A 110982-nucleotide genomic window follows, 5' to 3' on the forward strand; every position below is an offset into this window, starting at 1 on the left:
CCGTCGCCACCTTCGCCGCCGTCGCCACCTTCGCCGCCGTCGCCACCTTCGCCGCCGTCGCCACCTTCGCCGCCGTCACCACCGTCGCCGCCGTCACCACCGTCGTCATCATCGTTGCCGTCACCATTGCCGCCACCGCCGCCGCGGGTATCACCGCCGCCGCCACCGCCGCCGCCGGTACCACCGCCGCCGCCGGAACCACCACCGCCATTTTCATCAGCAGCGCCGTCTCCTGATCGTTGCTCATTTCCGAGAATAGATGCGGTTGGAAAGTCAGTCAGAACTGCTGCAAAAGCTGGGCAACTCTCCAATGTACGGGACAAGATGTCCTCGAAATCTGAGCGTCGCTGCAAATAGCGCAGCATCCGGGCGTCTACAACAGAACATGCACAAAGCGTTTCAGTCGATACCGACTGTTTGGCTGTTCGTATTGTACACATGTCGGAAGCTGAAGCGGATACAGCTGAAATAACTGGGAATGTTGCTGAAACAAATACTATTGAAAGTAAGCGAGACTTAATGCGCATGGCGCTACTCCTTGATACTCATTACTCAAAACTTGGCAGGCAAACAGGTGCCATACTTTGGACACAAATACATCCCTTTTGAGCCAGAATTACAAGTTTCCTAAAATTGTGAATGTTAAAAGTGAAACAACTTAAAGAGGAAAGTGTAGGTAAAACAAAAAGAAGGCCCGCTTTGAGAGCGAGCCTTCCAGGATGGGCCTTAATACGCGTGTGCGCAAATATGTCACGATTGTGTTATTGTTTCCAATCTGTGAACTGCATCACTGCAATGATCAGGCAGATCTTGCCATACGCTTGCGCTCGTGCGGATCCAGAAAGCGTTTGCGCAGACGGATTGCGTTCGGGGTCACTTCGACAAGTTCGTCATCGTCGATATAGGCGATCGCCTCTTCCAACGAGAACTGAATATGGGGTGTCAGGCGCACAGCGTCATCCGATCCGCTGGCCCGGACGTTGGTCAGCTTTTTCCCCTTCAGCGGGTTAACCTCAAGATCGTTGTCGCGCGAATGCTCGCCGATAACCATACCCTGATATACATCGGTCTGAGGGCCAACAAACATGCGGCCACGCTCTTCGAGGTTCCAAAGGGCATAGGCAACTGCTTGTCCGTTCTCCATCGAGATCAGAACGCCTGCGCGGCGGCCCGGAATTTGTCCTTTATGCGGTGCCCAGTCGTGGAACACACGGTTCAAAACGCCAGTACCGCGTGTATCTGTCAGGAATTCACCGTGATAACCGATCAACCCGCGTGACGGCACATGGGCGATGATGCGGGTTTTGCCTGTACCAGCAGGCCGCATCTCGGCCAGTTCACCTTTGCGGACACCTGTTATCTTTTCAATGACCGAGCCGGAATACTCGTCGTCCACGTCAATGGTGACTTCTTCGATGGGCTCCAGGCGCTGACCGTCTTCTTCGCGGAACAGGACCTGTGGGCGAGAGATACTCAGCTCGAACCCTTCGCGGCGCATGTTTTCGATCAGAACACCCATCTGCAATTCGCCGCGTCCCGCAACTTCGAAGGCCTCACCGCCCGGAGTGTCGGTAATGCGAATGGCGACGTTTGATTCTGCTTCTTTCATCAAACGGTCGCGAATGACACGGGACTGAACCTTTTTACCGTCTCGGCCGGCAAGGGGCGAATCGTTGATACCAAAGGTCACTGTGATGGTCGGCGGGTCGATCGGCTGCGCAGGCAGAGCGTCTTCGACTTGTGGGGCAACAAGCGAATCTGCCACGGTCGCTTTGCTCATACCTGCGATGGTGACGATATCGCCCGCCTCGGCCACATCAATGGGTTGCTGCCCCAAACCGCGGAAAGCCAGGATTTTTGAGGCGCGAAAGTTCTCGATAAGTGTTCCGTCCCGGCTGAGCGCCTTAAGGGTGTCACCTGCCTTGAGCGTACCACTTTCGACACGGCCAGTCAGAATGCGGCCGATGAACGGGTCGCTGCCCAGTGTCGTGGCAAGCATCCGGAAGGGTTCGTCCTTGCGTTCGATCTGTTTGGGAGCAGGGACGTGGTCAACGATCAGGTCGAACAGTGCTGACAGATCCTTGCGGGGTCCTTCCAGCTCCATATCTGCCCAGCCCGACCGGCCTGAGGCGTACATTGAAGGGAAATCAAGCTGATTGTCATCCGCACCGAGGTTTGCGAACAGATCAAAGCATTCGTCCAGCGCACGGTCTGGTTCGGCGTCGGGTTTGTCGACTTTGTTCAGCACCACAATCGGACGCAGACCCAGCGCCAGCGCCTTGGAGGTCACGAATTTGGTCTGCGGCATTGGACCTTCGGCAGCATCGACCAGCAGGACAACGCCGTCGACCATGCTGAGGATGCGTTCAACCTCGCCGCCGAAATCGGCGTGGCCCGGCGTGTCGACAATATTGATCCGCGTGCCTTTCCACTCCACCGAAGTGGCCTTTGCAAGGATGGTGATACCACGCTCACGCTCGAGGTCATTGCTGTCCATGGCGCGTTCTGCGACAGCCTGATTTTCCCGGAACGCACCGGATTGTTTTAGCAGCTCATCGACCAGCGTTGTTTTGCCGTGGTCCACGTGAGCGATGATTGCGATATTGCGCAGGTCCATGAGAGGTCAGCCTTTGAACGGGAAGTTGACGCGCGCATAACGCGGCTCGGCGAAATATGCCAGCCCTAACCGATCGTCAGTGTCCTGCTGTACCGGAAAAGAGGTGTATGATTAGTATTCCACCCAAAATCATGCTGAGTCCAGCTATCCCGGGTAAATCCAACCTCTGACCAAAGACAATGAAACCGATGATGGCAATCAGCACGATTCCAAGACCGGACCAGATCGCATAGACGATACCAACCGGCATGTATTTGAGCGTGAGGGCCATCAGATAAAAGGCAATTCCATAGCCAACAACCACAAGCACTGACGGCCAGAACCGGCTGAATTGCTGGCTGGCCTGAAGTGCAGTTGTACCAATCGTTTCGGCAACAACTGCCAACAGCAGTAGAAGATATGCTTTGGGCACGGGGGTCTCGCATTCAATAAGGTTGCATTGGGTTGAGCACGAAATGACCGATACCCGCAAGCGATAGCAGGAGTTTACTGGCATCCATCAGGGGTCAGGATTACCCGACTATGTGGATTTTCGGCAATGTGATACTTTGTCCGCGTTTTATCGTGTTTTTTTATGAGTATCGCCATGACGAAATTTGCAAAATACGTCATCGCTCTTTCGGCACTTATTGTTGCGCTTGGGTGGCTTGCTGGCGGGGGGTCCGTCGAAACAAAAGCAGCCCGAAATGTTGAGCGATTGATTGGTGCATCGGTTTAAGCGACTGCCGAATACAGGAAAAAGGGGTGTTATGCTCCTTTTTCCGCTGTGTTTTCAGCTTTCTGCAGTCTCAGAAAAGTAACCCCGAAGCAACGGATCCAGCCATGCCCACAGAGCTGGTGCACCGGGAATAATCACCGTGCCGACACGGCTGTGGATTTGTTCGTATGTGACGTTGTAATCAATCCAGGTACCGCCTCCTGTCTCGAGGTTGCCAACCGGGGTTTGGAAGCGATCAATCGCTTTGGCGAAACAGGCATCGGGGCTTTCGGCCTGTTCAAACTCCTGCCAGATCGACATGAATTCTTGATTTTGAACCTCTGGGAGCATTCCAAACAACCTTTGCGCCGCAGCAAGTTCCTCGGCGGCTTGTGCCGCGTGGTCGACCTGCCCATGAATTGGGTGATCACCGGCGCCAATTTCAACAATGTCGTGCAGCAAAAGCATCCTGAGGGCGCGGTTTACAGAAACGGAAGGGGCTGCATATTCGGACAGGACCCAGGCAAAAAGCATGATGTGCCAGGAATGTTCGGCTGAATTCTCAAACCGGCCATCATAGAGCAGACGAGATGCGCGCTGAACCGATTTGAGTTGGTCAGTTTCGGACAAGAAACCCAAACGCAAAGAAAGCTCGGAGGTTTCGAGTTTGCCTCCATTCAGCAGCGCTTGGGCAAGATTATATGCGTCCGGGAAAGCTTGTTGCAGATAGGCAGCGCGACCACGTTTTAGGTTGTCATTCACGACAGCTAAATGCTCTGGGTTTGGCCGTTCTGCACACAGCACCTGAAACATCGGTTGCGACCGATCCAGAATCTTGGCGAATTTCGCGTCCGGCGTGGCGTCGGCTTCGAATTCTTGCCAAAGAGCAAGAAACGTCGTGGCCTGATCCGCAGGCAGCATGCCAAACAGCTCTTCAGCAGCTGTTTGTTCCGCCAATTCCAGTGCTTTCCAATCTGTTTTCAAGTGAATTGGGTGATCGCCTACGATGATTTCGACCAGATCATGCAGCAGTAGCATTTTGATCACCCGGTCGATATTTACGCCTGACCCGGCAAGCGGTTCCAAAACCAGGGCCCAAAGCGCCAGTTGCCAACTATGCTCTGCCGCGTTCTCTGGGCGGGACTGATCCAACAAGGCGTTGGCGCGATTGACAGATTTCAGCCTGTCCGCGCGTTTAAGGAAGTCGATTTGCGCGGACAATCTTTGCGTCATTGTTTTTCTATAGCTTTCAGTTTTGACCGATGTTCGGTCAATTTCTCGACGACAAACTTGCGGGCCTTACGTTCGGCCATCCGGACACGGATCTCGGTCAGGAATGCTTCTTCCAATGTTTGTGAGGACGCCCCGATCACTTCGCCAACTTCCATGAAGAAGCGGTCGTTTCCGGTTTCGTCCATCACTTTCATTGTGTCTTCGGCCAGCTTGGAAGCAAGCCTGATGATCGTGTCGGACATTAGCGCGTGTTCTCTGTCAGCCGCCGTTTCACATAGTCACTTACGTCAGTGATCAGCGTATCCATGTGGCGATCCTGAAAGAAGTGGTCAGCACCCTCTACTTCGTTATGGGTGATTGTGATGCCCTTCTGTTCATGCAGCTTGTTAACCAATGCAGTGGTGTCTGCAGGCGGGGCCACCCGATCAGAGGATCCGTTGATAATCAGACCCGAAGAGGGGCAGGGCGCTAGGAACGAGAAATCATACATGTTGGCTGGCGGAGAAACGCTGATGAAACCGGTAATCTCAGGGCGGCGCATAAGCAGTTGCATCCCGATCCAGGCTCCGAACGAGAACCCTGCGACCCAGCAGTGTTTCGAATTGTTGTTCATCGACTGCAGGTAGTCCAGTGCCGATGCCGCATCACTCAGCTCGCCTACGCCCTGGTCATATTCCCCCTGGCTGCGGCCAACACCGCGGAAGTTGAACCGCAAGACAGTGAAACCCATGTTGTAGAACGCATAGTGCAGATTATAGACCACCTTGTTGTTCATGGTCCCGCCAAATTGAGGATGCGGGTGCAACACGATGGCGATCGGTGCGTCTTTTTCCTTTTGCGGGTGGTAGCGGCCTTCCAGGCGGCCTTCGGGTCCGGGAAAAATCACCTCGGGCATGTGTGCATAGGTCCTGTCTTTTTCTTCTGGGTGTCCGGAAATACTTGACGATAATCGTCGGACACCTTAGAACGGTTCTAATTGTGATAGTCGGCGCAAGGGCGCTGTCAGTCGGAGATACGCACTGGCAGCGGCGGCGTCAATGATTTCGCGCGTTAACTGCCATAAGGGAATGAGAATGAAGCTTTCGACCAAGGGTCGTTACGCGATGGTGGCCTTGGCTGATATCGCTCTTCAGTCTTCTGACGGACTGGTAACGCTGAGCGAAATTTCCGAACGGCAGGACATCTCGTTGCCTTATCTTGAACAGCTGTTCGTAAAGCTGCGCCGGGCCGAGCTTGTCTCGTCAGTGCGCGGTCCGGGCGGAGGTTATCGGTTGGCGCGCCCTGCGTCGGAAATCCGTGTAGTCGAAATTCTGTCCGCCGTCGACGAAACTGTAGACGCGTTGAAAAAAGGGGCAGGGGCTTCGGGGGCCTCATCGGGCAGTCGTGCGCAATCGCTGACCAACCGATTGTGGGAAGGGCTGAGTGCCCATGTTTATGTGTTTCTGCATCAAACGCGGCTTTCTGATGTGATCAGGAACGACTTGGCGCCCTGTCCGGCTGTTCCTAATCTGTTTGCGGTCGTGGACGAGTAAGATGAATTTGCTTTGTCCAAGTCCCTTTGGCTGCCAAAAGGTGCATCCATGAATCGTGTTTATCTGGATCATAACGCCACAACGCCAATTCGCCCCGAAGCGCGCGATGCGATGATCACGTCAATGGATCAGATCGGTAACCCTTCCTCGGTTCACGCTGAAGGACGAGCGGCAAAGGCCATGGTCGAGCGTGCACGGGCGCAGGTGGCCGAAGCTGTCGGGTGCCGACCGCAGGAAGTTATTTTCACCTCTGGTGCGACCGAAGCGGCTCGGGTCCTGCAGAATAGACCGAATAATTGCGATGTGTTCGTCGATGCAACGGCGCATGACGCGCTTTGGTCGCATCTTGATCTATCGAACTGCAACGAACGCCCGTTCGGACCTGGTCACATCTTAGCAATGGGGTTGGCGAATTCGGAAACAGGTATCGTTACCTTGCCACCGAAAAAGGTCGAAGGTCAGTGGCCCTATGGCGCACGGCGCGCCGATTGGTTGTTGCTGGATATTACACAGGCTGTTGGCCGTATCCCCTTTTCCTTCGCCTGGAGCGATGCGGATATGGCGGTTCTTTCGGCGCATAAAATCGGCGGTCCTAAGGGTGTTGGTGCTCTGATCCTAAAACAAGGGCTGGACATCAACCCGCTTGCGGTTGGTGGCGGGCAGGAAATGGGCCGGCGCTCCGGGACGGAAAACGTTGTTGGAATCGCGGGTTTTGGTGCCGCTGCCGAGGCCGCAGTGAAAGATCTGGCTAACGGTGTTTGGGAAAATGTTGCTAAATTTAGAAATATTCTAGAGAACGCTCTTGAGGCCGGATCGAAAGCGACTATTTTTGTCGGGAAAGATCAGGAGCGACTCCCCAACACTTTGTGTTTTGCAACTCCCGGATGGAAAGGGGAGACGCAAGTTATGCAGATGGATCTGGCTGGATTTGCGATCAGCGCAGGTTCGGCCTGTTCAAGTGGCAAGGTAAAGACCAGCCGAGTTCTGTCGGCAATGGGATATGACGAGGTAACGGCAGCCAGCGCAATTCGGGTATCGCTCGGTCCTTGGACGACAGAAGATGATGTGCTGCGTTTCGCGGATACGTGGCTGGAAAAAGAGAAAAAGCATCGCGCGCGTGCCGCGTGATCTGACGGAGGATAAGTCATGGCCGCTTTGGACCAGACTCAGGTAAAAGAAGGTGTCGATCAGGAAACCGTTGATGCGGTGCGCGAGGCCGGAACCTATAAATACGGCTGGAACACCGATATCGAGATGGAATACGCCCCAAAAGGCGTGAACCCCGATATCGTCCGTCTGATCTCGGACAAGAATGAAGAACCGGAATGGATGACCGAATGGCGTCTGGCCGCGTTCGAACGCTGGACCAAGATGGAAGAGCCGAAATGGGCGATGGTCAGCTATCCCGAAATCGACTTTCAGAACCAGTATTATTATGCCCGCCCGAAATCGATGGAGGTAAAGCCGAAATCGCTGGATGAGGTGGATCCGAAGCTGCTGGCCACTTACGAAAAGCTCGGTATCCCGCTGAAAGAACAGATGATTCTGGCTGGCGTCGAAGGCGCCGAGGATATGCCTGCTGAGGGCCGCAAGGTGGCCGTGGATGCGGTGTTCGACTCGGTGTCCGTTGGCACAACTTTTCAGGCCGAACTGAAAAAGGCAGGTGTGATCTTCTGTTCGATTTCTGAAGCGATCAGGGAACACCCCGAGCTGGTCAAGAAATACCTGGGCACTGTGGTTCCGGTATCCGATAATTTCTATGCCACGCTGAACTCGGCCGTGTTCTCGGACGGGTCATTTGTCTACATCCCGCCGGGCGTACGCTGCCCGATGGAGCTGAGCACCTATTTCCGCATCAATGCGGAGAACACCGGTCAGTTTGAACGCACCCTGATCATCGCCGATAAAGGCAGCTATGTCAGCTACTTGGAAGGCTGTACTGCGCCTCAGCGCGACACTGCGCAGCTGCATGCTGCCGTAGTCGAAATCATCATCGAGGAAGATGCCGAGGTAAAATACTCGACCGTTCAGAACTGGTACCCCGGGGATGAGAATGGCAAGGGCGGCATCTATAACTTTGTGACCAAGCGCGCGGATTGCCGCGGCGACCGGTCCAAGGTGATGTGGACGCAGGTGGAGACCGGCTCTGCCGTGACATGGAAATACCCGTCCTGCATCCTGCGCGGCAATGAAAGCCAAGGTGAGTTCTATTCGATCGCGATTGCCAATAACTATCAGCAGGCCGACACTGGCACCAAGATGATCCACCTCGGCAAGAACACCAAGTCTCGGATCGTTTCGAAAGGGATCAGCGCGGGCAAGGCGCAGAACACCTATCGCGGGTTGGTCTCGATGCATCCGAAAGCCAAGGACAGCCGCAATTACACCCAGTGTGACAGCTTGCTGATCGGCGACAAATGCGGGGCGCATACGGTGCCCTATATCGAGGTCAAGAACAACTCATCGCGCGTCGAGCATGAAGCGACGACGTCGAAGGTCGATGATGATCAGCTGTTCTATTGCCGTCAGCGCGGAATGGACGAGGAAGAGGCCGTGGCCCTTGTTGTCAACGGGTTCTGCAAGGACGTGCTACAGGCACTGCCAATGGAATTTGCGATGGAGGCCCAGCAGTTGGTGGCCATCAGTCTCGAAGGATCTGTGGGTTAATCCCGACTTTCCCTGAATTCAGAACATACAGGGGGCATGACCCTCTTGCGATACGCCAAAGGAAATAAACATGCTGGAAATCAAAAACCTGCACGTCAAACTTGAAGAAGAAGACAAGCAAATCCTCAAAGGTGTCGACCTGAAGGTTGAGGCTGGCAAGGTACATGCGATCATGGGGCCAAATGGCTCGGGCAAATCGACGCTCAGCTATGTGCTGTCCGGTCGGGATGGGTATGAAGTGACCGAAGGCTCGGCGACCCTTGGTGGTGAGAACCTGTTCGAGATGGAACCGGAAGAGCGCGCAGCAGCCGGTGTTTTCCTGGCGTTCCAATATCCGGTTGAAATCCCAGGCGTTGGCAACATGACCTTTCTGCGCACCGCTGTGAACTCACAGCGCAAGGCCCGCGGGGAAGAAGAGCTTTCAGCAGCCGATTTCCTGAAAGAGGTGCGCGCCAAGGCCAAATCGTTAAAGATCGATGCGGATATGCTGAAGCGCCCTGTGAATGTTGGCTTTTCTGGCGGTGAGAAAAAGCGCAACGAAATACTGCAAATGGCCATGCTCGAGCCCAAAATGTGCATTCTGGACGAGACAGATTCCGGTTTGGATGTAGACGCGATGAAACTGGTTGCCGAGGGCGTGAACGCGCTGCGCGACGAAGCGCGTGGTTTCCTTGTTATCACGCATTATCAGCGCCTTCTGGACCACATCAAGCCTGATGTCGTGCATATCATGGCCGATGGGCGGATTGTAAAAACTGGCGGTCCCGAGTTGGCACTTGAGGTTGAAAACAACGGTTATGCCGACATTCTGGCCGAGGTGAACTGATGGCGTTGCCCCAAGCAAAACAGACTGCGACGGAGGAGCGGCTGGCCGTCCTGTCGTTGCCCGATGCCGGATGTACTCGCGCTGCACGCGAGGACGCGATTGCCCGTGTGCGCCAAATGGGCTTGCCCAGCCGGCGCGACGAGTACTGGAAATACACCCAACCCGATACGCTCGTATCGGCTGATGCAGCGCATGCGGCGCTGTTCGAGTCGGACGAGCCGCAAATGTTCGATGAATTCGACCGCTTGAAGATTGTCTTCGTTGACGGAGTGTTCAATCCCGAAGAGTCCGATGATCTGACACTCGAAGGTGTTTCGATCGACCGGCTTGAAGATATTTGCTGCAAAGATATCCATTGGGCCAAAGACTTGTACGGCGTTCTTGAAGCAAATGGACAAGTCCCGGTTCAGCGCCCGCTGGCCGCATTGAACACCGCATTTGCATCAGACGGCGTGGCCATCCATGTGACCGGTAAGCCATCGAAACCGATCAGCCTGATCTATCGCCATGCGTCCGAGGATTCGGATGCGATCCTGCATCACGTAGTGCGGGTCGAAACTGACGCCGAGGTTACCATTCTCGAAAACGGGCCGGCGGCATCGCGTTTCAACAAATGTATGGAAATTGACATTGCCGATGGTGGCTCGCTGCACCATGTGCGGGCCCAGGGTCGTGACCACGAGCGTCGTGCGGCGACGCATATGTTTACACGGTTGGGTGCCAATTCGGTCTACAAATCCTTCACCCTGACCATGAACGGTGTTCTGACCCGGAACGAACAGGTGATCGAATTGACCGGCGATGATGCGGTGGCGCACGTGGCCGGTGCCTGCGTCGGAGATGGCGACTTTCACCATGACGACACGGTATTCGTCACCCATGACGCGGTTGGTTGCGAAAGCCGCCAGGTGTTCAAGAAGGTGCTGCGGAACGGCGCGACCGGCGTGTTTCAGGGCAAGATCCTTGTGAAAGAGGGCGCCCAGAAAACAGACGGGTATCAGATCAGCCAGTCTTTGCTACTGGATGATGATAGTCAGTTCCTCGCCAAGCCCGAGCTTGAGATCTATGCCGATGACGTTGTCTGTTCGCACGGTTCGACATCAGGTGCGCTTGATGAAACGGCTCTGTTCTACCTGCGGTCTCGGGGTGTGCCCGTCAAAGAGGCAACAAATTTGCTGACCTTGTCGTTCCTGGCCGAGGCTGTGGAAGAGATCGAGGATGAAAGCCTTGCGGAGGCTATGGTTGACCGCCTTGAAGGCTGGCTTTCTCGGCGAAGCTGATGCCGGTAACGTCGGATATAGTGGCCACATACCGTGGACCAGGCCGGGTTGTAAGCCGGCTTTTGGATTTGGGCGAACGTGAGGACCGCGCTTTGGTCTTTGTAATGGCGTTCTGCGTGGTGGCATTCATTGCGCAACTGCCACGTTTGTCCCGACAGGCGCATCTCGAAGATCTCGAGCTTAACATGCTGTTGGGCGGTGCCTTGCTTGGAACTGTCATTATCTTGCCGCTGTTCTTCTACCTTCTGGCCTTCGTGTCCCACGGTGCGGCGCGTCTGTTCGGCGGAAAGGGGACTGCCTATGGCGCAAGGTTAGCTCTGTTCTGGGCGTTGCTATCTTCGACGCCGTTGATTTTGCTGAACGGCCTTGTCGCTGGTTTTATTGGTCCGGGGACAACCATGACCACTGTCGGGTTGGTTTGGTTCGTCGTATTCCTGTGGTTCTGGTTTTCGGGCCTTAGGCAAGCGCAAAGGTATGCGGAATGAATCCGGCCGTGCTGAGTCAGATTGCTGTTCTGACCCTGACCAACCCTGCCGAAGCGGCAAGACGGTTGCTGGATCTGCGTCCCGGGCGTGAAGTTGTCTGGCTGGCATTCTTTCTGGCTGTCGTTCTGAACGGTGCCATCCAAATTGGTATCGAACAGATGGTCCCTGTCCCCCAGGGTGAACCGCTTCCCGTTTCTGATCCTGTTATTCTGAACCTTCTGCGTTCGTCAGGCGCGATGCTGCTCAGCGTGGTGGCTCTTCTTTTTGTTGGTCGTACTATCGGGGGCGTTGCGACATTCAAAGATATCCTGATCCTGACGATCTGGCTGCAATTCCTTCAGATCGCAGCGATGTCGGTGACGCTGATCGTTTCGATGGTTGTTCCATTTATGATGGTCATGTTTTTGCTGGCGACCGCACTTGTCAGCCTTTACGTCTCAATGCATTTCCTGAATGAAGCTCATAAGTTCAACTCGATGCTGAAATCTTTTGGGGTCATTCTGTTATCCGCACTGATTTCAATCTCATTTGTCCTCATGTTCACACCCAGCGGCCCGGTCTAGGGAAGAAAAATACGATGTTCGATCTGCAGAAAATTCGCGCTGACTTTCCGATCCTGTCCCGAGAGGTAAACGGCAAGCCGCTGACCTATCTGGACAATGGAGCATCAGCTCAGAAGCCACAGGTTGTCATTGACGCTGTGACGCGGGCTTATACCGAAGAATATGCAAATGTGCATCGCGGGCTGCACTATCTGTCCAATCTGGCGACCGAGAAATACGAATCCGTTCGTGGAACTATTGCCCGATTTCTGGGCGTAACGGATGAAGATGAAATTGTTCTGAACTCGGGCACGACTGAAGGCATCAATCTGGTCGCCTATGGCTGGGCGATGCCGCGTCTTCAGGCCGGGGACGAGATCGTCCTGAGTGTGATGGAGCATCATGCAAACATCGTACCCTGGCATTTCCTGCGCGAGCGTCAGGGAGTGGTGTTGAAATGGGTGGATGTGGATGCGGATGGTGGGCTTGATCCGCAAGCTGTCATTGATGCCATCGGTCCAAAAACCAAGCTGGTCGCGGTGACCCATTGTTCGAACGTGTTGGGCACGGTTGTGGATGTCAAAGCAATCACCGAAGGCGCCCATGCCAAAGGCGTCCCGGTGCTGGTGGATGGCAGTCAAGGCGCCGTGCATATGCCGGTCGATGTCCAGGATATCGGCTGCGATTTCTACGCCATCACCGGGCATAAGCTTTATGGCCCATCAGGATCGGGAGCGATTTACATCAAATCTGACCGAATGGCCGAAATGCGCCCGTTTATCGGTGGCGGTGACATGATCAAAGAGGTCAGCAAGGATCAGGTGATCTACAATGATCCACCGATGAAATTCGAGGCGGGAACTCCTGGTATCGTGCAAACCATCGGACTGGGCGTCGCTCTGGACTATCTGATGGATTTGGGGATGGACAACGTTGCTGCTCATGAGGCCGAGATCCGAGACTATGCGATGCAGAGGTTTGCAGGGCTGAACTGGATTCAGCTTCAGGGGACACGGCCGGACAAAGCGGCGATCTTTAGCTTCACTTTGGACGGTGCAGGCCACGCACATGACATTTCGACGATTTTGGATAAAAAGGGCGTCGCTGTTCGGGCCGGGCACCATTGTGCTGGACCATTGATGGATTTCCTCGGAGTCACCGCGACATGCCGCGCCAGTTTTGGTCTCTATAACTCGAAAGATGAGGTCGATACCTTGATCGAAGCGCTTGAACTTGCGCATGATCTGTTCGCGTGAAACCTGTTTGATCCGGGTCGATTTTCAGTTGCACCCGGACCGGAACAAGGTTAGCTAACGGCTCAGGCACCTGTAGCTCAGCTGGATAGAGCGCTGCCCTCCGAAGGCAGAGGCCAGAGGTTCGAATCCTCTCAGGTGCGCCATTTCTTGAATATTTGGGCTCGTATTGAAAATCACCTGCGACAGCCGGTTTGCGCAGGGTTTATGAGGCTGCCTGAGTAGAATAGGCACCTCCACAATGGCAGATAAATCTGCTCATTCAAACGGTTAGGTGACCGACAAAGTTCTCTTGACGACAGGCGGGGCGGATCAACCCCCCCAGCTTCTTACCACACCGCAATCCATATGCACGAAGTTCGAGCGGTGGTATTTGCCAACACCACCAGCACGGCAAGACATCGCCGCTTTGGCCATTTGCGAGACCGAACGAGATGACAGGCGGAGGTCGGCTGCCTGGCCTTTCATGTGCAACGAATTCTTGGCAACACGGCGCGACCGTGACCGCAGCATCGCGTTGGTCTGCGGCGAGCGATAGCCCGACAGCAGCATATAGGGTTCGTTGACATCCAACAGATTATGCGACGCCGCCATGATGTCGATCGTGCGGAGGTCCATATCCTTGGCCTGGTCGGTGCGCCAATCGCGCATGAAGTGGTTCACTTCTTTGACCGCGTCTTTGATGTATTTACCGTCAACCCAATAGATCATATCGATCCGCTCGCCAGTGCGTCCGGAATACATGCGAATACGGCGAATATCACCACCGCCACGAAGGAATCCTGCTGCATTGGAGTAGGTTGGAGTTGCTACAACTGCTGTAGCTGCGAATGCGCCCAATAAAGCACGCCGGGTCAAACCCGAGGAACTGCTCGTCGTCATTTTGTGTTTCGTCCCGTACTGTTCCTGCCTGCACACGATGTTACGCGCGCTGTATTAATTTATTCCCATCCCAGATGAGGGATTTATGACACAGTCGTGAAGGGCGGCCAAGAAGTCTTTCAAATTCATCTTTTCAAGGGGGAATTTTCGGCAGTTTTTTGCGCAGGTGGTGCAAAATGGCAAAGATCCAACGTCTTAGGCCGTCGCGGAAATCTGTCCGATGCAAACAAGCATCACGCTTGGGTATAAGCACGAAATTGATGCATTTGTGAATAGACAATGGGTTTCAAGCAAAACCATAATTGTTCGGCATTGCCTGAAACGGCGTATTATATTGAAAATTCAAGGGCTCCAAATGTTCTCTGTTCTTCGTGCAAGCACCGGTATTGCTTTGGCCGCATGTTTTCTAACGACTTCGGCGATGGCGAACACTGAGGCCAAGCCTGACACCGCATTCCAGATGGCGGTTGCCGAATTTGCACCTTCCGGGTCTGAGATTGCCGATTTCTACCGTGAAAGAGGATTCGTGCCTGTTTGGATTGGCGACACGGCTGCACATGCTGAACGTCGTCAACGGTTGATTGAGGGGCTTTCTGCGGTCGAATTACACGGGCTACCCGCGAACGCCTATGATGCGCAGGGCTTGGTTGACCGGCTTCAATCAGCAAAATCAGCGCGTGAGCTTGGGGCGATTGAGGTCGAGCTGACGCGCGTTTTTGCGGCCTATGCACAAGACATGAGGACAGGCCTTTTACGACCATCCGATATAGACGATGGATTGGTCAGGAAGGTCGAGCCGACCTCGACAGCAGGGCATCTGCGTGGACTGACGACCTCGGAGGATGCAGCCTATTTCGATCAGTTGGCGCCAAGCTCGACCCAGTATCGGGCTTTGATGAAGCAGAAACTTGCGCTGGAAGAATTGGTTCGCCAAGGCGGTTGGGGAACTACTGTTCCGCAGGCTAAGCTCGAACTGGGAGATACGGGACCCGCCGTAATAGCGATGCGTAACCGACTGGTTGAAATGGGTTTTATGAACCCAACAGCCAGCCCTGTTTTTGACGATGCCTTGCTGGCAGGCGTTCAGCGGTTTCAGATCGCACATGGTCTTGCCGCAGATGGCGTCGCGGGGCCGGGCACAATTACTGAGCTGAACCGCACTGCTTCGGATCGTCTGAAGGCCGTCTATGTCGCGCTGGAGCGTGAGCGCTGGTTGCCGCGCGAGCGCGGTGAACGCCACATTCTGGTCAATCAGGCTGATTTCTCAGCCAAGATTGTTGATGACGGCTTTATTACCTTTGAAACCCGCGCCGTGATCGGCAAGAACACCCATGATCGTCGCAGCCCTGAGTTTTCGGACAAGATGGAGCATATGGTCATTAACCCCAGCTGGTATGTCCCACGCTCGATCATCACCAAGGAATACCTGCCGCAGCTGCAGTCCAACCCAAATGCCGTTGGGCATATTCAGATTACCGATCGCAGTGGTCGCCAGGTCAATCGCGGGGCAGTAGATTTCACCCAGTTCACCGCAAGCAACTTTCCTTTTGCGATGCGCCAACCGCCCAGCAAAAGCAATGCCCTGGGGCTGGTGAAGTTCATGTTCCCCAACAAGCACAACATCTATCTGCATGATACACCGCAGAAAAGTTTGTTTGCTCGGGAATCTCGTGCCTTCTCGCATGGTTGTATCAGATTGGCTCAGCCTTTCGAATTCGCTTACGCACTGTTGGCGAAGCAAGAAGAAAACCCAAAGGCATTTTTCCATCGGATTCTCGCGACTGGAAAAGAGACCACAGTGAAGCTTGAGCAGCATGTTCCTGTCCACTTGATTTACCGCACTGCCTTTATTGGCCCGAAAGGTGAGGTACAGTACCGACGCGACGTCTATGGCCGTGATCAGAAAATCTGGAATGCTCTGCAGAAAGCAGGGGTGGTCCTGCCGGACGTTCAGGGGTAATCACCGGGGGCAGGTCCTAGTTCCGGGAAGCCCCACATGAAATATACAGTTCAACAAATCGCAGATGCCCTTGACGCTGAGTTCCAGGGCGACGCCAGCTTGGTCGTACATGCTGCTGCTGAACCGTCGGATGCAACTGCCACTGATCTGGCGATGGCGATGTCGCCGAAATATGCCGAGGATCTGGGATCGGGTTCGGCGCAGGTCGCCATCCTTTGGGAAGGTGCTGACTGGCAGGCGTTGGGACTTAAGGCAGCAATATTCGTTCGACGACCGCGCATGGCGATGGCCGGGATCACCTCCATGCTGGATAAAGGGCAGGGCTTTGGGTCCGGGGTTCACCCTTCGGCAGTCATCGACCAAACTGCGGATGTGGCAGATGGGGTCTCAATCGGCCCTCTGGCAGTCATTGGTGCACGGGCCCGGGTCGGCAGAGGGGCGAATATCGGACCGCATTGCGTCATAGGCATGGATGCTGTGTTGGGCGAAGACGCCGTTCTGCGCGAAATGGTCAGCATTGGTGCCCGTGTGCAGATCGGGGATCGTTTTATCGCGCAACCAGGGGCAAGGATCGGTAGTGACGGGTTCAGTTTTGTTACGCCCGAAGTATCGGGGGTAGAGAACGCGCGCAAGACCTTGGGGGATGCAGGAGACGCCAGCGCGCAAAGCTGGCTGCGCATTCATTCGCTTGGTTCTGTGGAAATTGGCGACGATGTCGAGATCGGTGCGAATTGCACGATCGACAACGGGACCATTCGTAATACTCGCATCGGGAATGGCACAAAACTGGATAATCAGGTCCATATCGGCCACAACACGCGCGTTGGTAATGACTGTCTGCTGTGTGGTCAGTCTGGTATTTCCGGTTCGGTTGAGCTTGGCAATAACGTGGTTCTGGGTGGGCAATCAGGCGTCTCGGACAATATTTTCGTTGGCGACCGGGTGATTGTCGGCGGTGGTACCAAAATCCTGTCAAACGTACCTGCCGGTCGTGTGTTGATGGGCTACCCGGCTGTGAAGATGGAAACCTTTACTGATGTCTATAAGGCGCAGCGCAGATTGCCGCGGATGCTTCGTGACGTGGAGGCGTTGAAAAAGGCTGTTTCCAAACAGCCTCCGAGCGATTAAATCACATTCAACGTGATAATCAGAGGATCGATATGAGCATCACCGACCGCGTCATTGCCATCATTGCCGAACAAGCCGTGTTGGAGCCTTCGGATGTGACGCCCGAAAGTACGCTCGAAGATCTGGGGATCGACAGCCTGGGGCTGGTCGAGAGTATCTTTGCCATCGAAGAAGAGTTCGACATTACCGTTCCGTTCAATGCCAATGAACCAACGGCCAGTGACTTTGACATCTCAAATGTCGCCGCGATCATTGCTGGGATCGAAAAGCTTGTGGCAGAAAAGGTCTGACCCAAGCAAATGAAACGGGTAGTAATAACCGGGGCAGGCACGATCAATTCGCTTGGTCATTCAGTTCCAGATACGCTTGAGGCGATGCGGGAAGGCCGTTGTGGCATTTCGGAACTTGAATTTCGAGATGTCGACAGGTTGGCGATCAAGATCGGTGGGCAGGTCCGGGGGTTCGAAGCCGAGGGTCGGTTCAACCGCCAACAGATGACTCTGTATGACAGGTTTACACAGTTTACCCTGACCGCGGCCAAAGAGGCCATAGATCAGTCCGGGATCGAATTCCACGGTGAGTTGGCTGCACGATCTGGCGTGGTTCTGGGAACAGCAGGTGGTGGCGTTTCGACCTGGGACGACAATTACCGTTCAGTCTATGAGGACGGGAAGAACAGGGTTCATCCATTTGTTGTTCCTAAACTTATGAACAACGCGGCGGCAAGCCACGTATCGATGGAACATAACCTCAAAGGTCCCAGCTTTACCGTATCGACTGCCTGTGCCTCATCGAACCATGCGATGGCGCAAGCCTTTCAGATGGTGCGCAGCGGGGCGGCCCCTGCGATGATCACCGGCGGCTCAGAATCCATGTTGTGCTTTGGTGGCGTTAAGGCCTGGGAAGGGCTGCGGGTGATGTCCAAGGATGCCTGTCGTCCCTTTAGCGCCAACCGAAACGGTATGGTGCAAGGAGAGGGAGCGGGCATCTTCGTGTTCGAGGAATACGAACACGCGAAGGCGCGTGGGGCAGAAATTTTGTGCGAAGTTGCTGGTTTCGCGATGACCTCGGATGCATCAGACATTGTGATGCCCAGCAAGCAGGGCGCAGCCCGTGCGATGTCAGGGGCGTTGTCTGATGCTGGCCTGAATGCCAATCAGGTGGGTTATATCAACGCCCATGGCACAGGTACTGCGGCCAATGACAAAACGGAATGTGCCGCTGTAGCTGGCGTTTTCGGCCCGCATGCGGACGAACTTTTGATCTCATCCACAAAGTCGATGCATGGTCACTTGATTGGCGGAACCGGCGCGGTAGAGCTTTTGGCCTGTATCATGGCCCTGCGAGATGGGGTGATTGCACCGACGATTGGCTACGAAGAACCTGATCCGGAATGTGCTTTGGACGTTGTGCCCAACGAGGCACGCGAAGCGAAAATCGAGGTTGCGCTAAGCAACGCTTTCGCTTTCGGAGGTCTGAACGCTGTACTTGCCTTGAAGCGGATTTGAGAAAGCCGCTGGGTTAAACGGCTTTCTCGAAATGTAGTCTTCAGTTGGTTGCGACATCAACAATGTCGTAACCTGCAGTAAACCCGGACAAAGACAGGTCAAGTTCGATCACCTGATCCGGCGCGGGCGCTGGAACGATGGTCAAAGTCGCCTTGCTGCCCTGCTTCATTGCGTCGATATCCCCTTGGGTCAGGCCGATTTGGGCAACACAGCCAACAGGGTTACAAAACGAATAGTTGTAGCGTTTGGCAGGCGCCCCGTCGATTGAGAGGGTCAGCTGCGCTTGCAACAGTGTTTCAAGCGGAACCAAGATATTTGCTCCGGCTACAGCCGAACCGCCTTCGGGTAGGCGGAACATGGAAAACTCAGCCATAGGCACATCTTGCGGGCCATTTATGACCTGCAGCAGCGAACACAGATCTTTGCCCGCGTTCATCTTCAAACAGTTCAGGCTCCAGTCTCCGAATTTTTCTTTGTCATAGCGCTGTCCGACCTTGACGGTTTCATCGACCGGCTGCCCCAGGTCGAGACCATTGTCCACCTGCTCGGTCGTAGGGGATTCGGTGGCAGGTTCTGTCGTGTCGGTGGTCTCTTGCGCCAGGGCGGCGCCGTTGAAAAGAAAAGCTGCCGCAACAAGCTTTATCGGTGTCCTGAACATAATTGCCTCGTGATTGTTGATGTGGCTTTTCGCTGGGTCTAGCACCACTGGCGCGCAGTGTCAGGCATTATGCAGCGTAAAAAGACAGAAGTGATCGGAATCTCGCCTGAGGCCCCGTGGGCAATACGTGTGGCCAAGAAAAAAGGGAGCCGGTGGAGCGGCTCCCTTTCATGAATTTTTCTCCCCGTCGGACCGGCCGACTTAATTATGAGCAGACGTTACGAGAGGGCGGCGCGATGGTCAACTGCTAACCTGAAAATTTAATTATGAAGCTATGGTGGAAAAAGGGCCGCGCGTGAACGCGCGGCCAGTCGACAGGGAGGAAGTTTGTTGACCGCGCAATTCTCACACACGAACAACCAGAAAACTATCGCAGCCAAAGGTTAACTTTGTATGCTGGGTGGAGATCGGTAGGAAACAGGGCCTTAAGCATATGAGTGAGAACATATTTCTTGGCGGTGGTGGCGCAGATTACAGCCAACCGCAGACGTTGTCGTTGAAATACGCCAACCGCCACGGCCTGATCGCCGGTGCGACCGGCACTGGCAAGACCGTGACGCTTCAGATCCTGGCCGAGGGGTTTTCCAAGGCCGGGGTGCCGGTGTTTCTGTCTGACGTCAAAGGTGATCTGTCTGGTTTGGCGCTGGCGGGCAGTGAAAGTCACAAGCTACATGGGGCATTTCAGAAGCGTGCCGAAACCATCGGATTCACGGATTACGAATATGCCGCTTGCCCGGTCACTTTCTGGGATCTGTTCGGTCAGCAAGGCCATCCGGTTCGAACCACAGTATCCGAGATGGGACCTTTGTTGTTGTCCAGGCTGATGGACCTGAGCGAAGCACAAGAAGGCATTGTAAACATTGCATTTCGGGTTGCCGATGAAGAAGGTATGCCCCTGTTGGATATGAAAGATCTGCAAGCCCTGTTGGTCTGGATTGGAGAGAACAGAGCAAATCTTTCACTGCGCTATGGGAATGTCTCAACCGCCTCGATCGGTGCCATCCAGCGACGGTTGTTGGTTCTTGAAAATCAAGGGGGCACCAATCTGTTTGGCGAACCTGCCCTGGAACTGGCCGATCTTATGCGCACCGATGTCAACGGGAATGGCATGGTGAATATCCTGGCTTCTGACAAGTTGATGGGATCACCTCGGCTGTATGCGACGTTCCTGTTATGGCTGCTGAGCGAACTGTTTGAAGAGTTGCCCGAAGTCGGCGATCCGGACAAACCCAAGCTGGTATTTTTCTTTGACGAAGCGCATCTGTTGTTCGAAGACGCGCCCAAAGTTCTTGTGGACAAGGTCGAGCAGGTCGCCCGCCTTATCCGATCAAAGGGCGTAGGGGTCTATTTCATCTCGCAAAACCCGGCAGACATCCCAGAAGACATTCTGGGTCAGTTGGGTAACCGGGTACAGCATGCTTTGCGAGCCTTCACTGCCCGAGACAGGAAAAACCTTCGCCTTGCGGCCGAAACCTACCGCGAGAATCCGAACTTTGATACAGAGGCCGCCATCCGTGAGGTTGGCGTGGGCGAGGCGGTTACATCCATGCTGCAAAAGAAAGGGGTTCCGGGCATCGTCGAACGCACTTTGATCCGTCCCCCTGGGTCACAGTTGGGGCCGATTACCGCTGCCGAACGGCAAACGGTAATGAATGCATCTCCGATGAAAGGCAAATACGAAACCCGCATAGATCGCAGATCAGCCTTTGAGATGCTCCAGGCGCGGACTGATGCCGCAGCACAGGCCGCAGCCGAGGCAGAAGAACAGCTTGAGTCTCAATCGATTGCAGAACGCGAATTTGCCACGGCTCGCCGATACTCAGGTAGCAAAGTATCGCGGTCTTCTTCGCGGATCGTGCGAAAGAAAGACACCTTTGCCACCGCCATGAGCGAGGCCGTCATTAAAGAGCTTAAGGGAACAACCGGGCGCAGGATCGTCCGAGGCATTCTGGGCGGGTTATTTCGTAATCGTTGAATGGCGGGCCGGGCTAATTGCCCGGCCTCACAACGGTCACTTCAGGCGGCGTTGGCCTTCTTGTCTGCAATATGCATCAGCCTCGGGGACGGACATTTTTGTTGCCGGAAAGTCGATTGCCCGGTCCCAGTCCACGCGGTTCTGCCGGTAGAGCTGGCATGTTACCACGCCCTTGGGGGTCTGGACTTTGACCGGAGTGGTTTCCAGATCTTTTGGTGACGGAATACATGCGGTCAAAGAGGCAAGAACCGGCAACAGAATGAGTGTCTTTGTAAGAGTGGTTTTCATCGGTGTTTTCTATTCCCTGCGGGCAAATGGTAGTAGTCTGCACAAAGGCAAATATTTGGTGAACACGACTGTGAAACTTGTCAGGCCGATGAGTTGCTCTAGTAAGTTCCTCACTCAAAAGCAAGAAACCGCACCAATTTCTTGACGCGGTTCCATATATTGGAGGTTCTGTGGCCCTATTTCTCGGGGATCAACCCTCTTGGGCTGAATCTAAGAACAATCAGCAGAATCAACCCCATCGTGAACAGTCGCATATGGGCCGCGCTGTCGATCAGATGCGTCTTGAGCGCACTGCCATCGGGCATTCCGGACGTGATCAGGTTCATAAGCCACAACCCAATCGGTTCGACCTGGACCCACAGGAACCAGATGAGGAACGCGCCCAGCACCGCACCAAAGTTGTTGCCCGATCCGCCCACGATCACCATGACCCAGACCAGAAATGTAAAGCGCAGAGGGTTGTAGGTACCCGGCGTCAACTGCCCGTCCAGCGTTGTCATCATCGCGCCCGCGATACCGCAGATGGCAGAGCCCAGAACGAAGATTTGCAAATGGCGGCGGGTGACATCTTTACCCATCGCCTCGGCTGCAACCTCGTTGTCACGGATGGCACGCATCATGCGGCCCCAAGGGCTGCGCAGCGCCATCTGGGCCATCCACAGCAGGATCAGAAGAACAACCATGAACAGCAGGGAATAGCCCAGCTTGACCGACAGGGTCGAGGCGATGACAGGGTCCAGCCCAAACCAATCGGCTCGGGCAATGAAGGATGGATCCTGCTGCAGCTCAACCTCATAGCCGACCACGGGCGAGGGGCGCGGGATGCCGTAGACATTCTTGACGCCTCGGGCCAGCCAATCCTCGTTTTTCATGATGGCAATGATGATCTCGGCAATCCCAAGCGTGGCAATCGCCAGATAGTCTGAGCGCAGGCCAAGGGCCGTTTTGCCGATCAGCCATGCGGCCCCGGCGGCCAGCAGGCCACCCGCTGGCCAGGCCAGCAGAACCGGCAGGTTCAACCCGCCAAGGTTGCCCGCGACAGCTGGATCAATGGCTTCGACACCAGCAACACTGGGATCAAATACCGCGCGGTAGATAAAGAACCCGGCGATCAGGATGGCGACGATGGCAATCGTCTGAACCCGGCCCTTGGGCATCTTGGTAGCCACCAGAACCGCCGCAACAACGGTCGCAGCCCCCAGCAACAGCGCAAGGACGATCCCGTACCCTCCGGAGGACCATGCGCCGGGTGTCGACGGGGTTGAAACCAGCACAACCGCCAGTCCGCCCAGCGCGACAAAGCCCATGACGCCGACATTGAAGAGCCCCGCAAAACCCCATTGCAGGTTCACCCCAAGCGCCATGATGGCCGAGATGAGCCCCATGTTCAGGATTAGGATGGCCGAATTCCAACTTTGCGTGAATCCGGTCAACAGGATCAGGCCGCCAACAACCACGAAAAGCAGCGTATTTTTGACAGTCTCGGTCATACTGCTTTCCCCTTAAACAGACCTGTGGGCTTAAACAGAAGCACGATAAGCAAGATAACAAAGCTGACCGCGAATTTGTAATCGGTGGATAGGAATTGGACCAATCCCGAAGGCTCCAGATGTTCCGGTGCCAGATAGGTCAGCACCTTTTTCCACGCATAGGTGATCGTCACCTCGGAAAACGCGATGATGAACCCGCCCGCGATAGCGCCCAGCGGGTTGCCGAGGCCGCCGACGATGGCCGAAGCGAAGATCGGCAGCAGAAGCTGGAAATAGACAAAGGGCTTAAAGCTCTTGTCCAACCCGTAAAGCACACCCGCAGTTGTCGCCAGCGCCGCGACAAGGATCCAGGTGATCATCACCACACGTTCAGGGTTGATGCCGGACAGCAGCGCCAGATCCTCGTTATCCGAATACGCACGCATCGACTTGCCGGTGCGGGTTTTGTTTAAAAACCAGAACAAAAGTGCCACGGCGACAACGGCCACAACCACAGTGATGCCCTGAGAGGTCTTGATCGCCAGCCCCTCACGCAGCCCGGTCATCGCCTTGAATTCCCGCGCTGAAACGATGAACCGCTCACCGTCCGAGAACCTTTGATCATCCGGCCCGATTATGAACCGCACCAGCCCGTTCATGATGAACATCACACCCATCGAGACGATCACCAGAATGACCGGCTTGGCCTTTTGTTCCCGGTAGAAACGGTAAACCAGCCGATCCGTGATCAGAACCAGAACGATACAGCCCAGAATGGCAAAGGGCAGGGCCAGCAGAGCAGTCGGTAACGGCCCGAAACTGACACCAGCGGCCTGCAGGCCCCATGTGACCAGCACGGCGATCATCGCACCAAAGGCCATCGTGTCGCCATGGGCAAAGTTCGAGAACCGCAGGATGCCATAGATCAGCGTCACCCCCAGCGCACCCAGCGCCAACTGGCTGCCATAGGCGATTGCGGGAACAAGAACGAAGTTGGAGAGCGCCACAAGGGCGTTTAGGAAGTCCATATTACTCACCATACTCCGGACAGATTATCTTGATTGTTTCAAACTGCGCTTCGGCGCTGTTCCGCATTATATACAGCCTGAACCAAAAGTTTCTGTTCTCCCAAAGATCAACAACCTCATCGTCGTTGCTTGCATTCGCTTCGAAGACAAAAGCATATGACTGTTCGTCGTATGGTGAGACCTGCTCGCCAGAGAGCCAATCAGTTAAATTAAATTCCATTGGTTCACCTGAATCGAAATCGAATTTGAACCAAATTGGGAGAGGAACAGGCACTCTTGAATAGCGTGCAAAGTCGACCCAAGCGATTTCTTCCACTCTGTCAATAAGTTCGTATGGATTGTTTCCATTCTGCTCGTTTATTGGTGCCATGAAGACTGTCGTTGTAACGATCAGTTCGCTTTTTTCCTGTGTTAATTGGCAGAGATTTTGAACGTCACATCTTTCAACAATCACACAATCATATTTCTCGAGACCGCTCACAGGCCCTATGAATGCCATAACTGTCTGGGGAAAAATGCTCAGAAATAATGCGGAAACTGTTTTGAACATCCTCACCCCCCCAAGAAACTCTTACGGACCTCTGGATCGGCCAGCAGTTCCTTGCCCGTGCCGGTATAGGCGTTCCGCCCTTGAACCAGCACATATCCCTTATCTGCGATCTCCAACGCCTGACGAGCGTTCTGCTCAACCATCAGGATCGGCAACCCGGTGCGCGAGACCTCGATGATCCGATCGAAAAGCTCATCCATCACGATTGGTGAAACACCGGCGGTGGGTTCGTCCAACATCAGCACTTTGGGCTGGGTCATCAAGGCGCGGCCCACGGCGACCTGTTGGCGCTGACCGCCCGACAGCTCTCCGGCCGCCTGATTGCGTTTGTCGCGGAGAATAGGGAAGAGGTCATAGACCTGTTCCATCGTCTCTGTGAAATCGTCGCGGCGGATGAAGGCACCCATTTCGAGGTTCTCTTCGACCGTCATTGAAGTGAAGATGTTCTGCGTTTGCGGAACAAAGCCCATGCCCCGGATCACCCGGTCCTGCGGAGTGAGGGTGGTGATATCCTCACCATCCAGCCGCACCGCGCCTGCACGCACGTCCAGCATGCCGAACACGGCCTTCATGGCAGTGGATTTACCAGCACCGTTGGGGCCGACGATCACCGCGATCTCACCTTTGTCGACGGCGATGGTGCAATCGTGCAGGATGTCCGGCCCTTTGCCGTAACCGCCCGTCATTGTGTCGCCAATCAGAAACGGACCACCTTTGACCGAATGCGTTTCGCCGCTTTTACGGTGGGCCGGCGTCATTGTCCCAATGCCCGCCGTGTTGGTGATCGAGGCATCCTTGTTGCCCTTATCGTCCTGGTAGGGATTGTCACTCATTCCAGCGGTCATGTTTGGGCCTCCAGCTTGTCTTTGTTCTTCAGGCCGGTGCCCAGATAGGCTTCGATCACGTGCTCATTGGCCTTGATCTCGTCCAAAGTTCCCTCGGCCAGAACCTTGCCTTCGGCCATACAGATGACCGGGTCGCAGATTTTGCCAATGAAATCCATGTCGTGCTCGATGACCACAAAGGTATAGCCGCGTTCCGTGTTCAGACGCAGAATGGTGTCGGCGATGGTCATCAGCAGGGTGCGGTTCACACCTGCGCCGACTTCGTCCAGAAACACGATCTTGGCGTCGACCATCATGGTGCGTCCAAGCTCCAGCAGTTTCTTCTGCCCACCCGAGACCTGACCGGCCTTGTGATCGGCGAGGTGTTCAATGGTCAGAAATTCCAGCACCTCATCGGCGCGGGCTGCCAGGGCGCGCTCTTCATCTGCGATGCGCTTGCGCCCGAACCAGGTGTTCCACAGCGATTCACCCGATTGCGCGCCGGGCACCATCATCAGGTTCTCGCGGCAGCTCATCGACGAAAACTCATGCGCGATCTGGAAGGTCCGCAACAAGCCTTTGTGAAACAGATCATGCGGCGGCAGGCCGGTGATGTCCTCACCATCCATGAACACCCTGCCGCTGGTTGGTGGCAGAACGCCCGCAATCACGTTGAACAGTGTGGTTTTTCCGGCCCCGTTCGGCCCGATCAGGCCGGTGATCGAGCCCATTTGGATTTCAAGCGATGCCCCGTCCACCGCATGAAAACCGCCGAAATGCTTATGCACGTCCTCGACGACGATCATCTTTTCCCCTAGCCGCCCTGTTCGGCGTTCTTGTTTGCCCATCCCCTGCAAAGAGGTGCGGCCTTTTGTCATTGAAACAGCCCGGACACAAGGCCCGGGCTGCTTGGTATTATGACTTTTATTGCTGGATCAACGGAAGTTGACGGTCTTGTTCTCGCCGTCGGTGACTTCGATCTCGCGGTAGGATCCGGCGCTTTCACCGGGGCCAATCAATTCAACGCCGGACGCGCCGACATAGTCGATGTCCTGACCAGCGGCCAACAGTTCCAGACCTTTGGCCAGCTCACCCGGATAGATCTTCTCACCTGGAGCGTTGGCAACATCTAGGATCTTGCTGCCATAGTCGGCCGGGTTGGTCGAACCAGCGGCCTGCATCGCCAGCATGAACAGCGCTGCGGCGTCATAGCTTTCAGGCGAATAGGGCGACGATCCGTCAAAACCGGCGGCTTCGGCCATGGCAAAGTACTTTTCAGCACCTTCACCACCTGAACCGGCGATCTGACCGAACGAGCCGTTCAGGTCGGGACCGACATTTGCGGGCAGCGAGTCACCGATCATGCCGCCCGGCAAGCCGAACGTGTCGAATGCACCGCTGTCCAGCGCTGACTGAATGATGCCCAGTCCGCCCTGATCGAGATACCCGGCTACAACCAGAATGTCGCCACCGGCCGAGGCCAGCGCGCCAACTTCGGCCGAGTAGTCCGCTTTGCCATCTTCATGCGCTGCCACGATTGTGACTTCGCCGCCCGATGCCTCGAACGAGGACTGGATCGCGTCTGCCAGACCCTTGCCATAGTCGTTGTTGGTGTAGGTCAGTGCGATTGAAGTGATACCGCGATCATTCAGGATATCTGCCATCACTTGACCTTCACGCGCATCCGAAGGGGCGGTGCGGAAGAACAGGCCGTTATCCTCCATGGTCGACAGGCCGGGCGAGGTCGCCGAGGGCGAGATCATGACCATCCCGTTCGGGATCGCGACATTCTGCAGGATCGCTCCGGTCACGCCAGAGCAGTCACCGCCAATGATGCCGGCAACGCCGTCGGCAATCATGCGTTCACCGTTCGAGGTGGACAGGCCGTTGTCGATACAGCCGGTGTCAGCGCGCGATGCGGTGACGGTCGAGCCATCCAGCAGTTTGCCGGATTCGGTGACTTCGGCCATCGCCATCTCGGCGCCTGAACCCATAGCGGGTGCCAGCGATTCAATCGGTCCGGTAAAGCCGAACAGAACACCCAATGTGACGTCTTCGGCCATAGCTGCGCCCGAAAGAAGGGCGGTTGCTGCAGTTGCTGTAAGCAGCTTTTTCATATGGTTACTCCCAGTTGTGAACGTATTCGTTCTGGGCACGACCCTAGGCAAGCTGTTCGAAAAAGAAAAGTCCTAACGCAAACGTGTTTTTGTGGCGCACAGTTCTAGTTGTTCAGATGTGCCCGGCGCGGTGTTTTCGGTAAGGAGAACGAGATGTTTAGACTAGCTTTGATCTTCATATTTTCTGTTGTTTCAGGGTTGGCAGGGGCAGAATCGCTAACTACCAACTCCGGATCGGCGCGTGTGACGGCGATGGTGAAGGGGCTCGATACGCCCTGGGCAGTCGGCATCCTGCCTGACATGTCCTTTCTGGTAACTGAGCGCGACGGTGATCTTCTGTTCGTGTCGGAGGGAAACATAGTTCGCGTCAAAGGTACTCCCAATGTGGTTGCAAAGGGGCAGGGCGGTTTGCTGGACGTAACCGTTGCCAGGGATTTTTCACAAAGCCGTGAGGTTTTCCTGACCTATTCCAAGCCTCAACCAAAGGGGGCAGGCACTGCACTTGCGATTGCGCGCCTGTCCGAAGACGGATCAGAGCTGACCGATCTGCGCACGATTTTCGAAGCGGAAAATGGTGGGGATTCTGGGCGTCATTTTGGCTCTCGTATTGTCGAGGCAAAGGACGGGACATTACTTGTCACTATCGGCGATCGTGGTGATCGCCCGACCGCACAGGATCAATCGAGCCACAACGGCTCGGTGATCCGTGTGAATCGGGACGGCTCGGTGCCGGCTGATAATCCATTTGTCGGACAACAGGGAATTCAGCCTGAGATATGGTCTTATGGCCACCGGAATCCCCAAGGCGCAGGGCTGGATGCACGGGGGCATCTATGGGTATCGGAACATGGAGCCAAGGGCGGAGATGAAGTGAACCTAATCCGGCCGGGGCGGAACTATGGCTGGCCGGTGATTTCCTATGGCAAGCACTATTCCGGCCAGGCAATCGGCGAGGGGACGGCGAAACCGGGGATGGAGCAACCTGAATTCTATTGGGACCCTTCCATCGCCCCATCCGGCCTTTTGATTTATTCAGGCAAGCTTTGGCCCGAATGGAACGGTGATCTATTCGTCGGGTCGCTCAAATTCGACTATATCGCTCGGCTTGAAGGCATCCCTTTGACTGAGGTCGAGCAGATCAAGGGCCCTCAGACGGAACGCGTCCGCGACATTGTCGAGGCACCAGATGGATCAATCTGGTTTGTTTCCGTCGGGCAGGGCGCTGTCTTTCGCATGACCCCCAGCGATTAAACAGACAAGCGCCCGCTTTGCGCACCGCGCTCACGATAGGGCGTGGTGTTGTAATGCGCCCGGTAGCATTTCGAGAAATGGCTCGGCGAGGCAAACCCGCATGCCAGCGCCACGTTGATCACGCTCATGTCGGTCTGCATCAGCAGGTTCCGGGCTTTATGCAGGCGCAGCTCCATATAATAGCGTTTAGGTGACCGGCTGAGGTAACGGCGAAACAGACGCTCTAGCTGCCGCGTGGACATGCCGACCTCTTTGGCCAGAAGCGAAGGCGAGATCGGCTCTTCGATGTTCTTCTCCATCATCAGGATGACCTGGCTCAGCTTGGGATGGCGCACCCCAATCCGTGTCGGGGTCGACAGACGCTGGGTGTCCTGATCAGTACGGATCGAGGAATAGATCAGCTGATCGGCCACCGCGTTCGCAAGATCTTCGCCAAAATCCTCGGCGATGATTTTCAGCATCAGGTCGATAGAGGAAGTACCACCGGCTGTTGTCATCCGGTTTCCGTCAATCTGGAATACGGATTTGGTCAGTTCGACCTCATCAAATTCTTCGGTGAAACTGTCTGAGTTTTCCCAGTGAATTGTCGCACGCTTGCCATCCAGTAAACCGGCCTTGGCCAAGGTATAAGCTGCCGTACACAGCCCACCAATGCGCAATCCCCGGCGTGCTTCGCGGCGGACCCAGTTCAGAATTTTCTTGGTGGTAGCGGCTTGAACATCGACACCGCCGCAGATCAGCACGACGTCATCACGCTGCAGCTCGGCTAGATCTGCGTCCAGTTTGAACTCGGTTCCTGCGGAACATCTGATTGTCTCGCCGCCTTCTCCAGACAGACTCCAACTGTAAAGCTCTTTGTCGGCCATTCGGTTTGCGATGCGCAGGCTATCCAGCGCAGAGGCAAAACACAGCAGCGAGAATTTGTCCAACAGGACAAACACGAAATGACGAGGGCTGGCCGCAGTGGTTTCCACCGTGACAACTTGGCGTTGCTCTTGCATGGCGAGGTGTCCTTGATTCGGCGCCGTTTGACCCTACGTCCGGCGACAGATTTGACCGCCACCATGATCAAAGCTTGTTTGCGACGTCAAGAGGTCCAAATCGTATATGGCCTCTCACCAAACGTTTTTGTATAGAGGCGACTTGAATACTTCAGCGGAGATCAAAGCTATGACCGAATGGCAAAAAACGAACTGGCGCAACAAGCCCCGGGTTCAGATGCCAGACTATACCGACGCAGCCGCGCTGGCAAAAGTCGAGGCTCAGCTTTCGCAGTATCCGCCGCTGGTGTTTGCAGGTGAGGCACGTCGGCTCAAGCAACATCTTGGTGCTGCGGGGCGGGGTGAGGCTTTCCTGCTGCAGGGCGGCGACTGTGCTGAAAGCTTTGAACAATTCAGCGCGGATGCGATCCGCGACACCTTTAAGGTGATGCTGCAGATGGCCATGGTTCTGACCTATGGCGCAAAGGTGCCGGTGGTCAAAGTGGGCCGTATGGCTGGACAGTTCGCCAAACCGCGCAGCGCACCGACAGAGGTGGTGGATGGCATTGAGCTGCCCAGCTATCGCGGCGATATTATCAACGAGCTGGATTTCACGCCCGAGGCGCGGATTCCGAATCCGTCCAAGATGTTGCAAGCCTATACGCAGGCAGCGGCAACATTGAACTTGTTGCGCGCCTTTTCGACCGGTGGTTTCGCCGATATGAGCCATGTGCATTCGTGGACACTCGGCTTTGCCGATGGCCAGGATGTTCAGAAATACTCTGAAATTGCTGACCGAATTCAGGATTCGATTGATTTCATGGGGGCTGCGGGCATCACCGCGGACACAACGCATGAATTCTCGTCGGTTGAATTCTATACCAGCCACGAAGGTCTGCTGCTTGAATACGAAGAGGCGCTGACCCGTCTTGATTCTACATCGGGCAACTGGTTGGCCGGGTCCGGCCACATGATCTGGATTGGCGACCGCACCCGTCAACCTGATGGCGCGCATGTTGAATTCTGTTCCGGCGTTCTGAACCCGATCGGTCTGAAATGCGGTCCGACGACATCTGCCGAAGACCTCAAAGTTTTGATGGCCAAACTGAACCCGGAAAACGAAGAAGGGCGTCTGACCCTGATCGCGCGGTTTGGTGCAGGCAAGGCGGGAGAGCATCTGCCGCGTCTGGTCAAAGCTGTCAAGGAAGAGGGCGCCAAGGTGACCTGGGTCTGTGACCCAATGCACGGCAATACGATCAAATCGGCCACCGGCTATAAGACCCGGCCTTTTGATTCTGTGCTGCGCGAAGTACGCGACTTCTTTGGTGTGCATCAGGCCGAGGGCACGATCCCCGGCGGTGTGCATTTTGAGATGACGGGGCTAGACGTGACCGAATGCACTGGAGGTGTACGCGCTGTAACAGAAGAAGATCTGTCAGACCGTTACCATACAGCCTGCGATCCACGTTTGAACGCGTCGCAATCGTTGGAACTGGCCTTCCTTGTTGCGGAAGAACTGACAGATCTGCGCCGGAACCGCGGCAAACGCGCAGCCTCCTAACCACTTGGTCAGACGATTTTAAAAAGGCGGGTCTAATAGGCCCGCCTTCTTTACATTTAACACGCGTTACTCGTTACTTATCCCGTGATACGACCAATCGAAGGTGAGATCCGGGACGTTTGTACTCTTGTTGTTCTTCGGCAAATCCTTCGACAACAGGCTGAACCGGTTGTTGCGGCGCCTGTATTTCTGACACAGCACGCAGTTTATAATGGCTTACATCAAAGCGCCGGGGGGTTGCCCCAATCGCCCCGTCACTGACCATAACGCCAAGAACACGGCTGACATCGCCCAAATCGCTTTTCAGCGGCAAAAGGATCATTCGCGCCTGAAGATCCGTGCGCCCAAACCCACCGGTCGAGGCCAATTCAAGTTCAGCAATGGCAGGACCGGCAAAAACCTGTTCAAGGATTTCGGTAACCTGAGTTCGCGCGCTGGGTTCGAAAAAAGCGGTCAGAGGCATTCCCCGAACCTCCATACCCGCCAGTGTGTTCAAGTGACTGCCGGCCAGACGAAACCGGGCCAGACCGGGTGCAATGCGTTCAAGGATGAAGGTGTTAGGCAGGATATTCTCAAGCCCGCGCGGGTCGATCTGAGATCGCATAGGAACACCATCGCCGGACAGCAAGGCTGTCCAGTACGCTTCGGCCTGTTGTATGGGCGATAGACTGCGCCCACTGTCAAAACGATCCATTGCGACGATCTTTCCAAATTTAGTCCCGGAACCGTTACCGAAAAAGATCTTCATTTTCATCACCCTAACTGCAATCGACCGTCATTTTCATAAAATGCAAGATACCGGGAGCTTTTGCGCCTTGTCGGTACTTGCCTAGACGAGATTGGCACGGGTTGAGTCAATTTTGGAGTAATTCTTTAATGAATGGTTAACCTCTGTCCGACGCAGTCATTCTCAGCAAACTCTTGCCCTGCACACGAGGATGGCATTAGGTGCGGACAAGAACACTGGGCGGGCAAAGCGGAGAAGACAGGCATGATCAGATCCATGACCGGATTTGCCTCGGGCAAGGGAACACATGGTCCACATAGCTGGACCTGGGAGTTGCGCAGCGTAAACGGCAAAGGGCTGGATATGCGTCTGCGGGTGCCTGAATGGCTCACCGGGCTCGAAGCCGCGCTTCGTTCGCGGATTTCGAAAAGCCTGGGCCGGGGGAATGTGACGCTTTCGCTCAAGCTGAGCCGCGAGGAAACGACAGCCGATCTTGTGCTGAACCCGGTTGCGATGGCCGCTGCTCTGGATGCTCTGGCGCGAACGCAGACGATGGCAGAAGAACGGGGACTAGCGCTGGCCCCGTCGACGGCGGCCGAGCTTATTGCTGTCAAAGGCATGTTGGAAACCGGTGGGGATGCGGATGATCCGGCCCCCTTGGTCAAACATCTAACCGGCGCGTTTGATGATTTGCTGAGCGATTTCATTAAGATGCGTGAATCCGAAGGCCGGGCCCTGGCCGATGTGCTTGAGGCGCAGCTATCGCAGGTTTCAAGCCTTACGGAGCAAGCCGCCAAGCTCGCTGAAGAGCGCCGGGATAAAATCGCTGAAAACTTACAAGAAAATCTGCAGCGCGTGATGGATAATGCGCAAGGCGCGGATCCGGACCGGGTTGCACAAGAGTTGGCTCTGATTGCAGTCAAGTCGGATATAACGGAAGAAATTGACAGGCTGAAGGCCCATGTCACTGCCGCACGCGATTTGCTTGCACAGGATGCCGCCGTGGGGCGCAAGCTTGATTTTCTGATGCAAGAGTTCAACCGCGAGGCCAATACGCTGTGTTCCAAGGCACAAAGCGCCGATTTGACATCGGTTGGGCTTGAGTTGAAGGCGGTAATAGATCAGATGCGCGAGCAAGTGCAGAACGTAGAATAATGACAGGAGCGCCCTGATGGCGGATCGACGCGGCCTATTAATCATTCTGTCCTCGCCTTCGGGCGCAGGGAAATCCACGTTGGCCAAGCGTCTGATGCAATGGGACACGGATCTGGAGTTCTCGGTTTCGGCCACAACACGCGCGCCCCGGCCTGGGGAAGAACATGGGCGTGAGTATTATTTCCTGACAGAAGATACCTTTCGACAGCAGGTGTCCGAGGGACAGATGCTGGAACATGCCCATGTGTTTGGCAATTTCTACGGCTCTCCGGCTGGGCCAGTTCGCGAGTCCATCAATGACGGCAAGGACGTTCTGTTCGATGTCGACTGGCAGGGCGAGGTGCAGATTAGGAACTCGGATCTGGGCAAACACGCCCTGTCGATTTTCATCCTGCCACCGTCGATCCCCGAATTGCGCCGCCGACTGGAAAGCCGCGGTCAGGACAGTGAAGAGGTTATTTCCAAGCGGATGCTTAAAAGCTGGGATGAGATCAGTCATTGGGGATATTACGACTATGTGCTGGTCAATGACGATCTGGACGAGACCGAAGAAAAGCTGAAAACCATCGTCAGTGCCGAGCGAATGCGGCGTATCCAGCAACCCAAGCTTCAGGATCATGTCCGTACGCTGCAAAACGAATTCGAGGATCAGTCATGACCATCTATGCCCTTGGCTCTGATGTACCGGAAATCCACGAGGACACCTGGGTCGCCCCAGACGCCAATCTGATCGGCAAAGTCGTGCTTGAACAGGGGGCCTCGGTCTGGTTCGGCTGCACGATCCGCGCTGATCACGAAGAAATCCGGGTTGGTGAGGGCAGCAATGTTCAGGAAAACTGCGTCATGCATATTGATGCGGGGTATCCTCTGACCATCGGGAAGAACTGCACGATTGGGCATAAGGTCATGCTGCATGGCTGTACGATCGGGGATAATACCCTGATCGGAATGGGGGCCATCGTGTTGAACGGTGCCAAGATCGGCAAAAACTGTCTGATCGGGGCAGGGGCTTTGGTGACCGAAGGAAAAGAGATACCGGATAATTCTCTGGTCATGGGCTCACCGGGTAAAGTCGTGCGCGAGATCGACAATGCGACCGCCCAGAAGCTGACCTTCAGCGCCTTGCATTATCAAGAAAACATGCGTCATTTTCGCGATACAATGCGAGAGCTATCCTAGCGTCCAACTGCGTTGCTAAGAGAACTGCCCCTTTATGACCAACGACCAACTTGAAGAAATTGTAACCGCCATCCCGATGCCCGCGCTGATGGTTGACCAGACGGAACGGATTATTGCGGTCAATACCGAAGCAAAGACGTTGTTGGGCCAGAATATCCTGCAGCGGCATTTCGCGACCATCCTCAGACAGCCGCAGGTTATCGAAGCGATTGAACAAAGCCTGCGCACGAAGGGAACGTCCAACACTCGGCACCTGTCCAATGACGGAGCCCAGGATACAACATTCGAAGTTCAGTGCCGGTACATGAATGGGGTCGGTGCAGTATCCGGCGGTGCGTTGCTTGCTGTATTTCAGGACGTTACGCATGTTGAGCACGCAAATCAGATGCGACGTGATTTCGTCGCGAATGTCAGCCATGAATTGCGGACCCCGCTGACGGCATTAATGGGCTTTATTGAAACCTTGCGCGGTCCGGCCCGAGATGACGAGGTTGCCCGGGATCGTTTTCTTCAGATCATGAACGACGAGGCAAATCGCATGAACCGGCTTGTCGGCGATCTTCTGTCTTTGAACCGCGTCGAAAGCGAAGAGCGGGTTCGCCCGAAAGAACAACTTGAGCTGACGGCACTTCTTAAATCGACCCTCAATTCTCTGCGCCCATTGGCAGATGACGCGGATGTAGTGCTGAGCCTGGATGCGCCCGAAGACAAAATAATGCTAGTTGGCGACAGCGACCAGTTGCTCCAAGTATTTACCAACCTGATCGAGAACGGAATTAAATACGGCGGCAGCGGTGGTCGGGTAGAAGTTCGCGTCAAATCTTCGGATCACGATACCGCAATGCGCGGTCCCGGCGTTCGCGTTCAGATCGTGGACAGGGGACCTGGAATCGACCCGAAGCATGTATCGCGTTTGACCGAACGATTCTATCGCGCGGACAGTCATAGGTCACGGCAACTGGGTGGAACCGGGTTGGGCCTGGCGATTGTAAAACATATTCTAAACCGCCATCGCGGCAGATTGCGGGTGGAAAGCGATCTTGGAAAAGGCACTGTTTTTACAGTGATTTTGCCGCGCTGATCGCTTGGATCAAGCCAGTTGTCGGATCTGTTTTGTTTCTTTCACAGCATATGTTCTGTGGCGTATCGGCTGAAAATCCAAACATGTCATGAAACCGTTACACACTTGTCACAAAAGACTTACGCACGACTTTTAGAGGTTCGGCCAAGATCATCATGAGGATGATCCAGAAACATATTTCTCAAGGAGACTGAAATGTCCTTTGTAAAACTGTCGGCTTCGGTTCTGGCTATCGCTGCTGTTTCGGCCACTGCGGCCACCGCGCGTGATCAAGTTCAGGTTGCTGGTTCTTCCACCGTTCTGCCCTATGCTTCGATCGTTGCAGAAGCCTTTGGCGAAAACTTTGACTTCCAGACCCCGGTTGTTGAATCGGGCGGATCTTCGGCCGGCCTCAAGCGGTTCTGTGAAGGTGTTGGCGAAAACACCATCGACGTAGCGAACGCTTCGCGCCAGATCCGTGAAAAAGAGATCAAAGCCTGCGCCGAAAACGGCGTCACCGACATCATCGAAGTTCAGATCGGCTATGACGGCATCGTTTTCGCATCCGACATCAACGGCAACTCGTTCGAGTTCACGCCGGAAGATTGGTACAAAGCGCTGTCCGCTCAGATCGTAGTTGATGGCCAGCTGGTCGACAATCCCAACAAGACCTGGGCCGACGTGAACCCAGCATTCCCGGCGCAGCCGATTGCAGCCTTCATCCCCGGCACCAAGCACGGCACGCGTGAAGTGTTCGAAGACAAGGTGATCCTGGCCGGTTGTGAGCATCTGGGTGACTTTGATGTCTACAAAGCCGCAAATGGTGACGACAAGAAAGCCGCTGAAAAAGCCTGTATCGCTCTGCGTACGGATGGCGTTTCGGTCGACATCGACGGTGACTATACCGAGACCCTGGCGCGTATCGACAGCAACAAAGACGGCATCGGCGTCTTTGGTCTGGCGTTCTACGAAAACAACACCGACAAACTGCAGGTTGCGACCATGGCAGGCATCGTGCCTTCGACCGAATCCATCGCAACTGGCGAATACCCGGTATCGCGCCCGCTGTTTTTCTATGTGAAAAAAGCGCATATCGGCGTTATCCCCGGGCTGAAAGAATATGCAGAGTTCTTCGTCGCTGACGAGGTTGCAGGCCCCGATGGCCCTCTGGCTGCATACGGTCTCGTATCAGACCCAGAGCTGGTCAAGGTTCAGGAAATCGTAGCCAGCGAAACCACTTTGGGCGGCGGTTCCTAAGCTTTCATACGACTGAACCGGGGCGGTGTCTACGCCCCGGTTTTCTTAAATCCACTCCTGCCGCTTGACGGAGTTCTCATGGCACTAACCTGGCTGCTGCTCATTTTGCTGGCGATTGCTGTTCTTGGCTATTTTGCGGGCCGGTACCGCGCGATGGCCAGCGCGGACGGAAACCTGCGCAATCTGCACTCTCTTCCATCCTATTACGGCTATAACGTTGCTTTGACGGCGCTGATACCGGGGTTCGTTTTGCTGGTCATCTGGTTGCTGGCGCAGCCCTTGATCGTCAGCAATTCTGCCTCTGGGTTGCTGCCGGACTCGGCAATCCCCGAGGGGTCGACCCGCGGCTTGCTGATGAGCGAAGTGCGCCGGGTCGCCAACGGCCTGGACGGCGCGGTTGCCGCAGGCACCATGACCGAAGACTTTGCCCGCAGCGCGCATGAGGATTTTGCCGATGTGACCGCGCGACTGAAAGAGGCTGGCCAGATCATTACGCAAGAGGTAACCGCACCCATTCTGCTGGCGGCGCAGAAATATCGCTCGATGAGCGCAAGCGGAAACATTGCGATGCAGATCGCGGTTTTGGTTGTGACGCTGATCGGGGCCTCATTTGCCTATATCCGCACTCATAAAGAATTTCGCGCCCGAAATGTTGTCGAACAAGGCATTCTGGCGCTGCTGCTGCTGGCCGCTTCGATCGCAGTTCTGACCACAGTCGGCATCGTCCTGTCCATGTTTTTTGAAACGATGAATTTCTTCGAACTTCATTCGTGGAAAGACTTTTTCTTTGGCAGCACCTGGGCCCCGAACTTCCGGGGCGGAAGTGAACTGTCGATCCTCCCACTGCTGTGGGGGACATTGTATATTTCTCTGATCGCGTTGCTGGTTGCGGTTCCGATTGGGCTGTACGCTGCGATCTATCTTTCCGAATATGCCTCGAGCGTGGCAAGGTCTGTGGCCAAGCCTTTGCTGGAAATCCTCGCCGGTATCCCAACCATCGTTTACGGTCTTTTCGCGCTGCTGACGGTCGGTCCGGCACTGGTATCTGTGTTCGGGCAGGGGGGTGCTTTGGGCGTTGGTTGGATGGCCAGTTCGAACGCTGTACTCACGGCGGGTCTGGTCATGGGCATCATGCTCATCCCATTCGTGTCGTCACTATCTGACGACATCATCAACGCGGTGCCCCAGTCAATGCGAGACGGATCGCTAGGCTTAGGCGCAACGCATTCCGAAACTGTCAGGCAAGTCGTCCTGCCGGCAGCTTTGCCCGGGATCGTAGGGGCAATCTTGTTGGCCGCAAGCCGCGCAATCGGTGAGACGATGATTGTCGTAATGGCCGCCGGTGCGATTGCCAAATTCTCGGGAAACCCTTTCGAAGCCATGACCACAATCACCACTAGGATCGTCAGCCAGCTGACCGGGGATACTGATTTCGCAAGCCCGGAGACTCTTGTGGCCTTTGCCCTGGGTCTGACCCTGTTCATCATCACGCTGGGGCTGAACATCTTCGCCCTCTATATCGTGCGCAAATACCGGGAGCAGTATGAATGACTGACATGTCCCAAAAACAAGACGCAGCACCTGCCGCTAAACACAAAGGGGCTTCGCTGTTCAATCAGGACACGCGAACCAAGCGTCGCAATGCGGCCGAATCCCGGTTCAAAATGTACGGGATCGCGGCCATTGGTGTCGGTCTTGTGATGTTGATCGTGTTGGTGACCAATATCGTCACCTCCGGTACCGGCGCCTTTCAGCAAAGCTTTCTTGAGCTGACGGTTGAGCTGAAGGAAGACAAGCTCGACAAAAAGGGCAACCGTGACATCGCGGATATCAGCAAGGTTTCGACCTTCGGATACGCGCCTTTGATCGCCTCCGCACTGGAGGTTGAGGTGCAGAAACTGGGCATCCAGTCCGATCTGTCGCCCAAAGAGATGGGGCAAATCCTTTCCAAATCCGCACAGGCGGACCTGCGTAATTACGTCATCTCGAACCCGGATGAGATCGGAAAGTCGGTCAGCTTCCGTTTTTTGGTGAACAGCCGCGTTGATGGCTATCTGAAGGGCCGTGTGACACGCCAGTCCATCGCGAATGACAAGAGCATCTCGGTCGCACAGCTGGACTTCGTGGATCAGTTGCGTGCTGCTGGTGTGCTGTACAAGGCGTTCAACCCTGACTTTATCTTCGGGGCGGACGCCTCCGATCAGCGGCCCGAGGCTGCCGGGATCGGAGTATCCATGCTGGGCTCACTGTTCATGATGCTGGTTGTGTTGGTGCTGGCGCTGCCGATCGGGGTTGCGGCCTCAATCTATCTGGAAGAATTCGCGCCGCAGAACCGGTTTACCGATATTATCGAGGTGAATATCTCGAACCTCGCGGCAGTTCCTTCGATTGTGTTCGGTATTCTGGGCCTGGCCGTGTTCATCAACTATATGCACCTGCCGACCTCGGCCCCGCTGGTGGGTGGTCTGGTTCTGACGCTGATGACGCTGCCGACGATCATCATTTCGACCCGCGCGTCGCTAAAGGCGGTGCCGCCGTCGATCCGGGACGCCGCGCTGGGGGTAGGGGCCTCGAAAATGCAGGCAGTGTTTCATCATGTGTTGCCACTGGCCGCACCTGGCATCCTGACGGGTACTATTATTGGCCTGGCGCAGGCGCTTGGTGAAACTGCGCCGTTGCTGCTGATCGGGATGGTGGGCTTTATCGCCTCGAACCCGCCGGATGGAATAGTGGACGGTTTTCTGTCTCCGAACTCGGCCATGCCAGCACAGATTTACGAATGGTCCAAGCGCGCCGACCCGGCCTTTTACGAACGCGCATGGGGGGGCATCATTATCCTTCTGCTTTTCCTGGTAACAATGAATGCAATCGCAGTCATCCTGCGCCGCCGCTTTGAACGCCGCTGGTAAATGGGGTCAATTATGAACGATATGACACGAGTGGAGAGAACCGTGGACGCCAAAGACATCAAGATCGCCGCGAACAAGGTTCAGGTTTATTACGGTGAAAATCACGCCATCAAAGACGTCGACGTCAGGATCGAAGACAAGACCGTCACGGCCTTTATCGGCCCCTCGGGTTGCGGAAAATCCACCTTCCTGCGCTGCCTGAACCGGATGAACGACACGATCGACATCTGCCGTGTCGAGGGCGATATCCTGCTGGATGGCGAAGATATCTATGACAAACGCGTCGACCCGGTTCAGCTGCGTGCCAAGGTCGGTATGGTGTTTCAGAAACCGAACCCATTTCCCAAGTCAATCTATGACAATGTGGCCTACGGCCCGCGTATCCACGGACTGGCCAGAAACAAGGCTGAACTGGACGAGATTGTCGAGAAATCACTGCGCCGCGGCGCCATCTGGGATGAGGTCAAAGACCGTCTGGATGCCCCCGGAACCGGCCTGTCCGGCGGTCAGCAACAGCGCCTGTGCATCGCCCGTGCGGTGGCTACGGAACCTGAGGTTCTGCTGATGGACGAGCCGTGCTCGGCCCTTGATCCGATTGCGACTGCGCAGGTAGAGGAACTGATCGACGAATTGCGGTCGCGATACTCGGTGGTGATCGTTACCCACTCGATGCAGCAGGCCGCTCGCGTCAGCCAGAAGACCGCGTTTTTCCATTTGGGCAACCTTGTCGAGTTTGGTGAAACCGGACAGATTTTCACCAACCCCGAAGATCCCCGCACCGAAAGCTACATCACCGGCCGTATCGGCTGAACATAGGTATTCAGAGATGACAGAACAACATATCGCATCCGCCTTCGACCGGGATCTGGAAGCCATTCAGGCGCATATCATGAAAATGGGCGGCCTCGTCGAAGCCGCAATCATGAGCGCGGCACGGTCGCTTGAGTCGCGCGATGTCGAACTCGCGCAAGAGGTGCGTCAGGGCGACAAGGCCATTGATGCGTTGGAAGAGCTGATCAACGAAGAAACGGCGCGTTTGATCGCGCTGCGTGCGCCAACAGCAAGCGATCTTCGTCTGGTCCTATCGGTATTGAAGGTTTCCGCCAACCTGGAACGTATCGGCGACTATTCAAAGAACATAGCCAAACGCACGACGGTCCTGGTCAATACCAGTGAGATCAATGGCAGTGCCGCCGCCTTGCGACGTATGGCACGTGAGGTCGAACGGATGCTCAGGGACGCTTTGGACGCCTATGTCCAGCGCGACGCTGAGCTGGCGGCGGATGTCATCGAACGTGATGAGGAAGTCGACCAGATGTATAATGGTCTGTTCCGAGAATTCCTGACTTTCATGGCAGAAGACCCACGCAACATCTCATCCTGTATGCACCTGCATTTCATCGCCAAGAATATAGAACGTATGGGCGATCATGTGACGGCGATTGCCGAGCAGGTCGTTTATCTGGTGACCGGAGAGCGCCCGACAGAAGCGCGTCCCAAAGCCGATTTTACATCGCAATCCGTCTAGGAGATTTGAGAATGTCCGCTGATCAACCGACCGTTCTGGTTGTCGAGGATGAGCCGGCTCAGCGCGAAGTCCTGGCCTATAATCTCGAGGCAGAAGGTTTTCGCGTATCCAAAGCAGCCAATGGTGAAGAGGCCATGTTGCTGGTCGATGAAGACAGTCCGGACATTATCGTACTGGACTGGATGATGCCCAATCTCAGCGGGATCGAGGTTTGCCGCCGGCTGAAAACCCGCTCCGACACGCGGTCGATCCCAATTATCATGCTGTCGGCCCGGTCGGAAGAAATCGACAAAGTGCGAGGTCTGGAAACCGGGGCTGATGACTATGTGGTCAAACCCTATTCGATTGTCGAGCTTATGGCCCGGGTACGCACCCAGTTGCGGCGTGTCCGGCCTGCGACTGTAGGAATTAGGCTGGAATTCGCAGACATCGTTTTGGATTCTGAAACTCATAAGGTCAGCCGCGACAGCAAACCACTAAAGCTTGGCCCAACCGAATTTCGCTTGCTGAGCACATTCATGGAAAAGCCGGGCCGCGTCTGGAGCCGAGAACAGCTATTGGATCGCGTCTGGGGGCGGGATATTTATGTCGATACACGAACGGTCGACGTTCATATCGGCCGCTTACGCAAAGCACTAACGCAGTATGGTGGAGATGATCCGGTTCGCACTGTTCGTGGTGCGGGATACGCGCTGGGTTGAACGCGTGGGGCAGGTGGCTGCAAGCTATGAGTTTTACTCAAGGGTGGATGCGAAACTCTTACTGTTTTTTGGTGAGCCGACGGGTTAGTTTGCCGCGAAGCTGACAAAGCGGAGACGCACCATGAATGCCCCTGACACCAAGCCGACATTACGCGCCAAAGATGTGCCTGACATGGGCCAGTTCGCCTGGGATGATCCGTTCCGCCTGTCAGACCAGCTAGACGAAGACGAACGTATGATTGCGGCCAGTGCGCAAGCCTATGCGCAGGAAAAGCTTCAGCCGCGGGTGACAGAAGCATTTCAGAACGAAGAAACTGACCCCGAGATTTTTCGTGAAATGGGTGAAATGGGTCTGCTGGGCACTACGATCCCGGAAGAATACGGCGGGCTAGGGGGCGGATATGTCTCTTACGGCCTTGTCGCCCGAGAAGTGGAACGCGTGGATTCGGGCTATCGCTCGATGATGTCTGTACAAAGCTCGTTGGTGATGTATCCGATCTATGCCTATGGCAGCGAGGAGCAGCGCCGGAAATACCTTCCGAAACTGGCCAGCGGCGAATGGATCGGATGTTTTGGTCTGACCGAACCTGATGCGGGCTCTGATCCGGCAGGTATGAAAACGCGTGCGGAAAAGATCGACGGTGGATATCGTCTATCTGGCAGCAAGATGTGGATATCGAACGCCCCGATTGCGGATGTGTTTGTTGTTTGGGCCAAATCTGATGCACATGACGGAAAGATCCGTGGTTTTGTCCTTGAAAAAGGCCTCAAAGGTCTGAGCGCGCCGAAAATCCAGAACAAGCTGAGCCTACGCGCCTCGATCACCGGTGAAATTGTGCTGGAGGGTGTCGAAGTCACCGAGGATGCTTTGCTGCCTCATGTTCAGGGCCTGAAAGGCCCGTTTGGATGTCTGAACCGCGCACGCTACGGAATCAGCTGGGGTGTTATGGGCGCTGCCGAAAGCTGTTGGCATGCGGCACGCCAATATGGGTTGGACCGGAAACAATTTGACAAGCCATTGGCGCAGACGCAGCTTTTCCAGCGCAAATTGGCGGATATGCAGACAGAAATTGCTCTGGGTCTTCAGGCAAGCCTGCGTGTCGGGCGACTGATGGACAAGGCCGAAGCCGCGCCCGAGATGATTTCGATCATTAAGCGCAACAATTGCGGCAAAGCCCTGGATATTTCACGTCATGCGCGTGACATGCACGGCGGCAACGGCATTTCGCTAGAGTTTCAGGTCATCCGACATATGGTGAACCTAGAAACGGTCAACACCTACGAGGGGACGCATGATGTTCACGCGTTGATCCTGGGGCGTGCACAGACGGGATTGCAGGCGTTTTACTAAGTTTCCAGAATTCGTGTAATTGGTATTATGTTAAATTAATGCCAATGCGCTTGGGAAACTTTTCAAATCCTCACAATACCTTACGATCTGTTCCTGACACCTACCACATCATGAGGATCGAATGGAATTGAACGGAAAGATCGTTGTTGTGACCGGTGCCGCTGATGGCATCGGAAAAGGTTTGGCACAGCGATTTGCTCGTGAAGGTGCCACGGTTGTCTGCGCTGATATCAACAAAACCGGCGCAGACGCTGTCGCAAAAGAGATTGGCGGCCATTCATTCCATTGTGATGTTTCGCTTGAGGCTAATACAGCCGAGTTGATCGAAGCTGTAGAAAGCTCGGTCGGCCCTATCGATCTGTATTGTGCAAATGCCGGGATATTGACGATTGGTGGTTTGGAGGTTCCGGATGAAGACTGGGATCGTATCTGGAAAATCAACGTGATGTCCCATGTTTGGACCGCGCGGCATTTGGTGCCCAGAATGCTGGAGCGTGGCGAAGGCTACATCATGACCACGGCGTCTGCTGCGGGATTGCTGAACCAGCCAGGTGCCGCGCCATACGGCGTCACAAAGCACGCAGCAGTTGGGTTTGCTGAATGGTTGTCGCTTACATACGGGCATAAAGGTTTGCGGGTCTCGGTACTTTGCCCACAGGCCGTACGGTCCGATATGACGCGCGGGCACGAAACTTCCGTGGCTTCGATTGACGGAATGTTGGAACCTGAAGATGTTGCCGAGGCTTGCGTAGAGGCAATATCTTCTGAGCAATTTCTGGTACTGCCTCATCCACAGGTTCTGGACTACATTCGCCATAAATCCGGAGATTATGACAGGTGGATTTCAGGAATGCAGAAGTTAAATCAAAAGTTTAACGAAGAAACTTAACTTTTGTTCTGAGGGCGCCTCATCAGGCCTTCCTGGGCGACTGATGCGACCAGAACGCCATCTTCGGAATAGATTGATCCACGGTTGAAGTTGCGCCCTCGCCCGCCCCATGGCGAATCCATGGAATACAGATGCCAATTCTCGAACTTGAGCGGCGCGTGAAACCAAATCGCATGGTCCAGGCTGGCGCCGTTCACCTCACCAGTAAACCAGCTTAGGCCGTGCGGGCGCATTCCCGAGCTCATGAGATACATATCTGAAGCATAGGCCAGCAACAGATGCTGCGTGACCGCATCGGCATTGGCCGCGGCCCCCATCCGGAACCAGATCTGGTTGCGGTCATCCGATTTCTCTGGGTTGAAAGGATCCAGATGGCCGACCTCGCGGACTTCGATCGGGCGCTCGCGTGTTAGTTCTCCGCGAAAGCTGGGCGGTACTTTGTCCAGATATTTCTTCTTGAGCTCTGATCGCGATGGGTAGGATTCGGGCGTTTCCATCTCAGGCATGTCGTGCTGATGATCCCAACCTTCGTCCTGAATGTGGAATGAGGCGGACATGTTTAAAATCTGCTTACCATGCTGAATTGCAACCACACGGCGCGTCGTGAACGAACCTCCGTCACGGGCCCTATCAACTTGATATATTACGGGAATGCTTGGGTCGCCCGGGCGGATGAAATAGGCGTGCAGGGAATGACACAGGCGGTTGTCGACGGTGCGATATGCGGCGGCTAGTGCTTGTGCGATGACCTGACCGCCGAAAATTCGCATAGGTGTTTCGCCGCCCGACCCTGTTCCCCGAAACAGGTCCACTTCCAGTCTTTCAACGTCCAGAAGATCCAGAAGAACTTTCTCTGCTTCGGTCATATGCGGTACTCCGATTAATCTTGGCGAATGGGTATCAGCGCGCCGAATGTCATTCAATGATTGACCCGAGGGTGAGCGCCTTCAATTCTGCGCGGGAGGGATAAGAGCTGGATGGTGACAGTTGGGTAAAAAAGATCGCTGTAAATTCGTTCTGACGATCAACCCAAAAGAAGGTCGATGCCATACCACCCCAGCTGAAATCCCCCATGCTGCCCGGAACACAGGTTCTGCCGGGGTTAATGACGACAGCGCCACCAAGGCCAAAGCCCATGCCCTCCATGGGTTGTTCCGCAAAACTCTGCGGTCCCATCGAGGCAATATCGCCGGGTAAGTGGTTGTGAAGCATGAATTCTACAGTTTTTGGTGCAAGAATCTGTTGATCACCGAACCTTCCGCGATTTCGGAGCATCTCTGAAAATCTAGCAAAGTCATCAATGGTTGAAACCAACCCTCCGCCCCCAGAGTACATTGTTGCCGATTCAAAGGGCGATGCTTCGGCATTGTCGACCAGACGCAATGTCTGCTCACCCGTACGGGCTTCGTTTAGCGCCATCGCATTGCCCGCCAAAGGCGTATAGAGCGAGGCAAACCGATCCCCTGCTCCCGCCGGAACCCCGAACCCGGTCTGGGACATGCCAAGAGGTTTGAAAATCTCTTCCGCAAGGAATTGCTCCAGAGATTGGCCGGAAATAACTTCTATCACGCGACCAATAACGTCTATCCCCACCGAATATTCCCATCGCGTTCCCGGCTGAAAGGCGAAAGGTAAAGTGGACAGCAAAGATACTCTTTCGGCCAAAGACCCTTCTTTAGGGCCAAAAACAAGATCAAGTTCGTCCATTGCCGCAGCCAGGATGCCGGGGTTGAAAGGATAGCTTAGGCCACTTGTATGGGTCAGCAGCTGATGAAGCGTTGGTGCAGGTGCAGGTTCGGTCTGATCCAACCTTGTGGCGCCGGGTACCAGCGCCTGTGTTGCGGTGAAATCAGATATATATTCAGACACTTGAGCGCCGAGGTGAACCTCACCTCGTTCGACAAGGATCATCAGGGCCGCAGTGGTTATCGGCTTGGTCATCGAATAGATGCGAACGAGGGTATCCCGCTCGAATGGCAGATTGTTCTCAACGCTTCTAAGCCCGCAGGAATGAAACAGAACCTCCCTGCCCTGATGCATCATCAAGAATGAGCTTCCGGCATATTTGCGATCATCCACATAGGATTGCATCCAATCGCAAATACGATCTAGCCGGGCTTGTTCGAACTTCATCTGTGTGTGCTCAACTTTGAGAAATTAACGTATCTTTCCCAAATATTGCGGGGTTAAGCGGAAAAAGGACAGCTAAATCACCTCAATCCAACGATGTCCCTGTACGCCAAAAGGGTTTTGCCTGCTAATGTGGTCGCAGATAGATTCGTGTCCGGTTCGACTCTCGCCTGATGGAGGAGAAATATGCCGCAACATATAGAATTTGTTTATGATTTTTGCAGTCCGAACGCCTTCCTCGCGCAGAAGATGATATCTGATATCGCCGCAAAGCACGAAGTCGGTGTTACATATGTTCCGGTTCTGCTGGCCACTGTTTTCAAAGCCACCAATAACCAAAGCCCGTTTAAGGCTTTTTCAGAGAACCGGCAGAAGACGGCCTATTTGACCCGCGATCTCCATCGCTTTGCGCGTCACCGTGGGTTGAGCTTTCATATGAGCCCACATTTTCCGATGAACACCAAATTCGCCATGCGCGGGGCTTTGTTAGCATCCGGTAAATCATGGGAAAACAGATATATAGCGTCTATATTTGATGCTATTTGGGTGCACGGCCAAAAAGTGGATGATCTGGGTGTCCTTTGCGACATTCTTCAGGATAACGGCTTGCCTATACGAAAACTGCGCGAGGCCATGACCAATCTGAACGTAAAGCAAAACCTGAAAAACCAAACCAAGGCTATGGTCAAGCGAGGTGTTTTCGGTGTCCCCAGCATGTTTGTAGATACTGAGATGTTCTTTGGCAAAAACAGCCTGGCCAACCTTGAGCTTGAATTGTCGAAATTTCATACGCCCTAGGTGGTTTCACCCTCGGCCCAATGCAGTCAGCCCTCGTTGTGCAAACTTAGGAACGTAACTACCAAAAATATGAGCTCTTTTCGGATCAGAGGCGTTTCCGTCAAGCGCCCGCTTATAAACACCCTGCAAGATCGCGGCCATTCGGAAGAAATTGAACGCCAGATAGAACCCAAAGTTATCAATTCCGGGCAGGTCGCGGCGCTCGCAGTATTGATCAATGAAAGCCTGATCGGATGGCAGGCCGAGCGAGGACCGGTCTATGCCAGACAGACCCCGCCCCTCTTTTCCAGGTGGCATCTGCCATTGCATGATAATGGCTGCGAGATCGGCAAAGGGATGCCCGATTGTCGACAATTCCCAATCCAGTACGCCCAGACAGCGGGTGCCCTGCTTTTCGAACATCAGATTGTCGATGCGGTAATCGCCGTGAACCAGTGTTCTCTGACCATCATCCTTGGGGGTTGCGTTGGTCAAAGCCTCGATCAAGGCATCCATATCCGGAATCTGAGTGGTTTCGGACGCCCGAAATTGTTTCGTCCACCGCCCGATCTGACGCTCAAAATAGCTTCCCGGCGGGCCATAGTCGGACAGGCCAACCGAATCGATATCGACCTTATGCAGCGCCGCCAGAACGCGGTTCATCTCGTCGATAATTGCCGTGCGGGTTTCGGTTCTTTCGCCAAGCATTGTGGGTTCAAGAAACGTCCTGCCGTCGAGATGCTCCATCACATAAAACGCCGACCCGATGACTTCATCATCCTCGCAAAGCAGCAACATTTTTGGCACCGGCACATCGCTTTCGGCCAGAGCACTTTGAACCCTGAACTCACGGTCAACGGCATGGGCGGATTTCAGCAACACTCCCGGCGGCTTGCGGCGCAGGACATAGGAATTCTCAGGCGTTTTTAACTCAAAAGTTGGGTTTGATTGGCCAACCTCGAATTTTTTCGCCTCCAACGGACCCCGATACCCTTTGAGATGCGTGCCGAGATAGGCATCGACGCGTTTCAGATCCAGAATTGCGCTGTCCATTTTGTGGCTCCCTTTGGCCGATGCTTCAGAGTGCTTCAGCAAAGATGTTGCCGGCGGTGACAACATTGATCCCGCCCGAAACCGGGATCACCGCGCCTGTGACATAGCTGCCGCCAAGGCCGCACAGGAACAGCATACAGCCTGCGATATCCTCGTCACGTCCAACGCGACCCAAGGGTACGGATTTGCCGACTTTTTTGCGCGTCCCTTCGTCAGATGTGGCAAAGGCCGTCATCCGAGAGACAAAGGGTCCAGGCGCCAGCGCATTGACGGTGATGTGATGCGGAGCAAGTTCTTTGGCCATGATTTTGGTCAGATGCAGCACAGCCGCCTTTGAGGCAGAGTAGCTATACGCACCGTCGCCCATAGGAACTTCGCCCATAACCGATCCAACATTGACGATGCGGGATGGATCTTCGGCAGTCCCGGAAGACATCAGAATCGGCAACAGTTTTTGGGTCAGTTCGAAGATTCCTGTCACATTGATCGACATGATTTTTTCCCAGGCTTCGTAGGGAAACTGACCCATCGGTGCGCCCCAGGAAACACCGGCATTGTTCATGAGGATATCCAGCCGGTCCGTGCGCTTGAGCACTTCGGCCACCAGATTGTCGACACCCTCTTTTGATCCGACATCACCGGCAAACCCTTCGGCGGTTCCTGTGGCATCCAGTGCGTTCAATTCGGCCGCGACCGCCTCGCACGCGTCGCCTTTACGAGACGCCAACAGTACACGTGCCCCCGCCCGGACCAGCGCCTCGGCCGCCATTCGGCCAATTCCGGTGGCCCCACCCGTGACCAGAGCGGTTTTGCCCTCCAATGAGAAAAGAGTTTCGGGGGTCATGACCTGCTCCTCGGTTTTTGATTTTGGCAAACTGTCTCATTTGTCGGTCAAGGGTAACGCCTAACCCGGTTGTGCCGGGTGGTTTCTTGACAACTCAGAACAGTAGGCCAAAAGTTCTTCCTTACCGAATAACAGGGACATTAGCGTAAACATGCAAGCCTTACTCAGCGTCGCTCCGGGCGGGCCGGAGACATTGGAACTGACCACCCTGCCCGATCCGTCTCCGGGCAAGGGCGAATTGCTTGTTCGCGTGCGGGCCGCAGGCGTTAATTTCCCGGATACACTGATGATACGCGACCTGTATCAGATAAAGCCACCAAGACCGTTTGCCCCCGGAGGTGAAATCGCTGGCGAGGTTATCGGGCTAGGCGAAGGTGTTTCGGGCTTTAACGTTGGCGACCGTGTGCTGGCCCTGACCGGACACGGAGGTTTTGCCACACATCTGGCGGTCAAAGCGGCGACAGCTGTTAAATTCCCGAGCTCAATGCCATTTGAGGACGCGGCGAGCTTTATCTTCACCTATGGCACCTCATATCACGCCCTGAAGGACCGCGCTGCGCTGCAACAAGGGGAAACGGTCCTGATTCTGGGTGCAGCAGGCGGAGTTGGTACGGCTGCGATTGAGCTAGCCAATGCCATGGGGGCTCGGGTTATTGCGGCAGTCTCATCGCAAGACAAAGCAGATTTCTGTCGTCAGATCGGGGCGGACGAAACGATCATTTACGCGCGCGACATGGACAAACAGGCGCAAAAGGCCTTTGGATCGGGCATCAAGGCCTTAGCCGGTAGTCAGGGCGTTGATGTCGTCTACGATGCCGTTGGCGGTGCCTATTCAGAGCCAGCGCTGCGCAGCTTGGGGTGGAAGGGGCGATTCCTGGTCGTCGGTTTCCCAGCCGGAATCCCTCAGATACCATTGAACCTCCCTCTGCTTAAGGGTTGTCAAATTGTCGGTGTTTTCTGGGGCGCCTCGGTGTTTCGCGACCCGAAGGGACATGGCAAAAACATGGAAGATTTGTTCGGGTTATACGCCAAAGGGCAGATCAAACCACAGATCAGTGCGCTATTCCCTCTGGATCAAGCCCAAAAGGCGCTAGACCTTCTGGCCAGCCGAAAGGCCCTTGGGAAAATTGTCGTGACCATGGCATAGCCAGCCAATCTCTGAAACTTCAGCCTCGTGTCCTATAGGCCGCGGTTCTGACGCATGATCCAGGTTCGGTGGACATCTCTACCTGTTCACGTTTAAGAACCTTGTTATGGGGACAGTATAACAATGCATAAAGCTCTTATTCTGAATGGTCCGAACCTCAATCTGCTGGGCACGCGACAGCCCGAGGTTTACGGAAGCACAACGCTGCAAATGGTCGAGGATATGTGCCTCGACCACGGTAAGTCTATCGGGATGGAAGTGATTCATTTCCAATCCAACCACGAAGGCGCGTTGATTGATGCCATTCATGCCGCCAAAGGTGTGCAGGACGGCATTGTTTTGAACGCAGGTGCCTATACGCACAGCTCGATTGCCCTGATGGACGCAATCGCATCGGTTGAGCTGCCGGTCATCGAGGTTCATTTGTCCAATATCCACGCGCGTGAGGAGTTTCGACACCGATCCTATATCTCACGTGTGGCTGTAGGCATGATTTGCGGATTGGGTCCGCAGGGATATGTGCTGGCGCTGGATGCGTTGCGGTCCCATTTACAGGGTGAATGATCGCTATGAAGCTTTCTGAGTATCTGAATTTCCTCAGCTATACCAAAACCCTGGAAGAGCTCTGGGATGCCCATTGCCGGCAAATGGCAGAATATGGGTTCGATCGTTTGCTGTACGGATATACGCGATATCGCACCGAAACGTCGCTGGGGGATCCCGAGGATTTTGTAATCCTGACCAATCACAGCAAAGATTACCTGGATGGGTTTCTGGGAGGCGGGTTGTATTTCCATGCTCCGATGCTGAAATGGGCTTTGCATAATGAAGGGGCCGCAAGCTGGAGGATCGCCCAGGATCTGATGACTGATGGCACCCTGACCGCAAAAGAGCGAGACGTCATCGAGTTCAACAAAACCAAAGGTGTCGTCGCCGGCTATACGGTCAGTTTCGACTCGGTTTCGGTTCGGTCGAAAGGGGCAATTTCGCTTTCAGCGCATGGATCGCGTACACAAGACGATGTGGACGCTGTCTGGGAGGAATTTGGCCAGGATATTCTTCTGATGAACAACGTTGCTCATCTGAAAATCCTCACCCTGCCCTATAACGCACCAAATCGCGCCCTGACAAAACGTCAGCGTGAGGCGCTTGAGTGGGTCGGCGACGGCAAAACAACTCAGGACATTGCGATTCTGATGGGGCTGACTTCGGCCACTGTCGAAAAGCATCTGCGTCTGGCGCGCGAGGCCCTCGTAGTCGAGACAACGGCGCAGGCAGTTTTGAAAGCATCTCTTCAAAATCAGATGTTCATCGTTGGGGTTTGACTCAGGGAGTGACGCGAATATGCGTCAATTTACCTAGGGTAAGGAAAACATGACTTTCCGAATCTAACGCTAAAGTTGCAAAGTGGTATTGTTCCGTGAGTGGTGGCTTTAGCCTGGGAACATTTGGTCGGATCTTTGCAATAACAAAGCTCTCCGATCGCTCTGACAATAGGGCGCCTATTTGTCCGCGTCTCTTTGTCGGAATTTTGGGGGGCCTCGTCCATCCCCATCTTTGCGGGGCCCCTCATTCAAACTAGGTTTAACTTGTGGACGCTTTCGGCGTCCTTTTTCGTTTCTTGGCATCATTTCTACACTAAGGGCAAAGAAAAACCGGATACGCATGGCGTACCCGGTTTCTCAGATTGATACAGGCCCTGTTCAGGGCCTGTGATGCTTAGCCCTGAACTGCTTTTGCAACTTCAGCGGCAAAGTCTTCTTTTTCGACAACGATGCCTTCGCCAACTTCCAGACGCACGAATCCGGTGACGGTCGCGCCTGCTTCTTTGGCAGCGGCCTCAACGGTCAGGTCAGGGTTTACAACGAACTGCTGGTTCAACAGGGTCGATTCAGCGACGAACTTCTTCATGCGACCAACGATCATCTTTTCGATGACCTGCTCCGGCTTGCCGGATTCGCGCGCGATGTCCATCTGGACCTGCTTTTCTTTCTCGACGATCGCCGGGTCCATGTCTGCCTCGGACAGAGCTGCCGGGTTCACAGCCGCGATATGCATCGCAATCTGCTTGCCGATGGCTTCGTCACCGCCGGTCAGAGCGACCAGAACGCCGATCTTGCCCATGCCGTTGGTGGCTGCGTTATGGACGTAAGATACAACAGTGTCGCCCGACAGTTTGGACATACGGCGCACCGACATGTTTTCACCGATGGTGGCGATCTTGTCGGTCAGCGTTTCCGCAACGGTTTTGCCACCCAGATCAGCTGCCAGCAGAGCTTCGACATTGTCGACGCCTTCTGCGGCATATGCGATCTTACCAACCATTTCCTGGAATTCGGCGTTTTTCCCGACGAAGTCGGTTTCCGAGTTCACTTCAACTGCAACACCATTGTTGCCGTTTACGTGAACGGCAACTAGACCTTCCGCCGCGGTACGACCCGATTTCTTGGCCGCTTTGGCCAAGCCTTTGGTGCGCAGCCAATCAACGGCTTCGTCCATGTTGCCGCCGGTTTCGGTCAGCGCTTTTTTCGCGTCCATCATGCCTGCGCCAGTGGTGTCGCGCAGTTCTTTTACCATTGCTGCTGTGATTGCCATCTTTTGGCTCTCCTCAATTCAAACGGAATTGGGGCAGGTCATACCCTGCCCCAGATGTCATTTACGTGACGGGCAGCTTACGCTTCGGCAGGTGTTTCTGCTGCTGCGGGTGCTTCTTCCGCAACGACTTCTTCAACCGGTGCTTCTTCGAATGCGCCAAGATCAACGCCTGCTGCACCCATCTGAGCGGTCATGCCGTCCAGAGCGGCACGTGCTGCCAGATCGCAGTACAGCGAGATCGCGCGGGCTGCGTCATCGTTGCCAGGGATGATGTAATCGACACCATCGGGCGAGCAGTTGGTGTCGACAACTGCCACGACCGGGATACCCAGCTTGTTGGCTTCGGCGATGGCCAGTGCTTCTTTTTTGACGTCGATGACGAACAGCAGGTCCGGGACGCCGCCCATTTCGCGGATACCGCCCAACGAAGCCTGCAGTTTGCCTTGGTCACGTTCCATGCCCAGACGCTCTTTCTTGGTCAGGCCTTCGGCGCCCGATTCCATGGCTTCGTCAATCTGGTTCAGACGGTTGATCGACTGGGAAACGGTTTTCCAGTTGGTCAGGGTGCCGCCCAGCCAGCGGTGGTTCATGTAGTACTGGGCTGACTTTTCAGCTGCTTCGGCGATTGGGCCTGCGGCCTGACGCTTGGTGCCAACGAACAGAATGCGGCCGCCCTTGGCAACAGTGTCACGAACAGCCTGCAGAGCCTGGTCCAGCATCGGAACGGTCTGGGTCAGGTCCATGATGTGGATGCCATTGCGCGAGCCGTAGATAAACGGGCCCATGCGGGGATTCCAACGCTGTGTCTGGTGACCAAAGTGAACGCCAGCTTCCAACAGCTGACGCATGGAGAACTCGGGAAGAGCCATGCTTTATTTCCTTTTTCCGGTTTACGCCTCGGCGGGGGTGAAAGAAGCGGATGCTCCAACCGGCGGGCCAGATAAGGATGTCTCCCCTATAAAGCCCAAACCCCGCCTGCGGGTTTGAATGGCGCGCGTATACGGCAGGTTTTCAGGCAGTGCAAGGGCCAATCGCCCTATTTTTCAAGCCGCGCATGGCTGTGCGCCTGACGCACGGTATCTTCGCAATAGGCGGCCAGGGCTTTTCGGTTCTCAAAGTCGCTGACCTTGGCTGGCGAATGATAAATTAGCTCTACGCCACCTTGGCGACGCGCTCCCAAAGTCTTTAACAGATGCGGCGCAAAATCCATGTCACCCCACCAGCCATAAAACCGGTCAGGCTCACCCTTAGGTGCATGGTAAACGACCGACACCGGTTGAACATACATGAAATCGCGTAGATCTTCGGTGAAGAATGCCGCAAAAAGTGTTGTTTTAAATGGTAAAATCCGCAAACCGTCGGTCGACGTGCCCTCTGGAAAAAACAGCAGCTTGTGACCGGCTGTCAGGCGCTCCTGAAACAGAAGTGTCTGTTCGCGTGCCTTCTTGCGGTCGCGCTCGATGAAAACCGTACCTGTCGCTCGCGCCAGCCAGCCTATACCGGGCCATTTGGCTACCTCGGCCTTCGAGACAAAATAGATTCTTTTACGGGCATTCAGCGCAAAAATATCAAGCCACGAGGAATGGTTCGCAACAACCGCACCACGCTGGGTCATAAGCTCGCCGGTTGTACGGTAGCTAATCCCGAGAATCCGGAACGCATTACGGCATACGAACTGCGTGATGAAGGGCGTGACCGGACGGTGAACCCCATAGAGCGGGCGCTCGATCATGCGAAGGATCAGCAGGACAATCAGCCCGCTGAATACAAATACAGCAAGTGGTAAACCCCGAAGGAAGACCAATAGCCATCCGCAGACCCCCAGATTGATTGGGTCAGGTGCGTCTTCACTGTGCCAAGAGGCGTCACTCATCACGTTACGCTCCGCCATAGATGCGCCGTTGTCGCTCATTCATCCGCGCCGTGTCGAGGATAAGGCAAACATCGGTGGTATTGAACATATGGTCGATAAAGGCACCCTCGCCCACAAACCCGCCGAGACGCAGGTATGCTTTTATCAGTGCTGGAACCTGCACCATCGCTGCGCGCCGATCCAGTTTATCGCTATCCAGCATATCCATGGGCTGGAACACTTTGGGCTGAGCCCGAACCCGAAGGTCCGGAGGCGCAAGGTGATTGTGATGTAACATGGACAAAGGCTGAGCCAGAGCTTGAGGATCGGTGCCGTGGAAACTGGCGACGCCAAACAAGACCTCGATCTCGCGCTCGGCGACATAGGCGGCCAACCCGTTCCACAGGTGATACATTGCAGTGCCGCCGCGATAATCGGGATGTAGACATGAACGTCCCAACTCCAACAGCTTGCGTCCGCCTTGTTTCAAGATGGAAAGATCGTATTCATCTTCGGAATAAAACTGTCCGATTTCAGAAGCACGATCACCTGGTAACAGCCTGTAAACGCCAACAACTTTGCCAGATTGATCGTCAATCGCCAACATATGATCGAAATAGGGATCGAACCTGTCTCGCTCCAGCCCGGCATCGTGGTCGACCATTTCCCCACCGCCGCCCAGTTCACGTATGAACACGTCATAGCGTAACCGCTGTGCAGCCTGCAATTCGGTGTCATTTTCGGCGAGTTTGACGGTGAAAGAAGGGCCTGCGTCCGGCATCAGAGGTTCCGTGTTGTTTCCGCGCTGATACCGCAGGTTTCAGGGGAATGGCAACATAGAGCGCTTCGATCAAACGTTAACCTTTCTTAAACCAGTTTCACGGATCAAAGACCGGCATCAGGGCGATGCGTGCCCCGTCGATTACCACTTTTCCCTGCTCGCGGAAGTTTACGGTGATCTTACCTGCGATGTTGGATTGTACCTGTCCAACGCCCCAATCGGGGAAATCGGGGTGGCGGACATACATGCCCGGTGCAAGAATGGCATTCAGATCTGTCATCAAGGGGCTCCGGTCCGGTGGCAGATACAGCAGGAGGTACGCATGAGCGACTTGGACGTCAACCTGGCCGAACTGATCGGCTCGCGGATCTGCCACGATCTGATCAGCCCGATCGGGGCGATCACCAACGGCTTGGAGCTGCTTGAAATGGTTGGCGCGGTGCAAGGCCCCGAGATGGAACTGATCGCGGGAAGTGTCGGCAGCGCCGGCGCACGCATCCGCTTTTTCAGGGTCGCTTTTGGGTCGGCCAGCCATCATCCCCTTGGGCGGGCCGAGGTTTTAGAGCTGTTGAATGATGTCGAACGCGCAGGTCGTGTTCGTGTCAACTGGAACCTGACCGAAGCGGTGCCGCGTAATCAGGTGAAACTGGCCTTTCTGGCGTTGATGTGCTGCGAAAGCGCGATGCCATTTGGCGGGGATGTAACGATCGTAAACGATGGGAAGAACTGGTCTGTGACAGGGACCGCGGACAAAATGAAGCTGGAAGCCGAGCTATGGAAGAACCTGCCCAGCGGACAGTTTACCAACAAGGTCACCCCGGCGCAGGTTCAATTTGCGCTGCTGCCTGAATCCGCATCGTCGATGGGACGGCGGGTCGCGACCGATACGGCCTCAACCCGCGTCGAAATCCGGTTCTAAGACCGAACAGTCCCTGAACCGCGCACCAGATACTGAAAACTGGTCAGTTGAGCCGCCCCTACGGGGCCGCGCGCGTGCATCTTTCCGGTGGCAATGCCAATCTCGGCCCCCATGCCAAACTCACCGCCATCGGCGAATTGGGTTGAGGCGTTATGCATCAGGATCGCGCTATCAAGCCGTTCAAAGAACCGGGAAGCTTCAGCGGGATCCTCGGTCATGATGCAATCGGTATGGTTCGACCCAAACCTGCGGATATGCGCAATGGCGGCGTCGATATCAGCCACCGGCTTGGCCGCGATGATACTATCCAGAAACTCTTTGCCCCAGTCATCAGAAGTGGCCGCGATAGTGCCATCAACGGCCAAAGTACCTTCGGCGTGTACTTCGACACCTGCGGCCAACAGCGCCGATATGACATCCCGTCCCAGCGTTTCAGCGATATCCCGATGGATCAGCAGACATTCGGCAGCACCGCAGATTCCGGTACGACGGGTTTTGGCGTTTAAAACCACATCGAGCGTCTTTTGCGGATCAGCGGCCTTGTCGATATAGATATGCACAATGCCTTCCAGATGGGCAAATACCGGGACCCGGGCCTCGCGCTGGACTAGCCCGACCAGCCCTTTGCCCCCACGGGGAACGATTACGTCGACATAATCGGTCATGGTCAGCAGTTCCTGAACCGCCGCCCGGTCGCGGGTTGGGATAAGCTGAACGGCATCCTCGGGCAGGTTCGCCGATTTCAGACCCTGAACCAAACAGGCATGGATGGCTGACGAGGAATGAAAGCCTTCTGATCCACCGCGCAGGATGACCGCGTTCCCGGATTTCAGGCACAACGCCCCCGCATCCGCCGTGACATTCGGGCGGCTCTCATAGATCACGCCGATCACGCCCAGAGGCGTGCGCACGCGCTGAATGTTCAGGCCCGAGGGCATGTCCCATTCGGTCAGAACCTCACCAACAGGATCGGCCTGCTCTGCAACGGCGCGCAGCCCGTCGACCATGCCCTGAATGCGGGCCTCATCCAGCATCAGGCGATCCATCATCGCCGGGCTCAACCCTTTGTCGCGCCCAAATTCCATATCTTTCTTATTGGCCGCAATGATCTTTTCACGATTGGCCCAAACAGCCTCGGCGGCCCCAATCAGGGCTGCGTGTTTACGCTCGGCGCTTGCAAATGCCAGCTCGGCAGCGGCGGCCTTGGCGCGTTTCCCAAGATCGGTCATCAGGTCGGGGATGCTGTCGAAATCCTTCATCTCAGGTGCCTTTCAGTCAATTTATTAAACAGCCAGATCATCGCGGTGGATCAATACCGCGCGGCCAGGATAGCCTAGAGTGGCTTCGATCTCGGTCGATTTGCGCCCCTTGATAGCGTCTGCTTCTTGCGCGGTATAGCGGCTGAGCCCCTGCGCAAGCCGTCGCGCCTGTGGGTCCATGATCGAAACTGGATCACCGCGCCCGAAATCTCCGGACACTTCGACTATTCCTGCTGGCAACAGGCTTTTGCCATTGCTCAGCGCCCGCGCGGCCCCCGCGTCTACAACGATCTCACCCCGGGGTTTCATCGCTGAAATCCAGCGTTTGCGTGCGGCATGCGGATCAACAGTCGCGATGAACCATGTGCAGTTCGCGCCGTTTTCAAGCGTTTTCAACGGGTTCAGAGGGGAACCTTCGGTGATCGCCATGTCGCAACCAGCAGCCGTGGCCATTTTTCCCGCCAACAGTTTGGTCTTCATCCCGCCCTTTGATAGGCCGGAACCGGCATCACCCGCCATCGCCTCAATCTCGGGCGTGATGTCTTCGATGACGTCATACCGCCTGGCCGAGGCATCCTCATTTGGATTGGCCGAATAGAACCCATCAACATCTGACAGCAGGATCAGCTGATCCGCACCAACTGTGACGGCGATCTGAGCGGCCAGACGATCATTGTCGCCGTATCGTATCTCATCCGTTGCCACTGTATCGTTTTCGTTGACAATCGGAACGACTCCAAGCCCCAGCAGCGTTTCCAAGGTGGCGCGTGAATTCAGATAGCGGCGACGATCCGCGCTATCCTCCAGCGTGACGAGCACTTGTGCAGTGGTAATGTTGTGAGGCGTCAGCGCTTCTTCATAGGCGCGGGCCAGCCGGATTTGCCCGACAGCGGCGGCGGCTTGAGACTGTTCCAACGGAAGCGTGGCCAGGGGCAGACCCAAAACGCCACGCCCCAATGCGATTGACCCCGATGAGACCAGAATGACGTCGGTCCCCTGCCCCTTTAGCCATGCGACGTCCTGAGCAAGCGAATGTAACCAATCAGATCGCAGCAACCCTGTGTTCCGATCCACCAGCAAGGCGGATCCGATCTTGACCACGAGGCGTTTGGCTGCGGTCAGGGTTGCCAAGGCAGTTCCTCCTCGGCGGGTTTCTGGCGCACGCGGTCATCGTCTATCCGACCGCGCAAAGCCCGCAGGACGTCGGTTACACCCAGATGTGCCACACCAGACATTGCCATTACGGAGCCTCCGACGGCCTCTTCAAGCTCGGTCTTGGCTAGTTCGCGTTCCTCGTCATCCAGGGCGTCGACCTTGTTCAAGACGGTGATGCGAGGCTTATCGGCCAACTCACCACCATAGGCTTCAAGCTCGTGAATGATCGTGCGATAGTCTTCGGCCACACTTTCCGAGGTGCCATCAACTAAATGCAGCAATACCGCGCAGCGTTCGACATGGCCCAGAAAGCGGTCTCCGATCCCGCGTCCTTCATGTGCGCCCTCGATCAGACCGGGGATGTCGGCCACCACGAATTCCACATTGTCGACACCCACCACGCCCAAATTGGGGTGCAAGGTGGTAAAGGGGTAATCGGCAATTTTGGGGCGTGCGTTCGATGTCGCAGCAAGAAAGGTCGATTTGCCGGCATTAGGCATCCCCAACAGGCCGACATCGGCAATCAGTTTCAGGCGCAGCCAGATCGTGCGGTCGATACCTGCCTGACCCGGATTTGCCCGACGAGGAGCTTGGTTAGTGGCCGATTTGAAGTGCAGGTTGCCAAAACCGCCATTGCCGCCCTTGGCCAGTAGGACCCTTTGGCCCACCTCTGTCAGATCGCAGATGACCGTTTCTTCGTCTTCGTCCAGGATCTCAGTGCCGACCGGGACGCGCAGAATGATGTCATCACCATCTTTTCCGGTGCGCTGCTGCCCTCGGCCAGGCTGACCGTTCTTGGCAAAGAAATGCTGCTGGTAGCGAAAGTCGATCAGGGTATTCAACCCATCCACAACTTCGACCCATACAGAGCCACCTTTACCGCCGTCGCCGCCATCGGGACCGCCGTATTCAATGTACTTTTCGCGCCGAAAACTGACGCAGCCGCCACCGCCGGCCCCGGACCGGATGTAGACCTTTGCAAGATCGAGAAATTTCATGACTGTCCCCTACTGCAAAGGCCCCACCGGCCACAAGTCAGAGTTTTTTACTGTATGTCCAAGTGGGCACGTTCGCATCACGCGCCACTGAATAGATTTCGGCATCACCCAGGTATTCGAAACCACAATGCGTCAGCACCCTGGCTGAGGCTGGATTGTCCTGAAATACGCTTGCGAACATCGACGTGTTTTCAAGCGGATTGGCGACAACCAGTGCTTCGACCGCCAGAGATGCGATCCCGGTGTTCCAATAGACAGGAGCCACCCAATAGCCGACCTCGGATTGGTTGCGATCCAGGCGTTCCAGAGAGATTAGGCCTATCAGCTCCGGACCGCCATCCTTGGTCGCGTCCATCGCCCAGACATCCTCGCTGCGGTCTTCGGCCATGGACCGGGTCACAAAGGCCTCAACCGCGCCGGGCGGCAAAGGATGCGCAATCCTCGTCGTCATACGCGCAACCCGCTCATCTCCGGCATAATGTTCGATGAGACCCAGATCCGACCGGCGCAGAGGGCGCAGATCGAACCGCTCGGTTTCTATGACCGGCTGGTTTATGATCGTCTCAAGTTTCATAGGTGCGTTCCTCCTCCGAACAACACAAAAAGTACAGACGCAACAGTGAGACCTGCTAACGTCCACATCAGATATTTTTCCATCGGCCGACCTTCAACCGCGTGGGCAATTCTATCCCCGGCAAATGTCCAGATTGGGTGAAGAATCACCTGACAAATCAACAAACAAGCCGCGATTGCGAGCGTTGCCTCAAAAGTTGGTGTTCCGATGGCGACAAACCCCGTGAACCCCGCAACGATCATGGCCCAGGCCTTGGGATTGAGCGGATGAACAATCAATCCAGCCAGAAACCCTGGCGCTGCGCCATCAGCCTCTTGCCGGGACAGCCGCGTGTTGGCGATCTTCCAGGCCAGCCACATGATATAGGCCGCCGAGGCGTATTTCAGAACAGCAAACACCGCCGGCGCCTGATCCGCCAATTGCAGCAATCCAAAGCCCACCGGCCAGATGATTAGCTGCTTGCCCAGAATGACGCCGCCCACAAAAGGCAGCGCTGCCCGAAACCCGTAACGCGCACCGGTTCCCAGCAGGACCATATTGGCCGGTCCCGGCGTGCCGACCTGACTGGCGGCAAAGATCAGGAAACTGGTGGTTGCGACTGTCATCGGACTGTTTGATCGAACCTGCGTTAAAACGAGAAAAGGGACCGGCATTTTCTGCCGGTCCCCCAAGAATTTTCAAACCTTATGGGTTTCGGCTTACTCTGCGGCCTCCGCCACTGGCAGGACCGAAATAAAGGTGCGGTTTTTGAGGCCTTTGTGGAACTTCACAGCGCCATCAACAGTTGCAAAGATGGTGTGATCTTTGCCAATGCCTACGCCTTCGCCCGGCCAGAACTTGGTGCCGCGCTGACGCACGATGATGTTGCCTGAAATGGCGGCCTGGCCACCATACAGTTTCACGCCAAGGCGGCGACCAGCTGAGTCGCGACCGTTACGGGAGGAACCGCCAGCTTTTTTATGTGCCATTCTCTCTCTCCTTAGCCTTTAGCAAGCTCTTTGGCCTGCTCAACCCATTCGGGTTTCACTTTGACCGTTTCGATAGCAGCAATCTGCTCGTCCGACAAGGCGGCCAGAGCGGCAAAGCTCTCGATACCGGCCTCGTTCAGCTTTTTGGCAGCGGCAGGGCCGACACCGTTCAGCGCGGTCAGATCGTCTGCAGCAGCAACAGCGGCGGGTGCCTCTGCTTTGGCTTCTGCTTTCTTGGCGGGCTTTTTCGCTGCGGGTGCAGCTTCACCAGCCGGCGCGGAACCGGTTGCAGCTTTGATACCCGACTTGTCAGCGCCCGACGACAGGATGTCGGTGATCTTGACCAGGGTCAGCTTCTGACGGTGGCCAACGGTACGCTTCGAGCTGTGCTTACGACGGCGCTTGACGAAGTTGATGACCTTGTCACCCTTGATCTGTTCGATCACGTCGGCCTGAACGGCTGCACCATCTACAAACGGTGCACCAACAACCGGAGCGTCACCGCCCAGCATCAGAACATCGTTGAATTGAACTTTTTCACCTGCGTCGGCAGCCAATTTTTCAACGCGGAGGATATCACCCGCCTGAACCTTGTACTGCTTGCCGCCAGTCTTGAGGACCGCAAACATGCGTCTTTCCTTTGTCTAACCCGCGTTCTGTGGTCCCCTTGCGGGTGTTTTCGGCCTCAGCCACCTCGAACAGCGCGCCCTTTTTCGGGCTGTGTGAATGACCCATGGATCAGCCCCTTGGGTCAATAATAACGATACCCGGCGCGGAGATTCCGGCCGGGATGGGCGCTTATCCAAAGATTGCAGAGGAAAGTCAACATGAAATGGCGACTAAAGATCAGAGCCCTGTAAGACAGCCGCAACCGCCTTTCCCAGATCGTAATAGATCTGATCATACATACTGTCGAAGCTTTCGAACAGTGAGCTGTTCAGCGCTTGCCCTGTATCCGTTCGAGAAAACGCGATGTTCTTGCGCATCTGGGCGTTGCTCAGAGGGTTATAGGCCATCAACAGAAAGGAATACAGCCAGGTTTCTGTCTCTTGCTCGATCCCGTCCTTTTGCAGCAGAAGGTTGTCCAGAAGGTCGCTGTCATCGAGAACCTGGCCGTCATTTATCCCCCTGAAAAAGTTGTAATCCGCGCTCAAAGCGCTCCGCACGTTCTGTTTGATCAGGTCGTTGGCCAGTATGTACTCTTCGACCAGTTTGAACTGCATGCTGTCTTTGGTGTTTTCGAAATAGGCCTGTTTTGCCAAGTCTTCGATTGCCGGATCAACAAATGCAAGCCGTGCGGAATTCTCAAGGGAAACGATGGTCTGGCCAAGATCGCTTTCAAAAAAGGCGATGGCGCGTTCCAAATGCACTTCATCCAGGCTTTGCCGGAATCCCTGGACCAACTGATCATACATCCAATCGGGATCATAAATCGCCTCGACCCGAGTTTCGAACAGAGCGCCACCGTTGCCATCCAACAAAGTGGCGTCCATCTCTTGGCTCATCTTTCCGCCTTCGGACAGGAGGATTTCGATCAGGTTCTCCAGACGCATTGCCTGCGCCAGCCGATCCGCTTTTTCCACGGCGCCGGATGATGTGGCCCAGAAGATCAGGGCAAAAACGATCAGAATGCGCATCAGATGTCCTGTGCGGGGTGAAGCTCGGCCATTTTGGTTGCCAGGACTTCGAATTTCATAGCCATTATCTCATACTGAATGGCGTTCAAAAGTTCGTAGACTTCCTGCATTAGAGGCTGTTCCAACGCCTCGACATAGGTGATGACATCCGCATCCGAGAAATCCTGATAGGTATAAGCAGCACCGGCAAGTGCGGAGAGCTGTAAGGCCTGTCGCATCCCGGTTTCGTTCTGTTTCATCATTGCGCGCAATTCATCTGCATCCAACTGCAGTTCGATCACACCTGAAGCGCTGGCGGCGAGGAGGAACCGGATTTGTATTTCCTGAAGGGCGCGCAAAGAAGTACCGCTTGAGTCGATGGCAGTGTTCATCCTTTTTAGACTCTCAACACGTTGAGAGCCTTCCCGGACAAGTTGAGCGACTATCTCTTGCCCCTGCTGTTGTTTTGCTTCGTCATCCTCGATCAGATGGGAAGCGTTTTCAGCAGAGACCAGTCGTTGACCCAGATCTGATGCATAGAATTCTACCGCGTGATTCAGCGCCTGATCGCTGAGCGTCTGCTCTAAAATCGAAACTGCAGTTTCATGCATGTCTTTGGTATCGAACACCTCTTCGGTCAGCCGCGCCCAGTCCGACCCGAATCCATCGGGGTCAAAACCCAGCATCTGAGGTGCCGAGGCCGAGGCCAGAGCAATACTTTCAAGGGCAACGTCGAAACCGGTCGTGGTCAAGAATGCCTCGATCCTATCGCGCCCGGCAGCGGATGCCGGGATTGGCAACATGAATACTGTGAAAAGAAACAGCGAAAGGGCGGTGGTCATGTGGTGCGTAAAATGTCTCATGTACAGAAGCCTAGGGGTTTTGCGGCATCTGGCAACGGAAAATCCTGGGATTGATAAATTATGAAACTTTCTGCTTGCACCCCCGGGTGTTCATCACTAAATCCCCCCCTCACAGACCCCCGCGGAGAGGTGCCGGAGTGGTCGAACGGGGCGGTCTCGAAAACCGTTGTGGGTGCAAGCCCACCCAGGGTTCGAATCCCTGTCTCTCCGCCATCAGCCATTCAGCGCATGATTGGTAACCAGCTTTCCGGAATTTGGCTCAAGCACCTGAAATGCAGGCCTTTGTCGCCTTATTCGCTTTGCGCGCGTTCCTACGAGAATTCTTAGCCTCTGTGCTTCCCTGCTGAACAGGCATCCGTGCGACCCTGTGGGTCGGTTGACAAGAATGGCATCTCGACCACTGGTTGTTCAACGTTGGCGTGTTATTGCCACGGGATCGGCCCAGATCGGCGTACACTGGCTCAATCCCTTGTTCTGATAGGATGTTCCACGAATTCCCCTTTCCAGTCCGCTAGTTTCCCCCCATCTCGGCGACACATATTTCAAAGGAGAATCCCATGTCGCGTATAATCTTGCTAGGGGTCGTCGTCGCCGGCGTTGGCGCCGCAATCTATTACTATCTGAATCAACCTGCCGCTCCGGTCGAACAGCCGCAAGCCGCCGCTGAAGAAACCGGAAACGCCGTGTCTGAAGCCGTAGAATCGGTTACCGAACAGGCTGGCGAAGCTGCGTCTTCCGTTACGGAACAGGCGGCTGAAATCGTCGAACAGTCCAGCGAAGCCGCGTCTGACCTAGCCACTCAAGCCGGTGAAACAGCGACTGAGTTGGCCGATCAGGCTGGAGAAGAGGTCGCTGCCCTCACCAACCAGGGGCAAGAGCTGCTGAATTCCTGGGTTGAGAGCGGCGCTATGAGTGTTGATAACTTTGACTATGACGCCATGGTTGCCTCAGTTCAGGAAAGCACACTGGCAGAAGAACTGAAGGTAAAAGCGGTTGGTATTCTCGATGATATCAAAGCCTCACCTGCAACAATCGCGCTGAAAATTCAGGAACTTCAGGCCCTGTTGACTGGTCAGTAAGAATTAGAAAGACCGCCGAAACAGGCGGTCTTTCCCTACGTCAAAGAATAGTTCGATTGACGCGCCTTTGGCCATTTGCTTGGCTGATCTGAACACATATGCCACGGTTGATGTCGATCATGGCCATCATTTTCGAAATTGTTGGTTTGATGCAGTCAAGCAGGACCCGACAGTTTCCTATCGTTCAGAAAAGGTACGCTCATGACCCCCCTTCCTTCTTCCATGTTTGCGATCGTTCAAACTCATCATGGGTATTCGGGCAAAGCCACTGGTCCCAACATCCAAAATGCGTCTGATTGGCTGGCCGAAACGGAAATGCCTGTGCCCGAGCCGGGCTCAGGACAGGTTCTGATCCGCCTGAGGGCATCATCGGTTAATCCGTCCGACCTGCATTTTATCAAGGGTGAATACGGGCAGCCTAGGGTAAAGGGATCTCCGGCCGGGTTTGAGGGATGTGGAGACGTCGTCGCCACCGGTGCCGGAGCCGAGGGTTTGCAGGGACAGCGCGTGGCATTCATGGCCACTCATTCCGGTGCCTGGGCCGAGTACGCTCTGACCGATGCACAAATGTGTATTCCACTGCGCCCGGATATCTCGGATGACGATGGGTCAGCACAGATTGTGAACCCGATGACGGCCATGGCGATGGTCGATCTGGCGCGTCAGGCCGGAGATGCTTTTATCGTATCTGCCGCAACCAGTCAGTTGGGCAAGCTTATGTGCAGCCTCGGTCGCGATCTTGGGCTCAAGCCGATTGCAATCGTGAGACGCGCTGAGACCGTTGCTGCATTGAAAGAGCTGGGCGCGCATGAGGTGCTGGTGACATCAGACCCCGACATGCTGCAGAAATTCGCAGCGCTTAGCAAAGAGCTTAAACCTCGGGTCTTTCTGGATGCCGTCGCCGACCAGATTTCCGAACAGATTTTCTGTGCGATGCCGAAAGGTGCGCGCTGGGTGTGTTATGGCAAGCTCAGCCCTGAACTGCCCAAACTAACGCAGACGGGACAGCTCATCTTTATGGGTAAGAAAATCGAAGGGTTTTGGCTGACACAATGGATGACAGCGACGCCTCGCGAAGATGTGGTACGTGTCGTTGCCGAGGTTCAGGCCCGCTTTGCGGACGGGCGTTGGAAAACAGATGTTTCTGAAAAGCTTACATTAAAAAATGTTATGTCCGGGCTGGTTGATGCACTGCAAAAGAGTGACGGAAAGGTAATTATCACGCCATAGTAGTACAAACCCTGGGCTAAGGAGGAGGCCCGGGATCTAAATGAACCCGGAGCAACCGGTATAGGGAGGTGAGTTTGGATAATGCGCAGCTGCTGATTAGCGGGCTGGCGAATGGCTGTGTCTATGGGCTGATCGCGCTCGGATTTGTTCTGATTTACAAGGCGACCGAGGCAGTGAATTTCGCACAGGGTGACCTCATGATGCTGGGCGCCTTTGTTACCATCGGGCTTACAAATGCCGAATATATAGGGCTGCCTTTTTGGCTGGCCTTGCCGATCTCGTTGGGGATCATGGGCGTGCTGGGGTACTTGCTGGACCGGTTGATCATTCGGCGACTTTTCGGGGAAAGCCAGACGGCTGTGGTCATTCTGACCATCGCCCTGGGCTTTGTAATCCGATTTGTCGCTGGTCTGATTTGGGGGCACGAACCGCAGACGCTGCAGAATCCACTGGCCGGAAAAGAAGTGCGCTTTGGTGACCTTGTACTGGGGATGGAGGACGTGGCGGTTATTGTCGTTACCGTTCTGCTGACCTGGGGGCTGTACCAGTTCTTCAGTCGCACCAAGCTTGGGCTTGCAATGCAGGGTGCCTCACAAAATCAGCTGGCGGCCTATTATATGGGAATCCCGGTAAAACGTGTGCAGGGTTTCATCTGGGCGTTGGCCGGCGTGGTTGCGGGTATCGCAGGCATTTTGTTTGCCGCCAAAGGATCCGTGGACCCGGCAACCGGACTTCTGGGCATTAAGGCCTTCGCCGCTGCGGTCATTGGCGGATTCGGAAGTTTACCTGGAGCATTGGCCGGAGGTTTGATCGTTGGCGTAATCGAACCGTTTGCCAGTCGCTATATCGCTGCTGGGTACAGTCAGATTGCACCTTATGCACTGTTGTTGGCTGTCCTGATCTTTCGCCCCAATGGGCTGTTCAGCCAAGTTAGGGTCAAAAAGGTTTAAGCCATGCGGATCATTTTCAAGACCAGTTACATGCAAGATATCCGGCCTTGGAAAGACCGGTATCAACTGAGCCTATACCTGATCCTTCTAGGCGTCGTGATCGCCGCTCCGTGGTGGTTGGACGCATTCTATCTGGGTGAGCTGACAAATGTTCTGATCTGGGCGATTGCAGGTCTTGGGTTGATGATACTGACCGGCCATACCGGACAGGTCAGCCTTGGGCATGCGGCTTTTCTGGCCTTTGGGTGCTATGCGAATATCATCTTGATTGAGGCAGGCTTGCCATTCCTGCTGGCCTTCCCGATCGCCGGTATCCTGACCGGGATAGCAGGGGTGACCGTTGCTATCCCGGCCCTGCGCCTTCACGGTATCTACCTGGCAATCTTTACCATGGCCCTGTCGATCCTGATGGATGACGTGATTGTCCTGGCCGAGCCGATCACCGGCGGGGTCGCCGGTAAATATATCGGCGGGGTCGAGATATTTGGATTCATGGTCGATCGCTGGGCTACGCCGGTCCAATTCTTCTGGCTGGTGCTTGCAGTCGCGGTTCTGGTCACTCTGGGCTATATCAACCTGCTGCGCGCACCGCTTGGGCGCAGTTTCATCGCCGTGCGAGATTCTGAGGTCTCGGCCCAGGCGATGGGTGTTGATATTGCGCAGACCAAGATGATCTCATTTGCCCTGTCCTGCGCTGTGACTGGCTGGGCGGGCGCTCTGATGGGGATGTTCTCGGGCGCGTTCAATAACGAGACATTCAGCGTCCTAATTTCAATTCAGTTGCTGATGATGATCGTGATCGGTGGTCTGGGCTCAATCCACGGGGCATTCCTGGGTGCTGTCGTCATTGGGTTTCTGCCGCAATTTTTGTCGATCGCAAAAGAGTATGTCGGCGCAGTTTTCGGGGGCAGCACCGTCGCAATTCCGGGATTGGAATTTGGTATCTTCGGCATAATCCTGATCGCCTTTATCCTATTTGAACCCATGGGGATGTATGGACGTTGGCTGAAGATCCGGACATGGTTCGAACTGTTTCCCTTCTATCGCAAGGACATGTTCAAACGTCAGAAATCCTATCTCAAGACGGAGCGTCTGAGATGAGCCTGCTTGAATTTAAGAATGTCACTTTGAAATTTGGTGGCGTGACGGCTGTGAACGACCTGTCCTTTTCGGTCGAAGACGGCGAGGTTTTTGCCATAGTCGGCCCCAATGGCGCGGGTAAATCGACCGTTTTCAATCTGATCTCGCGCTTTTATGAACCAAAAGAGGGTTCAATCCGGTATGACGGGCATGACTTGCTGCAGGTGAAACCGTCCGGCGTTGCAGCATTTGGTGTTGCGCGGACGTTTCAGAATATCGAACTGTTCGAACACGCCACTGTTCTGCAGAACCTGCTGGTCGGGCGTCATCGGCACCGCAAGACAAAACTTTTATCCGAGGTGCTGTTTCTGCCGTCGGCCCGGCGGCAAGAGATCGAAAACCGTGAAAATGTGGAAGAGATCATAGATTTTCTTGATCTACAGGCCTATCGCGACAAGATGATATCCGGCCTGCCTTACGGTGTGCGCAAAGTGGTTGAAGTTGCCCGCGCCCTGGCCACCGATCCCAAGGTGTTACTGCTGGATGAACCGGCCTCGGGGCTGTCGGTCGAGGAAACGACCGATATGCGCTGGTGGATAGATGATATCCGGCGGCAGATGGGGATTACGGTGCTGATGGTCGAACATGACATGGCTTTGGTCTCGGGCGTCTCGGATCGGGTCCTTGCAATGGCGGATGGGGCAATGCTCGCACTGGGAACCCCTGCGCAGGTACAGTCACACCCGGCAGTGGTTGAGGCCTATCTAGGGAAAGTGTCATGAGCGATCCGATCCTGACCATTCGCAATGTCGAAAGTTTTTACGGGCCAATCATGGCAATCCGGGGCGTGTCGCTGGATGTGCATCCGGGTAAAATCGTGTCGATCCTTGGGGCTAATGGGGCCGGCAAGACTACATTGATGAAAACCGTGTCCGGCGTAATGGACCCAGAAAAGGGCAAGATCAGCTTTGACGGGGTCGAAATTCAAGGGGCCGAGCCACATAAAGTTGTGCAGAAAGGCGTCGTCCACGTACCCGAAGGGCGCGAAGTATTCCCCCTTTTGACCGTGGATGAGAACCTGAGTCTCGGGGCCTATACCTCGTCGGACCGGGGGCAAATTGATCAGGATCGCGATCTGGTTTTTTCATACTTCCCGATCCTGAAAGAACGCCGCAATCAAGAGGCGGGGACCTTATCCGGAGGCCAACAACAGATGTTGGCAATCGGGAGGGGATTGATGGCAAATCCAAGGATAATGTTACTGGACGAGCCCTCGCTGGGCCTGTCTCCTTTGCTTGTGCAAGAGATTTTCGGAATCCTGAAGCGCCTGAATGATGAACAGAACATGACGATGATGCTGGTTGAACAGAACGCCAATGCTGCGCTGGAACTGGCCCATCACGGCTATGTCATGGAGGTTGGGCGCATTGTCATGGATGGCGCTGCGGATGAACTGATGCGGTCAGAAGATATCCAGAATTTCTATCTGGGCGTGCAGGAAGAAGGTGCGCGTGAAAACCGCCGCTGGAAACGCAAGAAGACGTGGAGGTGAGCAGCATGAATATAAGCACCCTGCCCTCTCAGATCATGATCAACGGTGTTCAGTACAACGCAAATCCCGGTCAGCGACCTGTCTATGTAGATGAATGCACAACCATCGGGCAACTATTTCAAAAGCGTTGTGCCAATTTGGGCGCGCGTACGGCGCATCGTGAAAAGGATTTCGGTATCTGGAAATCCTATTCCTGGACGGATTACTGGCAGCACGCGAAATGGATAGGCCTCGCCCTGCAAAAGCTCGGTTTGAAACGCGGTGAGGTCGTATCGATCCTGTCCGAGGACCGAAAAGAATGGGCTTGGTTCGATATGGGCATTCAGGGCGTCGGGGGGATCGCCTCGGGCATCTATACGACGGATTCGGCCGCGCAACTGAAATATCTGATCAATGACAGTGACAGCCGTTTTCTGGTGGTCGAAAATGAAGAGCAGTTGGACAAGTTCCTTGAGGTCGAAGGTGATCTTTCCAATCTTTTGAAGGTTATCATCCTTGAGGATGAAGGTCTGCATGACCTGGACCATGACCGCTGCATGTTGATCGGCGATCTTTATGAGCTAGGTCAGCAAACCGAGCGTGAAGAGCCGAACCGCTTTGACGCCGAAATCGCGCTTGCATCCCCGCAGGATACCGCCCTTCTTGTCTATACGTCCGGCACGACCGGCATGCCAAAAGGCGCAATGCTGAGCCACGAGAACATCCTGGCCGCAATCGAAGCCGGCGCCCATTCCTTGCCCGCATTGGAAACAGATGAACAGCTGTGCTTTTTGCCGCTCTGCCACATCCTCGAGCGTGATGTTTCCATATATTTCCCGCTGGCAACGAAATCTGTCGTCAACTTTGCCGAAAGCCCCGAGACTGTTTTCGCAAATCTGCAAGAGGTTTCTCCTTCGACGTTTACGGCGGTCCCGCGTATATGGGAAAAGATCTATTCTCAGGTTCAGATCATGGCCCAGGATGCAACCTCGACCGGGCGCGCGGCCTTTGGAATGGCGGTAAAGGCGGGTCTGGCACGTGCCGAATATATCCTGGCGGGCAAGCCGGTCCCGGCCAGTGTTGCCGCGCAGTACTGGCTTTGGGACCGTTTGGTTCTGCGTAACCTGCGCCGGATGCTGGGGTTGGACAATATGCGGCGCGGTGGAAGCGGCGCCGCTCCGATTTCGGCGGACTTGCTGAAATGGTACTGGGCCATTGGTGTACCTCTGGTCGAAGGTTTTGGTATGACCGAAACATCGGGCCTGGCGACATTGAATACACTTGGAAACAACAGGATCGGAACCATTGGAAAGGCTGTGCCGGTCAATGACGTCCGTATTTCCGAAGGCGGAGAGATTCAGCTTAAAGGGTTGAACATCTTTCAGGGTTACTGGCGAAACAACGCCAAAACAGCCGAGACTTTCACTGCCGATGGTTGGTTGCGTACTGGTGATATGGGCGAGATCGACCAAGACGGTTTCGTGACCATTACGGGTCGCCTCAAAGATCTTATCATCACGGCGGGCGGCAAAAATATAGCCCCGGCCGAGATTGAAAGCCGTCTCAAGTTCAGCCCCTTTATCTCGGACGCAGTTGTAATTGGCGATAAGCGCAAGTTCCTGACTGCACTAATCATGATTGATCAGGAAAACGTGGAGAAATTTGCGCAGGATCGAAAGGTTCCCTTCTCGAATTTCGCCTCTCTTTGTGCCTCCGCCGAGGTTCGGGACCAGATCAAAGACGAAGTTGGTGCCGCAAACAAGGATTTCGCACGGGTTGAGCAGATCAAGGATTTCCGCCTGATAGATGTTCTGCTGACGGCAGATGATGACGAACTGACGGCCACAATGAAGCTCAAGCGCAGCTTTGTGGAAAAGAAACACGAACATCTTATTGAAGACATGTACAATTAGACAAAACGTTATCCAAAGGGAGGATTATAATGAGGAATCTGATTAAACGGCTGTCCGCTGCCACAGTATTGACGGCTGTCGCGACACTCTCCAGCGCTCAGACACAGGGTGTTACGGATGATGAGATCGTAATCGGGTCGGTCAATGATCTGAGCGGTATCTTCGCCGCCGTTGGTGTCCCAGCCACCAAAGGCGCCAATGTGGTGTTCGACCGCGTAAACGCTGCAGGTGGTGTTCACGGTCGGACCATCCGTTTTGTGGTTGAGGATAATGGCTATCAGATGCCGCGCGCGATGCAGGGCTACAACAAGTTGCTGAACCGCGACAAGGTGTTTGCGATGTTGCAATCTCTGGGTACGCCGATGAACCTGGCCGGATTCAAACTGCTGGATCCCAAGGGCATTCCGAATGTCGCGCCTTTGACGTCGTCGCAGAAAATGCTGCAAGAACCAGTGCGCAACAAATTCACGTCCTTTTCCACCTATTTCGATCAGGCGCGTGTTGGCGTGAACTATCTGGCCGGCGAATTCGGATCGCAAACAGTCTGCACCATGTATCTGCCCACCGATTTCGGCGAGGAGATTCTGGAAGGCAGCAAGGCGGGTGCCGAAGAGGCTGGGATCGGTTTTGTCACAGAAACCACCCACAAGCCCGATGAGACCGATTTCGTGGGCTCTCTGAGCAAGCTCAGAGATGAAGGCTGCGACATCGTCACCATGGCCCTTGGCGTTCGGCAGGCGATCTCTGTGGTTGGCACCGCCAAAAAGATGGGTCTAACGGATATGAAATTCTTGGGAACATCAGCCAGCTTCCTAACCGTCGTTGCCCAGGTGCCGGGTGGCGTAACGGATGGTTTTTATGCCGCCGCCTCATGGCTGGATTTGTGGGCCCGCGCGGATCAACCGGCCCCTGCAGCCTTCATCGAAGAGTATAAGGCTGCAACAGGCGAAGACCCCGTTGGATTTGCGATGTTGGGCTATTCCGCGGCTGAAATGATGGTTAAGGCGCTGGAAACCGCCGGCCCCGATCTGACTCATGACAGTTTCATCGCTGCAATGGAGACACTCGACTACAACGACGAACTGGTTGGAAACCACATCTCGTTTTCGCCGGACGACCACCAAGGTGCCGATACGGTGTTTGTGAGCGTTGTTGAAAACGGTGCTTGGAAGCTGGTCCACGAAGAGTAACGACTGAAAAACAGAGTTTGATCAGCATTCAGGCGTTAGAAACCACGAGCCGTCCGTTCCAATACGGACGGCTTTTTCATTTTGTTTTGAGCTATCCACCTGCGGATAATTGGTTCCAATGCAAAACCGCTATAGTTAAGCCAAATGGAAAAAACTCGAATCGAAAATCTGTTGTCGTTGAAAGATCGTAAGATCATCGCGCAGGGTAATCGGCAATTTGTCTATCAACACCCTGATCTGCCGGACACTCTGCTGAAGATCCCGCAACCTCAGACGATAGATGACGAAGCTCATCTTGTGACGGATACCTGGTTTGATCGGATGTTTCGACGCTCGACGGCGTTCAAAGGATTTCTGCGCGAGTTTCACGAGTCGTTTGATCTTATGGTGCGTCACCAGAAATCCGCTGCCCCTATCCCCGTATGTGAGGTGCGAGGTGTGGTTCAGACGGACCTGGGTCTGGCGCTTATGTACGAGCGGATTTCCGAGCCTGACGGACAGCTATCGCCCAGCCTTATTGGCTTGGTCCAAAGCCGTCGCCTTAAGCCGCATCACTTGGATTCGTTGAACGCGCATTTTGATATTTTGGTCAAAGAGAACGTTTTGGTCAGTAACCAGAACCCCGGCAACATCGTCTATCAGACGCTGGCCGACAGCTCAGGACGATGGGTCTGGATAGACAGTTTCGGAAATAAGCAGGCGATCCCAGTTCGCAGGTGGTTCCCAAGCCTGAATAAACGAAAGATCGACCAGACTCGGCAGAAATTCCTTACTTTGGCTCAACAGGCTTTAGGACGTGAAACGGACTGACAAATCCGTGTTGGAGCGACTTTCTTTTCGTCTCACGCTTGACGTGTGCGGGCTGTTAATCTCAACATTCAGAAATGTGTTTTGTGCGTCCTCGTCATTACCACGAAAACGGGACCAATTCAGTAAATGGTATTCTAGGTAGTTAGATAAAAAATGCGGTCAAAAATTCTGAACTTTCTGATCATCGTGATGATCTCTGCAACGCTTCTTGCTGGTGTGGAGCTGGGCATCCGTTGGCTGTCACCACAAGGCGTTCTGACAACATATCCAGAGGGTGGTCCACTTGGATTGAAGGACCCGGTCGTCGGGCATACGAACAGGCCAAACACTGTCGTCGCCATCAATGCACCAGAGTTCACGGTCGAGTATAAAGTCGACGAAAACGGGTTTCGTGAAACGCGTTTTCCAGCCAATGCCGCAGACGATGGAAGCACCATCAAGATCCTGCTGCTGGGGGATTCATTTACCTTCGGCGCTTCAAACGAGCTGGGCAATATCTGGCCTGAACTTTTGGCCCAGAAATTCCTGGATGAAGGCATGTCTGTGCAGCTGATCAACGCAGGCGTGCCGGGATATAACACATCTCAACAGGCGCTGTATCTTGAGCGGTTAAGCGAAAAATATAACCCCGATATTGTGCTGGTGACCTTTCTTCCCAACGATATGTTTGCAAATGAGCCTATTCGGACCGTTGATGGCGTTGATGTCGCTTACAGCGATGTCAGCTCGGTTGTGGGGTCCGGGAATATCAAGAAATCCTCGCTGCACTCGGTCACGATGTTAAAGCGAATGCTGATGGCCAACGATCAGAGCTATACCCAACTGTACCTGATGACGCCGCGAAAGGCGTTTTTCACCACCCCGATGAGCGAGCTGTTTCAGGCCAAAGTCGAGACGACAAAGCAGGTGTTTACCCGCATGGCCACCTTCACGCAGTCGCAGGGATCCGAGCTTGTGGTCGTGTCTGTCCCACAGTTGTTTCAGGTTCTCCAGGCCGCAAAAACATCTTCTGATCCCGAGGTTGATCCCGGCCTACCCGACCGCCTGATGGAGGGTGTGGTGGCCGAGCAAGGATTTCAGTGGCACGAAGCGTTGCCCTACCTCACCGAAGAATACAGCTCCACAGGTAAAGATCTGTATTTCAGATACGATGGTCATCTGAATGCCGACGGCAACAGGGTTCTGTCTGATTTCATGTTCCAGATTCTGGCCCCGCTGATCGAAACCAAAGCAGCTGGCTGAGTTCGAAAACAGATTCGGCAAACCAAATCCCAATCAACAAAAGAAAAACGGCCGCAACATTGTGCGGCCGTTTGAAACAGTCTTGAAGGTTCGTGCCAGCGATTAACGCTTGGAGAACTGGAACGAACGACGCGCTTTGCGCTTACCGTATTTCTTACGTTCCACAACGCGGCTGTCGCGGGTCAGGAAACCAGCGGCTTTCAGTGCGCCACGCAGCGACGGATCGTACAGTTGCAGCGCTTTCGAGACGCCGTGCTTGACCGCACCGGCCTGACCGGTCAGGCCACCGCCTTTGACGGTTGCAACAACGTCGAACTCACCTTCTACGCCGGCAACCTGAAACGGCTGGCGCAGGATCAGCTGCAGAACGGGGCGTGCAAAGTACACGTCCTGGTCTTTGCCGTTCACGGTGACCTTACCGGAACCCGGCTTGATCCAAACGCGGGCAACAGCGTCTTTACGCTTGCCGGTGGCATAGGCACGACCCAGTTCGTCGCGTACGGGTTCACGCACGATGACTTCTTCGGCCACAACTTCAACGCCTGCTACGGCGCTCAGCTCTTCGAGAGTATTGATCTGATCAGCCATGGTCATTAGCTCCGGGTGTTTTTCTTGTTCATGGATGCAACATCCAGAACTTCGGGCGCTTGCGCCTCATGGGGATGCTCGGCACCGGCATAAACACGCAGGTTGGTCATAACCTGACGCGATAGGCGGTTGCCCGGCAGCATGCGCTTGACCGCCTGGGTCACGACGCGCTCGGGGTATTTGCCCTCGAGGATCTGCTGCTTGGTGCGCGACTTGATGCCGCCCGGGTGGCCAGTGTGCCAGTAGAAGTTCTCTTCGCGCTTCTTGCCGGTCATCTGGATTTTGTCAGCGTTGATCACGATGACATTGTCGCCCATGTCCATGTTCGGGGTGAACGACGCCTTGTGCTTGCCACGCAGACGCATGGCGACGATCGAGGCAAGACGGCCCAGAACAACGCCCTCGGCGTCGATCAGGATCCATTTCTTGTCGATGTCTGCAGGTGTTGCAGAAAAGGTTTTCATGGCAGGATAGTCCTGTTTGATGTGAAAGACCGCCCCCATACGGAGCGGTCCGAATTCGATGGATGGGGTTTAAACCCACGCGAAAGGCGGGTCAATACACGCAAATCAGTTTTAACTTAGCAAAAACAATGTATTACAAAATAGGTATTATTTTACCCCATGTTTTTGCCAATCTTTTTCCGTCAATACCCAACGCATCCACTGCCCAGCCCCGGTACCAAGAACAAGTTGCCGGGTATCAACGTACCGCGCCCCAAGTTTCGCGGTCCCTTTTTGTGATCGCAAGTTGGTTGGGTCGATATGAAACCAGACCTCATCCAGTTCGCCGAACACCTGATTTACCATCAGCGATTTGATCGCCCGATTGCTGGCTCCGCCCCAGTGATCACGGGTGATAAAGCTGTATCCGATGCCGATGCCCCCGGGAACTTCGGGAGGCTCATAATAGCGAGAGCACCCGATGACCCGGCCTGTCGCCTCTTCGCGTACTGTCACTGACCCACCTGCGCTCAACAGAAAATCGAAATAAGGGGCGAAAACTTCTTTCTGATGGCGGGATTTGGCGGGATGCCCGGCCCAAATCAACGGATCGCTGGCTGCAAGGTGCAGGTCTTCGAAGTCACTTTTGAGCATCGGTGTGACGACAAATCCCCTGTCCCGCATTTCCCGAATATCCATTAAGCGTCCCCTTACACCGAAATCTGTTCGGGTGGATTATCCAGCAAACGCCTGAGACGCTGCATTGCGTCCTCGAATTGATCCAACGATACATGCCCGTTCATGGCAATGCGCACCGCATTGGGCGCGCGCCCGTCACGCAAAGCAAACTCATCGGCAGACCGCAGTTGAATTCCCTCTCGCTCGGCTGCGCGGCTGAACGCAGCCGCTCGCCAACCAGAAGGCAAGTTCAGCCAGACAAAAGGTACATCTGAGGCCCAGTTCAGGTCGAACCCACCCAGGGCGTTTACGGCCACGCGCACATATTCCCCCATCCGGGTCCGGACATCTTTTGCGATTTGGCGCGTCCGCGGATCAGACAACATCAGCCGCGCCAGTTCGGCAAGCGGCTGAGCAAGGCCAAAATAGCCATATTCCGCTGAACGGCGCAGATCAACGCTGCGCTCGCGCGGCGCTATGGCAAACCCGACACGCAGTGCGGGCGTCAAGATCTTCGAGATCGACGACACATGCCATCCCCTTTCCGGCGCCAGGGCGCGATAGCTGGGCGCTCTTGCATCACCCATGCGGTAGCAGTCGTCTTCGATTATCTGGACGCCAAACCGCCGCGCGATTTCCACAACTTCTTTGCGGCGTTCCAGTGGCGTATGTGAGCCGGTCGGATTTTGAACCTCGGGTGAGACACATATGGCCTGCGCCGCCGACTGGCGAAGGACATGCTCCATAGCGTTGGGATCCACGCCCCATTTGTCCATCTTTACGCCAACGACCTCTGCACGCATCAACTCACCGGCGCGTCGGAACCCCGCGTATGACAGATCCTCAACCAGAACGATCGGCTTTGGTCCGCGTAATATTGTCTGAAATACAAGGCAAAGGCCGTTTTGTCCGCCGTGGGTCAGAACGATATCGTCCTGCGAAATTGGTCCCAATGGCAAATCGGAAAGCCAATCTACAACAGCCTGTCGCATAGGTTTATACGCATCGCGGGTTGGATAGTTCATAAACAGGCGTGGATCGGATTGTGCCACTTTCTGCATACATTCGCGGATCAGGGCCACCTGCCCCATATCGGCGAGCCTTGGGCTGAACAGGCTGACATTGGCTTCATATTTGTCATCTCTGAGATGAAGTTGCCGAGCCCAGACATCATCGAGCAGAGGCGCCTTGGGCGGGGCCACAAATGTACCACGTCCTACTTCGGCGCTGAGCAGACCTTCGTCTGTGAGTATTGTATAGGCGCGCGCAACGGTGCCCGGTGTGATTTGTAACCTATAGGCAAGTTCCCGTACCGGCGGCAGCTTTGTACCGACTTCCAAAAGATTGTTATCTATAGCTTTTCGAATTGTATCGGCGACCAGTGTATATTTTGGCCCTTTGGATTTAGGCAGTGACTCTGGCCAAATTGTATCCATTACAATTCTTCCTTTGATTGCAGCACAATTCTGAATGTATCAAGTGTTCATACCGAACATATTACGTTTGTGTCAATACAATTTGAAAGGAACTCCAAGATGACACGCGCAATGCACAACCCCGCCCTGATAGCGCTTAACGACAGCCCCCGGCTGCCGCTGATTGCCGCACTGGCCGTGCGGTTTGCGGCGACGGTCACAAAATGGGAGCGGCAACGCCGCAGCCGAATTAACTTGTCCAATCTCGATGACAGGCTGCTGAAGGATGTGGGCCTGACTAATTATCAGGCCAGACGAGAGATCGAACGCCCTTTTTGGCAGGGCTAGGTAATCCCCAGTCCCTATATGGGACCTCTTCCTTGGCCGGGTTTATCCCGGCCATTTTTTCACCCAAAAGCTGCCGCAGCTGACCCCTCTGGTGGTAAAGAATAGGTCATCGTTGCGCGTGCGACGGGTTTGTCTGACCCTTCCGAAAATATTAGAACGTCACCTACGGCAAGGGTTTTTCCTAGCTTCAGCAAGGTGCAGCGCGCAATCAAATCTGCATTTCCATCTGGTTTACGCATGAAGTCCATTGAACAACCGGTTGTCACGGCCAGAGACTGCTGGCCCCTGCGCGCCAGGATCAGTGCGTAAACGCTTACATCAGCTAATCCAAACATAGACGGCCCCGAGACGGTCCCACCGGGGCGCAAATGACGATCGCCAACGGCAAGTCTCATGACGATGGACTCTTCGGTCAGATCCCGGACCGAATAATCCTGACTGACCTGGGGGAAGATTTGGCTCATATAATCCTCCAGTTCCTCCCGATTCATTGCCAATGACATACTTCCCCTCCTGGATTTGCCGACCTAGAGTTGGCCTCACATCAGATCGGAGGGCAAGATGGGAATTCTGGAACGAAATGACGCAGACGCCGTGGCTAGGCTTACAATGAATGCGCCAGACCGACTCAACGCCCTAAGTGACGAAATGCTGGCTGCACTGCAGACTGAACTTGATACTCTGCGCGAAGACAGTTCCATCCGGGCGGTGATCCTTTCTGGTAAAGGCAAAGCTTTTTGTGCGGGTCATGATCTGAAACAGATGACAGCTGGGCGCCAATCTGAAGACGGCGGCAAAGCCTATTTCCAGGACCTATTCAATCGCTGTGCGAAAATGATGCTTTCGATTCAGTCGCTTCCGCAGCCGGTAATTGCCCAGGTGCACGGCATTGCTACGGCGGCCGGATGCCAGTTGGTTGCAACCTGCGATCTTGCTGTAGCTGCCGAAGGGACGCGGTTTGGCGTAAACGGTGTGAATATCGGGCTGTTCTGTTCGACTCCAATGGTTGCTCTTAGCCGAAACATTCCACGCAAACACGCCTTCGAGATGTTGACGACCGGAGATTTCATTCCGGCGTCACGAGCTGCTGAGCTGGGTCTTGTCAATCGCGTGGTGCCAGAAATGCTGTTGGAGCATGAGGCTGTTTCACTGGCCGAGCAGCTTGCCTCCAAACTGGGATCTGCCGTGAAAGTCGGAAAACAGGCCTTCTACCGCCAGTTGGATATGCCATTGGATCAGGCCTATTCCTATACCGGCGAGGTAATGGCTCAGAATATGATGCATCGGGATACCGAAGAAGGAATATCTGCATTTATCGGAAAAAGAGATCCAAATTGGAGCCAATAAGGAATTTGTCATGCATATTTTTCCGCAATGTCGCCATTTTTGGACTTTTCAAATGGGCGTTACTGTGGCAATGCTGAGACGAGGCTAAGGCCTTGAACACTTTTTGGGTCGCCGTGGGCGGAAGGTCCCTCCGAGCTGGTTTCTCTCACTGGCGCAGACATTCCCGCATCGGCGACCCCAAAAATCCCTTGAAAACATGATTTCCCGTGCGCCATCGCTGCTGTGTTGCGTTGCGATCTTCTGTGCCCTATGTGGCAGCTTATGACACAGAAATTGCATATCGTGGGCGGCGGCATGGCCGGGTCCGAGGCTGCCTGGCAGGCGGCGGAAATGGGCGTCGAGGTCGTGATTCACGAAATGCGCCCAAAAGTCGGAACTTTTGCGCATCAGACCGGCAACTTGGCCGAGATGGTCTGCTCGAACTCATTCCGGTCGGATGATGACGAACAGAACGCCGTTGGACTGCTGCATTGGGAAATGCGCGAGGCCGAAGGGTTGATCTTGAAAACGGCAGATGCGCACCGACTGCCGGCCGGGGGCGCATTGGCTGTGGATCGCGATCCGTTTGCGGAATCTGTGACGGCCAAGTTAAAGGCTCACCCCCTTGTCGAAATCACTGGCGAAGAAGTGACCGCCCTGCCCTCTGACGGCCAATGGATATTTGCCACCGGCCCTCTGACGTCTGCTGGATTGGGAGAAGCAATCCGCGCGGAAACCAGCGCCGAGTCGTTGGCGTTCTTTGATGCCATTGCACCAATCGTATATGCAGACAGCATCGACATGAGCAAAGCTTGGATGCAATCTCGGTATGACAAGGGTGAGACCGAAGAAGAACGCACCGCTTACCTGAATTGTCCGATGGACCGAGAACAGTACGACGCCTTCATCGACGCCCTGCTGGCCGCCGACAAGACCGAGTTCCATGAAGGAGAGACCGCAGGCTATTTCGATGGCTGTCTTCCGATAGAGGTTATGTCCGAGCGCGGTCGTGAAACGTTGCGCCACGGACCGATGAAGCCGGTCGGCCTGACGAACCCGCATCAGCCCGAGGTAAAGCCTCACGCGGTGGTTCAACTGCGCCGGGATAACGCCCTGGGAACATTGTTCAATATCGTCGGTTTTCAGACCAAGATGAAATACGGAGCCCAAACCGATGTATTCCGCATGATTCCTGGGTTGGAGAATGCCAGTTTTGCGCGGCTGGGCGGTATTCATCGCAATACGTTCATCAATTCTCCGACATTGCTGGATTCCCAGATGCGGCTGAAATCAAAGCCCAATATCAGGTTCGCTGGTCAGATTACCGGTGTTGAAGGTTATGTGGAAAGCGCCGCGATGGGTCTTTTGGCCGGACGTCTGGCTGCTGCCGAGATGTTGGGCCGTACCGTTCCCGAAGTTCCGCAGGACAGTGCCATGGGCGCTTTGATCCACCACATCACTGGCGGTGCCGAGGCAAAGACATTCCAGCCAATGAACGTGAATTTCGGTCTGTTCCGTCCTGTCGATGGGTTAAAAGGCGGTCGGCGTGGCCGAAAAGACCGCTACAAGGCCTATACTGACCGGGCCAAGGAAGAATGGACCAAGTGGTTGGCGCATTGGTGACTGGACGGGTCCGGCCCCGACGTCCTAACATATCGGTATGAGCGATAAATTCCTAAAGGATGTCTATGGGCTGGATTCGCCTCAGGCGACCAAAGCACATTATCAAAAATGGGCCTCGTCTTATGATGATGAGGTTGGGTCAAACGGTTATGCGACCCCGGGACGTATCGCCCGGGCTCTCTGGTCGCAACTGCCCGAGCCCAAAACCCCAATTCTGGACTATGGCTGCGGTACCGGTCTGTCGGGTGTCGCACTGAACGCGGTAGGATTTGAGGTCGTCGATGGAATAGACCCCACCCCGCAGATGTTAGAGGGCGCTCTGGCAAAGGGGGTTTATCGCAACCTGATCAGCTTTGACATCGCAGATCCCAGCCCGCTGCAGTCTGGCGCGTATAAGGTCATCACCGCAATCGGGGTCATCGGCGTGGGTGCCGCACCACCTGAGACTTTGGATATGCTCATCAACGCGTTACCGTCAGGCGGCCTTATTGCTTTTTCCTTTAATGATCATACGCTTGAAGATCACAGCTACACCGTTCGCCTCAGCGATTGGCTGGATATGGGCGCGGCACGATTGCTGTTCCGCGAATACGGCCCGCACCTTCCGGGAATGGACATGAAGTCTGACGTTTATATTGTTGAAAAAGTGTGACTTTAGTAACCAGATTTGCACCATCACCTACAGGACCGCTGCATCTTGGCCACGCTTATTCGGCGATTTTGGCACATGATTTTGCAAAGTCGAAGAATGGCCAGTTTTTGCTGAGGATCGAGGACATCGACCGATCTCGCTCGCGCCCGGCATGGGAAACCCAGATTTACGATGATTTGCACTGGCTTGGCCTGTCTTGGCCTGAACCGGTGCTGTACCAATCCACACGAGCTGCCGCCTATGATGCCGCGCTAGACGATCTGTGGTCGCGGGGGCTGCTGTACCCGTGCCGCTGCAACCGAAAAGACATCGCCAACGCGGCCAGCGCTCCCCAGGAAGGAGCCCCGCTTCATGGTCCGGACGGTCTTATCTATCCGGGAACATGTCGTGTGCGCTGGAAACAGCAGGGTTCAACAGAACAGCCACGCCCGCTGGATGTTCCGTTGCGATTGGATATGGCGACAGCAATAGAACAAGCTAGAAGTCTGTTTCAGAACGATAATAACACCGCATCGTTTCAAGAGATAGGAGAAGGCCCGGGCGCGGAATCTGGCAGGGTCCGGTTTACCAAGGCCGAGATGCTGGAAACGGTTGGTGATGTCGTTCTGTCGCGCCGGGATATGGGCACGTCGTATCACTTGTCGGTCGTTCTGGATGACGCTGCACAAAAAGTTACGCATGTGGTTCGTGGTCAGGATCTGTTCGAAGCCACACGTATCCACGTTCTGCTGCAGGCGTTGTTGAATTTGCCGACACCCATCTACCTGCATCATCGCCTGATACGCGATCAGGCCGGCAAACGGCTGGCTAAACGCGACGATGCGCGTGCCATTGCCAAGTTTCGCGACGAAGGGGCGACGCCCGAAGATATTCGGGCGATGGTCGGGCTTTGACCGATCAGGCCATGGGGGCCATGAGTTCGACCTCGTCCCCGTCTCTGACCGCTGTGTAAAAGCACGACCGACGGTTGGTGTGGCAGGCCGGACCGGTCTGGCGCACAAAGACAAGCAGGCAATCCCGGTCGCAATCCACGCGGAGATCAACCAATTCCTGCACATGGCCCGAGCTTTCGCCCTTGATCCAGAATGACTGGCGCGAGCGGGACCAATAGGTAACGCGTCTGGTTTCAAGCGTCTTTTCAATGGCGCTCTGGTTCATCCAGGCCATCATTAATACCTCGCCCGTATTTTCGTCCTGAACGATGGCCGGAATCAGCCCGGCCTCGTTGAATTTCAAACTCGATGCATCGAACGCGACTGAGGAAGACATGACAAAAACCTTTTGCATCCCGGTGGATGGCCACTATGTATTGGGAACATTCAACGAGGGAAAGCCATGTCCGGCGAGAATGACCTGATAAAGCTATACTCTGGCCGAATTCTGGCCCTTGCTGCTGACATTCCACATCTAAGCCGGCTTGATGACGCTGACGCTACGGTGAAAAAACGCTCGCCCCTATGCGGGTCGACCATCACGGTTGATGTCAAAGTTCAGGATGGCAGAATTTCAGAGTTCGGTCAGGACGTGAAAGCCTGCGCTTTGGGACAGGCCTCCGCTTCGGTTGTTGGCGGGGCAATCGTCGGAACAACGCGTGCCCAGGTCGAAAAGGCGCGCGAGCAACTGTCCGCGATGCTGAAAAAGGATGGATCGGCACCCGAGGCCCCATTTGATGGGCTAGAGGTTTTGATGCCCGCACGGGAATATAAGAACCGTCATGCCTCGATCCTGCTGGTTCTTGATGCAACCGCAGAGGCATTTGAACAGGCGGAACGTGCAAATTGCGCCTAAACATGGTTTTGACGGGCGAAACGTTATAGCCTTTCGGAATAAACGAAGGGAATTCCAGTTTTGAACGGTTTACTTGAGCATTTTGTCACGCTTTGGGTTGTTATTGATCCGATTGGAACAATCCCGGTCTTCATCGCTGTTACCGCAGGGCTTGGGGCCGCCGCACGCCGTAAGATGGCGCTTGTGGCCTCGCTTATAAGCGCCGGGATTCTATTGTTTTTCCTGGTCTTCGGGCAACTGCTGATCGAGGCGCTGGATATCGGCCTGAACTCTTTTCAAGTCGCTGGCGGCATTATCCTTTTCCTGTTCGCGCTGACCATGATTTTTGGCGAGCCCAAACAGGAAGTCGAGCAGCGCGCTGCCGAGGACGACATCAAAGACGAACTCCACAAACACAACCCAGCGATCTTTCCTCTTGCCGTCCCCTCGCTTGCCTCACCAGGTGCGATGCTGGCCATCGTCATCTTGACCGATAACAACAGGTACAGTGTTGCTGATCAGGGGATCACGGCTTTGGTCATGCTGTCGGTTGTTGCGATTGCCTTTGTCCTGATGTTGCTGGCCGAGCCGATCATTCGGCTGATCGGCCATTCAGGCGCCGCCATCATCAGCCGTGTCATGGGGATGATCCTGGCATCGGTCGCAGTGAACTCGGTTCTGTCGGCGTTGTTGGAAATTATGAAAACCGGTCAGCTCTAAAAAAAACCGCCGCACCTTTCGGGCGGAAAGGGCGGCGGCAGGTAATGCGTTTCTCATGTGGGGTCCGGATATCCGCGCGGGGCCGAGGCATGGCCCTTCAAGGGTATTGGGACAGGCAGGTCACCCTTGATTGAAATGGGGATGACAAGCGCGGCGTGATCGGCATGAGATCGCAGGCAGAAAGACTTAATACGTTCCGGGAAGATGAAGTGCGACCATAAGTATGACCACCAGTGCAACCGCACCTGCTGCGTCCTGCAGCAGCGTCGACTGGGAACGATTTAGGGTGGTCTTGATCTGGGTCAGCATATAGGTTCCTCCGGTCAGGGTTTTAATCCTTTGTTGACCTTTTGTTCTCATATTTTGCTGTCTTGGTAAAGAACTTTTTGAGAACATTTGTGAACTAATGTTCCTGTTTTCGTCTAACCAACTGATATCAAACGGATTGCCTGATCCTGTTTCATCAGCCACAAAAGAACACGAGCCGCCTTGCCCCTTTTCGTTTCAAGTTTGGCGTCCACGCCCAGCAGAGCCCTTGCGTCAGACTGCGCAACTGCCATCAAACCGGCCTGCCTTTCCAAATCGGCGATACGGAACTTCGGCAGACCTGACTGCGCAGTACCGATCAGATCGCCCGCTCCGCGCATTTGCAGGTCTGTCTCAGAGATTTTGAACCCGTCTTCGGTTTCGCGCAGAACTTCCAGCCTTTTGCGCCCCCCTTCGCCGAGGGGTGGCTGATACATCAGCAGACATGTCGAATCTGCCTCGCCTCGCCCAACACGACCGCGAAGCTGATGCAGCTGCGCCAGGCCAAAAATCTCGGCCCTTTCGATAACCATGATCGAGGCATTTGGAACATTCACGCCAACCTCGATTACCGTGGTCGCCACCAGAACTTTGGTTTGCCCCTGCTGAAATGCCTTCATCGCAGCGTCTTTGTCGGCGGGCGGCATTTGGCCGTGAACCAGCCCTACGACCCCGTCCCCCAAAATGGCACGCAGCCTTTTGAACCGTTCCTCGGCAGCGGTCAGATCCGATACTTCGGATTCATCGACAAGCGGGCAGACCCAATAGCACTGGCGGCCCTCAGCAATAGCTTTTTGCAGATGCGAGACGACTTCTTGAATCCGTTCAGTGCTCACAACCGCTGTTTTGACAGGTTTTCGCCCCGGCGGCTTTTCATCAAGTACGGACACGTCCATGTCACCGTATTGAGTCAGGGCCAGACTGCGTGGGATCGGCGTTGCGGTCATGACCAGAACATCTGCTCCCTTGCCTTTTTCCGAAAGCTCCATGCGTTGACGGACCCCAAATCGGTGCTGTTCGTCGACGATTGCCAGCCGTAATTCCTGAAACGCGACATCGCTTTGAAATACGGCGTGAGTGCCCACCAAAATGTGAATATCCCCCCGTTGAAGCGCCAACAGCTTGGCACGCCGATCCGCCCCCTTGTCACGACCGGTCAGGATTTCCAGAACCACGCCCGCCTCTTCGGCGAGGGGGCGCAACCCTTCCAGATGCTGCTGAGCGAGTATCTCGGTTGGGGCCATCATGACGCCCTGCCCGCCCGCCTCGACCGCGACCAGTAGTGCCATGAACGCAACCAGAGTCTTGCCGGACCCAACATCCCCCTGAAGCAATCTGTTCATGCGCGTATCGGAGGCCATATCCCCTGCGATCTCTTGAATTGCGCGCTGTTGGGCGTTGGTGGGCTTGTATGGCAGGTTCGACAACACACGGGATTGCAGCTTGCCCGTACCAGCGCTGGCGATCCCCTTGACCCTGCGCTCTCTTTGGCGGGCTAATGCCAACGTCAGTTGATGCGCGAACAGCTCATCATAGGCCAAACGCTCATGCGCTGGAGAAAAAGACGCTACATCATCCGCACCCTGCGGATTATGCGCTGCTTGTACAGCGCTCAACCAGTCTGGCCAGTTCTCTTTTGCGACCTGCGCGGGATCAATCCATTCCGTCAATTCCGGCGCAAGTGTAACCGCGCTACGCGCGGCCTTGAAGGCAGTTTTCTGGGTCAGCCCCTGGGTCAAATGATAGACAGGCTCAAACTCAGGGATATCCTTTGCGTCCGCAGGCGGCAGCATGTGATCCGGGTGAACCATCTGAGCGATGCCGTCGAAAAGCTCGATCTTGCCAGAAATCACCCTGCGCGCGCCCTGAGGGAGCACTTTTTGCAAGTAGTCGCCGCGGGCATGAAAGAACACCAACTGAAATTCAGTCTGGCTGTCTTCAACATGGACACGATAAGCACCGCCCTTGTTTCTAGGGGGGCGATGGATGCCAACGGTGACTTCTACGGTCAGCGTCGAGGGCAAATCGACGCCTTGAATGGTATCGCGCCTGCGCCGATCAATCACCGCATATGGCAGCCCGAACAAGACGTCGCGCGGGGTCTCGACACCTGACTGCGCCAAGACCTGAGCCGTTTTCGGCCCCACGCCGTCAAGCGTTTCCAGCCGCGAAAACAGCGGGAACAGAGATTCGGGACGACCGCTCATTTGCCGTCGATCAGCTGCAACCAGCCATCTTCGTCGAGCGTCTCGATCCCAAGTTCAGCCGCCTTTTTCGCCTTTGATCCAGCGCCCGGTCCTGCAACCAAAAGATCGGTCTTTTTGCTCACTGACCCCGACACTTTAGCACCCAGTGCCTCGGCACGTGCTTTAGCTTCGGCGCGGGTCATCTTTTCAAGCGTTCCCGTAAAAACCACTGTCTTCCCCGCAACAGGGCTGCCCGAGGTATCGGGCCGTTTCGCGTCTTGGACATCAAGCTGCGCCACAAGATCGTCGATGCTCTGCCGTTCAGCAGGTTGGGCGAAGGCTGAAACCAATGCGCGGGCCATAACCTCACCAACACCGTCAACGTTCAGCAGCTCATCCCATTCTGACCCGGTCTGACTATGCGCTATGGTAACCGCTTTTTCCAGCTCATCCCATGATCCGTAATGCGTTGCGATTAGGTTCGACGCTGCCTCGCCGACATGTCGAATGCCCAGTGCAAACAGCAACCGACTCAGTGGAATAACTCGTTTTTCATCAATCGCTTGCCACAGATTGGCGGCGCTCTGCGTCCCCCATCCCTTGCGATTAGCCAGCCTGTTCAGATTCGCACTATCTCGTTGTTTCAGAGTAAAAATATCAGCGGGGGTCCGAACTGGCAGATCGGGATCGTCATAGAACATTTCAATCTGCTTTGCTCCAAACCCTTCGATATCAAAGGCCTTGCGTGAGACGAAATGCTTCAATTTCTCAACGGCTTGCGCAGGGCAGATAACGCCGCCGGTACAGCGACGGACCGCGTCACCTTCCTCGCGGATCGCATCGCTGTGACATTCAGGGCATTTTTCCGGGAAGATGAACTTTTCGGCATCATCCGGGCGTTTCGAAATGTCGACATCGGCAACCTTCGGGATCACATCGCCGGCGCGATAAACCTGAACCCAGTCGCCGATCCGAATGTCTTTGCCTTCGCGTATCTCGCCGCCTTTTGCGTCTTTACCAGAAATGTAATCTTCGTTGTGCAACGTTGCATTCGACACGACCACACCGCCGACAGTAACCGGATGCAGCCTGGCCACCGGGCTCAGCGCGCCGGTGCGGCCAACCTGAATGTCGATCGCTTCAAGACGGGTCCAGGCAAGCTCGGCCGGAAATTTATGCGCAATTGCCCAGCGGGGTGTGCTGGACCGGAACCCAAGCCGTGATTGCAGCGCAAGATCGTTTACCTTGTAGACCACACCATCAATGTCATATCCAAGCGTCGCACGCTGCAGCTCGATGCTGCGATAGTGATCCAGAATCTGCTTTGTATCCGTGCATAAACGGGTTAGCGGGTTGGTTGAAAATCCGAATTCCTTCAGGCGCTGTATGGCTTCGTATTGGGTGCTTGCCAGAGGCTCAGACAGCTCCCCCCAGGCATAAGCAAAAAACTTGAGGGGACGAGAACGGGTAATTGCGGAATCCAACTGACGAAGGGATCCTGCGGCGGCATTTCGCGGGTTGGCGAAGGTTTTTTCGCCTTTCTTGGACTGGCTCTCATTTAGACGATCAAAGTCGTCGTGAGACATATAGACCTCGCCGCGAACCTCAAGGATGTCTGGTGCGCCGGTGATTGCCTGTGGAATATCCGATATGGTTAGCGCATTTGCGGTAACATTTTCCCCGACTTCTCCGTCTCCCCGTGTGGCCGCATGGACAAGCCTACCCCTCTCATACCGAAGCGAAAGGGAGAGACCGTCGATCTTGGGCTCAGCCGTATAGCTCAATCCCGTCTCGTCATCCAACCCTAGATATTTTCGGACAGACCGATCGAAATCAGAGACGTCCTCGTCATGAAAAGCGTTGCCCAAAGACAGCATGCGCACGGCATGTGAAATCTTGGAGAACCCATCGGCGGGGCGGGCACCAACGATATCCGATGGGCTGTCAGATCGCTTGAGTTGCGGAAATCGCGACTCGATTTCTGAGTTTCTGAGTTTCAGCGCATCATAGTCGGCATCAGAAATCTCGGGGGCGTCTTTCTGGTGATACAATGAGTTCGCATGATGTAAAAGCCCAGCCAGCCGCGCCAGTTCATTGCGTGCCTGATCTTCCGTCAGGTCTGATACAGAAATAGAATTGCTCATGCCCTCGCCCCGTCAACTGTTCTTGGAGTTCAGTGATAGGGCGAGGGCATGGCTAGGTCCAGACGTGCTGTTCAGTGAACGAGGGTGTCGCCCCGGACCCTTGGCGACGTAAAACTTGCGCGCCTAGGCGCCAACCGCAATGCGAGGTTCGTCGACGCTGTTTTTCTGAGGATCGCGCAACACATATCCCCTGCCCCAGACGGTCTCGATATAATTTGCGCCGTCGGTGGCATTGCTAAGTTTTTTGCGCAATTTGCAGATAAAGACGTCAATGATCTTCAATTCGGGCTCATCCATTCCCCCATAGAGATGGTTAAGGAACATCTCTTTGGTCAGGGTTGTTCCCTTTCGAAGGCTCAGAAGTTCGAGCATTTGATATTCTTTGCCGGTCAGGTGAACGGCCTTGCCTTCCACTTCGACGGTTTTCGCATCCAGATTCACTGCAACGCGCCCGGTGTGGATTATGGATTGAGAATGCCCTTTTGAGCGGCGAATAATGGCGTGGATACGTGCAACCAATTCTTCTCTATGGAATGGTTTGGTCAGATAATCGTCAGCACCAAATCCGAAGCCTTTAATTTTACTTTCTGTATCGTCGGCCCCCGACAGGATCAGGATCGGCGTTTCCACCCGCGCAACCCGCAACTGGCGCAGCACTTCATGCCCGTTCATATCCGGAAGGTTGAGATCAAGGAGGATCAGGTCGTAATCGTAAAGTTTTGCGAGGTCGATCCCTTCTTCGCCTAAATCTGTCGCATATACGTTCAGATTGGCATGTGTCAGCATCAGTTCGATGCTTTTGGACGTGGTTGGATCATCCTCGACAAGAAGTATACGCATTTACTGCTCCAATTCAGCTCAATTTACCAATTAAAATCGAGCCTGCTCAAAAATGGTTAATCTGACGTTACCGTTGAATCATTTATTCACGCTCTCCTTTAGGTTGTCGATATTTTTTTATCGTAGTGACCTTTAATGCGTCCGTTCCGTGTTCTGCGACCGCAGAAACCCAGGAATTAAATTCTTCGTCGCTGAGGCCATATTGGTTTTTGGCTTCCGAAAGCGTAATCAATCCGTAAAGAACGCCACGGACTACAATCGCCTTACGGGATGCCACCCAGCGGGTTGTCTCTTTTGGCGGCAGATCAGCCCGGGATAAAACCGTTCCATCCGGCAGGGTTACCGACCTGGGCCCCTCTACTTTGTGCAAATACATCTTTCGGTCCTCTTCGTGCTGCGACAAAGCTGACACCATGCTACTTAATGTGTTGTGAAACCGCCCCTTGAGAGTATCTAGAATTTTCCTATATTCTGCCGGTCTTTCTTAACCCGTACTGGAACCGTCATGGCCCTCGACACCGAGACACCGCTGAACTCTCTTGGCTTTGCCAAGCCCCCGTCTGAAACACGGGTGGTTGTTGCCATGTCCGGAGGCGTGGACAGCTCGGTCGTGGCCGCGCATTTGGCGGATCAGGGGTATGACGTCATCGGCGTCACCCTGCAACTGTACGACCACGGTGCTGCCTTGGCCAAAAAGGGGGCCTGCTGTGCGGGTATCGACATTCACGATGCGCGCCGCGTGGCCGAGGAACGCGGGTTTCCGCATTACGTTCTGGATTATGAGAACATCTTCAAGGACGCCGTGATCGACGAATTCGCCGACAGCTATCTGGCCGGTGCGACGCCGGTTCCCTGCATTCGCTGTAACGAACGGGTGAAATTCAAGGACCTGCTGGAAACCGCCAAGGATCTTGAGGCTGATTGCATGGCCACCGGCCACTATATTCAGCGCAAGACAGGCCCCAACGGGCCGGAATTGCACAGCGCCGAGGATGCCAACCGCGATCAATCCTATTTCCTGTTCTCGACGACCCCGGAACAGCTGGATTTCCTGCGCTTTCCACTGGGCCACCTGCCCTCCAAGGATGCAACGCGCGAAATGGCTGCGCAATATGGGCTGGCTGTTGCCGACAAGCCCGACAGTCAGGACATCTGTTTCGTGCCCAACGGCAACTATGCCAGCGTAATCGAAAAGCTGCGCCCCGGCGCGGCGGAACCGGGTGAGATCGTTCATGCGGATGGTCGTGTGCTGGCCCAGCATAACGGGGTAATCCACTATACCATTGGTCAGCGCCGCGGGCTTGGTATCGGAGGCCTCAGCGACCCGCTTTACGTGGTGAAGCTGGATGTCGACAAGAAACAGGTTGTGGTTGGCCCCAAAGAAATGTTGGCCACCCGCACCATTCCGGTGCGTGAGATCAACTGGCTGGGCGATGAGCCGTTTACGTCACGCGATGAATGGCACGTCCTGGTCAAGGTTCGCTCGACCCGCCCCCCGCGTGAGGCCATCATCCGCCCACTTTCGGAAACCACGGCCGAGGTCGAGTTGCTGACCCCGGAAGAAGGTGTGTCGCCCGGTCAGGCCTGTGTCTTCTATGCATCCGAAGGCAGCCGCATCTTCGGCGGCGGTTGGATTTGGCGCGGATACTAAACTGCGTCGGTCCACGAGTTGCTGAGAATATAAAGACCAGCGCAGATCATCACGTAAGGAACAAGCATCTCAAGCTTGCGCGCGATGCGACCACTGATGAGCGGAGATTTGGCGCCCAGCAGCGCCAGCGTGGCCAATCCTACCACGGCAAGCCCTGCGCCGAAGGCTCCGGCGATCCGAAAGCCTAGCGTTGAATCCGCCAATAACGGCGCCAGAACGGCCAAAGTGTCCATCGACAGGCTGGTAAACAGTAAGGTTGTCACCAAAATTGACGCTCCGGCTTCGAGATGCGCCGGTGTATCGGCGCCCTGCCCGCGCCATTGGCGGATGGCGGCCAGACAGCCCAGTGTCAGCGGGATCATCCCCAGATACCCGGCCCAGCCCGGTATCACGCCCTCGATCCCCATGGCGAACAGCAAGGACGCCGAAATCACCAAGCCCTGTGCGAACAGAAAGCCAAAGACGGCCCGCTTGTCCCCTGACACCAAGATCAGCGCCACCAAGGCGGCAAGATTATCCAGATTGGTCAGTATCAATGCCAGAAAGGCCGAAAAACCAAAGAGGATGAACTCGGCCATCAGGACGGCATTCTGGCCAACACGGCCTTTGCAGCTCTGAAACCAGGGGCGTCGCCGCCACGGCCCAGGCGTTCCATTGTCAGATCCATCGCGCTGCGCTGCGCGTCAGGTTTCAGGGCGACCTCTCGTAGCGCTACGGCAATCTTGTCCGGCAGGCAGTCATCCAGCAGGCATTCCGGGATGGAACGCGTTTCCGAGACAAGATTGACCAATGTAACCGTGTCCAGATTGACCATACGTACTGCCAGTTTCTGGGTCAGCCAGCTGAGGCGGTAGGCAATCACCATGGGTGTTGCTTGGGCTGCAAGTTCAAGCGACACGGTACCCGATGCCGCCAGAGCAAGGTCCGCTGCGGCAAAAGCTGCGCGTTTCTGCTGAACCGCCTCTTCGGTCGGAACATTGCGCGGGTCGATCACGACGGGATTGCCTGGCCATGTCTGCAGATGTTCGGTTACGGCCTCGACCATATGTGCAACCGCCGGAACAATAACCCGCGTACCCGGCCGGTCGGCTAGGAATTGCCCCAGGGCCTGACCAAATACAGGGGCCAGACGGTCAACCTCACCCTTGCGCGACCCCGGCAAGGCAAGAACCAGCGGAGCATCCCCAAGATCATAGGCGGCGCGAAACTCCTGGATATCGCGATCTGAGGCGATGGGTTCGCTTGCAACCGGATGGCCAACAAAATCGCATTCCATCCCGGCGCGTTCCATATAGGGCGGCTCAAACGGAAGCAACGCCAGCACATGGTCGATGACCTTGGCCATCTTATCCGCACGCCCCGGTCGCCACGCCCAAACGCTGGGGGCCACATAGTGGACGGTTCGAGTATCGCTTGCCGCTTTGACCAGCTTGGCAACGCGCAACGAGAAGTCCGGACTGTCGATGGTGATCAATACGTCAGGTTTGGTGTCCAGCACGGCCTGCGCTGTCTCAGATATCCGGCGCTTGAGGTGAAAGAATTTTGGCAATACCTCAATCAGGCCCATCACTGACAATTCGGACATCGGAAAGCGGCTGTTCAGACCCTGGGCCTGCATCAATGGTCCGCCGACCCCGTCGAATGTAACATCTGGGACAAGGGCACGTAGCCCTTCCATCAACGCGCCGCCCAATCGATCGCCCGAAGGTTCGCCGGCGACCAGAAACACCCGCATCAGTTGGTTCGCTCACGCACATAAAGGAACAAACCCAGGCGATCGCACTCAGCAATTACACGTTGTCGCTGCAATACAAGCACCCCGCCTTTTTCGATCACGATCCCGGACAAACCAGCTGCGACGGCGCTGGAAATGGTTTCGGGTCCAATAGCTGGCAGATCCGCGCGAAAGTCCTGATCGGGCTTTGGACCCTTGAAAAGCACCCCACCCCCCGCATCGGGCCGTTGAGTCAGAGACTCGAGCATCCATGCGGTGCCAAAAATCCCTTCGATCGCCAAAGCCTGCCCTTTGGAAACTGCACAGGCCTGGCCGATATCAGCTGCCCCCATGGCACGCAGGATACCGGATGCCCGATCCGCATCTGCCCGATCCGCGTCTGAGGGCTGTGCCTCTGTCAAACAACCAAGCGGAGGCAGCAGTTCAGGCGCAATCTCATGCGCGGCACGGACATTCAGGCCTGAGTTTTCGAATATCCCAATGACAGCCCGTAATGCGCCGTCATCGCCGGACTGAATCGCCTGCACCAGAATAGGCACCAACGGCATCGTCGCGGCATCAATGCGCGACGGGTCAACGGCGGGACGTTGAACCGCTCCGGCCATACAGATTTCAGTTACGCCACGGGTTTTGAGATCCGCGATGAATGATCCAAGCTGTTCCAGCGGGAAAACGATGTCAGCAGACAGAGTATCCGGGGCAAAGCCTTCCATCGCGCAGATCAAGGGCCGTTCAGCCAGACAGGAAACCACTTCGTCCGGCAACACACCTGTTCCCGCGATCAGTGCCAACATGATGTTACTTCCTCGGTGTCAGAAAGGACCGATCCGAATCGCCGGTTACGAAATTGACGATTTCGCGGACATATTCGCTTTCGGCATCTTCACCCAAGCGCTTGGCGCGGTCCATAAAAGTTCCGTCACCATCGGACAATTCGCGAAACGCTGCGCGTAAAGCTGAAATATCAGCTCGTGCGACACCACGCCGTTTGAGGCCAACAAGATTCAGGCCGTCCAGCTCGCCGCGAGGCGCTTGAACAAGCCCATAGGGAATCACGTCGTTGGGCACCATCGTCAGCGCGCCGATAATCGCCCCTCGGCCCACACGAACCCATTGATGCAAACCCGAAATCCCACCGACGATAACATCGTCTTCGATAATGCAATGTCCCGCGGCACCAGAATGGTTCACCATGATCACGCGATTGCCAATCTGAACGTCGTGAGCCACGTGAACACCAGCCATCAGCAAACAGTCATCGCCAATCCGGGTTACACCGCCACCGCCGTCTGTTCCAGAATTCACTGTTACATGTTCACGGATACGGTTTCGTTTGCCAATTTCCAACCGCGTATCTTCACCGCCGAACTTAAGGTCTTGCGGGATTTCACCGATGACCGAAAAATTGAAGATTATGGTGTCTTCATCCACCTCGGTGTCACCGGTAACAACAACATGCGACTTCAGTTCTACCCGGTCTTTCAACCGCACCCTTGAACCAACAAAACAAAAAGGGCCGATGACACAGCCCTCTCCGATCTGAGCACCGTCTTCGATGATTGCGCTAGGGTGAATGCCACTCATGTTGTCTTTTCCATGTCCCAATCAACATAGGCTGAGAACTCAGCTTCGGCTGCGACCTCTCCATCAACCGTGGCCCTGCCAGAGAACTTGAAAATCTTGCCACCCTTCTTGCCGCGCACAGTTTCAACATGCATCTCGAGCACGTCACCGGGCACGACTTTGCGGCGGAACTTGCACTTGTCGATATTCATGAAATAGATCAACAAGTCGCTGTCGATGACATCCATCCCAACGCCAAGCATAACACCTGCGGTCTGCGCCATTGCTTCAACAATGGTCACACCAGGCATGATCGGCGTACCAGGAAAATGGCCCTGGAAATGCGGCTCGTTCATAGTGACGTTCTTGATGCCGACCGCTGACTGATAGCCTGAAATCTCGACCACCTTGTCGACCAGCAGAAACGGATAGCGGTGCGGCAATATCCGTTGAATCAGCTGAATGTCGGCGCTTTTGGTGTCCGTGCTCATAGTTCTGATATCCTGTTCTGGATTTCTCTTTTCAATGTGGTTAGCAACACCGCGACCCGAGGGCAAGCAAACCTATTCGCCTGTACCTTCGTCAAGTGTTGTTCCATCACCAATGGCTGTATCAATTCGGGTGATGGCGGCATCTGTCACATCGGACAGATCCGAACTGAGAAACACGCTGGAGCGTTGAATAATGACCGAGGCGCCAGATTCGCGCAAAAGATCGATCAATACTGGGCGGGCGAGTTCAAAAAACATCTGTCGTGCATCTTCACTGCGACGCGCAAGGGCATCAAGCTTGGCGCGCTGCCCTTCTCGGTGGTTCTGAACCTTTCTGTCGAACGCCTCTGCGAGGGGACGAAATTCTTCAGCAGACAGAGAGGCGCGCTTTTCGGTGAGGTCCTTCTCCTCCGCGCTGAGCTCTGCAACGATCCGCTCGTTCTCGGCAGCCAGCAGAGCCCCTTCTGCTTCGATCTCACTGAGAATGCGACGTCCAAACGCCGAGTCAGAAAACAACCGTTCGCTGGAGATTGTTAGGACGCTGGCTTGTGTCACGCCAAGCTGCTGTCCGGTAACCGGTCCTGCCAGGGTTAAGGTCAGAAAAAGACACAGGGCCCGAATGGGGCCCTGCATATAGGTTCGAAGACTACCTCGCATCCGAGATCAGAACCTCGCCTGAATGGTCAGGTCGAAATTCTGTTCCTTGTCAAAGTCCTCTTTCTTGAGCGCTTGCGAAAAGTTAAAGCGCAGCGGTCCAAACGGTGTTTCCCATAGGACTGCAACACCCAGAACATGACGGATAGACCCATCCGCACCGACAATGTTGGCACCCGAAGTGTTTACATCGTCGATATTGTACAGGTTACCGAAATCATAGAACACGCCTCCGCGCAGGCCCAATTCTTCGGGCAGGCCCAGAGGAAAGTCCGATTCCAGACGCGCGACCCAATAGTAATTCCCGCCGATAGCGTCATCCTGACCATTTGACAGATCCCGTGGCCCCAAACCGGCTGGCTCGAACCCGCGGAATTTATTGGGGCCCAACACAAAGCGATCCAGCGTCCGGCTGAAATCGTTGCCGGTCCAGTGCATTGCACCCATTTCAAGCGATGCACGAAGAACGACTTCTTCACTCAGAACGCGTGTTTGGGCAATCCCGCGTGCGCTGGTTTTGTAGAACTTGTTGTCCCCACCCAGCCCAGCGGCATCCAGGCCAACCTCAAACAGAACACCGGCATTGGGGTTAAGCCCACCAAGGCGGCTGTCATATACATAGGACACACCCAGAGAACTTGTCGTGCGTTCACCCTGATCAATCTCAGAGGCGATGACCGCGCCGTTTGCCTCGTTGTCCTGCTGTTTCATCTCGCTGTTTTCCCAGGCATAGCGAACGCGCAACGAAGAAAGCTCTCCGATCGCATAGCTCAACTGAGGGTTAAAGAACACACGCTCGGTGTTATAGCTGGCAAAACTGGAGTCGGTCGACGCCAAACCCAGACCAAGATCAAAGCGAAGTTTGCGGCCCAAAAGATAGGGTTCGGTGAAATTCAGGGAGTACTCTTCTGAATCCTGTGCGGTCGAAATCGTAACCCCGACGGTCTGTCCACGGCCTAGGAAGTTTGACTCACTTAGGCCGATTGCAATGCCGAAACCGTCAGAGATCGAGTAGCTACCACCGAGGCTGAGCGAGCCTGTTGGCTGTTCTTCGACGTCGACATCCACGATCACTTGGCTGGGCGTCGAACCCTCGCGCGGTTCAACATCAGCGACGGCGAAATAGCCCAATGCCCGGATACGTTCAGCCGCCTGCCGAATTTCTCGCGGGTTGAACGGGTCACCCTCGACGGTGTCGAATTGACGACGGATCACGCGGTCAAGCGTTGTGGTGTTGCCCTCGATGTCGATACGCTCGACAAAGATGCGCGGTCCTTTGGTCAGAACGAATTCAACATCCAGCGTCAAATCACGTGCATTGCGCGTTACGCGCGGCTCAACCCGCAGAAAGTCCACCCCTTGCCGAATGCCCAGACGCTCTTGCCTGGCGATAGAGTTTTCGACCAGTGAAGGAGAATAGGTGACACCCGGCTTGATCTTGAGTGCGGCCTGATACTCTGCCGCATCAACACCGGGTATTTCGCTTACGGTGGTGATCTTGCCGAATGAGAATTTCTGACCTTCGGTTACATTCATCACCAGGAAAAACGCGTCGCGCTCACGTGTGAATTCAACATTGGCGCTGTTGACGCGGAAATCGACATAGCCACGCGACAAGTAGAAATCACGGATGACTTGTTTGTCGAACTCGATCCGGTCAGCGATAAAAGTATCGCCCCGCAGGAACGTGCGCAGGAAATTGGCTTGCTTGGTTTCAAGCACACGGCGCAGACGCCGGTCGGAATAAGCCCGGTTGCCAACAAAGCTTACGCGCTCAACCTCGATCGTCGTACCTTCGGAGATTTCAAAAACGAGGTCTACCCGATTGTCGCTGCGGCGGATGATTCTAGGGATGACGGTTGCTGCAACACGTCCTTGAGCCAAATAGATTTCGGCAATCATGTCTGCGTCAGCTTCAGCGACCTGAGGCGTAAAGACCCGGCGGGGTTGAGACGAAACGGCATTGAGCAACAGCTCATCCTTGAGCCTCTTGTTACCCTCGATGCTGATCTGGTTGATCGTCGGATATTCCTGAACTTTGATGACCAAAGTGCTGCCACGAGGGGTCAAATCGACTGTTTCAAAAACACCACTGTCAAGCAGCCGTTGGAAGGCATCGTTGAGTTGTCCAGCTGTCACCGTCTGCCCAGGTTCGATTCCCGAACGTGCAATGATTGTCGATGTCTCGATGCGCCTGTTCCCCTCAACTTCGAACGAGTTGATGGTGTAGCTTTGCGCCTGAGCAGCCTGCGGCAGTGACAGCAAACTAACTGTGGCAAATAAGAAAAAGAATGTTAGGGCCTGCCACAAAATCTTGTTTACCGGCTTTTGCCCCCCGCAGGATGTGCCTGCGCCTCGCCTGTCGGTCATATTTTTCTCTACCCAGAATTTTAAGACTTTAAAGCTGAGTAACGGGATTGTCTGGCCTTGTCAAAAGCCGAAAAACAGAAAGCGGCCCATTGGGCCGCTGTTCAGCAAATAAAAAGAAAGGAACAGAATCACATGGTGATCAGATAAGCGCATCCACCCATAGCCAACGCAGTCGCGCCGAAAAACAAGATCGAGTCCCAGTTCAGCGCAAGCAGGAAGCTAAAGCTGCGATATGATTTTTTGATAGCATTCGCCATGATCGCCTCTGACAGACAAAATTATGAAACGAACACATCCTATGAGGGAATTGGGGCGGAATTGCGACTAGATTGTGCAAGCTCTGCCCAAATCAACAGAACAGGTCATTTGAGACGGAAAACAGCATCAGAGCCAGAATGATTGACACTCCGATGCCCATCAGAATCCGCAGCGCTTTGTCGCTGGGTGGTTTCCCAGAGATGGCCTCATATGCGTAAAATACCAAGTGTCCCCCATCCAAAGCCGGAATCGGAAACAGGTTTAGCAAACCGACAGCAGTTGACAGAACAGCGATAAAGAAGATGAAGTTCTGCGCCCCCTGGCTGGCCATCGCACCCGAGGTTTCGGCGATTCCGATCGGGCCGGACATGTTACAGGTGCTGATCGCTCCGGTCACCATGTGCCAGATACCTGAAAGAGACCCGTCAATGATACGCAATGTTTGTCGCACACCGCCGCCAAGAGATGTCAGGATGCCCGCCCTTTCGGTTGCAGGTTCTAGCATCATGCCGCCGACGATCCCGATCCTCCAATGCGTTACAAAACCACCATCAGACTGCGGCTCATCCGTGCGGCGTGGAGCCAGGGCAAACTCCAGTTCCGCTCCGTCACGCCAGACATTCAACAGCAGTGGCCGCCCATCAGAGCTTTCCACATGGTCCTTGAGCTGTTCAAAGGCATAAACCGGGTCGCCATTAACCGCTGTTATGACATCCCCTTGTGCCAGGCTGATATCCATTGCTGCGCTGCGCGGAACAACCTGTTGTATCAGAGGGGGGAACAGCCAAGGTGCGGAAACGTCCAATGTGTCACCGTCACGAAGAACTGTGTAATCAAGAACGGGGTCAACGGGCAAAGAGTCTACGAACTCGCTCCACGATCCTTCTTGCTCGAAATCTGGCAGGTCAATACCTGCAATCGCGTGGATTTCATCACCTTCACGCAGCTCTTGCACTGTCCCGGGCAGAGGATGCAGAGACCCAACGGTCAGAGGGTCTCTGGTTGCGCCTTGAGTAAAGAAAATTAGGGCAAAGACCAGTATCGACATTGCGAAATTAAAGATTGGCCCTGCCGCAACAGTTGCCGTCCTGGCCCAAAGTGGCGCGCCATGCATCGTGCGGCGCAGCTCCTCCGGGCTTTGCTCGGAAATTTCAGACATTGCGGCTTCGTCTTTGCCGGATGCTGCATTGGCATCACCCAGAAACTTGACATACCCGCCGAATGGAAGCGCTGCGATCTGCCAGCGCGTTCCTCTTTTGTCGATACGGCTCCAGAGTACGGGACCGAAACCGATTGAGAACACTTCGGCGTAGATGCCGGACCAACGGCCAACAATGTAATGCCCGTATTCATGTACGGCTACGATGGCGGATAACGCGATCACAAAGGCGAATATGGTGTAAATCAAATTGCCGAACTGTGGGATCAGTGAGAGTACGTCCAATTTATTTTCCTGCTCGTTGCGCAACGGCGTTATCGACCCATATACGTGCCAGATGGTCGGTTTGCAGCACGTTATCAAGGGTCATTGGGGCGTCAATATGGTTGTCCTGTGCATCGAAACGATCCAAGACGGCGGCCACGATGTCTGCCATATCAAGGAAACCAATGCGACCTGCAATGAAATGGTCGAGTGCACATTCTTTGGCTCCGTTGAAAACCGCTCCGGACAGCCCGCCCCGCTCCATGACTTCGCGTGCTAACCGCAAAGCCGGATATCGGTTTTCGTCTGGTTCCTGAAATCGCAACTGTCCCAGCTTTGCAAGGTTCAGCCTTTCGACCGGAAGGGTCTGACGTTTTGGCCAATTCAGGGCATATCCGATCGCGTGGCGCATATCTGGCGCGCCCATATGGGCCATAACCGCGCCATCGTTAAACCCGACCATCGCATGAACGATGGATTCAGGATGCACGATCACTTCGATCATATCCGGGGAAATGCCGAAGAATTCGCGTGTTTCGATCACCTCGAGCGCCTTGTTGAACATCGAAGCGCTATCAATCGTGATCCGCTGCCCCATATTCCAGTTTGGGTGGCTCGAGGCCTGCTCAACCGTGGCCGAGGCCAATTTGCTCAGTGGCCAATCCCGGAAGGCGCCGCCGCTGGCAGTGATGATGATACGCTCGACCGATGCCATATCTTCACCGACCAGAGCCTGAAAAACGGCAGAATGTTCGCTGTCCACCGGTAGCAATCGGGCATTGTGCTTTCGGGCAGTATCCAGAACCAAAGAACCCGCGCAGACAAGCGTTTCTTTATTCGCCAAAGCCAGCGTCGCGCCCTGTTCAAGCGCCGTCAGCCCTGGTTGCAACCCCGCAGCCCCAACGATGGCAGACATGACCCAGTCAGCCGGTCGCGCCGCAGCTTCGGCCAGAGCATTCGCGCCGGCGGCGACCTCGACATCAGAACCGGCCAAGGCCGCTCGCAGGTCCTCAAGCCGGTCTGGGTGGGCTGTAATCGCGATATCCGCCTTCAAACGTTTGGCGTCACGCGCAAGTTGTTCGATATTGGCTCCACCGGTCAGGGCGACAACATCATACGCTGATGGATTTCGGTCAATCAGATCTATCGTGTTTTGCCCAATAGAACCCGTCGCGCCAAAAACAGAGATTTTGCGCATCACATGGCTCCGGGGGAATAAATCAGCCCCACAAGCAGAACGAACAGAGCGGCCCCCATCATCCCATCGAATCGATCAAGGAAGCCGCCATGGCCGGGAATCAGGTTCGAACTGTCCTTGACGCCGAATTTTCGTTTGGCCGCGCTTTCGACAATATCGCCGGCCTGGCTGGCCATTGACGCCAGAACCGAGATCACGATGAACCAAGTTCCGAAGCCGCCGTAAGCCGCAAAGGCTAAGCCAACAATGGCAGCCGCTACCCAGCCTCCCGCTGTTCCCGACCACGTCTTTTTCGGGCTGACTCGTGGCCAGAATTTTGGCCCACCCAATGCCTTTCCGACGAAATATCCGGCGACATCCGTAGCAACGACGACCGATATTAGCCAGACCATCCAGACAAATCCCATATTCGTCCGGATTGAGATAAAGCCCAGTCCCGCGGCCGCGATCCACAGCGCAAATAGGGTATAGATACCCCGGTACCGGCTGACCTGCCCTGCCCCGACCAGTGCCGGAGCAAGCAAGAAGGGAAGTTTGTAGAGTGCCGGAAGATGGTAACTCAGCACCACCGCAAAACCGGTCAATATGGCAAGCTGGATCGCAACAGCTTTCCTGCCCGGGTCAATCATACGGACCAGTTCCCAGGTCATCAGCCCGCAAGCAATGGAAATGAAGGCTTCGAACCACAGACCGCCCAGCCAGACCTCGACAGCGCCAACGGCAACAAGGACACCCGCCGACAATACGCGGGCAGTCAGGTCGGACCAGCGCCCGTCACTCATGCCGGTACAGCTCCGAACCGTCGGTCGCGGCTGCCATAGCTCCGGCACAGGCGCTCAAGCTCTGCCGCAGTGAAGTCTGGCCAGAGCGTGTCGATGAATTCGTATTCCGAATAGGCGGATTGCCATAACAGAAAATTGGAAATACGCGCCTCGCCGCTGGTTCGGATCACCAGATCAGGATCGGGAAGAACATGTGTGTCCAGATATTTCGGCAGCGTTTCTTCGTCTACATCATCAGGATGTAAGCGCCCGTCAGCGACATCCTGGGCCAGACGTTTGGTAGCCCGCGCGACTTCATCCCGACCGCCATAGTTCAACGCAATGGTAAGGTGAACCAGATCATTTCCCTCGGTCTCGGCCTCAAGCGTATCCATCAATTCGATCAGTTTGGCATCCAACCTGACCCTGTCACCGATGAAACGCACCCGAACACCCGAGTCTCGGAGCGTCCGGGTTTCCTTGATAATATAGCGCCGAAACAAGCTCATCAGACCGGCAACTTCGACCTGAGTGCGTTTCCAGTTCTCGGTCGAAAACGCAAAAACAGTCAGATATTTAATACCAAGCCTCGGGCAGGCCTCGACCACATCGCGCACACGTCTTGCCCCGGCGTGGTGGCCAAACAGACGAGGTCGCCCGCGGGCCTGCGCCCAGCGACCATTACCATCCATGATGATCGCGACATGCTGGGGCCCTCTTTCGGGCATGGTATGCGAGGAAGAGGGCATCACCCGGTCTCAGACCTGCATGATTTCTGCCTGCTTGGTCTCAAGCGCGGCATCTACTACCTTGATCATCTGATCGGTTAGATCCTGCACTTCGCTTTCCCAAAACTTCTGGTCATCTTCGGACATACCGTCGGCCTTGGCCTTCTTGATCTGATCCATCCCGTCGCGGCGCACATTCCGGATCGAGACCCGTGCGTGTTCGGCATATTGCCCGGCGACTTTGCCCAACTCGCGACGGCGTTCTTCGTTCAGTTCCGGGATCGGTAGCATGATGATCGTTCCGTTGAGCTGAGGGTTGATGCCCAGCCCACTTTCACGGATCGCTTTTTCCACTTTGCCGACCAGCCCTTTATCCCAGACATTGACCGTTACCATACGCGGCTCGGGCACATTGACCGTTCCCACCTGGTTGATCGGCGTCATCGAACCATAGGCATCGACCATCACCGGCTCGAGCATCGAGGCCGAGGCGCGCCCGGTGCGCAGCGATGCAAATTCGGTTCTGAGGTTTGACATTGCGCCGTCCATGCGGCGCTTCAGGTCGTCTGTGTCCAGTTCGAAATCGTCAGACATTCTGCTCACTCCCCGTCTTCAGGTACTGTTTGCATGGCTCATAAGCCATTCAATTTGGGATGTATAGCAATGATGGTCCGTATTTACGCCATTGACCAGAGGTGTTTGCCGGATTTTCCCGAACCTGCAGCCACAAAATTAACCGACCGCAAATCAATGCGGTCGGTCAGACATATTCATTCCGGATCAGGCGTTTACGTCTACGACAACACGACCTTTAACCTGACCTTGCAAGATATCCGCCCCTAATTGGGGCAGATCGCTCAGCTTTGCGGGATGGATCATCGCCTCAAGCTTGTCCATCGGAAGGTCGGTTGCTATCCGCTGCCAAGCCCGCAGCCGATTTTCATAAGGCTGCATAACGCTGTCGATCCCCAAGAGGTTCACACCGCGTAAAAGGAACGGGATAACAGTTGCCGGAAGGCCCGCGCCGCCAGCCAACCCCACGGCCGAGACCGAGGCACCGTATTTCATCTGCCCCAGAACGCGTGCCAGCATTGCGCCGCCAACTGCGTCCACACAGCCAGACCATGCCTCGCTTTCCAGGGGGCGCTTAGTTGTCTCGTTCAACTCTTCGCGTGGCACAATGGTCGTGGCGCCCAAAGACTTCAGGTAATCGGTGGTTTCCGGCCGTCCGGTGACGGCTGCCACTTCGTATCCCAAATTGGCAAGAATCGCCGTCGCGACCGAGCCGACACCACCTGCCGCGCCCGTGACCAAGACCGGACCGTGCCCCGGTTTCAGCCCATGATCCTCAAGCGCCATAACCGCCAGCATCGCGGTGAACCCAGCGGTTCCGACGGCCATCGCCTGGCGGGGCTCCAACCCATCGGGCAGCGGAACCAACCAATCGGCACGGGCATTGGCTTTTTGTGAGTACCCACCCCAATGCGCCTCACCGACACGCCAACCGGTCAGGACCACTTTGTCACCCGGTTTATATCGCTCATCCGAAGACGACTCGACCGTCCCCGCATAGTCGATGCCAGGAACATGCGGATAGCTGCGTACCAGCCCCCCGCCTTTGGGCGACAGGCAAAGACCATCCTTATAATTTACCGTTGAATACTGAACCGCCACGGTAACCTCACCCTGCGGCAGATCCCCTTCCGAAAGCTGCTGAACCGAGGGGCTGGCCAGCCCGCTTTCCTCGTCTTTTTCCATCACCAGTGCGTTGAACATCAAAATGTCCTCCTGTTTTGGACGTCAGAGTACAGCCCCGACCCCGTGTAATAACCTGTTTCTGAACCCGATACGCCGCTTGCGATCAGATCCAGAACTTTTCCCTTACAGTCGCCTCACGCATACCGTCGGGCGTTTCGACCTCTATCTTCGTGCCTTCGTCCCAATGGCTGAGCTTGAGCATCCCAATGGAAACATTGGTGTTGAAATCCGGAGACCAAGCGGCAGAAGTGATTTGACCGACCCGTTTCCCCTGCGCGTAAACCGACCAAGGAGCAACGCAGGCCCCCACCGCCGGCCCAGCGATTTCAATCGGACGGATTTGCTGGATCGGCCCTTCTTTTGCGACCCGCAACAACGCGTCCCGGCCAATGCACCCAATCGCGGTATGCGTGTTACAGAATTTGCCCAAACCACATTCATGCGGGGTGTTGTCGTCGGTCATATCGTTTCCGTAGGACAGCAACCCAGCCTCAATGCGTTCGATCAGGTTGGGACAACCTGCGCGTACGTTCAAATCCTCGCCTGCCGAAAACAGCGCATTCCACAGCGGCATTCCGATATCGCTGCCTTCGACATAGATCTCGAACCCGCCCTGTTTGGAATAGCCTGACCTTGCGATGGCCAGATCACGGCCCGCAAATTCGAACATGTCGAATTTGAAGAACCGGATATCTTTGACGCGCTCGCCGAATACGCGGGACATCAGCTCATCCGCCATCGGACCTTGTATGGCCAGGGGTGAGACGTCCGGCTCATCCACCAGAACATCCAATCGATAGCCGTTCGCTATCCCCTTGACCCACAACAACAAATCGCTGTCGGCGATGGAAATCCACCAGCGGTCCTCGGACAGTTTCACCGCAACCGGATCATTCAACATGCCACCGGTCTCATCAACGATAGGGACGTAATAGCATTGACCGGGCAACATGCCCCGCAAATCACGTGGCGTCAGCATTTGCATAAGGCGTGCCGCGTCGGGACCTCTGAGTTCGACCTGTCGCTCACACGAGACATCCCAGACCTGCACATGCTTTTTCAAGTGCCGGTAATCAGCCTCGACGCTGTCGAATACAGTTGGCAATAGCATCCGGTTATAAACCGTGAATGCCTTTACGCCTGCGGCTTCGACCCCTTCAGAAAAAGGTGTGCGCCGCAACCGGCGAGAGAAGGAAATATTGGCCACTCAAGCCTCCTCGGGCATAATGCCAGATCACAGTTCGAAGCCTGCGGTCCCGTCAGAATCTGGTGCAACAGGCCGCGATGGCGTGTCTGGCGATTGAAAATTTGGATCACGTATTGCACGTAATCCTTTGTGATTTCGTGTTATTTCGGCCCTTGCCAATCGATTGGGCAGATTTCGGCGGATTTTCCACCGAAATCCCAGACCCGACCGTAATCGCGGACCTTGGATTTGGTGCCGCGCGCCACGATAATGTCCGGTCCCATCCAGTATTTCGAGTTTGAGACCATCACCGGATGCTCAGGGTCCTTGCCCGCCAACATCTCGATTTCGCCCTGGATTTTCCGACCAATCATGATGCGGCGCTTGGTCCCGTCGCGTTCGATTTGAACCGGAGCACGTTCGGCCCCGATAATTTCGCTGACCAGCATGGTAAACAAGCCGGTCGTGCCCCCGGCCTGACCGCTGAATATCTGGAGCAACCCGTTATAGGCCTTACCGCTGGCCCGTTCGTCGACATAGGCGGCAACTTTCCACTGCCCCTCACCCATGCGACCCGGAATATCGACCAGAAGGCCAACATTGAGGCCCGACAGATCTTCGCCCTCGTAATGGCCCTCATCGATGACAATCCCCATCCAGGCATGACAATGACCCTCGGTCGGAGGATGCGCGCCCAGCGATACGACACAGGGGCAGAACAGATCGCACGAGCAGTTAAGGATCAGCTCTCCCTTGATCGCCCAATTCGTCGGGCTCATCTCACGCCGCTTGGGGTTGGGCATGCGGCTGTCGATACGCTGGCTGATCGGCAGGCGATCCGCCTCTGGTTTTTTGTTCTTAGCCAATAGCTTATCCTCCATAGATAAAGGGGTACACGAGCAAGGCACAGCCGCCCGCGATAAGAGCAAATCCCAGCGGTCGTGTAATCACGTGACCGATCTGGGGTAGTTTTTCGAGAACCATGAAAAATGTCGCCAGACCCATCCACAGCAGACTCATGACGCCGCCCACAAAGCCGAGCGCCATAAAGCCCCAGCAGCATCCAACGCAGAACGCACCAAGGCCAAGCCCCATGCGAAAACCTCCTGAAAAACCGGTTTTCCAATGGCCGAAAAAATAGGTCATTGGCGCATGGCAGACCCCATGGCACAGCTCTTTGGCGCGGGTGAACTGAAAGGCGCCGACGGCGATCATCAACCCACCCGCAACAAGCCCGGATTTAGCAATGCCCAGCATGTCGACAACGCCGCCAAACAGCAGAACCAGTTGCACCCCGGTAATGAGCGCGGCAAACCCGACCCAGACGACGAAATAACCCACCAAGACGCCAATCCAGCCGGACCGCGTCCCATTTGCGCTGCGGATCAGATCGTCATAGCTGCGCAAAGTTGGGACAATGGTCGGCAACATCATTGCGGCCATCATGATGGCCCACATCCAAAACAGCGGGCCGAACTCTGCCATGGGCATGTACATGTCCATCCTGGGGTCCATGGCACGCATAGCCTGCCCCATCGCTCCGGGACGACCGATCCAGTCCAGATCCATGGCGCGGTTCATCACAAACATCATCCACCACGCCCACAGGATCAGAGCGTAGAATCCCAGCCAAAACCCATTACGTAGAACTGCGCGACTCACTTGTCCCTCCCGACTCAGTCCTTGCAATTCAAATGTCAGACTTTTAAATGTCAGACAAATGAAATTTTGCCTGCGGCCCTGCTCAAAATGAAAATCGACCCCAAGAAACCTGCTGATCTTTCGGTTCAGATCGCCCAATCAATCCGAGATGCGATCATATCGGGTCGGTTGATTGTAGATGAACGCCTGCCTTCTGAGGCGGAACTGTCCGACCAGTTTCAGGTGTCCCGACCAACCGTGCGCGAGGCCCTTAAACGCCTTGCGGCACAATCCCTGATCCGCACCCAACGTGGCGCGACCGGCGGCGCATTTGTCAACCGGCTGAGCTATCAGGATGCGTATTCCCAACAGATCACAACATCTACGTTGCTGCTGTCCATGAATGCGGTCAGTTTTGAAACGGCTTGCGAGGCTCGGTATTCGCTGGAACGCGCCTGCGCAACTTTGTCAGCCGAACGCAGGACGGCGGATCATCTGGCGACGATGCGTGCCGAGATATTTCGGCAGGCTCAACCCGGGCTGACAGACGAAGCCTTTTGCGCCTCGGATGTGACCTTTCACCGGGCATTGGTCGATGGGGCCGGCAATCCGGTGTTGTCCTATCAACTGGCCGGCGCCGTCGAGGCGATGCAGCCTTTGATGAACATGATCACGTTTACGGCGCGGTCCCGAGAAGAGATCATCGTGTTGCACAACCAGATTGCCGATGCTTTGGATCGGCGGGACGCTGCTGCGGTAGATTCAGCACTGGTGGATCTCGAAGCTTATACCCGTAAGCTTGCCCTGGACGTTGCCAAACAGCGGCGCAAACCAACCGAATGAGGGTACAATGACGTCGATTTTGAATGTTGCAGCGGCGGTTCTGACAATCGGTTTCGGCCTCTTTGGGTTTCTCGCGCCCGCCTGGACCGCGGCCTCGCTGGATCTGGCACCCACGAACAGCAAGATGGGTCTAAGCGAAATGCGAGCTTCGGTCGGTGGACTTTTTGTTGTCACCGGAATTGCGGTCATTTGGCTGAACACTCCCATGGCCTATGCGATGTTGGGCGTTGTTTATGCCGGCGCAGCCTTGGGCCGGTTTGTTTCCGTCATTCTGGATCACCCCCCTTTGATCAAAGCGATGACATTTGGGGGAATCGAGCTGATATTGGCGCTGTGGCTGATCCTGGCGAACATTAACCGACCAAGCTAAGGCGTTATTATATAATCCGTCTTTTAGTTGAAGTATGGGGTTTGCTTTCCCCTTGTGGCTCACATATATAAGGGATGTCCTTCGGGACTATGGACATAAACGCGCTCGTAATAAGCGGATCGGACCCGGGGGCGGTACCCGGCGGCTCCACCAATATCCTTCATTTGAGGATCGCGGGGCCGAAATAGGATCGACGAACGTCTAAAGGGGTTAGCTTTGTCTCGGCGGGGTGCCACCGTACCGGCCCAAACAGTACAATTGCAAATGACAATCGTGCTCCGGTTGCAGTTGCTGCGTAAGCAGTAGCAAGACCGAAACTTAAGCCCTTGCGCCTAGCAGCGTAAGGCGGGGTTCGCAGGTACCTGGCAACAGAAACCTGCATTTTCCCTTAAATGTCTGCTGTTTAACCCTGTCTGTGTTCACGTTCAGAGTTTGTTCACTCATTCGCGTCATGCTCGGCCCGTGAGGAAAAGGAGAGCTGGGATGTCACACGCAGATATACTCAGAGAATGGTATTCAGAGGTTTGGGAAAACGGAAATACCGATGCGATTGATCGGTATTTCGCGCCGGAAACGACAGCCGAAGGACTGATTCCGGAAATGCAGGTGGGGGCCGATGATTTTCGGGATCTGGTCATGGCGTTTCGCCACATTCTGGGCGATATCCATGTTGAGCTGCCCAAAATCATCGAAAATGGCGATTGGGTATCGGCGATATTGCAGGTCAGCACAACACGCGCCGATAACGGCGCACCACTGCAGGCCTCTGGCAGTATGATTGGCCGCATTAAAGAAGGTCGTATTGTCGAGGCGTATAACCAGTTTGACTTCATTTCCTTATTTGAACAGCTTGGTCAGTTTCCCAAGGACACCCTGCCCGTATGCATGACTGGTCAACGGCTGGACTGGGCCTAGGAAATGAGCTCGCAATCTTGACCCCGACTGGCTTGTCGCGGTAGCAAAGCCTATGGGGTAAGATTGCGAACGCCCCGTGAGGCGACAGCCCAAGTTTCGCATGTATCCGTCGATCACAGGAGACATGCCATGCCTGCGCCTAATGCTATAACATCGAAACAACTGTTACGTCTGATCGGAACGTCCCAGGCGCCTGTTCTAGTGGACATCTGCACTGACACCGATTTTGAACAGGACCCTTATCTGATACCGGGCTCGGTTCGTCATCCGGCGAAGGATCTGGATGGGCTGAAGGGGCTCATCGCTAACCGCCCCTGCATCATCATTTGCCAAAAGGGCAAAAAGCTGAGTCAGGCCGTTGTTTCCTGGCTGAGGAGTGAAGGCGTAGCCGCTGAGTATCTGGAAGGCGGCATGTATGCTTGGCGCGAGACGCCCGATGCACCGCGCATCCCATTTGCAGATATACCAGCGTCTCCTTCACTCTGGGTAACGCGCCATCGGCCTAAGATTGATCGCATTGCTTGCCCCTGGTTGATCCGGCGTTTCATCGACCCCAACGCACGTTTTCTGTTTGTTGCCCCATCCGAAGTGGCAAAGGTATCCGAAGTCTTTAACGCCACCCCGTTCGATGTTGAGGGCGTCCGCTGGAGCCATCGTGGGGATAACTGCACATTTGATGCTTTGGTAAAAGATTTCCAGCTTGCTACGCCCGCAATGAACAGGCTTGCGACAGTTGTCCGGGCCGCGGATACGAACAGGCATGATCTGGCGCCCGAAGCAGCCGGGCTTCTTGCGGTCTCGGTGGGGCTATCGCGCCTATATAAAGACGACCATCAGGCCATCGAGGCCGGGATGCATCTGTACGATGCCTTGTATCTCTGGGCCCGCGACGGGTTTGATGAGAAACATGATTGGCCGGCAGTCGAGAAATGAGCACACCAACATATCCTGAACTCATCCGCGTGTTCGGCCGCATTGGATTGCTGTCCTTCGGCGGCCCGGCAGCCCAGATATCATTGATGCATCAGGAACTCGTCGAAAGGCGTCCCTGGCTGGACGAAGAAACCTATCTACGGGCTCTGTCGCTGTGCATGTTGCTGCCCGGCCCCGAGGCGATGCAGCTTGCAACTTATTCCGGCTGGCGTCTGCGCGGCGTCTCGGGCGGTATGATCGCAGGCAGCCTGTTTGTTCTGCCCGGTGCGATCATTATCTCAGCATTGGTGGCACTATACGCGGCCTATGGCGCGCTTCCTCTGGTGCAGGCCGCGTTTCTCGGCGTCAAAGCTACGGTGATCATCATCGTGCTACAGGCCCTGCGAAACCTGTCCCGCAAAGCGCTGTCGGACGTCTCACATCGTGCGATCTCGGGCCTCGCGTTTCTGGCAATCTTTCTGTTCGACCTCCCCTTCCCCGCGATCATCGCGGCGGCAGCCCTTTGGGGGTATCTGAGCTTCAACGGCGTCGCCGCCCGACCGGTTGACACCCCCACCCCGCGCCTAAGCGATGTGCTGCGGAACGCGTCAATCTGGTTGGTTCTGTGGCTTGGCCCGTTGTGGCTGTTAAGTCTTTCTGGTCAGAAACTTCTCAGCGATCTTGGCTGGTTCTTTGCCCGCCTCGCAGTTGTGACATTTGGCGGGGCCTACGCTGTTCTAGCTTACATGACGCAGACCGTTGTGGATCAGTATAACTGGATATCCACAGATCAGATGATCGACGCGCTTGGTCTGGCGGAAACGACACCGGGGCCTTTGATTTTGGTAACACAATTTGTCGCTATG

General features: G+C 55.1%; 119 protein-coding genes, 2 tRNA genes and 1 other RNA gene (1 of these 122 only partly in view). 60 read left to right on the top strand and 62 right to left on the bottom strand.

Features of this window, described 5'->3' with window-relative positions:
• Positions 1-236, top strand: a 236-nt coding sequence (locus tag AC2FJV_RS02040; protein ID WP_496712397.1) for a hypothetical protein, incomplete at its 5' end; no start/stop codon positions are given.
• A 563-nt stretch (positions 237-799) separates the two neighbouring features.
• Here AC2FJV_RS02040 and typA read toward each other — a convergent pair.
• Both typA and AC2FJV_RS02050 read right to left on the bottom strand, forming a co-directional pair.
• Entirely contained in the window at positions 800-2617 is a 1818-nt protein-coding gene (gene typA, locus AC2FJV_RS02045) for a translational GTPase TypA (protein ID WP_496712399.1), read from the bottom strand.
• A gap of 76 nt (positions 2618-2693) precedes the next feature.
• Positions 2694-3029, bottom strand: a complete 336-nt coding sequence (locus AC2FJV_RS02050; RefSeq protein ID WP_142633723.1) for a DMT family transporter — start codon at positions 3027-3029, stop codon at positions 2694-2696.
• Between the two features lie 174 nt (positions 3030-3203).
• Here AC2FJV_RS02050 and AC2FJV_RS02055 point away from each other — a divergent pair, with 174 nt between their 5' ends.
• Complete coding sequence (locus AC2FJV_RS02055) at positions 3204-3335, top strand: hypothetical protein (protein WP_282027394.1); 132 nt, start codon at positions 3204-3206, stop codon at positions 3333-3335.
• A gap of 54 nt (positions 3336-3389) precedes the next feature.
• Here the strand turns inward: AC2FJV_RS02055 and AC2FJV_RS02060 are convergent, their stop codons facing one another.
• From AC2FJV_RS02060 to AC2FJV_RS02070, 3 genes are read right to left on the bottom strand one after another with little or no spacing between them, the layout of a single operon-like run.
• Positions 3390-4547 carry an HD domain-containing protein gene (locus AC2FJV_RS02060; RefSeq protein WP_496712405.1) on the bottom strand — a complete coding sequence of 386 codons (1158 nt, stop codon included), beginning with the start codon at positions 4545-4547 and terminating at the stop codon, positions 3390-3392.
• Positions 4544-4789 (bottom strand): hypothetical protein, encoded by a 246-nt coding sequence (locus tag AC2FJV_RS02065; protein WP_142633727.1) that lies wholly within the window; start codon positions 4787-4789, stop codon positions 4544-4546. The genes AC2FJV_RS02060 and AC2FJV_RS02065 overlap by 4 nt, the downstream gene beginning before the upstream one ends.
• The gene (locus tag AC2FJV_RS02070) at positions 4789-5442 is read right to left on the bottom strand and encodes an alpha/beta hydrolase (RefSeq protein ID WP_142633729.1); all 654 of its coding nucleotides are present in this window, start codon (positions 5440-5442) and stop codon (positions 4789-4791) included. Before AC2FJV_RS02070 ends, AC2FJV_RS02065 begins: the two co-directional genes overlap by 1 nt.
• A 178-nt stretch (positions 5443-5620) precedes the next feature.
• Here AC2FJV_RS02070 and iscR point away from each other — a divergent pair, with 178 nt between their 5' ends.
• The 9 genes from iscR (at position 5621) to AC2FJV_RS02115 (ending at position 13278) form a co-directional block, all read left to right on the top strand.
• The gene (iscR, locus tag AC2FJV_RS02075) at positions 5621-6079 is read left to right on the top strand and encodes a Fe-S cluster assembly transcriptional regulator IscR (RefSeq protein WP_142633731.1); all 459 of its coding nucleotides are present in this window, start codon (positions 5621-5623) and stop codon (positions 6077-6079) included.
• A 48-nt stretch (positions 6080-6127) separates the two neighbouring features.
• On the top strand, positions 6128-7207 hold the full coding sequence (locus AC2FJV_RS02080; RefSeq protein WP_496712407.1) for a cysteine desulfurase family protein: 1080 nt from the start codon (positions 6128-6130) through the stop codon (positions 7205-7207).
• Positions 7208-7225: 18 nt separating this feature from the next.
• Positions 7226-8746: a Fe-S cluster assembly protein SufB gene (gene sufB / locus AC2FJV_RS02085; RefSeq protein WP_142633735.1), complete on the top strand. Its 1521-nt coding sequence runs from the start codon at positions 7226-7228 to the stop codon at positions 8744-8746.
• 70 nt (positions 8747-8816) lie between these two features.
• Positions 8817-9572 (top strand): Fe-S cluster assembly ATPase SufC, encoded by a 756-nt coding sequence (gene sufC, locus AC2FJV_RS02090; RefSeq protein ID WP_142633737.1) that lies wholly within the window; start codon positions 8817-8819, stop codon positions 9570-9572.
• Positions 9572-10852 (top strand): Fe-S cluster assembly protein SufD, encoded by a 1281-nt coding sequence (gene sufD / locus AC2FJV_RS02095; protein ID WP_496700392.1) that lies wholly within the window; start codon positions 9572-9574, stop codon positions 10850-10852. Before sufC ends, sufD begins: the two co-directional genes overlap by 1 nt.
• Positions 10852-11337, top strand: coding sequence for a YIP1 family protein (locus AC2FJV_RS02100; RefSeq protein WP_282027397.1), 486 nt, complete (start codon positions 10852-10854; stop codon positions 11335-11337). The genes sufD and AC2FJV_RS02100 overlap by 1 nt, the downstream gene beginning before the upstream one ends.
• Entirely contained in the window at positions 11334-11900 is a 567-nt protein-coding gene (locus AC2FJV_RS02105; protein WP_142633743.1) for a YIP1 family protein, read from the top strand. The genes AC2FJV_RS02100 and AC2FJV_RS02105 overlap by 4 nt, the downstream gene beginning before the upstream one ends.
• 14 nt (positions 11901-11914) lie before the next feature.
• On the top strand, positions 11915-13135 hold the full coding sequence (locus tag AC2FJV_RS02110; protein ID WP_281972083.1) for a cysteine desulfurase: 1221 nt from the start codon (positions 11915-11917) through the stop codon (positions 13133-13135).
• A gap of 66 nt (positions 13136-13201) precedes the next feature.
• Positions 13202-13278 (top strand) — tRNA-Arg (locus AC2FJV_RS02115).
• A 166-nt stretch (positions 13279-13444) separates the two neighbouring features.
• On the opposite strand, the gene mepK is transcribed toward AC2FJV_RS02115, so the two are convergent.
• Positions 13445-14014 carry a peptidoglycan L,D-endopeptidase MepK gene (gene mepK, locus AC2FJV_RS02120; RefSeq protein ID WP_142633747.1) on the bottom strand — a complete coding sequence of 190 codons (570 nt, stop codon included), beginning with the start codon at positions 14012-14014 and terminating at the stop codon, positions 13445-13447.
• Positions 14015-14369: 355 nt separating this feature from the next.
• Here mepK and AC2FJV_RS02125 point away from each other — a divergent pair, with 355 nt between their 5' ends.
• The 4 genes from AC2FJV_RS02125 to AC2FJV_RS02140 are packed head-to-tail and all read left to right on the top strand — an operon-like array spanning position 14370 to position 18610.
• The gene (locus AC2FJV_RS02125; RefSeq protein ID WP_496710086.1) at positions 14370-15974 is read left to right on the top strand and encodes a L,D-transpeptidase family protein; all 1605 of its coding nucleotides are present in this window, start codon (positions 14370-14372) and stop codon (positions 15972-15974) included.
• A 36-nt stretch (positions 15975-16010) separates the two neighbouring features.
• The gene (lpxD, locus tag AC2FJV_RS02130; RefSeq protein WP_496712410.1) at positions 16011-17102 is read left to right on the top strand and encodes a UDP-3-O-(3-hydroxymyristoyl)glucosamine N-acyltransferase; all 1092 of its coding nucleotides are present in this window, start codon (positions 16011-16013) and stop codon (positions 17100-17102) included.
• 32 nt (positions 17103-17134) lie between these two features.
• Complete coding sequence (locus AC2FJV_RS02135; RefSeq protein WP_142633752.1) at positions 17135-17392, top strand: acyl carrier protein; 258 nt, start codon at positions 17135-17137, stop codon at positions 17390-17392.
• 9 nt (positions 17393-17401) lie between these two features.
• On the top strand, positions 17402-18610 hold the full coding sequence (locus AC2FJV_RS02140) for a beta-ketoacyl-[acyl-carrier-protein] synthase family protein (protein WP_281994601.1): 1209 nt from the start codon (positions 17402-17404) through the stop codon (positions 18608-18610).
• Positions 18611-18650: 40 nt separating this feature from the next.
• On the opposite strand, the gene AC2FJV_RS02145 is transcribed toward AC2FJV_RS02140, so the two are convergent.
• The gene (locus AC2FJV_RS02145) at positions 18651-19268 is read right to left on the bottom strand and encodes an invasion associated locus B family protein (protein WP_142633757.1); all 618 of its coding nucleotides are present in this window, start codon (positions 19266-19268) and stop codon (positions 18651-18653) included.
• A 433-nt stretch (positions 19269-19701) separates the two neighbouring features.
• Between AC2FJV_RS02145 and AC2FJV_RS02150 the strand changes: the two genes are divergently transcribed.
• Positions 19702-21243: a helicase HerA-like domain-containing protein gene (locus AC2FJV_RS02150; RefSeq protein WP_496712415.1), complete on the top strand. Its 1542-nt coding sequence runs from the start codon at positions 19702-19704 to the stop codon at positions 21241-21243.
• A gap of 36 nt (positions 21244-21279) precedes the next feature.
• Here the strand turns inward: AC2FJV_RS02150 and AC2FJV_RS02155 are convergent, their stop codons facing one another.
• From AC2FJV_RS02155 to AC2FJV_RS02185, 7 genes are all read right to left on the bottom strand, one after another.
• Positions 21280-21531 (bottom strand): hypothetical protein, encoded by a 252-nt coding sequence (locus AC2FJV_RS02155; protein WP_142633761.1) that lies wholly within the window; start codon positions 21529-21531, stop codon positions 21280-21282.
• A 176-nt stretch (positions 21532-21707) separates the two neighbouring features.
• On the bottom strand, positions 21708-23021 hold the full coding sequence (locus tag AC2FJV_RS02160; RefSeq protein ID WP_496712419.1) for a branched-chain amino acid ABC transporter permease: 1314 nt from the start codon (positions 23019-23021) through the stop codon (positions 21708-21710).
• Positions 23018-24028, bottom strand: coding sequence for a branched-chain amino acid ABC transporter permease (locus AC2FJV_RS02165; RefSeq protein WP_282021241.1), 1011 nt, complete (start codon positions 24026-24028; stop codon positions 23018-23020). The genes AC2FJV_RS02160 and AC2FJV_RS02165 overlap by 4 nt, the downstream gene beginning before the upstream one ends.
• Before the next feature lies 1 nt (position 24029).
• Positions 24030-24578 (bottom strand): hypothetical protein, encoded by a 549-nt coding sequence (locus tag AC2FJV_RS02170; protein ID WP_496701042.1) that lies wholly within the window; start codon positions 24576-24578, stop codon positions 24030-24032.
• Between the two features lie 2 nt (positions 24579-24580).
• Positions 24581-25411, bottom strand: coding sequence for an ABC transporter ATP-binding protein (locus AC2FJV_RS02175; RefSeq protein WP_496712635.1), 831 nt, complete (start codon positions 25409-25411; stop codon positions 24581-24583).
• A gap of 8 nt (positions 25412-25419) precedes the next feature.
• Positions 25420-26208 carry an ABC transporter ATP-binding protein gene (locus AC2FJV_RS02180; protein ID WP_496712637.1) on the bottom strand — a complete coding sequence of 263 codons (789 nt, stop codon included), beginning with the start codon at positions 26206-26208 and terminating at the stop codon, positions 25420-25422.
• A 129-nt stretch (positions 26209-26337) separates the two neighbouring features.
• Positions 26338-27519: an ABC transporter substrate-binding protein gene (locus AC2FJV_RS02185; RefSeq protein ID WP_142633772.1), complete on the bottom strand. Its 1182-nt coding sequence runs from the start codon at positions 27517-27519 to the stop codon at positions 26338-26340.
• Positions 27520-27672: 153 nt separating this feature from the next.
• Between AC2FJV_RS02185 and AC2FJV_RS02190 the strand changes: the two genes are divergently transcribed.
• Positions 27673-28770 carry a PQQ-dependent sugar dehydrogenase gene (locus AC2FJV_RS02190; protein WP_281972088.1) on the top strand — a complete coding sequence of 366 codons (1098 nt, stop codon included), beginning with the start codon at positions 27673-27675 and terminating at the stop codon, positions 28768-28770.
• Here AC2FJV_RS02190 and AC2FJV_RS02195 read toward each other — a convergent pair.
• A complete protein-coding gene (locus tag AC2FJV_RS02195; RefSeq protein ID WP_142633776.1) occupies positions 28767-29771 on the bottom strand; it encodes a GlxA family transcriptional regulator in 1005 nt (334 codons plus the stop codon). The two genes, AC2FJV_RS02190 and AC2FJV_RS02195, sit on opposite strands and share 4 nt — an antisense overlap.
• Positions 29772-29940: 169 nt before the next feature.
• Between AC2FJV_RS02195 and AC2FJV_RS02200 the strand changes: the two genes are divergently transcribed.
• Entirely contained in the window at positions 29941-31311 is a 1371-nt protein-coding gene (locus AC2FJV_RS02200; protein WP_142633778.1) for a class II 3-deoxy-7-phosphoheptulonate synthase, read from the top strand.
• Between the two features lie 73 nt (positions 31312-31384).
• Here the strand turns inward: AC2FJV_RS02200 and AC2FJV_RS02205 are convergent, their stop codons facing one another.
• On the bottom strand, positions 31385-32059 hold the full coding sequence (locus AC2FJV_RS02205) for a PAS domain-containing protein (RefSeq protein WP_282021242.1): 675 nt from the start codon (positions 32057-32059) through the stop codon (positions 31385-31387).
• Between the two features lie 243 nt (positions 32060-32302).
• On the opposite strand from AC2FJV_RS02205, the gene AC2FJV_RS02210 reads away from it, so the two are divergent.
• The 12 genes from AC2FJV_RS02210 (at position 32303) to AC2FJV_RS02265 (ending at position 44067) form a co-directional block, all read left to right on the top strand.
• Entirely contained in the window at positions 32303-33193 is an 891-nt protein-coding gene (locus AC2FJV_RS02210; RefSeq protein ID WP_281972091.1) for a YicC/YloC family endoribonuclease, read from the top strand.
• 16 nt (positions 33194-33209) lie between these two features.
• Positions 33210-33851 (top strand): guanylate kinase, encoded by a 642-nt coding sequence (gmk, locus tag AC2FJV_RS02215; protein WP_142633784.1) that lies wholly within the window; start codon positions 33210-33212, stop codon positions 33849-33851.
• On the top strand, positions 33848-34372 hold the full coding sequence (locus AC2FJV_RS02220) for a gamma carbonic anhydrase family protein (protein ID WP_282027405.1): 525 nt from the start codon (positions 33848-33850) through the stop codon (positions 34370-34372). Before gmk ends, AC2FJV_RS02220 begins: the two co-directional genes overlap by 4 nt.
• A 34-nt stretch (positions 34373-34406) precedes the next feature.
• Positions 34407-35453: a sensor histidine kinase gene (locus AC2FJV_RS02225; protein ID WP_496712423.1), complete on the top strand. Its 1047-nt coding sequence runs from the start codon at positions 34407-34409 to the stop codon at positions 35451-35453.
• A 195-nt stretch (positions 35454-35648) separates the two neighbouring features.
• A complete protein-coding gene (locus AC2FJV_RS02230) occupies positions 35649-36689 on the top strand; it encodes a substrate-binding domain-containing protein (RefSeq protein WP_142633790.1) in 1041 nt (346 codons plus the stop codon).
• Between the two features lie 78 nt (positions 36690-36767).
• Positions 36768-38240: a phosphate ABC transporter permease subunit PstC gene (gene pstC, locus AC2FJV_RS02235; RefSeq protein WP_281994611.1), complete on the top strand. Its 1473-nt coding sequence runs from the start codon at positions 36768-36770 to the stop codon at positions 38238-38240.
• A complete protein-coding gene (gene pstA, locus AC2FJV_RS02240) occupies positions 38237-39598 on the top strand; it encodes a phosphate ABC transporter permease PstA (protein WP_496712427.1) in 1362 nt (453 codons plus the stop codon). The genes pstC and pstA overlap by 4 nt, the downstream gene beginning before the upstream one ends.
• Before the next feature lie 12 nt (positions 39599-39610).
• Positions 39611-40408 (top strand): phosphate ABC transporter ATP-binding protein PstB, encoded by a 798-nt coding sequence (gene pstB / locus AC2FJV_RS02245; RefSeq protein ID WP_142633794.1) that lies wholly within the window; start codon positions 39611-39613, stop codon positions 40406-40408.
• A gap of 16 nt (positions 40409-40424) precedes the next feature.
• A complete protein-coding gene (gene phoU, locus AC2FJV_RS02250; protein WP_271947126.1) occupies positions 40425-41126 on the top strand; it encodes a phosphate signaling complex protein PhoU in 702 nt (233 codons plus the stop codon).
• An 11-nt stretch (positions 41127-41137) separates the two neighbouring features.
• A complete protein-coding gene (gene phoB / locus AC2FJV_RS02255) occupies positions 41138-41827 on the top strand; it encodes a phosphate regulon transcriptional regulator PhoB (protein WP_142633798.1) in 690 nt (229 codons plus the stop codon).
• Positions 41828-41948: 121 nt separating this feature from the next.
• Entirely contained in the window at positions 41949-43178 is a 1230-nt protein-coding gene (locus AC2FJV_RS02260; protein ID WP_271947124.1) for an acyl-CoA dehydrogenase, read from the top strand.
• Between the two features lie 121 nt (positions 43179-43299).
• On the top strand, positions 43300-44067 hold the full coding sequence (locus tag AC2FJV_RS02265; protein WP_496712430.1) for an SDR family oxidoreductase: 768 nt from the start codon (positions 43300-43302) through the stop codon (positions 44065-44067).
• Here the strand turns inward: AC2FJV_RS02265 and AC2FJV_RS02270 are convergent.
• Together AC2FJV_RS02270 and AC2FJV_RS02275 are read right to left on the bottom strand one after the other, a co-directional pair.
• The gene (locus AC2FJV_RS02270) at positions 44064-44933 is read right to left on the bottom strand and encodes an acyl-CoA thioesterase (RefSeq protein WP_281994614.1); all 870 of its coding nucleotides are present in this window, start codon (positions 44931-44933) and stop codon (positions 44064-44066) included. The two genes, AC2FJV_RS02265 and AC2FJV_RS02270, sit on opposite strands and share 4 nt — an antisense overlap.
• A 49-nt stretch (positions 44934-44982) precedes the next feature.
• Positions 44983-46200 (bottom strand): serine hydrolase domain-containing protein, encoded by a 1218-nt coding sequence (locus AC2FJV_RS02275; RefSeq protein ID WP_496712436.1) that lies wholly within the window; start codon positions 46198-46200, stop codon positions 44983-44985.
• Positions 46201-46383: 183 nt separating this feature from the next.
• Between AC2FJV_RS02275 and AC2FJV_RS02280 the strand changes: the two genes are divergently transcribed.
• Positions 46384-46995, top strand: coding sequence for a 2-hydroxychromene-2-carboxylate isomerase (locus AC2FJV_RS02280; RefSeq protein WP_496712439.1), 612 nt, complete (start codon positions 46384-46386; stop codon positions 46993-46995).
• 6 nt (positions 46996-47001) lie between these two features.
• Here AC2FJV_RS02280 and AC2FJV_RS02285 read toward each other — a convergent pair whose 3' ends face one another.
• Together AC2FJV_RS02285 and AC2FJV_RS02290 are read right to left on the bottom strand one after the other, a co-directional pair.
• A complete protein-coding gene (locus tag AC2FJV_RS02285; protein WP_496712442.1) occupies positions 47002-48027 on the bottom strand; it encodes a phosphotransferase family protein in 1026 nt (341 codons plus the stop codon).
• A gap of 25 nt (positions 48028-48052) precedes the next feature.
• Positions 48053-48871 (bottom strand): SDR family NAD(P)-dependent oxidoreductase, encoded by an 819-nt coding sequence (locus AC2FJV_RS02290; protein WP_496712445.1) that lies wholly within the window; start codon positions 48869-48871, stop codon positions 48053-48055.
• Between the two features lie 151 nt (positions 48872-49022).
• Here AC2FJV_RS02290 and AC2FJV_RS02295 point away from each other — a divergent pair, with 151 nt between their 5' ends.
• From AC2FJV_RS02295 to AC2FJV_RS02305, 3 genes are all read left to right on the top strand, one after another.
• Positions 49023-50018 carry an NADPH:quinone oxidoreductase family protein gene (locus AC2FJV_RS02295; protein ID WP_496712447.1) on the top strand — a complete coding sequence of 332 codons (996 nt, stop codon included), beginning with the start codon at positions 49023-49025 and terminating at the stop codon, positions 50016-50018.
• 123 nt (positions 50019-50141) lie between these two features.
• A complete protein-coding gene (aroQ, locus tag AC2FJV_RS02300) occupies positions 50142-50582 on the top strand; it encodes a type II 3-dehydroquinate dehydratase (protein WP_142633816.1) in 441 nt (146 codons plus the stop codon).
• A gap of 5 nt (positions 50583-50587) precedes the next feature.
• On the top strand, positions 50588-51343 hold the full coding sequence (locus AC2FJV_RS02305) for a LuxR family transcriptional regulator (protein ID WP_142633818.1): 756 nt from the start codon (positions 50588-50590) through the stop codon (positions 51341-51343).
• A gap of 394 nt (positions 51344-51737) precedes the next feature.
• Here the strand turns inward: AC2FJV_RS02305 and tsf are convergent, their stop codons facing one another.
• The 5 genes from tsf to AC2FJV_RS02330 all read right to left on the bottom strand — a co-directional run bounded on the left by tsf (position 51738) and on the right by AC2FJV_RS02330 (position 55526).
• Positions 51738-52613, bottom strand: a complete 876-nt coding sequence (gene tsf, locus AC2FJV_RS02310; protein ID WP_142633819.1) for a translation elongation factor Ts — start codon at positions 52611-52613, stop codon at positions 51738-51740.
• Between the two features lie 77 nt (positions 52614-52690).
• Positions 52691-53482, bottom strand: a complete 792-nt coding sequence (rpsB, locus tag AC2FJV_RS02315) for a 30S ribosomal protein S2 (RefSeq protein ID WP_142633821.1) — start codon at positions 53480-53482, stop codon at positions 52691-52693.
• Between the two features lie 167 nt (positions 53483-53649).
• Positions 53650-54486, bottom strand: a complete 837-nt coding sequence (olsA, locus tag AC2FJV_RS02320) for a lyso-ornithine lipid O-acyltransferase (RefSeq protein ID WP_496693332.1) — start codon at positions 54484-54486, stop codon at positions 53650-53652.
• Positions 54487-54490: 4 nt separating this feature from the next.
• Positions 54491-55246 carry an L-ornithine N(alpha)-acyltransferase gene (olsB, locus tag AC2FJV_RS02325; protein WP_496712451.1) on the bottom strand — a complete coding sequence of 252 codons (756 nt, stop codon included), beginning with the start codon at positions 55244-55246 and terminating at the stop codon, positions 54491-54493.
• A gap of 97 nt (positions 55247-55343) precedes the next feature.
• The gene (locus AC2FJV_RS02330) at positions 55344-55526 is read right to left on the bottom strand and encodes a DUF3553 domain-containing protein (protein WP_142633824.1); all 183 of its coding nucleotides are present in this window, start codon (positions 55524-55526) and stop codon (positions 55344-55346) included.
• A 42-nt stretch (positions 55527-55568) separates the two neighbouring features.
• On the opposite strand from AC2FJV_RS02330, the gene AC2FJV_RS02335 reads away from it, so the two are divergent.
• Complete coding sequence (locus tag AC2FJV_RS02335) at positions 55569-56165, top strand: histidine phosphotransferase family protein (RefSeq protein ID WP_142633826.1); 597 nt, start codon at positions 55569-55571, stop codon at positions 56163-56165.
• On the opposite strand, the gene AC2FJV_RS02340 is transcribed toward AC2FJV_RS02335, so the two are convergent.
• From AC2FJV_RS02340 to AC2FJV_RS02380, 9 genes are all read right to left on the bottom strand, one after another.
• Positions 56162-57424, bottom strand: coding sequence for a glutamate-5-semialdehyde dehydrogenase (locus tag AC2FJV_RS02340; RefSeq protein ID WP_496712456.1), 1263 nt, complete (start codon positions 57422-57424; stop codon positions 56162-56164). The two genes, AC2FJV_RS02335 and AC2FJV_RS02340, sit on opposite strands and share 4 nt — an antisense overlap.
• A gap of 24 nt (positions 57425-57448) precedes the next feature.
• Entirely contained in the window at positions 57449-58555 is a 1107-nt protein-coding gene (gene proB / locus AC2FJV_RS02345) for a glutamate 5-kinase (RefSeq protein ID WP_496688083.1), read from the bottom strand.
• Positions 58543-59577 carry a GTPase ObgE gene (gene obgE, locus AC2FJV_RS02350; protein WP_496691244.1) on the bottom strand — a complete coding sequence of 345 codons (1035 nt, stop codon included), beginning with the start codon at positions 59575-59577 and terminating at the stop codon, positions 58543-58545. The genes proB and obgE overlap by 13 nt, the downstream gene beginning before the upstream one ends.
• Positions 59578-59614: 37 nt before the next feature.
• Entirely contained in the window at positions 59615-60151 is a 537-nt protein-coding gene (locus AC2FJV_RS02355; RefSeq protein ID WP_142633834.1) for a GNAT family N-acetyltransferase, read from the bottom strand.
• Entirely contained in the window at positions 60148-60756 is a 609-nt protein-coding gene (locus AC2FJV_RS02360) for a LysE family translocator (RefSeq protein WP_271947094.1), read from the bottom strand. The genes AC2FJV_RS02355 and AC2FJV_RS02360 overlap by 4 nt, the downstream gene beginning before the upstream one ends.
• A gap of 93 nt (positions 60757-60849) precedes the next feature.
• The gene (gene rpmA / locus AC2FJV_RS02365) at positions 60850-61119 is read right to left on the bottom strand and encodes a 50S ribosomal protein L27 (protein WP_120635433.1); all 270 of its coding nucleotides are present in this window, start codon (positions 61117-61119) and stop codon (positions 60850-60852) included.
• A gap of 11 nt (positions 61120-61130) precedes the next feature.
• Positions 61131-61748: a 50S ribosomal protein L21 gene (locus tag AC2FJV_RS02370; protein ID WP_271947092.1), complete on the bottom strand. Its 618-nt coding sequence runs from the start codon at positions 61746-61748 to the stop codon at positions 61131-61133.
• A gap of 210 nt (positions 61749-61958) precedes the next feature.
• The gene (locus AC2FJV_RS02375; RefSeq protein WP_281994622.1) at positions 61959-62756 is read right to left on the bottom strand and encodes a DUF2059 domain-containing protein; all 798 of its coding nucleotides are present in this window, start codon (positions 62754-62756) and stop codon (positions 61959-61961) included.
• The gene (locus AC2FJV_RS02380; RefSeq protein ID WP_271948056.1) at positions 62756-63577 is read right to left on the bottom strand and encodes a DUF2059 domain-containing protein; all 822 of its coding nucleotides are present in this window, start codon (positions 63575-63577) and stop codon (positions 62756-62758) included. Before AC2FJV_RS02380 ends, AC2FJV_RS02375 begins: the two co-directional genes overlap by 1 nt.
• 144 nt (positions 63578-63721) lie before the next feature.
• Between AC2FJV_RS02380 and AC2FJV_RS02385 the strand changes: the two genes are divergently transcribed.
• From AC2FJV_RS02385 to AC2FJV_RS02435, 11 genes are all read left to right on the top strand, one after another.
• Positions 63722-63811: transfer RNA gene (locus tag AC2FJV_RS02385), tRNA-Ser, on the top strand.
• Positions 63812-64155: 344 nt separating this feature from the next.
• Positions 64156-64677: a hypothetical protein gene (locus AC2FJV_RS02390; RefSeq protein WP_281972111.1), complete on the top strand. Its 522-nt coding sequence runs from the start codon at positions 64156-64158 to the stop codon at positions 64675-64677.
• Positions 64678-64878: 201 nt separating this feature from the next.
• On the top strand, positions 64879-65907 hold the full coding sequence (locus tag AC2FJV_RS02395) for a zinc-binding dehydrogenase (RefSeq protein ID WP_496712463.1): 1029 nt from the start codon (positions 64879-64881) through the stop codon (positions 65905-65907).
• Positions 65908-65981: 74 nt separating this feature from the next.
• Positions 65982-66857 carry a branched-chain amino acid ABC transporter permease gene (locus tag AC2FJV_RS02400; RefSeq protein ID WP_496712467.1) on the top strand — a complete coding sequence of 292 codons (876 nt, stop codon included), beginning with the start codon at positions 65982-65984 and terminating at the stop codon, positions 66855-66857.
• Between the two features lie 3 nt (positions 66858-66860).
• Positions 66861-67958, top strand: coding sequence for a branched-chain amino acid ABC transporter permease (locus AC2FJV_RS02405; RefSeq protein WP_281994625.1), 1098 nt, complete (start codon positions 66861-66863; stop codon positions 67956-67958).
• Complete coding sequence (locus AC2FJV_RS02410; protein WP_281994626.1) at positions 67955-68719, top strand: ABC transporter ATP-binding protein; 765 nt, start codon at positions 67955-67957, stop codon at positions 68717-68719. The genes AC2FJV_RS02405 and AC2FJV_RS02410 overlap by 4 nt, the downstream gene beginning before the upstream one ends.
• Positions 68716-69489: an ABC transporter ATP-binding protein gene (locus AC2FJV_RS02415; protein WP_496712473.1), complete on the top strand. Its 774-nt coding sequence runs from the start codon at positions 68716-68718 to the stop codon at positions 69487-69489. The genes AC2FJV_RS02410 and AC2FJV_RS02415 overlap by 4 nt, the downstream gene beginning before the upstream one ends.
• 5 nt (positions 69490-69494) lie before the next feature.
• Entirely contained in the window at positions 69495-71381 is a 1887-nt protein-coding gene (locus tag AC2FJV_RS02420) for an AMP-dependent synthetase/ligase (RefSeq protein WP_496712475.1), read from the top strand.
• Positions 71382-71410: 29 nt separating this feature from the next.
• Positions 71411-72571, top strand: coding sequence for an ABC transporter substrate-binding protein (locus tag AC2FJV_RS02425; protein ID WP_496712477.1), 1161 nt, complete (start codon positions 71411-71413; stop codon positions 72569-72571).
• Positions 72572-72715: 144 nt separating this feature from the next.
• Positions 72716-73381: a YrbL family protein gene (locus tag AC2FJV_RS02430; protein WP_496712479.1), complete on the top strand. Its 666-nt coding sequence runs from the start codon at positions 72716-72718 to the stop codon at positions 73379-73381.
• A gap of 153 nt (positions 73382-73534) precedes the next feature.
• The gene (locus AC2FJV_RS02435) at positions 73535-74623 is read left to right on the top strand and encodes an SGNH/GDSL hydrolase family protein (protein ID WP_496712481.1); all 1089 of its coding nucleotides are present in this window, start codon (positions 73535-73537) and stop codon (positions 74621-74623) included.
• Positions 74624-74725: 102 nt separating this feature from the next.
• On the opposite strand, the gene rpsI is transcribed toward AC2FJV_RS02435, so the two are convergent.
• The 4 genes from rpsI to AC2FJV_RS02455 form a co-directional block, all read right to left on the bottom strand.
• Positions 74726-75211, bottom strand: a complete 486-nt coding sequence (gene rpsI, locus AC2FJV_RS02440) for a 30S ribosomal protein S9 (RefSeq protein ID WP_271947073.1) — start codon at positions 75209-75211, stop codon at positions 74726-74728.
• 5 nt (positions 75212-75216) lie between these two features.
• Positions 75217-75675 (bottom strand): 50S ribosomal protein L13, encoded by a 459-nt coding sequence (rplM, locus tag AC2FJV_RS02445; protein ID WP_113790645.1) that lies wholly within the window; start codon positions 75673-75675, stop codon positions 75217-75219.
• A 147-nt stretch (positions 75676-75822) separates the two neighbouring features.
• Positions 75823-76353 carry a GNAT family N-acetyltransferase gene (locus tag AC2FJV_RS02450; protein ID WP_496688045.1) on the bottom strand — a complete coding sequence of 177 codons (531 nt, stop codon included), beginning with the start codon at positions 76351-76353 and terminating at the stop codon, positions 75823-75825.
• A gap of 11 nt (positions 76354-76364) precedes the next feature.
• Positions 76365-77768: an aminotransferase-like domain-containing protein gene (locus AC2FJV_RS02455; RefSeq protein ID WP_496688042.1), complete on the bottom strand. Its 1404-nt coding sequence runs from the start codon at positions 77766-77768 to the stop codon at positions 76365-76367.
• A 99-nt stretch (positions 77769-77867) separates the two neighbouring features.
• Between AC2FJV_RS02455 and AC2FJV_RS02460 the strand changes: the two genes are divergently transcribed.
• Complete coding sequence (locus AC2FJV_RS02460; protein ID WP_142633870.1) at positions 77868-78095, top strand: DUF1127 domain-containing protein; 228 nt, start codon at positions 77868-77870, stop codon at positions 78093-78095.
• Positions 78096-78154: 59 nt separating this feature from the next.
• Here AC2FJV_RS02460 and AC2FJV_RS02465 read toward each other — a convergent pair whose 3' ends face one another.
• On the bottom strand, positions 78155-78598 hold the full coding sequence (locus AC2FJV_RS02465; protein ID WP_496712484.1) for a PaaI family thioesterase: 444 nt from the start codon (positions 78596-78598) through the stop codon (positions 78155-78157).
• Between the two features lie 58 nt (positions 78599-78656).
• Here AC2FJV_RS02465 and AC2FJV_RS02470 point away from each other — a divergent pair, with 58 nt between their 5' ends.
• The 4 genes from AC2FJV_RS02470 to gluQRS all read left to right on the top strand — a co-directional run bounded on the left by AC2FJV_RS02470 (position 78657) and on the right by gluQRS (position 82589).
• The gene (locus AC2FJV_RS02470) at positions 78657-79442 is read left to right on the top strand and encodes an enoyl-CoA hydratase (protein ID WP_142633874.1); all 786 of its coding nucleotides are present in this window, start codon (positions 78657-78659) and stop codon (positions 79440-79442) included.
• Positions 79443-79703: 261 nt separating this feature from the next.
• Positions 79704-81044 (top strand): methylenetetrahydrofolate--tRNA-(uracil(54)-C(5))-methyltransferase (FADH(2)-oxidizing) TrmFO, encoded by a 1341-nt coding sequence (trmFO, locus tag AC2FJV_RS02475; RefSeq protein ID WP_496712486.1) that lies wholly within the window; start codon positions 79704-79706, stop codon positions 81042-81044.
• Positions 81045-81081: 37 nt separating this feature from the next.
• Positions 81082-81696, top strand: coding sequence for a class I SAM-dependent DNA methyltransferase (locus tag AC2FJV_RS02480; RefSeq protein WP_496712489.1), 615 nt, complete (start codon positions 81082-81084; stop codon positions 81694-81696).
• The gene (gluQRS, locus tag AC2FJV_RS02485) at positions 81693-82589 is read left to right on the top strand and encodes a tRNA glutamyl-Q(34) synthetase GluQRS (protein WP_496712491.1); all 897 of its coding nucleotides are present in this window, start codon (positions 81693-81695) and stop codon (positions 82587-82589) included. Before AC2FJV_RS02480 ends, gluQRS begins: the two co-directional genes overlap by 4 nt.
• 4 nt (positions 82590-82593) lie before the next feature.
• Here gluQRS and hisI read toward each other — a convergent pair whose 3' ends face one another.
• Positions 82594-82983 carry a phosphoribosyl-AMP cyclohydrolase gene (gene hisI, locus AC2FJV_RS02490; protein WP_496712495.1) on the bottom strand — a complete coding sequence of 130 codons (390 nt, stop codon included), beginning with the start codon at positions 82981-82983 and terminating at the stop codon, positions 82594-82596.
• A 48-nt stretch (positions 82984-83031) separates the two neighbouring features.
• Between hisI and AC2FJV_RS02495 the strand changes: the two genes are divergently transcribed.
• Together AC2FJV_RS02495 and AC2FJV_RS02500 are read left to right on the top strand one after the other, a co-directional pair.
• Positions 83032-83484: an iron-sulfur cluster assembly scaffold protein gene (locus AC2FJV_RS02495; protein WP_142633884.1), complete on the top strand. Its 453-nt coding sequence runs from the start codon at positions 83032-83034 to the stop codon at positions 83482-83484.
• A gap of 60 nt (positions 83485-83544) precedes the next feature.
• On the top strand, positions 83545-84183 hold the full coding sequence (locus AC2FJV_RS02500) for a MarC family protein (RefSeq protein ID WP_142633886.1): 639 nt from the start codon (positions 83545-83547) through the stop codon (positions 84181-84183).
• 186 nt (positions 84184-84369) lie between these two features.
• Here the strand turns inward: AC2FJV_RS02500 and AC2FJV_RS02505 are convergent, their stop codons facing one another.
• From AC2FJV_RS02505 to sciP, 5 genes are all read right to left on the bottom strand, one after another.
• The gene (locus AC2FJV_RS02505) at positions 84370-84654 is read right to left on the bottom strand and encodes a hypothetical protein (protein WP_496712500.1); all 285 of its coding nucleotides are present in this window, start codon (positions 84652-84654) and stop codon (positions 84370-84372) included.
• Entirely contained in the window at positions 84606-86696 is a 2091-nt protein-coding gene (gene recG, locus AC2FJV_RS02510; protein WP_496712504.1) for an ATP-dependent DNA helicase RecG, read from the bottom strand. The genes AC2FJV_RS02505 and recG overlap by 49 nt, the downstream gene beginning before the upstream one ends.
• Positions 86693-88819: an NAD-dependent DNA ligase LigA gene (ligA, locus tag AC2FJV_RS02515; RefSeq protein WP_496712508.1), complete on the bottom strand. Its 2127-nt coding sequence runs from the start codon at positions 88817-88819 to the stop codon at positions 86693-86695. The genes recG and ligA overlap by 4 nt, the downstream gene beginning before the upstream one ends.
• Before the next feature lie 123 nt (positions 88820-88942).
• Positions 88943-89659 (bottom strand): response regulator transcription factor CtrA, encoded by a 717-nt coding sequence (gene ctrA, locus AC2FJV_RS02520; RefSeq protein ID WP_281972126.1) that lies wholly within the window; start codon positions 89657-89659, stop codon positions 88943-88945.
• An 82-nt stretch (positions 89660-89741) separates the two neighbouring features.
• Entirely contained in the window at positions 89742-90035 is a 294-nt protein-coding gene (gene sciP / locus AC2FJV_RS02525) for a CtrA inhibitor SciP (protein ID WP_281972127.1), read from the bottom strand.
• Positions 90036-90164: 129 nt separating this feature from the next.
• On the opposite strand from sciP, the gene mnmA reads away from it, so the two are divergent.
• The gene (gene mnmA / locus AC2FJV_RS02530; RefSeq protein ID WP_281994637.1) at positions 90165-91310 is read left to right on the top strand and encodes a tRNA 2-thiouridine(34) synthase MnmA; all 1146 of its coding nucleotides are present in this window, start codon (positions 90165-90167) and stop codon (positions 91308-91310) included.
• Here the strand turns inward: mnmA and AC2FJV_RS02535 are convergent.
• The 17 genes from AC2FJV_RS02535 to AC2FJV_RS02615 form a co-directional block, all read right to left on the bottom strand.
• Entirely contained in the window at positions 91307-91888 is a 582-nt protein-coding gene (locus AC2FJV_RS02535; protein ID WP_281994638.1) for a cadmium resistance transporter, read from the bottom strand. The two genes, mnmA and AC2FJV_RS02535, sit on opposite strands and share 4 nt — an antisense overlap.
• A complete protein-coding gene (gene lpxB / locus AC2FJV_RS02540) occupies positions 91888-93045 on the bottom strand; it encodes a lipid-A-disaccharide synthase (RefSeq protein ID WP_281994639.1) in 1158 nt (385 codons plus the stop codon). The genes AC2FJV_RS02535 and lpxB overlap by 1 nt, the downstream gene beginning before the upstream one ends.
• Positions 93045-93839 carry an LpxI family protein gene (locus tag AC2FJV_RS02545; protein ID WP_496691265.1) on the bottom strand — a complete coding sequence of 265 codons (795 nt, stop codon included), beginning with the start codon at positions 93837-93839 and terminating at the stop codon, positions 93045-93047. The genes lpxB and AC2FJV_RS02545 overlap by 1 nt, the downstream gene beginning before the upstream one ends.
• Before the next feature lie 4 nt (positions 93840-93843).
• Positions 93844-94629 (bottom strand): acyl-ACP--UDP-N-acetylglucosamine O-acyltransferase, encoded by a 786-nt coding sequence (lpxA, locus tag AC2FJV_RS02550; protein WP_271947043.1) that lies wholly within the window; start codon positions 94627-94629, stop codon positions 93844-93846.
• The gene (gene fabZ, locus AC2FJV_RS02555) at positions 94626-95099 is read right to left on the bottom strand and encodes a 3-hydroxyacyl-ACP dehydratase FabZ (protein ID WP_496691266.1); all 474 of its coding nucleotides are present in this window, start codon (positions 95097-95099) and stop codon (positions 94626-94628) included. The genes lpxA and fabZ overlap by 4 nt, the downstream gene beginning before the upstream one ends.
• Positions 95100-95171: 72 nt before the next feature.
• A complete protein-coding gene (locus AC2FJV_RS02560; protein ID WP_246097131.1) occupies positions 95172-95654 on the bottom strand; it encodes an OmpH family outer membrane protein in 483 nt (160 codons plus the stop codon).
• Positions 95655-95762: 108 nt separating this feature from the next.
• Positions 95763-98123 carry an outer membrane protein assembly factor BamA gene (gene bamA / locus AC2FJV_RS02565; RefSeq protein ID WP_142633911.1) on the bottom strand — a complete coding sequence of 787 codons (2361 nt, stop codon included), beginning with the start codon at positions 98121-98123 and terminating at the stop codon, positions 95763-95765.
• Between the two features lie 128 nt (positions 98124-98251).
• Positions 98252-98380 (bottom strand): hypothetical protein, encoded by a 129-nt coding sequence (locus AC2FJV_RS02570; RefSeq protein WP_271947040.1) that lies wholly within the window; start codon positions 98378-98380, stop codon positions 98252-98254.
• Between the two features lie 92 nt (positions 98381-98472).
• A complete protein-coding gene (gene rseP / locus AC2FJV_RS02575; protein WP_496693192.1) occupies positions 98473-99825 on the bottom strand; it encodes an RIP metalloprotease RseP in 1353 nt (450 codons plus the stop codon).
• 1 nt (position 99826) lies between these two features.
• Positions 99827-101002: a 1-deoxy-D-xylulose-5-phosphate reductoisomerase gene (gene dxr, locus AC2FJV_RS02580; RefSeq protein WP_496695392.1), complete on the bottom strand. Its 1176-nt coding sequence runs from the start codon at positions 101000-101002 to the stop codon at positions 99827-99829.
• Entirely contained in the window at positions 101002-101784 is a 783-nt protein-coding gene (locus tag AC2FJV_RS02585) for a phosphatidate cytidylyltransferase (protein ID WP_281972132.1), read from the bottom strand. Before AC2FJV_RS02585 ends, dxr begins: the two co-directional genes overlap by 1 nt.
• Positions 101781-102512, bottom strand: coding sequence for an undecaprenyl pyrophosphate synthase (uppS, locus tag AC2FJV_RS02590; protein ID WP_271947031.1), 732 nt, complete (start codon positions 102510-102512; stop codon positions 101781-101783). Before uppS ends, AC2FJV_RS02585 begins: the two co-directional genes overlap by 4 nt.
• A gap of 9 nt (positions 102513-102521) precedes the next feature.
• A complete protein-coding gene (gene frr / locus AC2FJV_RS02595; protein ID WP_142633921.1) occupies positions 102522-103085 on the bottom strand; it encodes a ribosome recycling factor in 564 nt (187 codons plus the stop codon).
• A 186-nt stretch (positions 103086-103271) separates the two neighbouring features.
• Entirely contained in the window at positions 103272-104267 is a 996-nt protein-coding gene (gene acuI / locus AC2FJV_RS02600) for an acryloyl-CoA reductase (protein WP_496688008.1), read from the bottom strand.
• Between the two features lie 85 nt (positions 104268-104352).
• Complete coding sequence (locus tag AC2FJV_RS02605; protein WP_496693194.1) at positions 104353-105456, bottom strand: dimethylsulfoniopropionate demethylase; 1104 nt, start codon at positions 105454-105456, stop codon at positions 104353-104355.
• 140 nt (positions 105457-105596) lie between these two features.
• The gene (locus AC2FJV_RS02610; protein ID WP_281994647.1) at positions 105597-106301 is read right to left on the bottom strand and encodes a DUF1326 domain-containing protein; all 705 of its coding nucleotides are present in this window, start codon (positions 106299-106301) and stop codon (positions 105597-105599) included.
• A gap of 4 nt (positions 106302-106305) precedes the next feature.
• On the bottom strand, positions 106306-107097 hold the full coding sequence (locus tag AC2FJV_RS02615) for a DUF2182 domain-containing protein (protein WP_282027420.1): 792 nt from the start codon (positions 107095-107097) through the stop codon (positions 106306-106308).
• A gap of 87 nt (positions 107098-107184) precedes the next feature.
• Between AC2FJV_RS02615 and AC2FJV_RS02620 the strand changes: the two genes are divergently transcribed.
• From AC2FJV_RS02620 to chrA, 6 genes are all read left to right on the top strand, one after another.
• Entirely contained in the window at positions 107185-107919 is a 735-nt protein-coding gene (locus AC2FJV_RS02620; protein ID WP_142633929.1) for a FadR/GntR family transcriptional regulator, read from the top strand.
• Positions 107920-107926: 7 nt separating this feature from the next.
• A complete protein-coding gene (locus tag AC2FJV_RS02625; protein ID WP_496712515.1) occupies positions 107927-108289 on the top strand; it encodes a DUF4345 family protein in 363 nt (120 codons plus the stop codon).
• Between the two features lie 37 nt (positions 108290-108326).
• Positions 108327-108672: a transfer-messenger RNA gene (gene ssrA, locus AC2FJV_RS02630) on the top strand.
• A 100-nt stretch (positions 108673-108772) separates the two neighbouring features.
• Positions 108773-109204, top strand: a complete 432-nt coding sequence (locus AC2FJV_RS02635; protein ID WP_142633933.1) for an ester cyclase — start codon at positions 108773-108775, stop codon at positions 109202-109204.
• Positions 109205-109333: 129 nt separating this feature from the next.
• A complete protein-coding gene (locus tag AC2FJV_RS02640) occupies positions 109334-110137 on the top strand; it encodes a chromate resistance protein ChrB domain-containing protein (RefSeq protein WP_496712519.1) in 804 nt (267 codons plus the stop codon).
• Positions 110134-110982 carry the 5' portion of a chromate efflux transporter gene (chrA, locus tag AC2FJV_RS02645; RefSeq protein WP_496693195.1) on the top strand. It continues 408 nt past the right edge of the window, so the window shows 849 of its 1257 coding nt (coding positions 1-849); it begins with the start codon at positions 110134-110136; its stop codon lies off the right edge, out of view. Before AC2FJV_RS02640 ends, chrA begins: the two co-directional genes overlap by 4 nt.

The organism is Ruegeria sp. CDSA241 (genome assembly GCF_059611265.1).

Coding starts and splice junctions, on each gene's coding strand:
- typA (WP_496712399.1), bottom strand. CDS start 2,617: ATGGACCTGCGCAATATCGCAATCATCGCTCACGTGGACCACGGCAAA.
- AC2FJV_RS02055 (WP_282027394.1), top strand. CDS start 3,204: ATGACGAAATTTGCAAAATACGTCATCGCTCTTTCGGCACTTATTGTT.
- AC2FJV_RS02060 (WP_496712405.1), bottom strand. CDS start 4,547: ATGACGCAAAGATTGTCCGCGCAAATCGACTTCCTTAAACGCGCGGAC.
- AC2FJV_RS02065 (WP_142633727.1), bottom strand. CDS start 4,789: ATGTCCGACACGATCATCAGGCTTGCTTCCAAGCTGGCCGAAGACACA.
- AC2FJV_RS02070 (WP_142633729.1), bottom strand. CDS start 5,442: ATGCCCGAGGTGATTTTTCCCGGACCCGAAGGCCGCCTGGAAGGCCGC.
- iscR (WP_142633731.1), top strand. CDS start 5,621: ATGAAGCTTTCGACCAAGGGTCGTTACGCGATGGTGGCCTTGGCTGAT.
- AC2FJV_RS02080 (WP_496712407.1), top strand. CDS start 6,128: ATGAATCGTGTTTATCTGGATCATAACGCCACAACGCCAATTCGCCCC.
- sufB (WP_142633735.1), top strand. CDS start 7,226: ATGGCCGCTTTGGACCAGACTCAGGTAAAAGAAGGTGTCGATCAGGAA.
- sufC (WP_142633737.1), top strand. CDS start 8,817: ATGCTGGAAATCAAAAACCTGCACGTCAAACTTGAAGAAGAAGACAAG.
- sufD (WP_496700392.1), top strand. CDS start 9,572: ATGGCGTTGCCCCAAGCAAAACAGACTGCGACGGAGGAGCGGCTGGCC.
- AC2FJV_RS02100 (WP_282027397.1), top strand. CDS start 10,852: ATGCCGGTAACGTCGGATATAGTGGCCACATACCGTGGACCAGGCCGG.
- AC2FJV_RS02105 (WP_142633743.1), top strand. CDS start 11,334: ATGAATCCGGCCGTGCTGAGTCAGATTGCTGTTCTGACCCTGACCAAC.
- AC2FJV_RS02110 (WP_281972083.1), top strand. CDS start 11,915: ATGTTCGATCTGCAGAAAATTCGCGCTGACTTTCCGATCCTGTCCCGA.
- mepK (WP_142633747.1), bottom strand. CDS start 14,014: ATGACGACGAGCAGTTCCTCGGGTTTGACCCGGCGTGCTTTATTGGGC.
- AC2FJV_RS02125 (WP_496710086.1), top strand. CDS start 14,370: ATGTTCTCTGTTCTTCGTGCAAGCACCGGTATTGCTTTGGCCGCATGT.
- lpxD (WP_496712410.1), top strand. CDS start 16,011: ATGAAATATACAGTTCAACAAATCGCAGATGCCCTTGACGCTGAGTTC.
- AC2FJV_RS02135 (WP_142633752.1), top strand. CDS start 17,135: ATGAGCATCACCGACCGCGTCATTGCCATCATTGCCGAACAAGCCGTG.
- AC2FJV_RS02140 (WP_281994601.1), top strand. CDS start 17,402: ATGAAACGGGTAGTAATAACCGGGGCAGGCACGATCAATTCGCTTGGT.
- AC2FJV_RS02145 (WP_142633757.1), bottom strand. CDS start 19,268: ATGTTCAGGACACCGATAAAGCTTGTTGCGGCAGCTTTTCTTTTCAAC.
- AC2FJV_RS02150 (WP_496712415.1), top strand. CDS start 19,702: ATGAGTGAGAACATATTTCTTGGCGGTGGTGGCGCAGATTACAGCCAA.
- AC2FJV_RS02155 (WP_142633761.1), bottom strand. CDS start 21,531: ATGAAAACCACTCTTACAAAGACACTCATTCTGTTGCCGGTTCTTGCC.
- AC2FJV_RS02160 (WP_496712419.1), bottom strand. CDS start 23,021: ATGACCGAGACTGTCAAAAATACGCTGCTTTTCGTGGTTGTTGGCGGC.
- AC2FJV_RS02165 (WP_282021241.1), bottom strand. CDS start 24,028: ATGGACTTCCTAAACGCCCTTGTGGCGCTCTCCAACTTCGTTCTTGTT.
- AC2FJV_RS02170 (WP_496701042.1), bottom strand. CDS start 24,578: ATGTTCAAAACAGTTTCCGCATTATTTCTGAGCATTTTTCCCCAGACA.
- AC2FJV_RS02175 (WP_496712635.1), bottom strand. CDS start 25,411: ATGAGTGACAATCCCTACCAGGACGATAAGGGCAACAAGGATGCCTCG.
- AC2FJV_RS02180 (WP_496712637.1), bottom strand. CDS start 26,208: ATGATCGTCGTCGAGGACGTGCATAAGCATTTCGGCGGTTTTCATGCG.
- AC2FJV_RS02185 (WP_142633772.1), bottom strand. CDS start 27,519: ATGAAAAAGCTGCTTACAGCAACTGCAGCAACCGCCCTTCTTTCGGGC.
- AC2FJV_RS02190 (WP_281972088.1), top strand. CDS start 27,673: ATGTTTAGACTAGCTTTGATCTTCATATTTTCTGTTGTTTCAGGGTTG.
- AC2FJV_RS02195 (WP_142633776.1), bottom strand. CDS start 29,771: ATGCAAGAGCAACGCCAAGTTGTCACGGTGGAAACCACTGCGGCCAGC.
- AC2FJV_RS02200 (WP_142633778.1), top strand. CDS start 29,941: ATGACCGAATGGCAAAAAACGAACTGGCGCAACAAGCCCCGGGTTCAG.
- AC2FJV_RS02205 (WP_282021242.1), bottom strand. CDS start 32,059: ATGAAGATCTTTTTCGGTAACGGTTCCGGGACTAAATTTGGAAAGATC.
- AC2FJV_RS02210 (WP_281972091.1), top strand. CDS start 32,303: ATGATCAGATCCATGACCGGATTTGCCTCGGGCAAGGGAACACATGGT.
- gmk (WP_142633784.1), top strand. CDS start 33,210: ATGGCGGATCGACGCGGCCTATTAATCATTCTGTCCTCGCCTTCGGGC.
- AC2FJV_RS02220 (WP_282027405.1), top strand. CDS start 33,848: ATGACCATCTATGCCCTTGGCTCTGATGTACCGGAAATCCACGAGGAC.
- AC2FJV_RS02225 (WP_496712423.1), top strand. CDS start 34,407: ATGACCAACGACCAACTTGAAGAAATTGTAACCGCCATCCCGATGCCC.
- AC2FJV_RS02230 (WP_142633790.1), top strand. CDS start 35,649: ATGTCCTTTGTAAAACTGTCGGCTTCGGTTCTGGCTATCGCTGCTGTT.
- pstC (WP_281994611.1), top strand. CDS start 36,768: ATGGCACTAACCTGGCTGCTGCTCATTTTGCTGGCGATTGCTGTTCTT.
- pstA (WP_496712427.1), top strand. CDS start 38,237: ATGACTGACATGTCCCAAAAACAAGACGCAGCACCTGCCGCTAAACAC.
- pstB (WP_142633794.1), top strand. CDS start 39,611: ATGAACGATATGACACGAGTGGAGAGAACCGTGGACGCCAAAGACATC.
- phoU (WP_271947126.1), top strand. CDS start 40,425: ATGACAGAACAACATATCGCATCCGCCTTCGACCGGGATCTGGAAGCC.
- phoB (WP_142633798.1), top strand. CDS start 41,138: ATGTCCGCTGATCAACCGACCGTTCTGGTTGTCGAGGATGAGCCGGCT.
- AC2FJV_RS02260 (WP_271947124.1), top strand. CDS start 41,949: ATGAATGCCCCTGACACCAAGCCGACATTACGCGCCAAAGATGTGCCT.
- AC2FJV_RS02265 (WP_496712430.1), top strand. CDS start 43,300: ATGGAATTGAACGGAAAGATCGTTGTTGTGACCGGTGCCGCTGATGGC.
- AC2FJV_RS02270 (WP_281994614.1), bottom strand. CDS start 44,933: ATGACCGAAGCAGAGAAAGTTCTTCTGGATCTTCTGGACGTTGAAAGA.
- AC2FJV_RS02275 (WP_496712436.1), bottom strand. CDS start 46,200: ATGAAGTTCGAACAAGCCCGGCTAGATCGTATTTGCGATTGGATGCAA.
- AC2FJV_RS02280 (WP_496712439.1), top strand. CDS start 46,384: ATGCCGCAACATATAGAATTTGTTTATGATTTTTGCAGTCCGAACGCC.
- AC2FJV_RS02285 (WP_496712442.1), bottom strand. CDS start 48,027: ATGGACAGCGCAATTCTGGATCTGAAACGCGTCGATGCCTATCTCGGC.
- AC2FJV_RS02290 (WP_496712445.1), bottom strand. CDS start 48,871: ATGACCCCCGAAACTCTTTTCTCATTGGAGGGCAAAACCGCTCTGGTC.
- AC2FJV_RS02295 (WP_496712447.1), top strand. CDS start 49,023: ATGCAAGCCTTACTCAGCGTCGCTCCGGGCGGGCCGGAGACATTGGAA.
- aroQ (WP_142633816.1), top strand. CDS start 50,142: ATGCATAAAGCTCTTATTCTGAATGGTCCGAACCTCAATCTGCTGGGC.
- AC2FJV_RS02305 (WP_142633818.1), top strand. CDS start 50,588: ATGAAGCTTTCTGAGTATCTGAATTTCCTCAGCTATACCAAAACCCTG.
- tsf (WP_142633819.1), bottom strand. CDS start 52,613: ATGGCAATCACAGCAGCAATGGTAAAAGAACTGCGCGACACCACTGGC.
- rpsB (WP_142633821.1), bottom strand. CDS start 53,482: ATGGCTCTTCCCGAGTTCTCCATGCGTCAGCTGTTGGAAGCTGGCGTT.
- olsA (WP_496693332.1), bottom strand. CDS start 54,486: ATGAGTGACGCCTCTTGGCACAGTGAAGACGCACCTGACCCAATCAAT.
- olsB (WP_496712451.1), bottom strand. CDS start 55,246: ATGCCGGACGCAGGCCCTTCTTTCACCGTCAAACTCGCCGAAAATGAC.
- AC2FJV_RS02330 (WP_142633824.1), bottom strand. CDS start 55,526: ATGACAGATCTGAATGCCATTCTTGCACCGGGCATGTATGTCCGCCAC.
- AC2FJV_RS02335 (WP_142633826.1), top strand. CDS start 55,569: ATGAGCGACTTGGACGTCAACCTGGCCGAACTGATCGGCTCGCGGATC.
- AC2FJV_RS02340 (WP_496712456.1), bottom strand. CDS start 57,424: ATGAAGGATTTCGACAGCATCCCCGACCTGATGACCGATCTTGGGAAA.
- obgE (WP_496691244.1), bottom strand. CDS start 59,577: ATGAAATTTCTCGATCTTGCAAAGGTCTACATCCGGTCCGGGGCCGGC.
- AC2FJV_RS02355 (WP_142633834.1), bottom strand. CDS start 60,151: ATGAAACTTGAGACGATCATAAACCAGCCGGTCATAGAAACCGAGCGG.
- AC2FJV_RS02360 (WP_271947094.1), bottom strand. CDS start 60,756: ATGACAGTCGCAACCACCAGTTTCCTGATCTTTGCCGCCAGTCAGGTC.
- rpmA (WP_120635433.1), bottom strand. CDS start 61,119: ATGGCACATAAAAAAGCTGGCGGTTCCTCCCGTAACGGTCGCGACTCA.
- AC2FJV_RS02370 (WP_271947092.1), bottom strand. CDS start 61,748: ATGTTTGCGGTCCTCAAGACTGGCGGCAAGCAGTACAAGGTTCAGGCG.
- AC2FJV_RS02375 (WP_281994622.1), bottom strand. CDS start 62,756: ATGCGCATTCTGATCGTTTTTGCCCTGATCTTCTGGGCCACATCATCC.
- AC2FJV_RS02380 (WP_271948056.1), bottom strand. CDS start 63,577: ATGACCACCGCCCTTTCGCTGTTTCTTTTCACAGTATTCATGTTGCCA.
- AC2FJV_RS02390 (WP_281972111.1), top strand. CDS start 64,156: ATGTCGCGTATAATCTTGCTAGGGGTCGTCGTCGCCGGCGTTGGCGCC.
- AC2FJV_RS02395 (WP_496712463.1), top strand. CDS start 64,879: ATGACCCCCCTTCCTTCTTCCATGTTTGCGATCGTTCAAACTCATCAT.
- AC2FJV_RS02405 (WP_281994625.1), top strand. CDS start 66,861: ATGCGGATCATTTTCAAGACCAGTTACATGCAAGATATCCGGCCTTGG.
- AC2FJV_RS02410 (WP_281994626.1), top strand. CDS start 67,955: ATGAGCCTGCTTGAATTTAAGAATGTCACTTTGAAATTTGGTGGCGTG.
- AC2FJV_RS02415 (WP_496712473.1), top strand. CDS start 68,716: ATGAGCGATCCGATCCTGACCATTCGCAATGTCGAAAGTTTTTACGGG.
- AC2FJV_RS02420 (WP_496712475.1), top strand. CDS start 69,495: ATGAATATAAGCACCCTGCCCTCTCAGATCATGATCAACGGTGTTCAG.
- AC2FJV_RS02425 (WP_496712477.1), top strand. CDS start 71,411: ATGAGGAATCTGATTAAACGGCTGTCCGCTGCCACAGTATTGACGGCT.
- AC2FJV_RS02430 (WP_496712479.1), top strand. CDS start 72,716: ATGGAAAAAACTCGAATCGAAAATCTGTTGTCGTTGAAAGATCGTAAG.
- AC2FJV_RS02435 (WP_496712481.1), top strand. CDS start 73,535: ATGCGGTCAAAAATTCTGAACTTTCTGATCATCGTGATGATCTCTGCA.
- rpsI (WP_271947073.1), bottom strand. CDS start 75,211: ATGGCTGATCAGATCAATACTCTCGAAGAGCTGAGCGCCGTAGCAGGC.
- rplM (WP_113790645.1), bottom strand. CDS start 75,675: ATGAAAACCTTTTCTGCAACACCTGCAGACATCGACAAGAAATGGATC.
- AC2FJV_RS02450 (WP_496688045.1), bottom strand. CDS start 76,353: ATGGATATTCGGGAAATGCGGGACAGGGGATTTGTCGTCACACCGATG.
- AC2FJV_RS02455 (WP_496688042.1), bottom strand. CDS start 77,768: ATGGATACAATTTGGCCAGAGTCACTGCCTAAATCCAAAGGGCCAAAA.
- AC2FJV_RS02460 (WP_142633870.1), top strand. CDS start 77,868: ATGACACGCGCAATGCACAACCCCGCCCTGATAGCGCTTAACGACAGC.
- AC2FJV_RS02465 (WP_496712484.1), bottom strand. CDS start 78,598: ATGTCATTGGCAATGAATCGGGAGGAACTGGAGGATTATATGAGCCAA.
- AC2FJV_RS02470 (WP_142633874.1), top strand. CDS start 78,657: ATGGGAATTCTGGAACGAAATGACGCAGACGCCGTGGCTAGGCTTACA.
- trmFO (WP_496712486.1), top strand. CDS start 79,704: ATGACACAGAAATTGCATATCGTGGGCGGCGGCATGGCCGGGTCCGAG.
- AC2FJV_RS02480 (WP_496712489.1), top strand. CDS start 81,082: ATGAGCGATAAATTCCTAAAGGATGTCTATGGGCTGGATTCGCCTCAG.
- hisI (WP_496712495.1), bottom strand. CDS start 82,983: ATGCAAAAGGTTTTTGTCATGTCTTCCTCAGTCGCGTTCGATGCATCG.
- AC2FJV_RS02495 (WP_142633884.1), top strand. CDS start 83,032: ATGTCCGGCGAGAATGACCTGATAAAGCTATACTCTGGCCGAATTCTG.
- recG (WP_496712504.1), bottom strand. CDS start 86,696: ATGAGCGGTCGTCCCGAATCTCTGTTCCCGCTGTTTTCGCGGCTGGAA.
- ligA (WP_496712508.1), bottom strand. CDS start 88,819: ATGAGCAATTCTATTTCTGTATCAGACCTGACGGAAGATCAGGCACGC.
- ctrA (WP_281972126.1), bottom strand. CDS start 89,659: ATGCGTATACTTCTTGTCGAGGATGATCCAACCACGTCCAAAAGCATC.
- sciP (WP_281972127.1), bottom strand. CDS start 90,035: ATGTATTTGCACAAAGTAGAGGGGCCCAGGTCGGTAACCCTGCCGGAT.
- mnmA (WP_281994637.1), top strand. CDS start 90,165: ATGGCCCTCGACACCGAGACACCGCTGAACTCTCTTGGCTTTGCCAAG.
- AC2FJV_RS02535 (WP_281994638.1), bottom strand. CDS start 91,888: ATGGCCGAGTTCATCCTCTTTGGTTTTTCGGCCTTTCTGGCATTGATA.
- lpxB (WP_281994639.1), bottom strand. CDS start 93,045: ATGCGGGTGTTTCTGGTCGCCGGCGAACCTTCGGGCGATCGATTGGGC.
- AC2FJV_RS02545 (WP_496691265.1), bottom strand. CDS start 93,839: ATGTTGGCACTGATCGCGGGAACAGGTGTGTTGCCGGACGAAGTGGTT.
- lpxA (WP_271947043.1), bottom strand. CDS start 94,629: ATGAGTGGCATTCACCCTAGCGCAATCATCGAAGACGGTGCTCAGATC.
- fabZ (WP_496691266.1), bottom strand. CDS start 95,099: ATGAGCACGGACACCAAAAGCGCCGACATTCAGCTGATTCAACGGATA.
- bamA (WP_142633911.1), bottom strand. CDS start 98,123: ATGACCGACAGGCGAGGCGCAGGCACATCCTGCGGGGGGCAAAAGCCG.
- AC2FJV_RS02570 (WP_271947040.1), bottom strand. CDS start 98,380: ATGGCGAATGCTATCAAAAAATCATATCGCAGCTTTAGCTTCCTGCTT.
- dxr (WP_496695392.1), bottom strand. CDS start 101,002: ATGCGCAAAATCTCTGTTTTTGGCGCGACGGGTTCTATTGGGCAAAAC.
- AC2FJV_RS02585 (WP_281972132.1), bottom strand. CDS start 101,784: ATGAGTGACGGGCGCTGGTCCGACCTGACTGCCCGCGTATTGTCGGCG.
- uppS (WP_271947031.1), bottom strand. CDS start 102,512: ATGCCCTCTTCCTCGCATACCATGCCCGAAAGAGGGCCCCAGCATGTC.
- frr (WP_142633921.1), bottom strand. CDS start 103,085: ATGTCTGACGATTTCGAACTGGACACAGACGACCTGAAGCGCCGCATG.
- acuI (WP_496688008.1), bottom strand. CDS start 104,267: ATGTTCAACGCACTGGTGATGGAAAAAGACGAGGAAAGCGGGCTGGCC.
- AC2FJV_RS02620 (WP_142633929.1), top strand. CDS start 107,185: ATGAAAATCGACCCCAAGAAACCTGCTGATCTTTCGGTTCAGATCGCC.
- AC2FJV_RS02625 (WP_496712515.1), top strand. CDS start 107,927: ATGACGTCGATTTTGAATGTTGCAGCGGCGGTTCTGACAATCGGTTTC.
- AC2FJV_RS02635 (WP_142633933.1), top strand. CDS start 108,773: ATGTCACACGCAGATATACTCAGAGAATGGTATTCAGAGGTTTGGGAA.
- AC2FJV_RS02640 (WP_496712519.1), top strand. CDS start 109,334: ATGCCTGCGCCTAATGCTATAACATCGAAACAACTGTTACGTCTGATC.